Source organism: Acidovorax sp. GW458-11-26-14-TSB4 (assembly GCF_059423865.1).
Genome location: NZ_JBWKYR010000014.1, coordinates 1 through 111,418 on the forward strand (window position 1 = coordinate 1; position 111,418 = coordinate 111,418).

Sequence of the window (111,418 nt, forward strand, 5' to 3'; positions counted from 1 at the left end):
TTTCGTCAAACTTTTTGGAAGTTTTTGAAACCGCTCAGCGCTTTCAACCACCCCAACGCACCCCCAAGATCAACCGCTTTTCGGCAACCCACTCTTGTCAGCGCAGCCTTAGATTGTATACCGAGAAATCGGTGACTTTTCCAAAACTTCGAAGTTTTTGCAAACTTCCTTCTTCATCTGCCCAGACTTCCAAAAGAAGGACCTCCGTGCAGCGAAGCCCTCTACTATAGCACCAGTTCGAGGGCCTCGCAGGGAAACCCCGGGGAATTTGCAGCAAATCCTTCCATGCCCCTGGAGGCATGCGCCCTCCTCTATATAGGGCTATGTCGCCGCCCCAGGGCGCGCCGCAAAGTCCCCCGGCGTGAGCCCGTGGCGTTGCAGCTTGTCGTACACCGTCTTGCGCGGCATCTGCAGCATCTCGGCGGCGCGGGCCACATTGCCCTGGGTCAGGCGCAGCGTGTCGCGCAGCAGCTTGCGTTCGAAGGCATCCACACGCGCCGCCAATGAGGGCGCCGCCGCATCGCCCTGTCCCAGCGGCTCCATGGGCAGCCCCAGGCACAGGCGCTCGGCCGCATTGCGCAGCTCGCGCACATTGCCGGGCCAGTCGTGGGCCAGCCAGGCGGCCAGGTCGCGGTCGGTCCAGGCGGGCGCCGGACGGCCATGGCGCGCCGCGGCCTGGGCGATGAAGTGGGCCATGAGCACGGGGATGTCCTGCGGCCGCTCGCGCAGCGGCGGCAGGGCAATGCTGGCCACATGCAGGCGGTAGTACAGGTCGGCCCGGAACCGGCCCTCTGCGGCCAAGGCCTTGAGGTCCACCTTGCAGGCTGCCACCACGCGGCAGGTGATGGGCAGGCTCTGGTTGCTGCCCAGGCGCTCCAGCTCGCGCTCCTGCAGCACGCGCAGCAGGCGCATCTGCAGGGGCTGCGGCATGGATTCGATCTCGTCGAGCAGCAGTGTGCCCTGGTTGGCATGCTCGATCTTGCCGATGCGCCGGCGCGTGGCACCTGTGAAGGCGCCGGGCTCGTGGCCAAAGAGTTCGCTTTCGATGATGCTCTCGGGCAGCGCACCGCAGTTGATGGCCACGAAGGGGCCGCTGCGCCCGCTGGCCGCATGCAGGGCCCGCGCCACCACCTCCTTGCCGGCGCCGGTCTCGCCATTGAGCAGCACGTCCACGCTCAGCGGTGCCAGCGCAGCCACCAGGCGGCGCACCTCGGCCATGCCGGGCGATGGGCCGATCAACGCGGCCAGGGCGTCCCGCGGGTTGCGCTCGCGCAGCTGGCGCACCTCTTCGGCCAGGGCCCGGCGCTCGAGCGCGCGCCGCACGGTGGCCACCAGGTGCTCGGAGGAGAAAGGCTTTTCGATGAAGTCGTAGGCACCGTCGCGCATGGCGTCCACGGCGAGCGCCACATCGCCATGGCCGGTGACCAGCACCACGGGCAGGTCGGCATCCTGCGCGCGCAGGGTGCGCATCAGCTCCATGCCGCCCATGCCGGGCATCTGGATATCGGTGACGAGCACGGCGGGCCGGTCCTGTCCGAAGGCATCGAGCGCCGCCTGTGCACTGGCGAAGGCGCGCACCTCGATGTCGGCCAGCGACAGGGCCTGCGCATAGGCACGCCGCACCATGGCGTCGTCCTCGACGAGGTAGACGACGGTCGGGTTGCCGCCTGGAGAAGGGGTCATGGAATGTCCTGTATCGCTGGGGTGGCGGCCGGGCCCGGCACCCCGGGTATGCCCGGCAGGCCGACGGTGAACTCGGCCCCGCCTTGCGGCAGGTTGGCCGCCTCCAGGCTGCCCCCCATGCCTTCGACGATGATGCGCGAAACGGCCAGCCCCAGGCCCAGCCCTTCGCCGGCCTTGGTGGTGTAGAAGGGCTCGAACAGGTGGGTCTGCACCTCCGGGTCCATGCCGCGGCCGGTATCGGCCACGCGCAGCAGCACGCGCCCGTCGGGCTGCACTTCGGCGGCAAAGCGCACCTCGCGCACGGCCTGGTGCTGCACGGCATCGAGCCCATTGCGCAGCAGGTTCACCAGCACCTGCTCGAGCCGCGTGGCATCGGCCAGCACGCACAGCGCTTCGTCGAAGGCATCCACCACGATCTGCGCATCCACCGCCTGGCAGCGTGGGGCCAGCAGCAGCAGCGCGTGGTCCAGGGCCTCGCGCACGCTGCAGGGGTGCAGGGCCGGCGGCTCCTTGCGTGCAAAGCTCTTGAGCTGGCGCACGATGCGGCCCATGCGCTCGGCCAGCTGGCCGATGAGGCGCAGGTTCTCGGCCACCTCCTGTCCACGCTGGCGCTGGTGCAGGGCGATGGCGTTGTCCGACAGGGTCTGCAGGGCAGCCAGGGGCTGGTTGAGCTCATGGCTCATGCCGGCCGCCATCTGGCCCAGCACAGCCAGCTTGCCGGCCTGCACCGCCGTGTCGCGCGTGCCGCGCACGATCTGCTCGGCCTGCTGCAGCGCGTGCACGCGCTCTTCGAGGGCGGTGTTGGCGGCGGTGATCTCGCGCGTGCGCTGGGCGATCTGTGCCTCCAGCATGCCATGCGCCTCGCGCAGCCGCTGGTCGCTGGCGGCGCGCTCGGCGCGGCCCTGGCGGTCGAGCCGGCGCAGCAGGGCCAGCCCCAGCACCAGCGCGGCACACAGGCCGCCGGCCAAGCCGGCGACCAGCGCCTCCTGCCGGGCCGGACGCTGGTCGGCCAGCAGCAGCATCTGCCAGCCCAGCGGGCCCACCGTGCGCGCCGCCACGCTGAAGTCGCGCTGCTGGCCCGCCTGCTGCAGGCGCAGGGTGTCGCCATCGACCGGCCGCGGGCCCTGGCCCTGCAAGGGGGCCAGCGGGTAGTTGCCATATTGCTGCACGCCCTGCAGGCGGCTGCGCACCTGTGCTGGGATCGGGGCCAGCGTGCGGTAGCGCCAGGCGGGATCGGTGCTCACGAAGACCACGCCTTCGGTGTCCGCCAGCAGCACGGTGTCGCCGCCCCCGGCCAGCGCGGCCTCGAAGGCATCGAGCGAGATCTTGACCGCCACCACACCGGGCGCGGGGGCTTCGGGTGGCAGCGCCGAGGCCATGAAGTAGCCCGCCCGGCCGGTCGTCACCCCCACGCCGAAGAAGCGGCCGACCTGCCCCTGCATGGCCGCCTCGAAGTACGGGCGAAAACGGTAGTTCTGGCCCACGAAGCTGCTCGGCAGATTCCAGTTGCTGGCCGCCAGCGTGAGGCCCTCGGTGTTCATGACGTAGGCCGTGTCCACGCCCGCCAGCGCCACGGCCGAGGCCAGGTAGGCGTTGGCAGCCTGCAGGTTCTGCGCCGTGGGCTGCTGCAGGGCCAGGTTGGTGCGGCTGTTGAGCGCCAGCAGCGCGGGCAGCGCCTCGTTGCGCTGCAGGAGCGACTCCAGGCTCTGGGCGGCAAAGGCCAGGCGCTGGCTGGCGGCGCGCTGCTGCGCCGCCAGCTGGGCATCGAGCGACCAGCGGTAGGCCAGCGCGCCCGCGAACACGCAGGCCAGCAGCGCGATGCCGGAGCCGAGAAGGGAACGGGTGGGTTTCAAGCGGCGAGGGGAAAAGGGTTCAGGAGCACGGCCGCCACACCGTGCGGACAGGCCGCATTGTGCGCGGCCGCCGGCATGCGGCCAGCGGGGCTATTTCGCTTGACAGGGCCACTTGTCTGGAAATCCGCACAAAACGCCGGTGGGCGTGTGGAAATCCGCCGCTTTTTGCGGCATCGGGGCGACTGCTGCACCAGGCCTCTTGCGTGTGCAAACCCACGGCCGGCGCGGCCTGCCGGACGGCCAGGGGCGCTTGCCGCAGCCCTGGCACGCAAGCTGCAAAACGCCAGGGCGGGCGGCGCAGCCAGCGCAGCCCGGCTCTTCACACACCAGAACCTGTCCGGAGACGACACATGACGAAAACCCCTTCCTTCAAGCTCTGCAACGCCTTGGCCATCGCCACCGGCCTGCTCGCCGGCGCCGCGCCCGCACTGGCCCAGGACTACCCCAACAAGCCCGTGCGCCTGATCGTGCCCTTCGCCCCCGGCGGCACCACCGACATCGTGGCCCGCGTGGTCAGCCAGTCGCTGGGCACGGCCCTGGGCCAGCCCGTGGTGGTGGACAACAAGGCCGGCGCCGGCGGCGTGGTGGGCGCGACCGAGATCGCGCGCGCCCCGGCCGATGGCTACACCCTGGGCGTGGCCACCGTGTCCAGCGTGGCCTCGGCCCCGGCCATCAACCCTGCCGTCAAGTACAACCCGCTCACGGACTTCACCTCCATCGTCAACATGGCGGCCACGCCGAATGTGCTGGCCGTGCACCCGAGCTTCGTGGCCAAGGACTTCAAGGGCTTCATGGCCGCGGTGAAGGCCAGCCCGGGCAAGTACTCCTTTGCCACCTCCGGCACGGGTGGCATCGGCCATCTGCAGATGGAGCTGTTCAAGTCGCTCTCGGGCCTGGGGCTCGAACACATCGGCTACAAGGGTGCCGGCCCGGCCCTGAACGACGCGGTGGCCGGCCAGGTGCCGATGATCTTTGACAACCTGCCCTCGGCCCTGCCCTTCATCAAGGAAAAGCGCCTGGTCGCGATTGCCGTGGCCGCGCCGCAGCGCCTGCCTTCGCTGCCCGATGTGCCGACCTTCAAGGAAGTCGGCTTCGAGCCGGTGAACCGCATGGCCTTCTATGGCATCCACGGCCCCAAGAACCTGCCACCGGCCGTGGTGGAGCGCATCTCGCAAGCCGTGCGCAAGACGCTGGAAGACCCGGCCGTGAAGAAGCGCATCGAAGAGACCGGCTCGCTGGTGGTGGGCAACACCCCCCAGGAGTTCACAGCCCAGACCAAGGCCGAATTCGAGTTGTACAAGGGCGTGGTCGCCAAGCAAAAGCTCAAGCTGGAGTAATTCTGCGGCAGGGCGGCCATCGCCCTGCCCGCCTGCACCAGAAGCCCGCCCGCGCCATCCCGGCGCCGGCGGGTTTGCCATTTCAACGGGGGGCGGACGCTGGCACCCAGGCCACCCAGGGCGCCAGCAGCCGCGGCTTCCAGGCCAGGGTGAAGGCAATGGTCAGCGCCGAGCCGGCCAGCACCATGAACCAGACCAGCGAGGCCATGGAGCCATGGTCCACCGACAGGCACACCGCCAGCGAGGCGGCCACCACGGCGGAGCCCAGCCAGCGCAGCAGCACCACGGTGCCGCGCGCCAGTGGCGCCGGCCCGCGCACCTGCTCCCAGTGCACATCCATCGACAGGGCCAGCCAGGCCAGGCCGGTCAGGTTGGCCAGCAGGGCCACGCCATAGAGCAGGGCATCAGGCATGGGCGGCCTCCGGTGCGGCACCGCCCGCCGTGGCGGCACCCAGGGCGCGGCGCTTGAGGCGGCGCGCCGCCAGCACGGCCAGGGCCGCGGCAGACAGCAGCGCCAGGTCCACCCCGGCCACCGGCCAGTAGCCGTTGACCATGGTGCGCAGCAGGTGGTCACCCGTGGTCACCCAGTTGAGCAGCACGGCCGCCACGGCCAGCACGGCGGCGGCCCAGCACTGCTCGGCCCAGGCGGGCGACATGCGCCCCTCGGCCATGGGCGTGGTGCGCCAGATGGCGTGCGCGCAGGCCAGCACCCAGGCGCCCCAGAAGATGGTCTGCTCCACGCTGCCGCGCGCAGGCAGGTCGGTGGGCAGCAGGCGGTTGCCGATCAGCATGGTGAAGGTGGCGATCAGCATGCCCGTGACGGTGGTGACCGCGAAGGCGTCCACCCAGCGCGCACCGCTCACGCCCTGCTTGGCGTGGTTGCGCTTGCGCTTTTCGACGAAGAAGATGAAGCCCGTGGCGATGCACACGCAACCCGACAGGCCGCCCAGCACATACAGCCAGCGCAGCAGCCAGTGGCGAAAGTGCTGCAGGTGCAACCCAGTGAGGAAGTTGTTGATGCCGGCCACCACGGTGACGGGCGGGTCTTCGCGGATCAGCTCGCCCGTCGATCCCTTGAAATGCATGCCTTCGCCCGTGAGCGTCACGCGGTCGGTGCCGGCGCGGTACACGCTGACGTAGGCATTGGCATCGCCCACGTGCTGCACGGCCAGAAAGCCCACGTCCCCCGCCATGCCCTTGGCGGCCCAGCGGCGCTGGGCCTCGGCCACCATGGCGTCCACCGATGCGAGGGTGGCAGGCACGCCGGCCTTCTCGTGCGGCAGGCCGGTCTCCTTGGCTTCGTGCTTTTCGTGCAGTTCGTGCAGGGGGTCGAGCTGGGTGTGCGTGACCGGGAAGTAGATGCCCCCGAAGATCACCAGGCCCGACAGCGCGAAGATGAAGTGGAACGGCAGCGCCACCACGCCCGTGAGGTTGTGCAGGTCGAGCGCGCTGCGCTGGGTGTGCTTCTTCGGGCGGAAGGTGAACAGCTCGCGGAAGATCTTGCGGTGCATGACCACGCCGCTGACCAGCGCCACCATCATGATGAGCGCGGAAAAGCCCACGATCCAGTAGCCCAGGTTCTTCCACTCCAGGTGCAGGCTGTAGTGCAGCGGGTAGAAGAACTGGCTGCCGATCTTGAGGTGGTCGTCGGGCAGCGACGCGCCGCTGCGCGGGTCGATGGTGCGGATGCCGAAGATCTCGTCATCCTTGTTCTTGGCATTGGGCAGTTCGTGGCCCGAGAAGATGCCCAGCACCGGGTCGCGGTGGGTGGTGTAGGCACCCCAGCGCTTGACCGGAAAGGTCTCCGCCATGGTGCCGTTCACGCGGCTGCGCGCCTGCTCGATGGCCTCAGGCGTGGGTTTCAGGTCCTGGAACACGGGCAAGAGGATCTTGTCGAACGAGGGCATGGGCTGCGGCTCGAAGCGCGTGCCCGGGATGGCCCAGCGGTCGATCTCGCGGTCGAACACCGAGAGCGAGCCGAAGAAGAACACCACCATGAGCACGAAGCCCAGCACCAGGCCGAACCAGGTGTGCAGCCAGGCCATGGTGAGCCGGAAATTTTGGAACATCGACAGGTCTCCTGGTGCGCTGCCCCCTGCCCCGGGACCGCGCAGCGAAAAAAGATCAGAGCAAGGCCTTCTGGACCAGCGACGCCGCCCCGGCCATCAGGGCGCCGCCACCGGCCAGCACCAGCCATGCGCGCACCAGGCTGGCAGCGCAGAACGCCCACAGGAAGGCCACCAGCAGCACGATGAAGCCCAGGATGTAGCTCAGCGCCTCGGCATCATGGAACGGCATGCCCGCCGCGAACATGGTCCCCACGACCAGCGCGATGAATCCCCAGGTGAAGGCGTAGCTGCCCAGCGTGCCGGCGGCGATGCGCGAGACGACGTGCAGGCGGGAAGCGGAACTTGTGGCCATGGATGAAACAACGGAGCGACGATTGAATGCGAGTGATTTGCGATTATGCAACGCCCCTCCGGGTAACCCCTTGCTATGTAGGGACTGCTGCCCAGCACTGTCCGCCGCGCAACACTTCGGCACTGACATTTCGTCACATCTAGGCCAATGCGGAGCACAATGCTTGCAACGCAGCACCCGCAGCCTGACCCTGAAGGATGCCCTCGCTCTCCATGCACAGCATTTCCTCCGAGAAAGTCGTCGACCTGCTGCTCGACGCCGTCTGCATCGTGGACGCCGACAGCCGCGTGCTGTTCGTGAGTCCGGCCTTCGAACGCATCTTCGGCTACCGGCCCGACGAAGCCGTGGGCCTGCGCATGCTGGACCTGGTGCACCCCGAAGACCGTGGAAGCACCGAGCGCCAGGCCAGGTCGATCATGGCGGGGGAGCTGCAACTGCACTTCGAGAACCGCTATGTGCGCAAGGACGGGCGTATCGCGCACATCCGCTGGACGGCGCGCTGGCTCGAAGAGCGGCAGGTGCGGCTGGCCGTGGCCCACGACATCACCGAGCGCAAGAACACCGAGTCGATGCAGGCGGCGATCTATGCGATCTCGGAGGCCGCGCACACCGCCAAGGACCTCCTCGCGCTGTTCGAGCACACCCACCGCATCATCGGACAGCTGCTGGCGGCCATGAACTTCGCGGTGGTGCTGTACGACGCCGACAAGGGCCTGCTGAGCTATCCCTACCATGTGGACGAGCGGCACCCCTGCCCCGGCCCGAGCACCCTGGACGAGGACGCCCTGTGCGCCCAGGTCATCCGCACCGGCCAGGCGCTGCTGCTGACACCGGGCGAGACCACCGTGGCGCGCGGCGCAGGCGCACCTCTGTTCTGGCTGGGCGCCCCCCTGCTCACGCACAACGGAACCATCGGCGCCCTGGTGCTGCAGGGCTACACCGAGCATGCACCCTATACCGACAGGGACAGGGAGCTGCTGCAGTTCGTCTCCACACAGGTCGCGGCGGCCATCGAGCGCAAGCAGATGCACGAGCGCCTGGCCCGCATGGCGCAGTACGACCAGCTCACGCAACTGCCCAACCGCCAGCTGTTCCGCGACCGCCTGAAGACCGCGCTGGCCCGGGCGCGGCGAGAGCAGGGCCTGCTGGCACTGCTGTTCATCGACCTGGACCGCTTCAAGGACGTGAACGACACCCTGGGCCACGCCATGGGCGACCTGCTGCTGCAGGGCGTGGCCCAGCGCCTGCTGCAGTGCGTGCGCGGCTCGGACACGGTGGCCCGCATCGGTGGCGACGAGTTCGTGGTGCTGCTCGAAGGCTGCCAGACCCGCGAACATGCCCATGCCGTGGCCGGCAAGATCCTGGCGGCCTTCGGCCCCGCGTTCGACCTGGCCGGGCTGCCCGTGCCGATGCAGCCCAGCATCGGCATGGCGCTCTACCCCGAGCATGGCGAGGGGGAAGACCTCCTGCTGGGCCATGCGGACGCGGCCATGTACACGGCCAAGAAAGGCGGCGGCAACCAGGTGCACACGGCAGCGCCCCTGCCCGGCCCTGCGGGCTGACCGTCCTCTCCCGAGCAGGCGGGAAATCGCACAGAATGCCGGCCATGCAGCCCCTGCCCAGGCCTTCTCCAGCGCCCGCCCCCGCGCCCGCGCCCGCCCCCGACGCCGTCGTCGAAATCATGGAATACGACCCAGGCTGGCCCGGCATGTTCCACGCCGAGCAGCGATTGCTGGTGGAGGTGCTCGCGCCTTGGCTGGCGGGTCCCGTGGAGCACATCGGCAGCACGGCCGTGCCGGGCCTGGCGGCCAAGCCGGTGATCGACATCATGGCGCCAGTGCACAGCCTCGCCGGATCGATGGCAGCCCTGGATGCAGCCGGTGCGCTGGGCTATCTGTACCACCCCTACAAGCCCGGGCAGATGCACTGGTTCTGCAAGCCCAGCCCGGCCCAGCGCACCCACCACCTGCACCTGGTGCCACTGGGCAGCGCCCTGTGGCACCAGCGGCTGGCGTTCCGCGATGCGCTGCGCGGCAGCGCCGAACTGGCTGCGCGCTACGCTGTGCTGAAGCGGGGGCTGGCGGCACAGTACCGCCATGACAGAGAAGGCTACACCGAGGCCAAGGGCGCTTTCATCGCAGAGGTGCTGGGCGGGGTGTAATCCCCTCCCGGGGGACGGCCTACCAGCGGGCTGGCGTCCGGACCCGCACAATCGGGCCACTACAACCCTTGCCGGGCCCCACGCCCCACACCCTTGCCATGCTGTACGCCGCGCTCAAGTTCGTCCATGTCCTGTCCCTCATCGTCTGGATCGGCGGCATGGTCTTCGCCCATTTCTTCCTGCGCCCGGCCACGCTGTCGCTGGAGCCCCCGCAGCGCCTCAAGCTGATGCACGAGGTGCTGCAGCGCTTCTTCGCGGCCGTGTCGGTCGCGGTGATTCTGGTGCTGGGCTCGGGGCTGTGGATGATCGGCAACGTGGCGCGCGCCGCTGCGCAGTCGGGCGGCAAGTTCTCCATGCCGCTGTCGTGGACCCTCATGGCCACCATCGGCCTGGTGATGGTGGCCATCTTCGGCCACATCCGCTTTGCGCTGTTCAAGCGCCTGCGCGTGGCGGTGGCGGCCAGCGACTGGCCTGCGGGCGGCAAGGCGATGGCCTCCATCCGCACGCTGGTGGGCATCAATCTGGCGCTGGGCGTGCTCACCGTGGCGGTGGTCTTCCTGCTCCCCGCGTGACCACCCGCTGGCTCAGGGCGCCAGCAGGTGCATGGAATGCGCGGCCTGCAGCACCAAGAGGGCCGACAGCAGCGCAGGCGGCATCACCACCAGCCCGAGCTTGAGGAACTGCCAGGCGCCCACGTGCAGGCCCTCGCGCCGCAGGGCGGACAGCCACAGGATGGTGGCCAGGGAGCCCGTGACCGACAGGTTGGGCCCCAGGTCGATGCCGATCAGCGCGGCCGCCCGCACGGTGCCTGATGCGGAAGCGGCGTCGAGCGAGGCGCCCGCCAGCAGGCCCGCGGGCAGATTGTTGACCAGATTGGCCGCCACGCCGAGCAGCGCGCCCAGCACCGTGCCCGCGCCCTGCGGCCAGGCGGCAGCGGCCTGGCGCAGCACGCTGGCCAGCAGCCCCACCACGCCCGTATGCTCCAGCGCCTGGACGAAGACGAACAGGCCCGCCACCAGCGGCATCACATCCCAGGACACGGAGCGCAGCGCCTGCCAGGGCGCGCGCCCGCAGGCAAAGGCCAGCAGTGCCAGCGTGGCCAGGGCCGCACCCAGCGTGGGCCAGCCCAGGGGAATGCGCAGCCAGGCGCAGCCCACCAGCACCAGCACCGACATGGCCAGGCCGCCAGCGGCCACGCGCCCGCCCAGGCCCAGGGGGTGCTCGGGCACGGTGGTGGCAATGGTTTCAGGGATGGTGGATCGCAGAACCCAGCGCAGCGCCACATAGGTCACGGCGATGGAGGCCAGCGAAGGCAGCGCAAACAGCGCCAGCCAGTGCGCCAGCGAGGGCATGCCGCTGCCCCAGACCACCAGGTTGGCCGGGTTGGAGATCGGCAGCACGAAGCTGGCCGCATTGGCGATGAAAGCGCAGATGAACAGATAGGGCAGCGGCGAGGCGCCCACCGCGCGTGCCACGGCGAACACGGCCGGGGTCAGCACCACGGCGGTGGCATCGTTGGACAGGAACACCGTGACCAGGGTGCCCACCGCGTACACCCACACAAACAGGCGCGTGCCCGAGCCCCGGGCCTGCCTGGCCGCCAGGGTGGCAAGCCAGTCGAACACGCCCTCGCGCCGGGCCAGTTCGGACAGCAGCATCATGCCGGCCAGGAACAGGTAGACGTCGTGCCCGCGCATCACGCCCTCCCAGGCCTGCGCGGGGCTGATGAAGCCCAGGGCCAGCAGCGCGAGGGCGCCGGCCACGGCCCAGATTGCCTCGGGCAGGCGGAAAGGCCGCACGATGACGGCTGCGGTGGCCACGCCGATGATGGCCCAGGTCCAGGGGGCGGCGGCCGTCATGCGGCAAAGCCGCCAGCGGGGCGGACCAGGTTACGGAAGATCGCAGCAGTTACAGGGAGGCATTGCATGGGGGCGGATTCTATGCAGTGCCGAGGCAGCGCAGCCTGCCGCAATGCCCCTCTTGGTGCGGCGGATCACATGGGGCGCTTACCATGTGGTCAAAAGGGCGTGCCCGCAAGCGCCCCCTTTTCAAGGAGTCATGACTTTGTTCGGTTTTTTTGAGAAACGCGTAGCCCCCTACCCCGCCGAAGAACCCCATCTCCCGCCCAAAGGCTTCCTGGCCTTCGTGTGGCACTGCGCGCAAGGCATGCAAGGCCATGTGCTGGCGATGGCCGCCCTGTCGGCGGCCATTGCAGTCTACGAGGCGCTGCTGTTTGCCGTGCTGGGCCGGGTGGTGGACTGGCTCGGGAGCGTCGCGCCCGCCGACCTGTGGGCGCAACGCCGTACGGAACTCATCGGCATCATGGTGCTGCTGCTGGCCTCCATCGCACTGGTGGCCCTGCAGACCAGCGTCAAGCACCAGGTGCTGGCCATCAACTTCCCGCTGCGACTGCGCTGGAACTTCCACCGGCTGATGCTGGGCCAGAGCATGGCCTTCTATGCCGACGAGTTCGCGGGCCGCATCACCACCAAGATCATGCAGACCGCGCTGGCGGTGCGCGACATGATCTTCACCACCACCGACGTGGTGGTGGGCATGGGCGTGTACCTGGTGACCATCCTGGCGCTGCTGGCGGGCTTCGATGCGCGCCTGCTGCTGCCCTTTGCGCTGTGGATGGTGGCTTATGGCCTGGCCTGCTGGTACTTCGTGCCGCGCCTGGGCAAGGTGGGCAAGGCGCAGGCGGACGCGCGCTCGGCCATGACCGGGCGCATCACCGACGCCTATACCAACATCGCCACCGTCAAGCTGTTCTCGCACACGCGGCGCGAGTCGGAGTTCGCGCGCGCCGCCATGGACGCCTTCAAGCTCACGGGCTATGCCCAGATGCGCCTGGTCAGCCAGTTCGAGATCGTCAACCACATCCTGGTGGTGGGCATGATCCTCGGGGCCTGCGGCACGGCGCTGTGGCTGTGGTCGCTGGGCGAGGTGGGCGCGGGCGCCGTGGCCGCCGTGACGGCGATGACGCTGCGCGTGTCGGGCCATGCCCACTGGGTGATGTGGGAGATGACCACGCTGTTCGAGAGCGTGGGCACCATCCAGGACGGCATCAATACCCTGACGCGCCCGCGCGCCGTGGTGGACGCGCCCGATGCGAGACCGCTGCAGGTGACGCGGGGCGAGGTGAAGTTCGAGGCCGCGACCTTTGCCTATGGCAATGGCCGGCCGGTGATCGACGGCCTGAACCTGACCATCCGCCCGGGCGAGAAGATCGGGCTGATCGGGCGCTCGGGCGCCGGCAAGTCCACGCTGGTGAACCTGCTGCTGCGCTTTCACGACGTGCGCTCGGGCCGGGTGCTGATCGACGGGCAGGATATTGCCCATGTCACGCAGGACAGCCTGCGCCGCTCCATCGGCATGGTGACGCAGGACACCTCGCTGCTGCACCGCTCCATGCGCGACAACATCCTCTATGGCCGCCCCGATGCGAACGAAGAGGACCTGCAGGCCGCGGCGAAGCGGGCCGAGGCGGCGGACTTCATCGCCAGCCTGACCGACCTGCAGGGCCGCAGCGGCTTCGACGCGCACGTGGGCGAGCGCGGCGTGAAGCTCTCGGGCGGGCAGCGCCAGCGCGTGGCGATCGCGCGCGTGATGCTCAAGGACGCGCCCATCCTGCTGCTGGACGAGGCCACCAGCGCCCTGGACTCCGAAGTGGAAGCCGCCATCCAGCAAAGCCTGGACGGGCTGATGCAGGGCAAGACCGTGATCGCGATTGCCCACCGCCTGTCCACCATCGCCGCCATGGACCGGCTGATCGTGCTGGATGCCGGCCGCATCGTGGAGGAAGGCACGCACGCGCAGCTGCTGGCATTGGGCGGCGTGTATGCCCGGCTGTGGGGGCACCAGAGCGGCGGCTTTCTGGGCGAGACCGAGGACGAGGGAAGCGCGCTGATGCCTGGGTGACAGGCGCGGGCGCGCCTGTCACCCAGGCGGCTGCCCGCAGCCACCGCCCCCCCTAACGTGCAGGCCTGGGCGCGTCATCCAGACGGCCATTGCAAAAGAGAGGACCTGCTGCATGATCAAGATCACCGCCCTGTACCGCTGGCACGAAGGCGCGCGCTTCGACCACGACTACTACCACGGCGAGCACATGCGCATCGCGCGCGAGGCCCTGGGCCCGCTGGGCCTGGTGCGGCTGGAGAGCGACCGCGTGATGTACCCCGGCCCGCCGCGCCCGGGCCAGGTGGTGGCGCTGACCAATGCCTTCTTCGAGACGGCGGAACAGGCCCAGGCCGCAGCGCAGAAGACGGCGCCGGTGCTGACCGCCGATATCCCCAACTACACCGACATCAAGCCCGAGTCGTACATGGCGCAGATGAAGGCGCACCCGTTGGGGGCCTGAGCCTACATGCCGCGCCGCTCCTTGGCGCGGTAGACCCCGATGGCGCCCACGGACCCTGCCTGGTTGCCCCAGCTGTTGCGCACGAAGGTGGCGACGGCGGCCACGTCTTCGTCGCCCAGCACATGGCGGAACGGCGGCATGCCATGCGGGCGCGGGTTGCCGGCCGTGGCCGGCAGGTAGCCGCCCTGCAGCACCACGCGCACCAGGTTGGTGGTGTCGGCCAGCAGCACGGCGCGGTTGCCCGCCAGGGGCGGAAACGCGCCGGGCTGCCCCTGGCCCTGGTCGCCATGGCATTGGGCGCACTGCTGCTCGTACACCTTGGCGCCGCGCGCCATGGCAGATGCGACGGGCGGTGCGGCAGGCGGCGGCACCACGGTGTGCTGCGGCAGGTCCTGCAGGTAGACCGCCATGGCGCGGGCATCGGCGTCGCTGAGGTACTGGGTGCTGCGGAACACCACCTCGGCCATGGGGCCCATGACCGAGCCGTGGGGTGCTGTGCCCGTCTTGAGCAGGGCCACCACGTCTTCCAACGGCCACTCCTTCACACCGGCCTCGGCCGCGGCATTGAGTGCCGGGGCATACCAGTTCTGCACCGGGATCAGGCCGCCGTTGAAGGCCAGGGCTTCCGTGGTGGCGCCCAGGGCATTGCGCGGGGTGTGGCAGGCCGTGCAGTGGCCCAGGCCGTTGACCAGGTAGGCACCGCGGTTGTACTCGGCGGTCTGGGTCGGGGCGACCACGGGCGCGCCCGGTGCGAAGAACAGCGCCCGCCACACGGCCAGCGCGGCCTGCGTGCTGTAGGGAAAGCGCAGCGCATGCGGCCGGTTGGGCTCGGCCACGGCGGGCTGGCTTTGCAGGTAGGCGTAGATGGCGTCCGAATCCTCGCGCGTGACCTGGGTGTAGTTGGGGTAGGGAAACGCCGGGTACAGCAGGCGCCCGTCGCGCGAGCGGCCGTGGTGCATGGCGCGCCAGAACTCGGCCGACGACCACTGGCCGATGCCGCTGGCCTTGTCGGGCGTGAGGTTGGAGCTGTGCACCACGCCGAACGGCGTCTCGATGCCGCGCCCGCCCGCAAACGCCGCCCCGCCCTGCGTGGTGTGGCAGGCCATGCAGTTGCCCACGCGCGCCAGGTATTCGCCGCGGGCCACCAGCTCGGGGCGGGAGGCGAAGGCCTCGGGCGCGGAGGGCAGCGGCTCCTCGCCGCGCAGGTTCAAGGTGATCACGGCCGCGGCGGCAATGCCCAGCGCGGCCAGGGTGGAAGAAATGGACCAGAGGATGGTGCGTGCGTTCATGTTCGCAACCCTCCCTCAGCGCCCGGCCACGGGTACGCCATCGACGCCACCGCAGCGCACCGGCATCGCCCCCGTGAGGCGCGCGGCGGGTTTGCCGCCGCCGGGCACGGGCTGGGCCGCAAGCCATGCGGACACGGCGCTCACGTCCTCGGGCGTGAGCTGGCGCGCGATGTCGGCCATGCAGTCGGGCGCATGGGCGCGGCGCTGGCCGGTCTTCCAGGCGCCGAGCTGGCTGTTGAGGTAGTCGCGCGGCAGGCCCAGCAGGCCGGGGATGAAGGGGTTGACCCCGGTCATGGCCGGGCCATGGCACTGCACGCAGGCGGGGATATTGCGCGCCGCATCGCCCTGCTGCACCAGCAGGCGGCCACGCTCCAGCGCGGCAGGCGGCGCCTGGGGCGCGGGTGGCGGCGGGTAGGGCAACTCCAGCGCGGCGAAGTGCGCGGCCATCTCGCGCAGGTAGTCGTCCGTCAGGTGCTCGATCAGGCTGCCCATCTGCGGGTAGCTGCGCCGGCCCTCGCGGAAGTTGATGAGCTGGTTGGCCAGGTAACCGGCCGGCTTGCCGGCGATGCGCGGGAAGTAGCCCTCCTGGGTGGCCCGGCCTTCCTTGCCGTGGCAGGTGACACAGGCCAGCACGCGCGGCGCCATGCCGCTGGCGATGGAAGTGGCGGCCACAGGGGCCGGTGGGGTCGCCGGTTGCGCAGCCGCACAGCCCAGGCTGGCGGCCATCCAAAGCGGGACTACAACGGGACGCAGCAGGCTGCGCAAACGATCGATCATGGGGGGCGACTTCTTTTGAGGATTGCAACGCACTCTACGCCTGCCCTCAAAAACAGTACAGATTCAGTTTAATGTTAAAAATACGGATCAGTTTGTACTAGATCAAAATCGTCTTTGTATGAAACGTTATGAGCGCCACGCCGATGCCATCGCCCAGCTGATCCACAGCGGTGCGCTGCGCCCCGGCGACCGCGTGCCCTCGGTGCGCGAGTCCAGCCGCACCCGGGGCATCAGCCCGTCCACGGTGTTCGAGGCGTACTACCTGCTGGAGGCCCAAGGCCTGATCCATGCGCGCCCGCGCTCGGGCTACTACGTGAGCGCCCATCTGCCCATGGCAGCCGGGCAGACGCCCCCGGCGGAGCCCCTGCCCTCGCAGCCGGCCAGCGGCTCCACGGGCGTGGCCATCAGCGACCTGGTGTTCGAGGTGCTGGGCTCGGCGCGCGAGCGCGACCTGGTGCCGTTGGGCTCGGCCTTTCCGGGGCTGGAGCTGTTCCCCTTCGAGCGGCTGGGGCGCTGCCTGTCGGGAGGCATGCGCCGGCTCGACCCCTGGAGCATCGTGCAGAGCCTGCCGCCGGGCGACGAGCGGCTGCGCCAGCAGATCGCGCTGCGCTATGGCCTGCACGGCACGGCGGTGGACATGGGCGAGCTGATCGTGACCAACGGCGCCATGGAGGCGCTGAACCTCTGCCTGGAGGCCGTGACGCAGCCGGGCGACATCGTGGTGGTGGAGTCGCCCACCTTCTACGCCGCCCTGCAGGCGCTGGAGCGGCTGAACCTGAAGGCCGTGGAGGTGGCAACCCACCCGCGTGAGGGCATCGATCTGGCCGCACTGGCCGAGGCCCTGGCGCGCCACCCGGTCAAGGCCTGCTGGCTGATGCCGAGCTTTCAGAACCCGCTGGGCAGCCTGATGCCCGAGGGCCGCAAGCGCGAACTGGTGGCCCTGCTCGTGCGCCACCAGGTGCCGCTGGTCGAGGACGACGTGTATGGCGAACTGCACTTTGGCCCCGAGCGCCCGCCCCCGGCCAAGGCCTTCGACACCCAGGGCCTGGTGATGCACTGCAGCTCCTTCAGCAAATGCCTGGCGCCCGGCTACCGCGTGGGCTGGGTGGCGGCAGGCCGCTTTGCCACCGCCGTGCAGCGCCTGAAGCTCATGACCACGCTGGCAGCAGCCGTGCCATCGCAGCAGGCGCTGTCCGAATACCTGGCCCAGGGCGGCTACGACCGGCACCTGCGCCAATTGCGGCGCAGCCTGGCGCGGCAGCAGGAGCGCGCGCTGGCCGCCATTGCACGGCATTTTCCGGCCGGCACCCGGGTGTCACGGCCCGAGGGCGGGTACTTTCTGTGGGTGGAGCTGCCGGCAACGGTCAACGCCCTCACCCTGCACCGCCAGGCCCTGGCCCAAGGCATCAGCCTGGCACCGGGGCAGATCTTCTCGGCCGACCAGCGCTTTGCGCATTGCGTGCGCATCAACTACGGGCACCCGGCGCAGCAGCGTTTCGAGGAGGCGCTGGCCACCGTGGGGCGGCTGGCAGCGCAACTGGCGCAAGGTGGCTGAGGCAGGCAGGCACGCGTCCAGCCCCTCCGGGCGAAACCCAGCACGATGAGTCCTTGCATTTTGCTGACAAACCGCGCGCAGCGTTGGATACGCCCAACTTCGGGTTCGCCCCTCTTCTGGCATGGCTATTGCACGGCATACTGACCGCCGCCCGGCTTGCGGGCCCCGCAACAGGTCCGGCCGTCTGCACCTTCACCACCGCCCACCATGCCACCACCCCAGCGTGTCCCGATCCTGACCGTGGAAGACGAAGACGACTGGATCGTCTCGTTTGCGTTCGGCCCCCAGGGCACCGACCGCCTGACGCTCAAGCGCACCCCCCGCCTGGAGTTCATGCTGCGGCCCGAGCAGCGTGGCGTATTCGTCGGCCTGGGCATGGGCGGGCGCCCGGCCCCGCTGGTGGCCGTGCAATGGGGCACCAGCAGCGTGGACGTGGTCTCCACCGAGCGCCGCTACAGCCTGGACATCAGCAAGGTGGACGGCAACCTGCTCAATGCCGCGTTGCACGTGCTGGGCAAGATGAATTTCGACCAGCGGTTCCAGCTGGCAGGGGTGCGTTGAGGCGGGCAGCGGCGCCATCCTGGGCCATCGACCCCTGCGCCGCTATGCCCCCTTGAGCCGAAAACGCGCCACCACCTCGGTCAGGCGTCCCGCCTGATCGCGCAGCGATTCCGATGCGGCAGCCGACTCCTCCACCAAGGCGGCATTCTGCTGTGTCATGCCGTCGAGCTGTGCAATGGCGGTGTTGACCTCGCCCACGCTCTGGCTTTGCTCCTCGATGGCGCTGGCAATCTCACCGATGAGGTGGCTCACGCGCTGCACCGAGCCCACCACCTTGTCCATGGTATCGCCCGCCTCGCCCACCAGCCGGGCACCGCCCTCGACCTGGTCGACCGAGCTGGATATCAACGCCTTGATCTCGCGCGCCGCCTGGGCGCTGCGCTGCGCCAGCGTGCGCACCTCGGTGGCCACCACGGCGAAGCCGCGGCCCTGCTCGCCCGCGCGCGCCGCCTCCACGGCCGCGTTGAGCGCCAGGATGTTGGTCTGGAAGGCAATGCCGTCGATGACGCCGATGATGTCGCCGATCTTGCGCGACGAGGCCTGGATGCCGTCCATGGTGTTCACCACGCGCGCCACCACCTCACCGCCCGCCACCGCGACTTCGGACGCTGCCGACGCCAGCTGGCGTGCCTGCTGGGCCGAGGCCGAGCTCTGGCGCACGGTATCGGTCACCTGCTGCAGCGCGGCCGAGGTCTGCTCGATGCTGGCTGCCGCCGCCTCGGTGCGCACCGACAGGTCATGCCCGCCGCTGCTCACCTCCTGGCTGGCCACGGAGATGCTGTCGGCACTGCGCCGCACATCGGTGACCGAAGCATTCAGCGCATCCTGCATGCGCGCCAGTGCCCGCAGCAGATCGCCCAGCTCATCCCCGCGCGTGGAGCGCAACTCGCCGGTCAGATCGCCATCGGCAATGCGGTCAGCGGTGCTGGCGGCAAAGCTCAGCGGCACGGTGAGCGAGCGCGTGAGCAGCCAGCCCACGGCCGCGCCCATGGCCAGGGCCGCGCCCATCATCAGCCAGATGCCCCAGAGCACGGTGCGGTAACTCTGAGCGCCGGCCACGCTGGCCTGCTCCACGCCCGCATCGTTCACCGTGCCCAGCTTGCCGATGGCATCGGTGGTGGAGCGAAAGGCCACGCGCGAATCGCCGCGCAGGTAGGCCATGGCGTCTTCGGTCTTGCCCTCGCGCAGCAGGGCCAGCAGCCGGCCCTGGGTGTCCTTGTAGCGGCCCACCGTGGTCTTGAAGGCCTCGAAGAGCTGCTTTTCCTCGCCGTCGGAGAGCGTGCCCGCATAGGCGTCGAGCAGCCTGGGCACCAGGGTCCATTGCTTGTCGATGCGCGCGCTTTCGTCCTGGATGGTCTTGGCGTCGCCGCCCAGCATCATCTGCAGCTCGGCACGGCGCATCTGGTTGAGCGCTTCGTTCAGGCCGGCAAGCTGCTGCGTGCTCGGCAGCCAGTTGGTGGCCAGATCGACCACGCTGCCCTGCACCCGATTGACCCGGTTCACCGCAAACAGGCCCATGGCCAGCACCAGCAGCAACAACAGGCCAAAGCCCAGGCCCAGACGCAAACCGACACGCAGATTCGACAGGGGCATGCTCGTCTCCCGAAAGGTGGACGTGAAAAGCCCGGTGGTCGTTCCGGGCTCAGGGAACCGTGTTCGGGCCAATATAGTTCATCGGCGGCAAATGTGCCAATTTGTAATGAAATGCCATGCGCAGGCTACTGCGGCAACTCCCGGATCACCCGGCAGGGGTTGCCCGCCGCCAGCACGCGGGGCGGCACATCGCGCGTGACCACGCTGCCCGCGCCGATCACGGCACCGTCGCCGATGCTCACACCAGGGCAGATGATGGCGCCGCCGCCGATCCATACGTCCTCGCCAATGGTCACGGGCAGGCATTGCTCGGTGCCCGTGGCGCGCTCGGCGGGCGACAGGGGGTGCGTTGCGGTGTAGATCTGCACCCCGGGCGCGCACAGAGTGCGCGCACCGATGCGCACCGGCGCGCCGTCGAGCACCACGCAGTTGAAGTTGAAGTAGGCGCCCTCGCCCAGCGTGATGTTGTAGCCGTAGTCGCAGTGGAACGGCGGTGTGATCTGCACGCTGGCCGGCTGGCCCGGCAGCAGTTGCGACTGCAGCGCCTGCAGGCCCGCCGCATCGCCGGGCGCGGCGTGGTTGAGGGCATGGCACAGCCCACGGGCGTGCAGGCGGTCGGCCACCAGTTCGGGGTCGGCGGCCTGGTACAGGGTGCCGGCGACCATCTTGTCTTTTTCAGAAGCCATGGGGCATTCTCGCCCCGGCACTCAAGCCCTCTCGCCGGCCAGGGACGTCCACTTGCGCTCGCTGCCTGCGGACTCGATCACCCGCTCGATGAAGCGCACGCCGCGCGCGCCATCTTCCACGCGCGGGTAGTCGGCCGCCAGCGGGTCGGCCGGCTGGCCGGCTGCATGGGCGCGGATATCGGCCGCCACACCCAGATACACGTTGGCAAAGGCCTCGATGAAGGCCTCGGGGTGGCCCGAAGGGATGCGGCCCGCGCGCAGCGCCGACGGGCTGAGCCAGGGCGCGCCGCGCGTGAGGATGCGCCGCGGCCCATCCACCGGCGAGTGCACCAGGTGGTTGGGGTCCTCCTGCCGCCAGGTGATGGTGCCCAGCGTGCCCGAGACCTGCAGGCGCAAATCGTTCTCCAGCCCCGCGGCCACCTGCGATGCCACGATCACACCGCGCGCGCCATTGGCGTAGCGCAGCAGCATCTGTGTGTCGTCGTCGAGCCGGCGGCCCGCACCGAAGGCGGTGAGGTCGGCGCACAGCCATTCGGGCTCCATGCCGGTCACGGTGGCAGCCAGGTTCTCGGCATGCGAGCCAATGTCGCCCATGGTACCCACTGCGCCGCTGCGCGCGGGGTCCAGCCGCCAGTCGGCCTGTTTGTTGCCGCCGCCCTCTTCCACCGCCGTGGCCAGCCAGCCCTGGTTGTATTCGACGGTGACCTTGCGCAGCGTGCCCAAGGCACCGCTGTGCACCAGGTGCCTTGCTTCGCGCACCATGGGGTAGCCGGTGTAGTTGTAGGTCACGCCGAACACGGTACCGGCCTGGCGCACGGCGGCCACCAGTTCGTCGGCCTGGGCGCTGGTGTGCACCAGCGGCTTGTCGCACACCACATGGAAACCCGCCTGCACGAAGGCCAGGGCCACCGGATGGTGCACGTGGTTGGGGGTGACGATGCTCACCAGGTCGATGCGCTCGCCCGGCGGGCGGCGCAATTCGTCGACCAGCAGATCCTGCCAGCTGCCGTGGTTGCGGTCGTCGGCCAGGCCCAGGGCGGCGCCCGAGGCGCGGGCCCGCTCGGGCGAGGACGAGAGCGCGCCGGCCACCAGCTCGAACTGCCCGTCCAGCGCCATGGCCTTGCGGTGCACGGCACCGATGAAGGCGCCGTTGCCGCCGCCCACCATGGCATAGCGCAGCTTGCGTTCAGAGGACATGGAATCCCTTGTTGGTTATTTCGGTTGCTCGTCGCGCGCAAATACGGCGTCGAATGCGCCCGTGGCGGGCTTGAAGTCGAGCCGCTTGCAGAAGGCCGCGCTTTCCGTGGCCCCGTGCACGCGGTCCATGCGGCTGTCCTCCCACTCCACGGAGAGGGGGCCCTGGTAGCCGATGTCGTTGAGGGCGACGATGATGGATTCGAAATCGATCATGCCGCGGCCCACGCTGCGGAAGTCCCAGTTCCGGCGCGCGTCGCCAAAACTGGTGTGCCCGCCGAACACGCCCACCGTGCCGTCGCCCTTGCCCCACCACACGTCCTTCATGTGGGCGTTGTAGATGCGGTCGGCAAACTGGCGGATGAACTTCACGTAGTCCACGCCCTGGTAGGCCAGGTGGCTCGGGTCGTAGTTGAAGCCGAAGCGCCGGTGGCCCTTGACGGCCGCAATGGCGCGCTCGGCCGAGGCGATGTCGAAGGCGATCTCGGTGGGATGCACTTCGAGCGCGAAATTGATGTCGTGTTCCTCGAACACGTCGAGGATGGGGCTGAAGCGCTGGGCGAAGTCGGCAAAGCCCTTGTCCCAATACGCCTGGCTGGTGGGCGGGAAGGCATAGATGGCATGCCATACCGACGAGCCCGTGAAGCCCGTGACCGTCTTTACGCCGAATTTTGCCGCTGCGCGCGCCGTGTCGGCCAGCTCGCGGGCCGCGCGCTGGCGCACGCCTTCGGGCTCGCCATCGCCCCACACATGGGGCGGCAGGATGGACTGGTGGCGCTCGTCGATGCGGTCGCACACGGCCTGGCCCACCAGGTGGTTGCCGATGGCAAAGCACTGCAGGCCGTGCTGGGCCAGCAGCGCATGCTTGTCCTTCACGTACTGCGCGGAAGCCAGCGCCTCCTGCACATTGAAATGGTTGCCCCAGCAGGCCAGCTCCAGGCCGTCATAGCCCATGCTGCGTGCCAGCGGCGCGAGCTCGGCCAGCGGCAGGTCGGCCCACTGGCCGGTAAAAAGGGTGACGGGTCTTGGCATGGTGGGGCTCCAGGAAATGGGGGCAGCGCGTGGTTGATCCGCTGCCCATCGCAACAATCGACCTTGGTGCAGCGGCCGGCCATGGCACGGCCACTGCGATGGGAGTACCAGGCCCCCATCAGGCGTCCTGATCAGAAGGGAGAATCAGGGAAGTAGAAGCTCTTGGCGTTCTCTTTGGTGATCAGCACCGAAGGAATGATGGTCGTGGGCGGCAGCTTGTCGCCCTTGATGCGTGCCTCGGCCGTGAGCTTGATCGAGTCGTAGATGAACTTGGGGCTGTACGACACGTTGGCCTGGATCAGCGGGTTGCTGCCGTCGGCCAGCGTCTTGATCATGCCCTTGGCGCCGGCGCCGCCGAACACCAGCTTGATGTCCTTGCGCTTGGACTGCTCGATGGCCTTGAGCACGCCCACGGCCATGTCGTCGTCGGCCGCCCACACGGCGTCGATCTGCGGGAAGCGGGTCAGGTAGTCCTGCATCACCTTGAAGGCATCGTCGCGGTTCCAGTTGGCGTACTTGGCGTCCAGCAGCTTGATGTCGGGGTGGTTCTTGAGCACGGCGTTGAATGCGTCCATGCGCTCGTTGTCCAGCGTGGTGGCAATGCCGCGCATGGCGACCACGTTGCCCTTGCCGTTCAGCGCCTTGGCGATGTACTCGGCCGGAATCTTGCCGAAGGCGGTGTTGTCACCGGCCACGTACGCGTCCTGCGCGCTGGTGTCGGTCAGGCCGCGGTCCACCACCGTCACGTAGACGCCCTTGGCCTTGACCTGGGCCACTGGCTTGGTCAGCGCGGCCGATTCGAAGGGGAAGATCACCAGGGCGTTGATCTTGTTGACCGTGACCAGGTCCTGCAGCTGGTTGGCCTGCTCGGGCGCGCCGCCGGCCGTCTTGACGATGACCTGCAGGCCGGGGTGGGCCTTCTCCAGGTCCTTCTTGGCCTGGTTGGCCCAGTACACGATGCCGCCCGTGAAGCCGTGCGTGGCCGACGGAATGGCCACGCCCACAACGACCTTGTTGGCCTGCGCCATGGCAGGGCCGGCCAGCGCCAGTGCGGCTGCGGCGCCCACGGCCGAGAGGGCCAGGCGGCGGGTGAAAGAAAGTTGGCTGTTCATGATGCGTTGTCTCCTGTTGCTGTTGCTGTTGCTTGGAAAAAGGCCATGGAAGCTGGCCGGCTGGGGAACACCTTGAAAAACAAATACACGCAAAGAGTGGCTGGAAAGCTCAGCGAAGCGGTCCTGGCTAGGCGCTGCGTCGCAGACAGTGCGACTAGCATGGCAAGACGCAGCAACGACGCCAGGAGAGTTGCTCCGGCCACTCCGTCACCTCTTGCCGCGTTGCATGAACGCTACTGCAATGATCACGAAGCCCTGCACCGCCGCGTTCAGGTACACGCTGATGATGCTGGTGAGGTTGAGGATGTTGCTGATGACCGACAGCAGGATGGCACCCACCACCGTGCCGGTGATGCTGCCAGCCCCGCCCTTGAGGACCGTGCCGCCCACGATCACCGCGGCGATCGCCTCCAGCTCCCACAGCAGGCCCGTGGTGGGCGATGCCGAGCCCAGGCGCGGCACGTAGAGCAGCGTGGCGATGCCCACGCACACGCCGAGCAGCATGTAGGTCAGGATCTTGATCTTGTGCACATCCACCGCGGCGTACTGCGCCACCTGCTCGTTGGAGCCGATGGCCTGCACATAACGGCCATAGGCCGTGCGGTTGAGGATGACGCCACCCACCAATGCCACCAGCAAAAAGATCCACACGGGGATGGGCACGCCCAGCAGGTTGGCGTAGTACACGGGGCTGTAGAGGTCCGACAGATCGTTCTCCAGCGTGATGGCGCCGCCGTTGGAGAAGTACGTGAGGTAGGCGCGGAAGATGCCCAGCGTGCCCAGCGTCACGATGAAGGGCTCGATGCGCCCCTTGGTGATCAAGAGGCCGTGCACCAGCCCGAACACGGCGCCCAGCACCACGGCAAGCGCCATGCCCACCACCACGGCGGCCATGGGCGAGCCCAGCACGGGCGCCATGGCATTCATGAACAGGATGACCGAGCCCGCGATCAGCGCCGCCATGGAGCCCACCGACAGGTCGATGCCGCCCGAGATGATGACGAAGCACATGCCCACCGCGATGATGCCGATGAAGGCCGTGCGCGTGAGCACGTTCATCACGTTGTCGTAGGTGGCGAAGTTGCTGTTGAGCAGCGTGCCGGCAATGCACAGCAGCACCAGGCCGATGACCGGGCCCAGCCCGTGCAGCTTGCCCCACCAGGCGGTTGCGGCACCGTGGCGGCTGCCGGCCACCTGCGGGGTGGGGGCGTTTTCAGCGGGTACCTGTGGCATGGACGATCAACTCCTCTTCGGTCAAATGGGGTTCCTGGAGCGTGGTCTGCAGCCGGCCGGCGCGCATCACCGCCACGCGGTGGCACAGGCCGATCAGCTCCATCAGCTCGGACGAAATCACGATCACCGCCAGGCCCTGTTCCGCCAGGCGCTGCACCAGGTGGTAGATCTCGCGCTTGGCGCCCACGTCCACGCCGCGCGTGGGCTCGTCGAGCACCACCACGCTGGGGCCGGGGTGCAGCACCTTGGCCAGCGCCAGTTTTTGCTGGTTGCCGCCCGACAGCGACGAGGCGCGCACGTCGAGCGAGCCGGTGCGGATGCCGAACTCCTGCACCGCATCGCGCAGCGCGGCCTGCTCGGCCGCGGGGTCGAGCCAGGGCTTGGCGTAGCGCTCCAGCGCCATCAGCGTGAGGTTGGGCCGCAGGCTGAAGTGCACGTGCAGGCCCTTGCCCTTGCGGTCTTCGCTCAGGTAAGTGAGGCCATGGCGGGCCGCGTCGCGCGGGCTTTTCAATTGCACGGGCTTGCCGGCCAGTTCCACCGTGCCGGCCGAGCGCGGGCGCAGGCCCAAGAGGCCCTCGAACAGCTCCGTGCGCCCGGCGCCCACCAGGCCGGCAAAGCCCAGGATCTCGCCGCGCCGCACCTCGAAGTCGATGCCCTCGGCCCAGCCCGGCACCGTGAGGCCGCGCACCTTGATGGCGGGCTCACCCGCCGGTGCGGGCAGCTTGGCGGGGAACAGGTCGGCCAGCTCGCGGCCCACCATCAGGTTGGCCATCTGCCGCCGCGTGACGTTGGCCGTGGGCTCGCGCGCCACCAGCAGGCCGTCGCGCATCACCACCACCTCGTCGGTGGTGCGCTCCACTTCGTCGAGCTTGTGCGAGATGTAGATGATGGTCACGCCCGCGGCCTTGAGCCCGGCCATCAGCGTGAACAGGCGCTCCGTCTCGCCCGGGGTCAGCGTGGCGGTGGGCTCGTCCATGATGAGCAGGCGCGCATTGCGCGCCAGTGCGCGGGCGATTTCCACCAGCTGCTTTTCGGCCACGATGAGCTTCTTCACGCGCGTGTCGGGGTCCAGCGGCAGGCCGACCTGGGCCAGCGCCTGGCGCGTCTTCTCGCGCATGGCCTTGTCGTCCAGGAACAGGCCCTTCTTGATCTCATGCCCCAGGAAGACGTTCTGCGCAATCGTCAGGTCGTCCGCCAGGTTGAACTCCTGGTGGATCAGCACGATGCCCTGGGCCTCGGCCGCGCGCGAACCGCCGCCGGGGGCGCGCACGGCGCCGTCCACCACCACCTCGCCGGTGGTCGGGCTCTCGTACCCGGCCAGTATCTTCATCAGCGTGGACTTGCCCGCGCCGTTCTCGCCCAGCAGGCCATAGACGCGGCCCGGCTGCAGCGCGAAGCCCACGCCGTGCAGCACGCGCACGGGGCCGAACTCCTTGGTGACGTTGCGGAACTCGACGGCGACGCTCATCGTGCACCCCCTCCCGAACGCGATGACTGCGCCATGCTCTCCTGCATGGCCAGCACACCCGCGCCCACCACGCCGGCATCGTCGGCCAGGGGGGCGTACTGGATCTCCAGGTGGCGCGTGGACAGGGCCAGCGAGCGGTGGTAGACGCTTTGACGCACCGAGGCCAGGAACAGCGGCCCCATGTCCGTCACCCGCCCGGCAATGAACACGTGCGAGGGGTTGAAGAAGTTGACGATGGAGGCCAGCATCTGCCCCACCAGGCTGCCCGCGCGCTGGATGATGGCGTTGGCCGCCACATCGCCCGCACGGCTGGCCTGGGCCACGTCTTCGGTGGTCAGGGTGCCGGTGGCCTGCAGGCGCTCGGCCAGCAAGGCGCTTTCACCCGCCTGGGCCGCGGCCAGCGCCATGCGGGCCATGGCGGGCGCGGCGGCCATGGCCTCCACGCAGCCCTGGTTGCCGCAGTGGCAGCGCGGGCCGGCCTGGTCCACGCAGATGTGGCCCACGTCGCCGGCCGAACCATTGGCGCCCCGGTACACCTGGCCGTGGCAGACGATGCCGCAGCCAATGCCCGTGCCGACCTTGATGACCAAAAAGTTGGGCAGGTTGCGCTGCAGCCGCCACAGCTCTCCCAGCGCCATCAGGTTCACGTCGTTGTCGACGAACACCGGCGCCGCAAAGGCCTCGCGCAGGTAGTCGCGGATGGAAAAGCCGTCCCAGTCGGGCATCAGCGGGGGGTTGACCAGTTGGCCGCTTTCAAAGTCCACCGGCCCCGGCACACCCATGCCGATGGCGATGACCTGCGAGGCCGGCAGGCCGCAGCGGGCCATCAGCTCGCGCATCAGGCCGCGCAGCCGCGCCAGAATGACGCCCGGCCCCTGGCGCACGTCGATGGGTTCGCGGTGCCGCGCCAGCACCGCCATGTCGGGCCGCATCACGGCCACCTGCATGCTGGTGGCGCCCAGGTCGGCACCGATCACCACGCCCAAGGTCTCGCTCAGGCGCAGGGTTTCAGCACGGCGGCCGCCCGAAGATTCCTGCAGGCCCACCTCGTCGAGCAGGCCCTCGTCCAGCAGGGCCGCCACCCGGGCGTTGGCCTTGCTCTTGGAGTAGGCCAACCGCTGCGCGAGTGCATGCCGCGACGCGCCTGCCGACCAGAAAATGGTCTGCAGAACGTCCAGGTCTTCGGTGCCGCAGTTGTGCCAGCGTGCCAAGGCTTGTCTCCTGTTCTTGTGGTCTGGCCCGGCTGCCGTTGTCGGCCTTGCCCGGGTCGCCTGCGCCTCAAAAGGACGCGTTGGGCAAATACTATGCGGCCCACTTAGACCACACAAGACTTAACTTAGACCAATTTTGGGTCTAAGCCCTGCGTTCATGGGTTTGTCACAAGGACTGGGTCCACTCGGCAACGGACCGAACACACCACCTACAGAGGGTCTTCCATGAAACTGCGTTTGATTGCCGGGGCCACCGCCGTCCTGGCCGCCACCTTGGTCGCTTGCGGCAGCGATGGCAGCGAGCCGCCGTTCACCGTCAAGCTGATCGGCTTCAACGACTACCACGGCAACCTGGAATCCCCGGGCACTTTCGGCAACAGCGCCGCCGTGCCGGCGGCCGAGCGCCCGCCCGTGGGCGGTGCCGAATTCATGGCGGCCCATGTGGCCAGGCTCAAGGCGCAGAACCCCAACAACGTGGTGGTGGGCGCGGGCGACTCGATCGGTGCTTCGCCGCTGATCTCGGCGCTGTTCCAGGACGAGCCCGCGGTGGAGACGCTCAACCGCATCGGGCTGGAGTTCAACTCGGTGGGCAACCACGAGTTCGACAAGGGCTCGGCCGAGCTGCTGCGCCTGCAGAACGGCGGCTGCAAGGCCGGCGAGCCCAACAGTTGCAAGGGCGCAACCGCCGGCACGCCGGTGCCCTTCGAAGGCGCCAGGTTCAAGTGGCTGTCGGCCAACGTGATCGCCACCGCCACGGGCAAGACGCTGCTGCCTGCCTATGGCATCAAAGAGTTCAAGGGCGTCAAGGTGGCCTTCATCGGCATGACCTTCAAGGCGACCCCCACCGTGGTGACGCCCACCGGCGTGGCCGGCCTGGAGTTCCGCGACGAGATCCAGACGGTGAACAGCCTGATCCCCGAACTCAAGAGCCAGGGCATCGAATCCATCATCGTGCTGGTGCACGAGGGCGGCTTCCAGTCGGGCACGGTGTCGGCCATCAACACCTGCGATGGCGGCCTCGCCGGCTCGGCCATCGCCACCCTGGTCAAGGGCCTGGACAATGCGGTGGATGCCGTGATCAGCGGCCACACCCACGCCGCCTACAACTGCAAGCTGCCCAACGCCGCGGGCCGCGCCATTCCGGTGACCAGCTCCAGCTCGTTCGGCCGCGTGCTGACCGACATGGACCTGACCATCGACCCCTCCACGCGCGACATCACGGCCATCACGGCCACCAACCGCCTGGTGGTGCGCAACGACCCCGCCGTGCCCGCCGACGCCTCCGTTGCCAAGATCATCGCCGGCTACAACAGCCTGGTCTCGCCGATTGCCAACACGGTGATCGGCTCCATCGCCGCCGAGCTGCCCAACTCCCGCAGCGATGCCGCCTGCAACATGCCCGCCGGCGACCTGGTGGCCGACGCCATGCTGGCGGCCACGCAGGGCCCCACCTTCGGCTCGGCCGTCATCGCCCTGATGAACGGCGGCGGCGTGCGCAACCCCGGCTTCACCTTTGCCAGCAGCGCGGTGGGTGAAGGCGCAGGCAACGTGACCTATGGCGAGGCCTTCACCACCCAGCCCTTCGGCAACAGCCTGGTGACCATGTCGCTCACGGCGCAGGACCTCAAGGACGTGCTGGAAGAGCAGTTTGCGGGTTGCAAGGGCCAGTCGGCCACGGCCACGCGCGTGATGCTGCCGTCCAACGGCTTCAAGTACACCTGGGACGGCGCCAAGGCCTGCGGTGCGCGCGTGAGCAATGTCACGCTGCGCAACGGCAGCACCACGGAAACCATCGTCGATGCCTCGGGCACGGTGGCCAACCCGACCAAGACCTACCGCGTCACCATGAACAACTTCATGGCCGACGGCGGCGACGGCTACTCCACCTTCCTCAAGGGCACCAGCCGCCTGGGCGGCGCGCAGGACATCGATGCCCTGGTGGCCTACCTGTCGGGCTTCAAGGCGCCCAAGGCACCGTACACGCTGGGCAGCAACCCCAACGACGCGGGCGGCAAGCGCATCAACCGCAGCGGCACCAGCACCGAATGCCCGACCGGCGCCGTCACGTCCTGATCGGTCTGCTGGGCCTGGCAGCCGGCCCGCTGGCAGCCTCGCCGGCTTCCGAAGAGAAGCTCCGGGCCATCATGCAGGCAGCGGGTGGGCGGCCGCCCGACGCCGAGCGGCTGCGCGAACGCGAAGCCCTGCTGCGGGACGCAGAGGCCGCCCTCGCCGCCGGCGATGCGCACCAGGCCGAGCAAGGCTTTGACCGCGCCGCCTTGATCCTGCACTCGCCCGATACCGAAATGGGCCTGGTGCGCAGCTACATGCAGTCGGGCCAGTACCGGCGCGCGCTGGCCTTTGGCGCGCACACGGCAGGCGCGCACCTGGATGCCGTGGGCGGCGCGGCCCTGTACGCATGGCTGCTGCACGCGGGGGGGCAGGACGTGATCGCCCGCAAGCTGCTGGCCGATGCGCAGGCACGGGCGCCATCGCAGCCGCTGGTGGCGGGTGTGGTTCGTGAGCTGGCGTCGGCAGCACCGCATGCGAGCGGGGACATGCTGCTCCCGCCCGCGCGGCTGGCCCCTTACAGCCACTCCACCCACCTGGCGGCATTGCCGCGCAGCGCGCGCCTCGTCGCGGCCGGAACGCTGCTCGGGGAAGGCCGCATGGCACTCGCACCTGCGCGCGCCATTTCCGGCAGCCAGCGCCTTTGGGTGCGCAACGGCCTGGGGCACATGGCACTGGCCTCTGCCGAGCCAGGGCGCGGCGATATGAGCGGCGTTGCCCTGTTGCGCCTGGACAGCCCGCTGCCTGCGCCATCGTCACTGGGCACCGTGCCCGCCGATGTCTTCCCTGGCTCTGTGGCGTTTGCCGTGGCGTACGCGCAGGCTGGCGACGCGGGGGCTGCATGGCCCCTGCTGCGAACGGGCTTTGTCGGCGCCGCCGTGGGCGCGCACGGAGACCGGGAGCTCGATGCATCCATGCACCGGGGCCTGGCCCCGGGCGGGCCCGTCTTCGACCAGGCGGGCCGGCTCGCGGGCATTGCGTTGCCCGATGGCGCAGGCACCAGGCTGGTGGCCGCGCCCCGCTTGCGCGAGGCCTTGGCGGCGCGGGTGGCGCTGCCCATGTCCCGGGAGGCCGGCCGCCTCGGGCCCGATGCGGTGTACGAGGCGGCGCTGTGCAGCACCTTGCAGGTGATTGCGGCCGGGTGACATAGGGACAGGGGCCAGTACCCCAAGGCCGCTCTTCACAGGCCGCCATGCCAAGGGGGTCGGCGGAATCTTCCCGGCACTGACCCAGGCAACGCCGCCGGACCGATACCATCCAGCGCATGCAGCAACGCCCTCCGAAGACTCTGAATTTCATCACCCTCAGGGCCCGCTGGCTGGCATGGCTGTGCGCCCTGGGTGCCCTGACGGCACCGGTGTCGCGCATCCTGCCGGCAGACCAGGTGCCCACGCTGCAATGGTTGGTGGAACTGGCGGCCCACTGGCAATGGCTGTACCTGGTGGTGGGCGCAACTGCACTGGCGGCGCTGGCGCTCTTACAGCCCCGCGGCCGCACGGGCCATGGCTGGCTCGCCCTGGCGGTGCTGGCACTGGGCGGCAGCTTCCTGTGGCAGCCAGCCAGGCTGCCGCAGGGCGCCGAGCCGGCCGACCCCGGCGCGGTGCTGGCCGTGGGCACCGCCAACCTCAACTCCTCGACCACCGATTTCGGCCCGCTCACGGCCTGGCTGGCTTCGGCCGATGCGCCCGACGTGGTGTTCCTGCAGGAATTCACCCCGTTGGCCCAGCAGGCCCTGGCCGGGCACCCCGGCGTGGCGGCCCGCTACCTGCACCGACTGCAAGCCCCCGACCCCAGCCCCTTCGGCCTGGCCGTGCTGTCGCGCCACCCCTTGTCGGACATGGAGACGCTGCAGCCCAAGGACCTGCGCGACACCCTGCGCTTGCGTGCCACGGTGGCCTGGAACGGCAAGCCCGTGCACCTGAGCGCGCTGCACCCCATGCCGCCGCTGGACGCAGGCTTCGCCCAGGCCCGCGACCGCGCCCTGGCGCAGGAGGCCGAACGCTTTGCGCAGGCCGGGGGGCTGGCCCTGCTGGCCGGCGACCTGAACACCACGCCCTGGGCGCGCAGCCTGTACCTGGTGGAAGAAACCCTGCGCCGCGCCAATGGTGCGGCGCCCAGCTGGCCCAATGCCTTGGGCTGGCTGGCGGTGCTGCCGCTGGACCATGTGCTGGCATCGGGCGGCTGGCAGGTGCTGGACTCGCGTACCGGGCCGGACCTGGGGTCGGACCACCGGCCTGTGGTGGTGCGGCTCATCGCTCCCTGAGCCGTTCTTCTGCAAAGTTCTGCTCAAACAGTGGGAACCGTTCCGCCATCGATCACATGCTCCGAGCCCGATACCGATGCCGCGCGCGGAGACACCAGGAATGTGATCAGGTCTGCGACCTCCTGCGGGCTGGCGGGCCGACCGACCGGAATTCCGCCAAGCCAGTCCATGATCATCTTCTTGCCGCCCTCGTAGTCCGTGCCCGCCTGGACAGCCATTCGCTGTGCGAATGCCACCGAGGCCTCGGTCTCGATCCAGCCCGGTGAGACGCGAAGAACGCGTATGCCCTTGGGCGTGACCTCTTTCGACAAGGATTTGCTGTAGGTCGAGAGCGCACCCTTTGCCGCAGCGTAGGCGGTCGTCGACTCCGGAAGCGGAAGCACACGCTGGATCGAGGTCACGTGCAGGACCACGCCTGCGCCCTTGGCCAGCATGGCGGGCAGCAGCGCGCGGTCCAGCCGGACTGCGGACAGGAGGTTCAGGTTCAGTTCGCTGAACCACACCTCGTCATCCAGGGCCGCGAAGCCGCCCGGCGGCGCGGTCGAGCCCCCGAGGGAATGGACCAGGATGTCGACATTGCCCCAGAGTTCGGTGACCGTGCGTGCGAGCTTGGCCACGCCTTGCGCGGTCGCCAGGTCGGTCTGGACATAGGCCACGCCGTCCAGCGGCTTATCCGGCGCAGAGCGCGCAGTCGCCATCACCTGCACGCCGGCATCCTGAAGGCTCTTGACGAGCGCCGCGCCCAGGCCCTTGGTGCCGCCCGTCACCAGGGCGCGCTTGCCTTTGAGTTGGAGGTCGAAGCTCATGCCTTGATCTCCAGCGATGCGATCAGGCCGCGTTCGAGCCGAAAGCGGTATGACAGGTCGATCGGGCTGCCTGGAAAGTTGCCCGTCACCTTGGCGCGGACGACCTGGAGGCCCTCCTCCCGTTCGAGCGCGAACGGCATGCTGGTTGCGCCGTATTGGGCCGATGCCTTGGCCATGAAGGCCTTGATGGCGTCGATGCCCGTGTAGGTGTGGCCTTCGTCCTTCATGACGGCTTGCGCCGTGAAGCAGCGCGCCAGCGCCTCGGGGTGGTGTTCGGCCGCAAAGTACGCGGCGATGGGTTCGGGAAGGGTCAAGGCGTTCATATCGATGGCTCCAGTGGTTGGTGATGACCCAAGGATGCGCGCCAATGTGAATTTAGTGAATGCTCTAGAATTCGGATGGGCTGTGTAGGAAGGAATACATAATGCGTGGATCCGAGTTCGCAGAGCTGAAAGCCTTCGCTGCGGTGGTCGAGCGCAAGAGCTTTGCGCGGGCGGCAGAGCACCTGGGCCTGTCGCCTTCCGCGCTGAGCCAGACCATCCGGCAGCTCGAAGGCCGTATCGGCACACGCCTTCTGAATCGCACGACACGCAGCGTTGCGCCATCGGCCAGTGGCGAGCAGCTCTACGGGCGCATCGCCCCGCTGTTCCGGGAGATGGCGGTTGCCGTCGCACAGGCCAGTGAAGCCGCAGGACAGACCAAGGGCACGCTGCGCATCAACACGCTGGGGATCGCAGCGAGAACCGTCATTGCGCCCCGGCTTTCACGCTTCCACCAGGCCTACCCGGATGTGGTGCTCGACATCGTGGTCGACGACGCCCTGGCCGATATCGTCGCCGGCCGCTTCGACGCGGGCATCCGCGTGGGTGGGCGGTTGGAGAAGGACATGGTTGCCGTGCGCCTCACGCCCGACCTGAACATGGTTGCCGTGGCGTCCCCAGGCTACCTTGCCGATCGGGGCATTCCGAAGACACCCGCCGACCTGCACGGCCACGCGTGCATCAACTGGCGGCTCCAGATGGACGGCAGGCACTACCGCTGGGAGTTCGAGAAAAGGGGCAAACGGCTGGAAGTGGCGGTGGACGGCCCCGTCGTCACCAACCGCGCCGACATCGGCATCGCTGCCGCGGTGAACGGACTCGGCATTGCCTACCACTTCGAGCGCGACGGCGTGGGCGATCTCCTGGCCCAGGGCCGCTTGGTCCAGGTGCTGGCGGACTGGTCGATCTCGCGCCCGGGGCTGTACCTCTACTACCCCCACCGGCAGCACCGGCCAGCCCTTCTTGGTGCTTTCATCGACTGCCTGCTGGACAAGGACTTGGGAGGAGGCTTTGCTGGTTAGTTTGTCTTTTTCTTCGCAGGTGCCTTGGCCTTCTTCTGCGCGGCCTGCAGGCCATTGAAGTCCGCCGCGGCACGGAACAGCGCCTTCAACGCCGCTTCGTTGATGGCCTCGCCCTCATGCACGTCGATGGCGCGGCGCGTATTGCCCTCCAGGCTGGAATTGAACAGGCCCTTGGGGTCGGGCAGCGAAGCGCCCTTGGCAAAGGTCATCTTCACGGCCTGCTTATAGGTCTCGCCGGTGCACAGGATGCCGGCATGCGACCAGACGGGCACGCCCATCCATTTGACCTCTTCGACCACCTCGGGCACGGCCTCGTGCATGAGCTTGCGGATGCGGGCCAGGGTGGCGCCGCGCCAGTCGGCCAGGTCGCGGATCCTGGCGTCGATGAGGGCCGATGCGGATGTCTCGGCTTCCTGGGGTGCCGGTGCTGCAGCCATGGTGTTGTCTCCTGATGGCAAGCCAAGGCCTGCGAGCCGGCAGTTTATCGGCTTGCAGGCGCCTGCGCCGGCTGCCGCCGTATGGTCCACAGCGCCCCCGCCATCAGCACCACCCCACCCAACTGCACCGGGCTTAGCGTGCGCCCGTACACCGCCCAGTCCACCAGCACGGCGGTGAGCGGGTAGACGAACTGCAGCACCGCCACCTTGCCCAGCGCCAGCCGGGCCATGCCGGCGAACAGGATCACGTAGGCCAGGCCCGTGTGCAGCACGCCCAGGCCGGTGAGCCAGGCCCAGGCAGCAGCGGTGTGCGGCCCACCGAAGGCCAGCGGTGCCCAGGCCAGCAGCACGGCGCCCACCAGGCACTGCCACAGCGACAGGGCGAACGGGCTGATGGGCGCGGGCGCGCGGCTGGCCAGCAAGGTGACGGCGGCATAGCAGAACGAGCCGCCCAGGCACATCAGCACCCCGGCCACATAGGCGCCGCCATCGGCCGTGCCGGCGGGGATGCCGTCGAGCAGCCCGGTGGTGAGCACCAGCCCGGCCAGGGCCGCCAGCGTGGCCGCCCACTGGGTGCCCGAGATCGTCTCACGCAGGAACAGCGCGCCGAAGACGATGACCCAGATCGGCTGTACGTGGAAAATGACTGTGGCCACCGCGATGGAGGTACGCGGGATAGCCGCGAAGAACAGCGCCCAGTTGAGCACCATGAACACGCCCGTGGCACAGGCCACCCAGCGGCTCCTGGCCTGGTGGCGCAGCAGCAGCTCACGGCCCCGGCCCGTGGCCAGGCACCAGGCCACCAGGGCCAGCGCACCGAACACGCAGCGGAACCACACCGTGACCAGCGGGTGCTGGCCGGCCTCTTCGACAAACACGCCGATGGTGCCCAGCAGCACACCGCCGGCGATCATGAGCCACTGGCCTGCGCGCTCGCGGGCCAGAGTGGCCGGGTCGGCAGTGCCAGTGAGGATGGCGGAGGAAGCTGGCAGTGCGGAAACCTTGTTGTTCATGGTGCCGATGGTCCTGCCTTTGTTGCCCCAGGTAAAGCGCATAGTTCGCAGCATAGCCATTCGGTAATCGAATACATTGCACGCATGGTGAACTACCCCGACCTGCAGATCGACTGGCTGCGCGCCTTCGTCGCCGTGGTGGATGCCGGCTCGCTCTCGGGCGCGGCGCCGCTGGTGCACCGCTCGCAATCGGCGGTGAGCATGCAGATCAAGAAGCTCGAATCTGCGCTGGGCCGCCCGGTGCTGCTGCGCGGCCCGCGCCACCTGGAGCTGACCCCCTTGGGACAGGAGTTGCTGGCCTACGCGCGCCGCATGCTGGAGCTGCAGGCCGAGACGCAGGCGGCGCTGTTCGGCCCGCGGCTGGCGGGCCGCGTGCGCCTGGGTGTGCCGGACGACTATGCATCGACCTACCTCACGCCCGTGCTGCGCAGCTTTTCGCACCGCTACCAGGGGGTGGAGATCGAGCTGACCTGCGAGCAGTCGACCTCGCTGATCCCGCGCGTGGGGCGCGGCGAGCTGGACTTGGCCCTGGTCTCGCGCGACAAGCCGCAGCGCGGGCGCTTTCTGTTCCAGGAGCCGCTGGTCTGGGTGGGCGCGGCCCAGTTCGAGGCCTGGCGGCGCGACCCCTTGCCGATTGCGGTGTACGAATCGGCCAGCCTGGCGCGCATCGCCACCATGAAGGCCCTGGCCGCACGGCGCCGCGCCTACCGCATCGTCTACCACAGCTCCAGCCTGGCCGGCCAACTGGCCGCCGTGGAAAGCGGCCTGGCCGTGGCCGTGCTCACGCGCTGCAGCGTGCCGGCCAACCTGCAGATACTGCAGAACCTGCCGGCCGAATTCGACCTGCCCACACTCGACTCGATGGACGTGGCGGTGCTGCGCAGCAGGGAGTCGCAGCGCTCCCCCGCGGTGGATGCGATGTACGAGCAAATGGTGCGGACGTTAGGTGGGTGACAGCGAAAAAATCCCGTAGTGGCGACAATGCACCAGCCATTCCCCAGGAGACACCCATGACCGCGACCATCCCCTCCACCGCCCTGCAACTGCGCTCGCTCGTGCAGCCGGACGGCACCCTGCAGATCAGCCTTGAACCCACGCCCGTGCCCACGCCGGGGCCCGACGAGGTGCTGGTGCAGATCCAGGCCACGCCGATCAACCCCTCGGACATCGGCCTGCTGTTCGGGCCGGCCGATCTGTCCACCGTGCAGGTCGCAGGCAGCGCCGACCGGCCCGTAGTGACCGCGCGCATCCCAGACCGCGCCATGCCCGGCATGGCTGCCCGCATGGGGCAGAGCATGCCCGTGGGCAACGAGGGCGCGGGCCTGGTGGTGGCGGCGGGCTCCTCGCCGGCAGCCCAGGCGCTGCTCGGGCGCACGGTGGCACTGATCGGCGGGGCCATGTACGCGCAGTACCGGGCCATGCCCGCCGCGCAGTGCCTGCCGCTGCCGGCCGGCACCACGGCGGCCGAGGGGGCGTCGTGCTTCGTCAACCCCCTGACCGCGCTGGGCATGGTGGAGACCATGAAGCGCGAGGGCCACACCGCGCTGGTGCACACTGCGGCGGCCAGCAACCTGGGCCAGATGCTCAACAAGGTATGCCAGAAAGACGGGATCGGCCTGGTCAACATCGTGCGCAAGCCCGAGCAGGCGGTGCTGCTGCGCGAGATCGGTGCCCATTACGTCTGCGACAGCAGTTCGCCTGGCTTCATGGTCGAACTGACCGACGCCCTGGCCGCAACGGGCGCGACCATTGCCTTTGACGCCACGGGCGGCGGCACGCTGGCCGGGCAGATTTTGCAGGGCATGGAGGCGGCCATCAACCGCAAGGCGACCGAGTACAGCCGCTATGGATCGGACGTGCACAAGCAGGTCTACCTGTATGGCCACCTGGACACGCGCCCCACCGAGATCCAGCGCACCTTCGGCATGGCCTGGGGCGTGGGCGGCTGGCTGCTGTTCCCGTTTCTGCAGAAGATCGGCAACGAGGCCGCCCAGGCCCTGCGCCAGCGCGTGGCGGCCGAGCTCAAGACCACCTTTGCCAGCCACTATGCGCGCACGGTATCGCTGGCCGGGGCGCTGGGCGCCGACGCCATTGCCTTCTACGGCCCGCGCAACACCGGGGCCAAGGTGCTGATCGATCCGTCGATGGAGTGATCAGGCCGCAGCGGACATCACCAGTTCCACCAGCCGCTCGTGCGGCCCCAGCAGGGCATCGCCGCCGATCAGGCGCAGCGCCCCGCCCTGCCCCGTGGCCACCAGCTGCGGCACGCCGCGCGCACCGACGGCACGCAGCAGGGCCTGGGCGTTGGCTACGCGCTCAGCCATGGCGCGATGCAAAGCCGCATCGGGAGCACGGGCGAGCGCGGCCGCATCGGCCAGACCCAGGGCGGTCAGCACCTCGGCCAGCACCGCCGCATCGGCCGTGTCTTGCCCATCGACATAACGCGCGCGCTGCAGCGCATGCAAGGCTTCGAGTTCGCGGCCCGGTGCGGTCTGGGCCACGGCGGTCAGTGCGAAGGTGGCCGGGCCGGAGTCGAAACGGCCGCCCTCGGCGCCCAGGATGTTGTCGCGATAAGCCTGCGTGAAGGGCTGGCCCGTGAGCTGCTCGATGCGCTGGTCGTTGGACCAGGCATAGGCGGCGAACTGCGCGTCCATGGGCCGGGCGCCCTGCCCGGCGAACAGGCCCGACGGGGCCAGCGTGATGCGCACGCCGTGCGTGCCCTGCAGCCGGCCCAGGGCCGGCGCCGCGGCATAGCACCAGCCGCACAGGGGGTCGAACAGGTAAGTGACGGAGGTGACTTCGGTGGACATGCTGCTTACCACTTCATCTCACCCTTGTTCACCTTGGCGCCGATGTCCAAGGACAAGCCCATGGGCGCTGCGGGATAGGCCGTCTTCATGGCCTCGATCAGCTCCGCGCTGGTCTTGGTGGCGGCGGCGTTCTTCTCGAAGGCCTGCAGGTAGCCCTTGGTGTAGGTGACATTGGCCGCGGTCAGCGCGGTGCCGGCGGCCATGTGGCCGGGCACGACCACGGTGGGTTGCAAGGCGGCCATCTCGTCGAGCTGGGCCACCCAGGCGCTGCGCTCGGCCACGGTCTGGGTGTCGGCGGTCCACACGTGGGTGTTGGTGCCGAACACGCCGATGTTGCCTACCACGGCCTTCACCGAGGGAATCCAGGCGTAGGGGCGGTGTGCCAGCAGGCCGGTGGTGCCGCGGATCTCCACCACCTGGCCGTCCACGGTGAGGGTGTTGCCCGAGATGGCCTTGGGCAGCACGGGCGTGCGCGGTGCGTTGGCGCCCATCTTGGGGCCCCAGAAGGCGAGCTTGCCTTGCAGCTTGGCGTTGATCTTTTCCAGCACCGCGGGGGTGGTCACCACCTCGGCATGGGGAAAGAACTCCTTGAGCGTTTCCACGCCGAAGTAGTAGTCGGGGTCGGCCTGGCTCACATAGATGGTCTTGAGCGCCTTGCCGCTGTCGAGCACGTTGGCAGCGATGCGCAGGGCATCGGCACGGGTGAAGCCGGCGTCAATGACCATGGCCTCCTTTTCGCCGTAGACCAGGGTGGAATTGACGTTGAAGCTGTTGCCATCGGCGTTGTAGACCTTGAGCTGCAGCGGCTCGGCGGCATGGGCACCGGCAAAGGCGATGGACAGGGTGGCGGCAAGGATGGTGGTGTGAAACATGCGGATTCTCCAGAAGGTTTTGATTGCGATGGCTGCAGTTTATTTGCACCAATCGATCCAATAAACCGCATAAAATGCGCATATTTGTTTTATTAATAGAGCAAATATGGACCGCCTGACCGCCATGCGGGTGTTTGTGGAAGTCGCCACCAGCGGCAGCTTCAGCGCCACGGCCGAGCGGATGGAGATGTCGCGCGCCATGGTCACCCGCTATGTGGGCGAGATGGAGCAGTGGTTGCAGGCCCGGCTGCTGCAGCGCACCACCCGCAGCGTGACGCTGACCGATGCGGGCGAGCAGGCCCTGCGCCGCTGCCAGCAGATGCTGGCGCTGGTGGAAGACATCGAGGAAGAGACCACGGCCACGACCGAGGGTGAGTTGCGCGGCCAGTTGCGGCTGACCTGCAGCGTCTCGTTCGCCTATGCGCAGCTGGGCACGGCGATTGCCGACTTCCTGGCGCTGCACCCGCAGCTCAAGATCGACCTGGATGCCAGCGAAGGCTCGCTCAACCTGGTGGAAAAGCGCATCGACCTGGCGATCCGCATCAGCAGCGGGCCCGACCCCATGCTGATCGCCCGGCCGCTGGCGCGCTGCGATTCGGTGCTGGTGGCCTCGCCCGCTTACCTGGCGCGCCATGGCGTACCCGCCCTGCCGGCCGAGCTGGAACGCCACCGCTGCCTGAGCTACGCCAACTTCGGCAAGAGCGTGTGGGAGTTGTCCCAGAACGGCCGCACCGAGCGCGTGGCCGTGTCCGGCCACTTCAGCGCCAACGAGGCCACCACCCTGCTGCGCGCGGCGCTGGCGGGCGGCGGCATTGCGCTGCAGCCTACCTACCTGGCCAATCCGCACATCGCCAGCGGCGAGCTGCGGGCGCTGCTGCCCGGCTGGGAGCTGCCGGTGATGGCGATCAACGCGCTGTACACGTCGCGCCGGCACCAGTCACCGGCGGTGCGGGCGCTGCTGGATTTTCTGGTCGAGCGCTTCAAAGGGGCGCCCTGGTCACTTTGAAATGAAAAAGGCCGGGGCGCGAGCCCCGGCCTTTGCGTCACAGCATCACGCTGCCCTCAGGGAAGGATTACCGTGGCCTTGGCCCGTTCGATCTGCGCCTGCGCATCGCGCGGCAGCAGAAGGCGCTGGGCCACCAGGGCGTTGGCCGCCTCGGTCACCGCGGCCACGTAGCCGGCCTGGTTGCCGTACAGCTCGAGCTTCATGGCCGGGGTCTTGCCGGTCAGGCCGTCGTCGTTGTCGCTGCCGCCGCAGGCCGTGAGGGCTGCTGCGGCTGCGGCCGTGAGGGCTGCTGCGGCTGCGGCCGTGAGGGCTGCTGCGGCTGCGGCCGTGAGGGCAATGGCGCCCAGGGTGGGGAAAAGATGCTTTCTCATGTCGCTTGTCTCCTGTGCGGTGGGTCTTGTGGTCTTGCTTGCGGAAAAAAAACGGGCATGCAGCGGCCCTTCACCTCGCCCGGGTTGGGCAGGCTCTCTGGCATGGCTGCGCCCGCACCGGCTTCGCGCAGGCAGCCGGCGGGCTCAAATCAGGGATGGGCTGTGCGCGCCGTCAACGCGCTGCACAGGGCTGCGCGCGGATGGGCGCGCAGGTAAGCAAGGCCTACTCGGCTTCGATGCCGGCCGCCTTGATGACCTTGCCCCACTTCACCGTCTCGGCGGCCTGGAACTTGGCCAGCTCGTCAGGCGTGGTGGTCCAGGCTTCGGAGCCGGCCACGTCGTAGAAGGACTTGGCGGCGGCGCTCTTGGTGGCGGCGGCCATCAGCTCGTTGAGGCGGGCCACCACGGCAGGCGGCGTGTTGGCCGGGGCGTAGGCGGCGAACCAGTAGCCCATGTCGTAGCCCTTGACGCCGGCCTCGTCGATGGTGGGCACCTCGGGCAGCTGCGAGCTGCGCTTTTGCGTGGAGTAGCCCAGGGCACGCAGCTTGCCGGCCTTGACCTGGGGCACGCCGGTGGAGGTGTCGGTGATCATCATGTCGATCTGGCCGCCCAGCAGGTCGGTGATGGCCAGGGGGTTGCTCTTGTAGGGCACGTGCAGGATGTCCACGCCCGCCAGCTGCTTGAGCATCTCGCCGGCCATGCGGCTCGACGAGCTGCCGCTGCCGAAGCTCAGCTTGCCCGGTGTCTTCTTGGCCGCGGCCAACACGTCGGCCACACTCTTGTAGGGCGATGCGGCGTTCACCACCATCACCTGCCCGCCCTTGCCCAGGCCGCTGATGGGCGCGAAGTCCTTCACCGGATCGTACGAGAGCTTCTTGTACAGGTGCTCGTTGGCCGCGTGCGTGGTGTTGGTGGTGACGAGGATGGTGTAGCCGTCGGCAGGCGCCTTGGCCACGGCCTGCGCGGCGATCATGCCGCTGGCGCCGGCCTTGTTGTCGATGACCACGGGCTGTTTGGTGTCTGTGGTGATGGACTGGCCGATGGCGCGCGCCAGCTGGTCGGTGGCGCTGCCGGCGGCAAACGGCACGACGAAGGTGATGGCCTTGGCCGGGTAGGCCTGCGCCAGCGCGCTGCCGGCCAAGCCCAGCGATGCGGCCAGCGCCACGGTGGCGGACAAGGCCTGTCGGCGGGAAGGAAGGTGGAATGCGGTCATGGTGCGTGTCTCCTGGTGTTGTTGATGGTGAAAGAAATCGAAAAAGTCTCAGCCGTGTCCGGCCAGGTGCTGCTGCAGCGCCGTGGGCACCTGCACCGGCAGGTCCAGCAGCCAATAGCTCAGCGCCTTGCCATGGCTGTCGAGGTTGAGGGCGTCGTTCACGCCGCCGTCCAGCACGTCGTCGAGCACGAAGTTCATGGCCTGCAGCTGCGGCAGCACGTAGCGCACCACCCGCCCCGGCTGGCGGTGCGCGAAATGACGCGCCACGGCGGCCTCGGTCACCTCGGCCAGCAGCACATCCCACAGCGCGGGGTGCCAGGCAATGACGCTGATGTTGGAGCGGTTGCCCTTGTCGCCGGTGCGGCTGTGTGCCAGGCGGTACAGGGGCACGGTGATGGTGGTGTTGCCTGTCATGCTGCGGCCCTTTCTTGCCCCATGGCTTCATCGAACATGCGGTAGCCCGTGGGCACGGCCTCGCGCGGCACCAGGCACGACACGGTGCCCAGGCGCGGCCGCATGGCCGTGCGCACACCCCCGCCTCCTGCGGGGCCGCAGGTGTAGAGGGCGGTCACCTCGCGCAGCAGGCGCTGGGCGCTGGCATGGTCGCGGTGCTGCAGGGCCACGCGCAGGCGCACGTCGCGCGCATCCCCGCCGGCGCCATCCAGCCAGCGGCCGGCATCGTCGCCCAGCACGCTGGTCACGCCGATCAGGTCGATGCGCAGCGGGCCCAGGCCGGCCAGGCGCTCGCGCAGCACCTCGCCCGCCAGGCGGGCGCGGGCCTCGGCCCGGGCTCCGGCGTACGAAATCTCGCCCTCGGCAAACCAGCCCGACTCGAAGCACACGTTGACCTTGAGCGTGGGCGGACGCGCATGGCCGCGCACGCCTTCCAGGCGCACGGCGTCGGGGCCCACGGCAGTCACGCGGGCCTCGGTGATGTCGGCCACCACGTCGGGGGTCAGGTAGGCGGCGGGGTCGTGCAGCTCGTACAACAGCTGCTCCTTGACGGTGCGCTCGTCGATGCGCCCGCCCGTGCCCGGGGGCTTGGTGATGGTGCAGTGGCCGTCGGCGTCGATCTCGGCGATGGGGTAGCCCAGGCGGGCCATGCCGGGCACGTCCTTGTAGCCGGGGTCGGCAAAGTAGCCGCCCGTGACCTGGGCGCCGCATTCGAGCAGGTGGCCGGCCATGGTGGCGCGGGCCAGGCGGTCCCAGTCGTCGTGCGCCCAGCCGTAGTGGGCCAGGGCCGGGCCCAGCACCAGGGAGGGGTCGGCCACGCGACCGCAGACCACCACGTCGGCGCCCTCGCGCAGCGCACCCGCAATGGCCTGGGCGCCGATGTAGGCGTTGGCGCTGGCGATGGGTTCGGTGGGCATGGCATCGCCCAGGGCGCCTTGCAGCAGCGCGCTGTGGGCGGGGCCGCTCAGGTCGTCGCCCTGCACCACGGCCACGCGCGGGCGGCGCAGGCCCAGCTCGGCTGCCAGGCGCACGATGCGCCGGGCCGCGCCCTCGGGGTTGGCGGCGCCGAAGTTGCTCACGATGCGCACGCCATGCGCCAGGCAGTCGCCCAGCACGGGGCGCAGCATGTCCATCAGCAGGGGCTCGTAGCCCGCATCGGGGTCGGTGCGGCGGGCCAGCTGGGCCAGGGCCAGGGTGCGTTCGGCCAGGGTCTCGAAGATCAGCACGGCCGGCTTGCCGCTGGCGACCAGGGCCTGCACCACGGGTGCAGCGGCGTCCGTGCGGTCGCCCGAGAAACCGGCGGCGCAGCCGACCAGCAATGTTGCGTTGTTCGCCATAAAGGGTGTCTTTGTCTCCTGGGCCGAATGTAGGCACCCGGTGTTATTCTGTGAAATAGATTGTTGGTATCAATCCATCCGTTTCGCAGATTAATCATCCATGGGCGCGCAGCACCACCTTTCCACCCGCCAGCTCGACGCCTTTCTGGCCCTGGCCGAGCAGCGCAACTTCACGCGCGCCGCCGCTCAGTGCCACCTTTCGCAGCCGGCGTTCAGCGCCCTCATCCGCGCGCTGGAGGACGACCTGGGCCTGCGCCTGTTCGACCGCAGCACGCGGCATGTGGACCTGACGGGCGAGGGACAGAACTTTCTGGAGTCGGCCCGGCGCATCCGCGGCGAGATCACGGCCGCGCTGGCCGCCGTGCGCGATGCGGCCACCCTGCAGCGCGGGCGCGTGGCCGTGGCGCTGCTGCCATCCCTGGCTGCCGGCTGGCTGCCCCGGGTGCTGGCCGCCTACCGCAGCGCCTACCCAGGCATCGAGATCGACATTGCCGACGTGCTGTCGGAGCCCTGCATCGAGCGCGTGGCCAGCGGCAAGGCCGACTTTGCGCTGGCCGCCATCCGCGCCGACACGCCCGAGCTGCAGGCCGAGCCCTTTTGCAGCGACGACTTCCACCTGGTGTGCCCGGCCGACCACGCCCTGGCCCGGCGCAAAAAGGCCATCACCCCGGCCGATCTGGCGGCGTACCCCTTCATTCACCTGGCGCGCACCAGCAGCGTGCGCCAGTACCTGGAGGCGGCCTTCCACCCCCAGGGCATGCACACCCTGATGGAGCTGGAGCAACTGGCCAGCGTGATGGGCATGGTGCGCGCTGGCCTGGGCATCAGCGTGGTACCGGCGCTCACGCTGTTCCACTTCAACCAGCCCGGCCTGGTAACCCGGCCTCTGGCACTGCCCGGACTGCTGCGCCAGATCTACCTGGTGCGCCGGCGCGACCGAAGCCTGTCGGTGGCGGCGCAGGCGCTGTACACCCTGGTCATGGCGCAGCGGCCGGGCACGGGGTGACCAGCACCGGCCCGCCCAGCCAACCCGTGTATGTTTCAGGAAGGGCATAGGCGAACGCCTACAAGAACTTTGGACAGGCGTCTTTATCATCGTGCGAAAAATGCGGTGCCGCAACGCCGTTTCCGGGCACAGCCCGCTCACACCACCAGGCACCAATGTCCTCCGGTATACCGACTACCCAAGCTTCCATCCTGTCCGCTGGCGGCGAAATGGCCGGATTGATCGCGCGCTTCGACTGGGCCTCCACCGAACTGGGCCCGATGGAGCACTGGCCCGCACACCTTACGCTGGCGCTGGCCAACATGCTGCGCTGCCCCATGCCGATTGCCACGCTGTGGGGTGAATCGGGCGTGCTGATCTACAACGACCCCTACTCCAGGTTCTCGGGCGCGCGCCACCCGGGCCTTCTGGGCATGAAGATCCGCGAGGCCTGGCCCGAGGCGGCCGACCTCAACGACCGGGTGCTCAAGGTCTGCCTGGCCGGCGGAACGCTGACCTACGAAGACCAGGAGCTGAGCCTGAACCGTGACGGCGTGTACAAGCCGCTGTGGGTGGACCTGAACTACTCGCCTCTGGTGGACGACGCGGGCACCCCCGTGGGCGCCATGGCCCTGGTGGTGGAGACCACCGACAAGGTGCTGGCCGACCGGCGCCTGCTGATGGAGCGCGAGCGCTTTGCCCAGCTGTTCGAGCAGTCGCCCAGCTTCATGGTGCTGCTGCAGGGTTCCAGCCATCGCATCGAGCTGGCCAACCCCAAGTACCTGGAGCTGGTGGGTGACCGCACCCTGGTGGGCCGCACCGTGGCCGAGGCGCTGCCCGAAGCCGCCGAGCAGGGCTACCTGGCGATGCTCGATGGCGTGTACACCAGCGGCAGGGCTGCAACTGCCTTCGGTGCGCGTTTCGACATCCAGCAGCACGCGGGCGAGCCGGTGAGCGAGCGCTACCTGGACTTCGTGTACCAGCCGATCCGCGACACCTCCGGCGCGGTGACGGGCATCTTCGTGGAAGGCCTGGACGTGACCGAGCGGGTGGCCGCAGAGGCCAAGCGAGACGCCCTGATCGAGTTCACCAGCCAGTTGCGCGGCCTTGCCGACGTGGACGACATCAGCCTGGCCGCGGCCCGCATCCTGGGCCAGACCCTCAAGGTGAGCCGTGCAGGCTATGGCCGCGTGGACCACGATACCGACATGCTGCGGGTGCAGTGCGACTGGACGGCCCCAGGGGTGCCGACACTGCAGGGAGAGCTCTGCCTGCGGGACTTTGGCACCTTCGTCGACTCCCTCAAGAAGGATGAACTCGTCAGGGTAACCGATGTGCGCACGGACCCCCGTACTGCGGTGGCAGCGCAAGCGCTGGAGTCGCGCAGTGCGCGTGCTTTCATGAACATCCCCGTGGTGGAGCACGAACGCCTGGTGGCCGTGCTCTTCGTGAACCAGAGCGACGTGCGCCAGTGGACTCAGGAAGAATGCGAGTTCATGCGCGAGATTGCAGGCCGCACCCGCACTGCCACCGAACGCGCGCGCTCCGAAAGCGAGCTGCGCGGCAACGAAGCCCAACTGCGCGAGATGAACGAGTCGCTGGAGCGCAAGGTCACCGAGCGCACGAACGAGCTGATGGAGGTGGAGGCGAAATTCCGCCAGTCGCAGAAGATGGAGGCCATTGGCCAGCTCACGGGCGGCATTGCGCACGACTTCAACAACCTGCTGGCGGGCATGAGCGCCAGCCTGCAGGTGCTGGAAAAACGCCTGAACGCGCGCAACTTCGACAACACCGAACGCTACATCGGCATGGCGCAAAGCTCGGTGCGGCGCGCGGCCTCGCTCACCCAGCGCCTCTTGGCGTTTTCACGCCGCCAGACGCTGGACCCGCGCCCCACCGATGTGAACCGCCTGGTGGGCGGCATCGAGGAGATGGTGCGCCGCACCGTGGGCCCGTCGGTCGAGGTGGAGGTGGTGGGCGCGGGCGGCCTGTGGCTCACGCAGGTGGACCCCTCGCAGCTGGAAAACGCCGTGCTCAACCTGTGCATCAACGCGCGCGACGCCATGGCCCCCAACGGCGGGCGCCTGACCATCGAAACCGCCAACAAATGGCTGGACGACCGCGCCGCCGCCGAGCGCGAGCTGCCCCCGGGCCAGTACATCTCGCTTTGCGTGACCGACACCGGCGTGGGCATGGCGCCCGAGGTGATCGCGCGCGCCTTCGACCCCTTCTTCACCACCAAGCCCATGGGCCAGGGCACGGGGCTGGGTCTGTCGATGGTGTACGGCTTCGTGCGCCAGTCGGGCGGGCAGGTGCGCATCTATTCCGAGCCCGGCCAGGGCACCACCATGTGCCTGTACCTGCCGCGCTACGTGGGCGACGCCGAACAGGCCGGCCAGGAGGCCCTGCCCAGTTTCGACCACAGGGGCGATGGCGAGGTGGTGCTGCTCATCGAGGACGAAGCCACCATCCGCGGCCTGATCGCCGAGGAACTCGAAGACCTGGGCTACAACGTGATCTCGGTGGGCGACGGCCCCGCGGGCCTGCACGTGCTGCAGTCCGACCGCCGCATCGACCTGCTGCTGACAGATGTGGGCCTGCCCGGCGGCCTGAACGGCCGCCAGGTGGCCGACGCGGGGCGCGTGACGCGACCGGACCTGAAGGTGCTGTTCATCACCGGGTATGCCGAAAACGCCGCCGTGGGCAATGGGTTATTGGCGTTTGGGATGGAGGTGATTACCAAGCCGTTTGATGTGGCGGCGTTGGCGGCCAAGGTGCAGGAGATGATTGAAAGGTGACGGAATAGCTTCGCCAACGATTTTTCTGGCGGCGGGTAAAGAAATCACCCCGTGTTCGCATCTTGAAATGAACGTATTCTACGATCACAGGTTGCTCTTGCGCCTGCAGCAAGCGCTCCCCCTGCGCTTAAGGTCCGGCACAGCATACCCTCGGCAATCTCAAAATAGTTTTCAATTTATTCTTTATCTGCAGCAAGATCACGATAAAGAGGCTCCGCAGCCTTCACAATCGACGCCCAAGCAGGATGCGTTGAGACTATTTCATGCGCCTCACTCAAGGAAATTTTATACTCCCTCATGCATGCTTTTATCGTTTGCACTATGGTTGCACCATCTGCATGCTGCTTTGCAATAAATTCAAATTTTTCCATATTCCTACTTTTTCAAATCCCAGGACCTAGACCAAGTTGAACCCGGATTCGCAGAAGAACTGTTCAGGGCACGGATACCATTAATTTCAAGAGCATCAAAACCGTGATGTGCTGCCCAACCTCTCAAGTCACCAAACCCGCGATATAACTCGCGAGACATCCCGCTAAGCGGCGAGTTTGAGCGGGCATACAGGATGGAATTATCTAGAATCAGCCGCCCATCTTGCACTACCACGTCAGCGATAAAGTCAACAGGTCCTTTCGATGTCATAAAAGTCCGTTCAACGATATCACCAGTTGCTGGGCAAAAACCACCAGACTCAGCTGCCTCAACAATCCCGCGCGCCACCGGTGTCATGCGAGAAACACTCGTCGGAATCTGCGCCACCATCGGACTCATGGGCGATACCACAGCCCCATTGACGCCAGATGCACTTGCAATAAATTCCGTGAGTGCAGGAGCGTAACGGTACAACGCGCTTTGCGCCATCGTATAGAGACGCATGACTGGGTGGAGCCCGTAGGGATCTACCTCATTTAGCGAACTGCCGTTTACATACCCAAACCGATTGAATCCCCCCTCCAGCCCAATCGGATCAGCCTGCGTATACCGCCCCCGCTCCGCACTGTAGCTGCGGAAGTAGTTGTAGTGCAGGTTGCTTTCTTTGTCGTAGTACTGTCCCGGGTAGCGCAGGTTGAAGGTCACTTCGGGGATGGTGGTGGTGCCCGTGGTGGGGGTCGTCGTTTCGTTGGTGAAGCGCTTCGATCCCAGGGTGGGCTGTTCGTCCCCAAACGCGCTGTACGCCCATTGCCAGGCCACCTGACCATCGGCCTGGGTGAGCTTGCGCGGCGTGTTCACGTGGTCGCTGTGCACGGCATACGCCACGCCATTGACGATGGCGGCAATGGGCATGGGGCCGTTGGCCGTGGGCAGGTAGATGTACTGGGTGGTGCCGCTGCTGTGGCTGCCGCCCATGCCGTATTCACCCAGCAGGGTGCCGTCCTGGCCGTAGACGTACGCGAAGCCGAGCTTTTGCGCGTCGCTGGTACCGGGGCTCCACAGGCGGGTGAAGAATTCGAAGGCGGTCTGGATGAGGCCCTTGTCCTGTTCCTTTTCTTTCTCCGCCGCTTCCTGGTCTTCCGGGTCGGCCAGGAGGTTGTTGAGGTTCTTGCCGCTGGTGGTTCCACCTGATCCGCTACCGCTGGCGAACAGCGGTTCGGTCTTGAACACGCGCTGGCCCAGGGCGTTGTGGGCGTACTGGGTGCTGGGGGCGTCTGCTCCCGTGCCGGTGGTGACTTTTTCCAGGCGTTCCTGGCTGTCGTACTGGAACGTGCGCAGGCCGTCGCTCAGCAGGTCGCCGGCGGCGTTGTACTCGTAGGTGACGCTGGTGCTGGCGGTGCTGGCGCCCGTTTGCGTCTGGCTGAAGCCGGTCTGGCGGTTGGCGGTGAGGGTGTAGGTGCGGTTGGTGGTGGTGCCTGCGCGTTGCTGGCTGCTGCTGGTGCGGTTGCCGTTGGGGTCGTAGGTGTAGGTGACGGTGTCGGCTGGGGTACCGCTGGCGGCGGACTTGGTGAAGCTGGTGATGCGGCCTGTGGGGATGTAGGTGACGGTCCAGGTGGCCGGGGCCTGGGTGACGGTGCTGGCCTGGGCGTCGGTGCTGGCGGGCTGCATCAGGTTCTGGGTGAGGCTGGTGATGCGGCCTGCTCCGTCATACACATAGCTGCTGAACTCGGTGTTGGTCAGCTGACCTGCGGTGTTGTAGCTGCGGGTGGCGGGGATGGCCGCCGCGCCGCCGGGCAGGTTCCAGCTCCAGCCGGTGGGCTGGCCCAGGGGGCTCCATGCGATGCCGCTGACCAAGGGTTGGCCGGCCCAGGTGAGGCCGGTGAGCTGGCCGGTGGCGTCATACACGTGTTGCAGGACCTGGCCGCCGGGGTAAGTGGTGCTGGTGAGCAAACCCGTGGTGGCGTTGTAGCTGTAGGCCAGGGTGCGGGTGTCGTTGTTGATGAGCTTCTGGGTCTGGCTTGTCACCCGGCCGTGCAGGTCGCGCTGGTAGGTGGTCAGGCCGCTGGAATCTTCGATTTCGGTGAGGTAGCCCTTGGCTGCGGTGCTCTGGTCGTAGCGCAGGGTAGTGGTGCCGCCGGTGTGCACGATGGACGTGGGGCGGCCCAGCAGGTCACGCGTGATGGTCGTTGCCTGGCCCAGGGCGTTGGTGATGCTGACGGGCAGGCCCAGAGCGTCGTATTGGGTGGTTTCGCTGCCGCTGTCGGGGCTGGCTTCGCTGGTGGCGTTGCCCAGGGCGTCGCGGGTGTAGGCCGTGGTGACGCTCTTGGGGTCCGTAACGGACGTAACCCCATCCAGGGCGTTGTATGTCAGCGAAGTCGCAGCGTTGGACGCGTCGTAAGCGGTCTTGACGCGGCGCAGGCCGTCCAGCGTAACCTGGTTGTGCTCGCTGCTGCCACGGCTGGTCTGGACCAACTGACCGTTGTTGTCGTAGGTGTTGACCCTAGATGAATGCGGGCCCAAGGTGGTGCTGGCAACCAAATTCATTATGTTGATGGTACGTGCCAGTTTCCAGGCCAGTTGCCCCTGGCTGTCGCGCACTTCCTCGTCGGTCCGGTTGCCCATGGCGTCCAGCACATAGGTGCCGGTATTGCCACGGTTGTCGCTCCAGCCTGTCATGCGCTGAGCTGCGTCATAGGCATACGTGACGCTGTAGCCATGCGCAAACGTGGCCGTTGCAATGTGTCCACTAAGGCGATAGGTCAAGGTGGTGACTTGCCCGCCGCGGTTGATGGTGAGCACGCGACCACGCGCATCGTAGGTATAGCTGCTCACCAAGCCGTTGGGTGCGGTGTGGCTAAGCACGCGGCCTGTGCTGTCATGGGTGTAGGTGTCCACATGGCCCAGGGCATTGGTGCTCTGGGTGAGGTTGCCCAGGCTGTCGTAGGTATAGCTGGTGGCGGCCCCGTTTGGGGCGGTCTCAGTGGCAACCAAGCCGGCCGAGTTGTAGGTCCACGTGGTGGTGCGCGCCACGCCCCCCGGCCCCGTGCCCGTGAGGGTGCTTGTCAGCACGTTGCCTTGGCTGTCGTAGGTGTAGCCAGTCGTGCGGCCAGGCTCTGTGACCTCCACAGGCAAGCTCCAAAGGCTGTGCCAGGCTGTTGAGGTCGTGCGGCTTTCCGGCTGGTTGACGGCCTCGATCTTTGTCAGGGGAAGGCGGCGAGCGTTATCCCAGGTAAAGGAAGTGGAGAAGCCAAGGAAATCTTTTTCGGAATCAATGAGGCCCAAAGAGTTTTGCACGCGGCTCGCGGCATTATTGGAGTATCCGCCCGAGGCGTAATCGCTCGATACGATAGCCAGGCTGCCGCCATTTCTCCTGTAGGAGTAATTGCGAGTAACCCCCAGCGGATCTTTGACGGTTGTTGAACCATTGTGAGCTCCTGGATAACCCACTTCATAAACAGACACATTTCCGGCGCGCTCTGTTTTGACTGCAGCGCCACCGTTGTAGGTGAAGGTTGCCAAGCGTGTCCCATTTTCATCCACAATGCCGGTGATTGCTTGGGGGAGTGCCGAATTTTCGTAAAGATAGGACTTGGATGCGCCGTCTGCAAACGTTGCTGTTTGCAGCCGCCCAGAACTGTCGTAGCTATACGTAGCCTTCACCGCCGTATCCAAGCTGACACTGGACAGTTGCGAGCCGTAGTAGGCGAAATGCAGCGTGCGACCGAACTGGTTGGTGACAGTCTGCAGTTTGTCGCCTGGGCCGTAGCCGTATTGGTAGGTCCAGCCATTTCGTTGCTGGTGGCTGAGCAGTTTTCCAGAAGCATCGAACTTGCGAACGACATCGTCAGACGCAGACTTGTGGATCCAACCCGGAGGGGAGGCTTCCAAAGTGTCGGCGCTGTCCAGCGCAATCCAGCCATCGCCGGAAGGCAAGAACCACCTCTCCGATCCGTCACTCAGAAAAATAGTGAGCTTTGCAGGAGATGGCTTTACTCGTGCTGCGGCTCCCACCGCAGGCTCATGCTGAAGACGCTCTGCGTAGCTGTGAGACCAGCCTGCACCTACAGCGCTTTGACTCAAGCTTCTCCGATGGAGATAGTTGCGGGAGAACCCCAGTGGATGGGCAGACAGGTCGGAGAAGTCATCCTCGTTGAGATACTTTTCTCCGGTGCTCAAGAGAATGGGGTTCCTGGTACTACCACCTGGTCCACTGTAGGCTGAGGCCGGGCAGGAAGCTCCACTCAAGCCGCCAGGAATACTATTTTTCAGCTCGCACTTACCACCTCTTTCGGTATATCCAAAATTGCAGTCGCAGTCATTGGCTACATAATTTCCTGAATTGGCTGGGCACGGGTAGTAGGCAGTAACTCCAATGTACGTATACATATCATAGGATGTTCCTTTTTGCCGCAACCACCCTCCGCATGCAAGATTTGTCCCATCTTGATCGATGACCTCAACGACTGTGAATGTGAATTGATCATTCGGACTGCTCCCACGCCAAGCAGAATAGGCGTCACAATAGCCACGCTTGGTATAGTACGGTTGTCCCAGCTCTTCAGTGTATCCATACCCAAGGTAATACACCTCGCGCGGAACAGCCGCATTGATGCATTGCGACGAGACAAGCAATAATCCAAAAATCGAGGCAATTCCTGCATGCCTTGGCGTTAGAAACTGCAGTCTGGTGATTTTCAAAAACCCGACGATGAGTTTTTCCAGAAGATTTACCGAAGCGCGAGCAAACAACACACCAGCCCGCTTTGCAGCAGAGAACATAAACTCCCTCCCAATATTTTCTTGACTTTTTATGGCATCTTGTTAGAGCAGATCTCAACAAGAACGCAACATAGGCATTGCCTTTATTACCGCATACTGTACATGCGCTCAATGCGAAGGCCTGTGCTTTTGACGAGCGCGTTGTAAGCATATGTTGCAGGGCCCGATGAACGTTTTGTCGGCGTGTTCACGCACCCGCAGGGTGCAGAGTGCACGGCACCTTCAGACGAAGGGTAGGCAGAACCAAACAGCTGTGCGAGGCACGGGGCGGTCGCCATCTTGGCGGCCCTGCACATCCCGCGCCAACCGCCCCCCCGCAAACTGCCACCGCACAGTCGCCGGGACAAAATTGCGGCAGGTCGCCCGCACATGCCCTGCGAGCGCAGCGCCCATTTACTCCGGCAACACCTCGAACACCACAAACTGATTCGCCTGCGTATCCGCCGTGAAGTTGTTGTCCGCCGCCAGCACGATGGTGCGATGGCCGTTGGGCAATGTCTTGCCCCAGGTGATGGCTTCGATGTTGTCGAGCTTGACGCCCTGGTAGGTGATGGGCATATCGAGCAGCAGCTTGCGGGTCATGGGGGTGTAGGCAGCATTGCCTGCCAGGCTGGCCATGCTGGTGACGTTGGTGGTGGCGTCGGTGATCTCGGTCAGCACCAGGCGGATGGTGTTGCCGATGCCGGAGGCAAAGGCGCGTTCGATGGCGATGAATTTCTTGTTGCCGATGGCCAGCATGTCCGACAGGCCGTTGTCGGGGCCGAACGGGGCGCCGGCGGGTGCATCCACCGGGATCTTGGGCAACTGGTAGGCGTACTGGGCCTTGGCGTTTCCGGTAGCGGGGTCCATGGCGGTCACGCGCACCACGCTGCCGGCCTGGATGGTGGTGATGGGGCCGTCCTGCACCAGGGCGTCTTCGTTGGCCACGAACACGGTGCCATCGGGCGCCACGGTCAGGGCCTCGAAGAGCTTGTTGCTGCGCCCGCCCGTGGTGCTGTTGTCCACGTAGTTGTAGGCCGCGGGCGTCTTGAACTCGCGCACGAACTTGCCGGCGGTCGTCATCTCGCGCAGGAAGGGCTGGAACAGCGTGGCTGGCGTGGTGCCCCAGTTGCCTTCGGACGACCAGTACAGGTTGCCGTTGGGCGCCAGGCGGATGGCTTCAGGGTCCACGGTGCGGGCGTTGGCGGGGAAGGTGGTGCCGTCTTCGCGCTGCATATACGTCTGGCGGTTGACCTTGACCGTCACCGGGCCGGTGGCGCCGTAATCGATGCTCAGGTTGTAGAAGCGCGGCGTGCCGCGCTCGCCGCCCCGGTCGTCGGAGATGGCCCAGTAGCTACCGTCGGTGGCCTGGTCCAGGCCCGAGATGCCGCCGAATTCCACGCCCTCGAACAGGGTGCCGGTGGGCAGGGACGCGGTGCCGATCAGCTTGAGAGATGCCACCCGGGATTCGCCGTTGTCGTCGTCACTGCCGCCGCAGGCGGCCAGAGTGGCAGCGGTCAGTGCGGCCAGGGCGAAAGCGGCGGCCGTGCGGCGCCAGGCGGAGGTGTTGAGTGCGAAGCCCATGCTGTGTGTCTTTCTTTCTGCGGGAGGTTGGGAAAGCACGGGAGCTTGGGGGGCGAGTGCGTCACGTGCGTGACACAGTCGGGCCCTGTTGCGTCGAGGAAACAAGCGGGCCCGGCGGGCCGACGGGCGCTCAGGAGGCAGAGCGCGCAAACAATTCCGGGTAGTGCACCACGGCGCCGTGCTCGCACACTTCGAGCACCCCGCTGTACCCCACGGTAGGCGCGTCGTACTGGTAGCGCACGGCATCCAGCCGCCGATAGACCTGCGGCAGCTCCTGCAGCCGCAAGTCCGGGAAGGACAGCCAGGCAGCAGGGGCCTGCGCCTGCTGCCCCACCTGCAGCGCCATGCGGCGGATGGCGATCATGTTGGTGGCGGGGCTGAAGTTCAGGTCGAAGTCCGGGCAGCTTGTGGCCAGGACACCGGCATCGGCCCCAGCTTCACCGCCCTGCCCCACCCGCCAGCGCCCATCGGTCCCGGCGCGAAAATGCAGGTCCACAACGCGTTCGCCGCAATGGCCGCTCAGATGGGCGGCCTGGGTCACCCAGCGCGCATCGACGCTGACCTCATAGCCCATGTCGCAGGCCCGCCCTTCGTCATGGAACACGGCCGTGCCGCGCAGGTCCCAGCCGCCATCGGCGCGCCGGTAGACGCGGCAGACATCGCTGCCGGGGCTATAGAGGCGGCGCCAGAAGAAGGTGTGGTGCAGTGCGGTGGTGGCCGTCTGGGCGATTGGCAGCATGCGGACTCCTTCGATTCGGGTGCCGGGTGCCGCCAACTCGGTCAGGCAGTTGCCACGGCCAGCTTGCGCATGAACACGCTGTGCACATCCGGCGCATAGTCGCCGAACGGCCCGCACTCCACATAGCCCATGCGCGCATACAAGCCCAGCGCCTCGGGCTGCAAGGGACCGGTCTCCAGCGCAAAGCGGGTGCAGCCGCGCGCGATGGCCTCGGCTTCGACAAAGGCCAGCAGCGCACGCGCCAGGCCCTGGCCGCGGGCCTCGGGGCGCACGTACATGCGCTTGACCTCGCCGAAGTCGGCGCCCAGCACCATGGCGCCGCAGCCCAGGGCCACGCCCTGCTCCGAGCGGGCCACGGCGAACAGCACGTTGGGTTGCGAGAGCGCGTTCAGGTCGATGCCATGGTGGCTTTCGGGCGGGTACAGGGGCTTTTGAAAAGCGTCGAGGTCGTCGATGAGTTGCACCACGTCGGCTTGGCGGGGGGATTCCAGTTGGATCGGCATGCGGGCGATGGTACGGGATTGCCAGCCCCGGCGGCCACTGCCCTCACACGGGCCTGTGCACCCACCAGTAGACAGCCGCCCCCGCGCAGGCGAGCCATACCAGAACGAAGACCAGTGCCGCGATGCGGCTGCGGGGGCGCTCCAGCACGCCAGCGGCCTTGTCGCGCGCATCCTGCAGCACCGGGCCGGGCAGCAGGCGCACCACCAGCAGCAGGCCCAGCGGCACGATGAGCAGGTCATCGAGGTAGCCGAGCACGGGGATGAAGTCGGGGATCAGGTCGATGGGGCTGAGCGCATAGGCCGCGACGGCAACGGCCAGGCAGCGCACCGGCCAGGGGGTGCGCGCATCGCGCGCGGCGAAGTAGACGGCAACGACGTCGCGCTTGGTGCGGCGCGCCCAGTCTTTGGCGGTGGTCAGGAAGGACATGGCAGGCGAAGTATGCCCGCATGCACAGCGGCCTTGCCAGGCCCGTCACCGGGCGGCTGGCATCACCCCACGGTCTTGAGGTACCTGGCGCACAGCTGCCCGACGGCGTCGCACAGCGCTTCGGTGCTGGGCGGTGTGCCCGGGGGCTCCATGGGCAGCTCGATGGCTTCGCGCAGCACCCAGTTGTCGTTGTCCACCTGCGAGAAGCTGACGGACATCTTTGCCCAATCGAACACCTGGGCCTCCAGTTCCACTGCGCCGCTGCGGCTGACATAGGACTTGGTGCGGGACCAGCGCAGGCTGCGAAAGTGGCCATGGTATTCAAGGTACAGCACATCGGGCGGGACCCGGGGGTCCGCACCCGATGCCAGGCGCGCGATCACCTCTTTCAGGCAGGTGCGCAGCCATTCGGGGTATTGGCTGGGCTGCCAGTCGGTGGGGCCATCGATCAGTGCAAGGGCGCGATCCCAGGTGGCGCGCTGGACTACATCCTCGGACGCCTTGGGCTTGATTGGCTTCTTGGGCTTGGCCGGCTTCTTGGGCTGCACGCTGGTGGTGAGCGCAGCCACGCGGGCTTGGTACTCGGTGCCCTTGAACAGGCGCGCCTCGGCCGCCCCCAGCTTGCCCTGGGAGGCCAGCGCCTCGGCCAGGACGGCTGCCACGTCGAGGTTGCCAGCGTTCACGGCCAGGCGCAGGGGGGTGCGTCCGCGGGCGTTGGCGGCGGCGGGGTCCAGGCCCCAGTCGATCAACTGGCGCGTGGTGGCCACGGGGTCGCCCCTGCGGTGCCAGGTGGTGGAGAAGCCGGCGCGGCTATTGGCAAGGCCATCCACGTCGCCTGCGGTGTACATCAAGGCATTGGAGCCATCGGGGTTGGTGGCGTGCACGTTGGCTCCACGCTCTTTCAGGAACTGCAGCAGCGGCAGGCTGCCCATGAAGGCGGCCATGAGCAGCGGGGTGTACATCTGGCGGTGGTCCATGGCCTCGATGTCGGCACCCGCCTTGAGCAGCAGGTCTATGGCCTGGAAAACGGCGTCGGCGTGCCCTGCTGGCGCATCGGCACGGAACGCCATGTCGAAAATCTCCCCCCGCATCTCGCCCAGGCCCAGGGCCATGCAAATGGCGGGGTCCTTGGTCTGGCGCGGGTCGCCGCCCGCCGCCAGTACCAGGGCCAGCCGCTCCACCGCACGCTCCTGGAAGTACGAGATGAACTGCCGGCAACACACGGCCAAAGGGGTGGAGTTGCGGTTCTTGCGCTTGTTGGGGTTTGCGCCGTGCTCCAGCATCAGTCGCAGCAACGCGAACTGCGCGTCGACGCGCCGGGCGGCGGATGCCGCGTCGGGGCCGTCGTAGTAGACCCATTGGGCCTGGCATGCCCATTGCACTGCAGACGCATCGTGGTACAGGCTGATGCGGTCCGGGTGCACGCCAGAGCGGACCAGGCGTTCCATTTCCTCAATGCAGGCATCGATACCGAGATCGTCGTCCAGAGCGGCAGAAGGAGAAGTGGCCATGGAAAAGAAAGGTCAGAAAAAAAGAGAAGGCCTGGTCAGGATCTGGCCATCACCGCCAGCTCCTGGTGCAGCAGCAGCTCGACCTCGCTGGGCTCGAACTGCGCCGTCATGAGCGGGATGGCAAAGCTGTAGGTGCCCCCGTCGCGGCGCAGCACCCAGGCCAGTTGCAGGCGCGCCAGCGACTGGCGCAGGGCCTGGGCGTCGGCCTGCACGCCATGGCCCTGCAGCAGGCCGGCCAGCGCGACCAGGCTGGTCTCGCCCTGCTGGGCGACGTGGTAGACCACCACGCGGTCGAGGCGGCAGGCGGCATCGTCGGGCGAGAGGCGGCCCCAGCCGGCCAGGGCGTCCTGCACGGGCTGGGAGGCCAGGGCCTGGTCGAGGTGGCGCTTTTCGATCACGCGCTCCCCGGGCTGCAGCGCTTCCAGGCATTCCTGGCAGAGGATGGCGACCAGGTTGGCGCGCAGGCCGCTGGCGTCCACCAAGCGCTCGACCAGCGCATCGCCGCCAAAGCCCAGGCGCAGGCGGCGCAGCGGCTCGGTGGCCAGGGCCTTGCAGGCCGGGCGTTCCAGCCCGCCAATGGCCAGCACCTCGCCGAAGTTGCGCAGCGGGCTCTGGTAGTCGAGCACGGCCGTGGCATACAGGTCCCAGAAGCCGGCCAGCATGAACCAGCAGCGCCCCTCTTCGCTGAGCGAGCGCAGGGTGGACAGCTGGTGGTAGCCGTTGTTGGACTCGTCGCGGAAGAACAGGTCGGCCTCGTCGATCAGCAGGTACAGGCGCTTGCCGGTGTACTGGGCCTGCAGGTGGTCCACGATGGCTTCGAGCGAAGTGTCGGCCGGCAGGCCGAACTGCAGCGCCATGCGCGGCGACAGCCGGTGGTCGCGCAGCGAGACGTAGTGGCAGACGATCTGCGGGTGGCCCTGCAGGCGGCGCTGCACGGCCTTGAGCAGGCTGCTCTTGCCCAGCTGGCGCCCGCCCACCACCAGGTAGTTGGCGGGCTCGCGGTTGACCACGCGGGCCAGCAATTGCTCACGCCCGAAGAAGGCGCCTTCGCGCGTCACCCCGCCCCGGGTCTGGTAGGGCGAGATGCGCGTCACGCGCAACTGGGCCGCCAGCAGGCGCAGCAGCACCTGCAGCGGTTCGCGCGCCAGCAGCCACTCGGTCTGGCTGGCGCTGTCCACCATCACGTGCAGGTTGGCGCCGTCGTCGGTGTGGGCGCGCAGCAGGGGCCAGGGGTTTTCGGCATCGTGGTCGCACAGGATGAGCAGCACGTCGGTGCCGGTCTGCGCGGCGCGCAACTGGCGCAGCACGGTGGCTTCGTCGAGCCCCGGCGTGGGCACGTAGAGCAGGCAGCGGTCGAGCGAGACCGGCAGGTCGGGCGGGAACTGCCATTCGAACACCGCGCCGGGCAGCGCCCAGTCGCGCGCGGGCTGGCTGCGGGCGGACACGCGCTCGGCCAGCACCATGGACTGGTCGGCCGCATCGTCGTGCGCGAACTGCACGGCGCTTTGCCAGTCGCGCGTGCGGATCTCGGCGGCTTCCAGCGTGGCGCGCAGCCGGCCCACGGTGCGCAGCAGCTGGTCGATGCGCGGCAGGCGCGAGACGGGGGTGCGCAGCAGCTTCTCGGGGCGCAGTTGGGCGGGGCCGATCAGCGGGTGGCGCAGCACCCAGACCACGGCACCGCCAACGAAGATCAGCGCGCACCACTTGATGAGGCTGCGCAGCCCGGAGAATGGGTCGGCCGCTTCCACGGCGGCGATGCGGCTTTGGCGCACGGCCTCGGGGTCCATGTCGTCGCCCTTGCCGTCCTGGCTGTCCTGGCTCTCGGGGCCGGCGGCGCAGCTGATGGGCAGTGCGCCCGCAGGCATGGGCGGCTTGCCGGGACGGCAGGTCCAGTGGTACATGTCGGGCGTCATGTGCAGCAGCACCTGGGTGCCGGCCAGGTGGCCGAGCGCCGGGTCGTTGATGACATCGGCCTGCAGGCGCAGCGGCCCCGGCGAGGTGACGCGCAGCTTGGGAAAGGGTATCTGAGGCGCGTACTTCTGGATGTCCGGCGGCCAGTGGCCCAGCTCCTGGCTGGCCTGCACCATGGCCACGCGCCACTGCACCAGCTCGCCCCACACCGGGCCGATGGCCTCGTAGGTACGCACCGACCCGCGGGTGGCCGGGTTCAGATGCGGCGTGAGCAGCGCGCTGCCGATGAACAGCGTGGCCGTGGCGATGAGCAGCGCCCGCGCCACCGGCCAGGTGATCCAGGACCTCAGTTGCTCGATCATGAAGATGCCGCCTCCAGCACCATGCGGCCCGCATGGCGCACGGTGTCGCAGCGCCAGTGCAGGCGGGCCGCATCGCCGCTGCCGCGCACGTGCACCAGGTTGCCCCAGAACAGGCGGCGCAGGTCGTCGTCCTGCAGGTAGGGGCGCGCGCGGCCCAGGTCATCGGCCTGCAGCAGGCTGCGCAGGCGGTCGCTGGCCGCACCCGGGTGCGCCAGCGGCAAAAAGGTCTGCCACAGGCGCGGGCTGCCGGCCAGGTGCGTGCGCAGCGCGGCCGATGCGGCCTGGGTGGTGTTGATGCCCTGCTCCACCAGCCACTGCAGTCCTTCCTCGAACAGCGCGGGGTGGCCGCCGCTGGCGTCCAGCAGGTGCGAGAGCACGGCCGTCGGCCAGTCGTGGCCGGGCCAGCGCTGGCGCGCGAGGATGGCGAAATCCTCCAGCGTGGGCTCGGGCCAGTGGTTGACCTGGGCGATGTTGAGCAGCGACATGTCGCCGCTGCGGTACTTGAGGTCGGCCAGCGCTTCGCCGCCGCACAGCAGCAGGTGCAGGCGGCCGCTGTGCATCTCGCTCAGGCTGCGCAAAATGCCGGCCAGGGTTTCGCGCAGCGCCGGCGTGCCCTGCTCGAAGCGGCTGACCAGGCAGAACAGGCGCTCGCCGGCCAGCAGCCGCCGCTCCAGCGCGGATTCGAATTCGTAGTCCGACTGCACCTCGCCCAGCCCGCACTGGCGGCCGATGGCGGCAAAGTACTCGGTGGGCGCCGTGCTCACGCTGTAAGGCGGCTGGATGTGCAGCACCGAGGCGGCGCCGTAGTGCTGGCGCGCGCGCTGCAGCAGCTCGGGCCGGAACGGCGGCTGCCCCCAGTGCGCGGGCGACAGCAGCATGGAAATGGGGTACGGCATGGCTTGGGCGAGCTGGGCGAACAACCGCGCCTGGAAGGCGGCAAAGGGCTGGTCGCCATGCGCCGGGGCGGCAACGCCGGGCGCAGCCGCAGGCAGCAGCTCCACCTCGGCCTGCAGCGGAAACTCGGGCGCAAAGCCGGCGGCGCTGAGCAGGCGGTTGGCCTCGGCCTCGGTCAGGCGCAGGTAGCGCGTGCAGGCCACCAGTTTCTCGCGTGAGCGGGCATTGGGCGCCGACATGCCGTTGCGCCAGTTGTTCACGGCTTCGCGGCTCAGGCCGATCTCGGTGGCCACCCCCGAGGCGCTGGCGCGGATGCGGCGCATGTAGAGGGACAGAAGCTCCGGGAACGAATCGTGGGCCATGGATGGAAGGCGGCAAGCCGGTTGGAAGGTGGACGCAGGACAGCAAAAAGAGGCCGAGGCCTCCAGGAGGCATTGTCTCCTGCGCCGGCCCCCTCGGCGGCCAAAAAGCGGGGGCATCGAGCGGCCGCCGCACCCCGCAATGGTCAGCGGGACAGCGGCGGCCGTCACACCAGCCTTTGCAGCATGGGCCATGCCTTGTGGCAGGCCAGGCCGCATGCGGCCAGCACCGGGCTGTACAGCAGGGCCACGCCCACGATGCTCATCAGCCAGCCAGGCTCGCCGTCCTCATCGCCCTCCCCCTGCTTTTTCTGCTTTTCCTCTTCCCCTTCTTCTCCCTCCCTCCCGGCCTTGGCGGCCTTGTTCTCGTCCTCGTCCGGTTCTGCGTCGCCCGTGACTTCCTGCACCAGTACCCAGGCCACGGCAAGCAGCGCCAGTGCCAGCCCGGCCAGGTAGGCGTACTGCAGCCCGGTGCGTTCCAGTGGATAGAAATACCCGGCCAGCAAGGCGCCCGGCAGCACGAAGAACAGGCGCATCAGCCAGCGGTACCAGCCGGAGGCCTCGCCCGGTTCGAGCGCGCCCAGCACCAGCCGGTAGGCCAGCGCGCCCAGCACGAAGATCACCCCGCCCCACCATTCGATCTGTGTCAGCATGTCGTCGTTTCCTGTCGTCTGCTATCAGCGGGTTGCATGGGCCGGCTCGCCAACCGCGGGGCCGTTGTCATCGCCTTCGTCTTCATCGTCGCCATCGCCCTTGATTTCGCGGTGCGTGCGCGCCGCGTAGTACAGCGGCAGCGCCACGGCCAGCACCAGGCCCAGACCCAGCCACAGCCACAGGCCCTTGAACAGCAGCACGGTGACCACGGCGAAGACCGCCGCGTGCAGCAGGCCCTTGAGCGCCGAGCCCAGCAGCACCACGCCGATGACGCCGTCCATGGTGTTCTTGACGCCGTTCTTGCCCATGGCCTTGGCGATCTCCACGAAGGCCTCGGCGGCCTCCTGGGCTTCCTTGCGCTTTTTGGCCTCGTCCTTGATCAGGCGGCCCACGGACTGGGGCTTGGGCGGGTCGTGGGCATCGGCCGCGGCGCGTTCGCCGGGCTCGTCGCCGTCGTCCGGGTCGTGCGCAGGCTCGACAATGGACTGCAGGTGTGGGTACAGCGCCAGGAAGTACTGGCGCGGCACCCACTGTCCCTTGTCGAAGTACATGCGCTGGGTTTCACCGACCTGGTCGTAGAACACGTCGAGCACCGCGGCCTGCAGGCCGTGGCCGAACAGCGCGCCCAGGGGCGACAGCGGCAGCGGGTCGCTGGTGCCGGTATCGAAGTTGAGCTGCAGGTAGCCGGGCGCGGCCGTGACCTGCTGGTTGAACCACTCGGCATTCCACAGGTCCGCCAGAGCGGCGCCCAGCTTGCCGGCCCAGCGCTCGGCCTCGGCGGTGTTGCCTTCGGCGATGTACTGGTACACCAACTGGGCGTATTTGAGCCGGATCGGGTCTTCGAAGAACAGGTGCAGGGTGTGGGCGTTCTGGGACATGGGGGGTGGGCCGGTGCGGGTTGCAATGGCCTTGATTCTTGCCCCGCCCCGCACCGTGCGGCCCCGCAGCCTTGTCCATCGGGACGCGGGGGCTGCTTGACGCCGCGTCAACCGCAGCCTGGGCTACCCTGCCGCGCCACCCGCGCCACCCGCGCCGGCCTGCTGGCTGCGCAGGGACTGCGCCAGTTGCTGCATGTCCATGGGCCGGGCGAACAGCCAGCCCTGGGCGGACTCCACCCCGTGCGCGCGCAGGTAGTCGGCCTGCTCCTGGGTTTCCACGCCCTCGGCGATCATGCGCAGCTGCAGCGACTTGGCCATCTCGATGATGTGCCCGATGACGTTGCGCGTCACGGCCTGCGTGCCGATGGTGCTGACAAAGCACTTGTCTATCTTCAGGCAGTCGAGCTCGAACTCGGTCAGGTAGGACAGGCTGGAGTAGCCCGTGCCGAAGTCGTCGATGGACACCACATGTCCCTGCGCGCGCAGGGCGGCCACCGTTTTGCGGGCCTGGCCCAGGTCGAGGAACACGCGCTCCGTGGCCTCGATGTGCAGGCTGGCCGGGGGCACCCGCATCTGCGCGCAGGCGCTGCGCAGATGGTCGGGCAGCGCCGGGTTGCCGAAGTCCTGGGCCGAGAGGTTGATGGCGATGTGGAAGTTCGGCCGCTCGCGCAGCAGCTCGCCCGCGTCCTGCACCAGCAACTGCACCACGCGCGCCGTCACGCGCTCTATCAGTTGGCTGCGCTCGGCCTCGGGGATGAAGACGTCGGGGCTGACCAGGGTACCGCTGGCGCTGCGCCAGCGCAGCAATGCCTCGGCGCCCACCCAGCGGCCGCTGGCCAGGTCCACGATGGGCTGGTAGACCAGGAACAGCTCGTCGTTCTTGAGCGCGTCGCGCAACGCCGTGGACAGCGTGCGCTGCAACCGCACCAACTGCGCCACCACCAGCGCCAGCAACAGCCCGGCGCCAATGCCCACGGGCAGCAGCACCAGCAGGGCCCGGCTGGAGTCGTGTTCGATCTCGGTGCGCGGAATGGCCACGTAGGCGGCCAGGTCGTAGCGGTCGGAGCGCTTCCAGCCGATGATGCGCTCCCCGTCGAAGATGCTGGTGTCGGGGGCATCGCCCAGCCTGTCCAGCCAGACGGGATCAAAGACCCCGTGGTGGGCCACGGCAGTGCGGCTTTTCACGCCGATGACACCGTAGGACAGCCGGTCCTCGGCGGGTGCCACGTCGAGCGCGGAATCCTTGTGCACCAGGACGGAATAGCCCGTCGTGGGATTGGTGGTCATCACCAGCTGGGAGCCGGTGAGCAACGGGTGCTCGAAGCGTGTGCGCACGTCATAGCCCAGGGCGCTGCGGTAGCTCGGCGCCCCCACGGGGTAGCCGCTGTGCCCGAAGGAGGAGCAGCGCAACTGCCCTCCCGCGACGTAACCGATGTCGATCAGCAGGTTGTACTGCACCACCAGCTTGCGCATGCGGTCGAGGTTGGCGTCGTCGCAGGGGTCGATACCCTGGACCGCGTTCAGCTCCCGGAACACCGCCGCCATCTGGTCGGTGACCTTGTGCGAGCGGTACAGGATTTCGCTGGCCAGGCGGCTCGCGCGGTCGCGCTGCTGCTCGAAGCTGCGGCGCTCGGCCAGCAGCACGGCGGCAATGATGGGCAGGAGCACCGCCAGCAGGCCGACGCCGTACAGCACTGCCAGCCGTGTCTGGATACGCCGCAATGCAACTCCCTTGTGTTCTTGTGATCGGGCCCGCCGCCGCGGCCCCACCCGCACGGCCCTGCGGATACTACTATGGCATGCCAGGATGGCACGGGCAATGCAGTGCAGCGCAACCCGGCGCGGTCCCACAGTGTGGGGCAGGCGCAGATGCTATTGTGGCGGCTTCGGCCCCTGCGCTCTGAAAGGCCCCGCTTCTTGACCTCCCTTGCCGCGGCAATCGCCCGCTTTGTGCTGCGCCACCTGCTGTCCTTCGCGCTGATCTGCGCGGTGCTGCTGCTGGGCCGCTGGGGCTGGGCCGAGTGGCAGGCGCACCAGGCGTCCCGGGCCGAGCTGGCGCAGCTGGCCGCGGCCGACCAGCGCATCGCGCACGAGGTGGATGCACTGGCCGCCGCCAGCCGCGGCCGCGTGGCCGGCCTTGCGGCTGCGTCGCTCGATGCCCTGGACGCGCGCATCGAGGCGCTGGACCAGGAGACGCGGCGACTGCAGATCGAGCGCCAGCGGGCCAGCGCCCTCGGCCCGGTGCTGCGCGGCCAGCCCATCCTGGACCACCAGCTGGCAGGCATGCGGCTGGACGCCCAGATCCATCTGCTGCAGGCCGAGCGCAAGCACCTGCAGGAGCTGCGGCTGCGCCTGCTGGCCACCCAGTCAGGCCAGGCACGCCGGGCCGAGCTGGAGCGCCTGCGCCTGGTTCACGAGGGCCTGTACACCCAGTGGCAGGCGGCCCGGCGCGAGCGCGAGGCGCTGGAGCAAGGCCACCCCCTGGCCTGCCGGCTGGGCCTGGGCACGGCCGAGTACCGGCAGTGCGCCGAACTGCGCACGCTGCAGGCCCGGCTGCTGGAGGACAACCGGCGCGCCCAGGCAGACTACCAGCGCCAGCTGGCGCTGGTGCAGCAGCAGCAAGCAGTGCCGCTGCCGCCATTGGCGGCGTTTTCACCGGATCTGGCGGAGGTGCAGGCCTTGCTGGCACCGCTGCGCGCGCGGCAGGCCGAGCTGCAGGCGCTGCGCGAGGGCAACTGGTTCGCCCAGCTGTCGGGGCCGGTGCTGGAGGTCATGCCCACGGCCCTGCTGATCCTGCTGGGCGCCATGCTCACGCCGCTTGCCATCAAGCTGCTGTTCTACTTCGTGCTGGCGCCGCTGGCCGCGCGGCGCCCGCCGGTGCAACTGCTGCCGGGCACCCTGGGCGAAGTGGCGCTGGAGTCGGGCCATGCCGCGGTCTCGCGCGAGGTGGTGGTGGATGCCGGGCACGAGCTGCTGGTGCAGCCGGACTTTCTGCAGAGCGCCGCCACCGCGGGGCGCACCGACACCTGCTGGCTGCTGAACCCGCGCTACCCGCTGACCAGCCTGGCATCGGGCATGGTGGCGCTCACCCGCATCCGCAGCGATGGTGCGCCCGCGACCTACGTGATATCGGCCACGCAGGACGCGCACAGCGAAGTCGGCGTGCTGGTGCTGCCGGCCGGCGCGGCCCTGGTGATGCAGCCGCACAACCTGGTGGGCGTGCTGCAGCCGCGCGGCGTGCCGGTGCGCATCAGCTCGCACTGGCGCCTGGGCAGCCTGCATGCCTGGCTCACGCTGCAGCTGCGCTACCTGGCCTTCCACGGGCCGGCGCGGCTCGTCGTGCAGGGCTGCCGGGGCGTGCGCGTGGAGCCGGCCGATGCCGGCCGCGCCATCAGCCAGGCGGCCACCATTGGCTTCAATGCCAACCTGGGCTATTCCACACGCCGGTGCGAGACCTTCATCGCCTACCTGCGCGGCAAGCAGGCCTTGCTCAACGACTCCTTCAGCGGCGAACGGGGCTTCTGCGTGTACGAGGAGCTGCCCCACCCGCGCAAGCACCAGGGCGGCCCGGGGCGGTGGCTGGAAGGGTTGGCGGACTCGGTGCTCAAGGTGTTCGGAGTCTAGCCCCGTTGAACCCAGCCCTGGTCAACCCAGCGGCACGCGCTGTTCGATAAGGGCCTGGGTATCGGTTGTCAGGATGGCCTTGGGAACAACCAGGCACACGGCGTGGTCCAGAAAGAGAAAGACCAGCGTCGCGCTCTCCTCGCGTTTTATGAAGCCGGCCCAATGCCACTGTGTTGTCGCCGCCTTGGAACGTTGCTCGATGCAGTCCTCGCGCACCTCTATGGACTGCGGCGAGAGAAACCAGCCATCATCGGCGATCATGGCCTCGCGCAACCTGCCCGCCCCTGCAATGGCCAATGCCCAGAAAGCTGCAAGGCCCAGCACAGCGCCAGCGCCCGCCACGGCCACGTAAGTGCCTGCGCGGGGCATGGAATCCGCCCAGCGTAGAAGCGTAAAGACCGACAGTGCCAACGCAAACCAGACCACGGCCTTACCGACGATCTGGCTCCAGGTGGCCGAGGATGTGGCTGTCGCTCCGGCCTTGCGGCGCAACTGCGCCTTGGCGTTGGCTGTGATGCGCTTCTGGAGTTCGGCGAAATCGCTGCGGTTCAGGGTGAATGGTTGCATGGGAGAGAGTAGTGTGGGCACATCCCGACTATAGGGGCCCCAGCACGTGTGATCCCACGGCAGGCCAGCGGCACTATGTTCCGAGCCGCTCCCGCGTGCGCCGCGCCACGTCCCTCACCCAGGGCTGCGCCGCCCAGTGCCGCTCTGCAAAGGCGTCGATCTGCTCGCGGTAGGTCAGCGAGGCGCCGATCACGTCCAGCCCGTCGAGGAACATGCGCCGGTGCCGCTCGGAGATGGTGAACGGTGCGCTGTGCCCCGCCGTGCGCACCTGGCGCTGCTCCACGTCGATCTCGATGGCCAGCGGGCCACTGGTGGAACGAGCTTCCTGCATGAAGGCCTGGGCGTCGGCCTCGCTGACCATGGCCAGCAGCAGGCGGTTGTTCATGGCATTGGAGTAGAAGATCTCGCCAAAGCTCGATGCCACCACAGCCCTGAAGCCGTACTGCTGCATGCCCCACACGGCATGCTCGCGGCTGGAGCCGCAGCCGTAGTTGCTGCCGGCCAGCAGCACGTTGGTGCCGGCAAAGGCCGGCTGGTTGAGCATGAAATCCGGCCGCGGCTGGCCCGAACCGTCAAAACGCAGGTCGTACAGCAGGCCGGGTGCCAGGCCCGATTTGTCGATGCCGCGCAGGAACTGCTTGGGCATGATCTGGTCGGTGTCGAGGTTGGCGATATCGAGCAGGGCCGCCTGGCCGCGCACGATGGCATGGGTTGTGGTGGTCATGCGGGCTCCAGCGTCCTGACATCGGTGATGCGGCCGGTGACGGCGGCGGCAGCAGCCATGGCCGGGCTCATCAGGTGGGTGATGGCCCCCCTGCCCTGGCGGCCCTCGAAATTGCGGTTGGTGGTGGAGGCGCAGCGCTGGCCGGGGGCCAGCACGTCGTCGTTCATGGCCAGGCACATAGAGCAGCCGGGCTGGCGCCATTCGAAGCCCGCGGCCACCAGGCGCGCGGCGATGCCCTCGGCCTCGGCCTGGGTCTTCACGGCGCCCGAGCCGGGCACCACCATGGCGCGCACGCCGCTGGCCACGTGGCGGCTGCCGACAATGCGATCCACCTCGCGCAGGTCTTCGATGCGGGCGTTGGTGCATGAGCCGATGAACACATGCTGCACCGGCACACCCGCCAGCGGCTGGCCCGCCGCCAGCGCGGTGTAGCGCAGGGCCTGCTCGGCGCTGCTGCGCTGCACGGCGTCGGCGATGTCCTCGGGCCGGGGCACGGTGGCGTCGATGGCCATGGCCTGGTCAGGGCTGGTGCCCCAGGTGACGAAGGGGGCCACCTCGCTGGCGTCGAACCCATGCTCCACATCGAACACGGCGCCCGCGTCGCTGTGCAGCGTGGCCCAGTGGGCCAGGGCCTGCGTACGGACCTCGCCGGTGATGTCGGGCGCCTTGGCCAGCACATAGTCGATGGCCGTGGCATCGGGCGCGATCAGCGCGCCGCGCGCGCCCGCTTCCACGGCCATGTTGCACAGGGTGAAGCGCGCCTCCACCGACAGGGCTTCAATGGCGCTGCCGCAGAACTCCACCACAAAGCCGCGCGCGCCTTGGGCGCCGATGCGGCTGATGACCAGGAGGATCAGGTCCTTGGCCGTGGTGCCCGTGGGCAGCGTGCCGTCCACGCGGATGCGCATGTCCTTGGCCAGGCGGTAGACCAGGGTCTGGGTGGCCAGCACATGCTCCACCTCGGACGTGCCGATGCCGAAGCCCAGGGCACCCAGCGCCCCGTAGGTGGTGGTGTGGCTGTCGCCGCAGATGATGACCATGCCCGGGCGCACCATGCCGTGCTCGGGCGCGATCACGTGCTCGATGCCCTGCAGCGGGTCGTTGGTGTCGAACAGCGGGATCTGGTGGCGGTCGCAGTTGGCCTTGAGGTTGCTGGCCTGCAGGGCCGAAGGCGGGTCCTGGATGGTGCGCCAGCGCACCGGGTGCGTGGGGATGATGTGGCTCACCACCGCCACGTTCTGCCCCGGCACGGGCACGCCGCGCCCGGCCTCGTGCAGGCCGGCAAAGGCCTGGGGGCTGGTGTATTCGTTCATCAGGTGCAGGTCGCAGAACAGCAGCACGTTCTGTTCGTCCAGAACGGCCACGGTGTGCGAAGCCACCAGCTTCTGGTAGAGCGTCGTGGGGGTGGTCATGGTGATCGTGGGGTTGTATCCGTTGTTCTGTTCATCGGCCGGCCAGCAGGAAGGGCAGCGCCGCGTCGAGCAGCGCCTCGGGCGCCTCCTCGGCGATGTAGTGGCCGCAGGGCAGCGCATGGCCGCGCACGTCGGTGGCCACGCGCTGCCACTCGGCGAGCGGCTGGAAGCACTGGTGCACCACGCCCTGCGCGCCCCACAGGGCCAGGAGCGGCATGGGCAATTGGCGGCCCGCGTCGCGGTCGGCGCGGTCGTGCACCAGGTCGATGCCGGCGGCGGCGCGGTAGTCCTCGCAGATGCCGTGGGCCGTGCCGGGCAAGGCCAGGCAGCGCTCGTACTCGGCCAGGGCGCGCGGGTCGAACGGGGCCAGGCCCGCGCTGCGCCGGCCCATCACGTCGCGCACGTAGGCGGCGGGGTCGGCTTCGATCAGGCGCTCGGGCAGCGGCGCAGGCTGGATCAAAAAGAACCAGTGCCAGTAGGCACGCGCAAAGGCGTTGCTGGTCTGCTCGTACATGGCCAGGGTGGGCGCGATGTCCAGCAGCACCATGCGCTGCACGGCCGCCGGGTGGTCGGCCGCCAGGCGGTGCGCCACGCGCGCGCCGCGGTCGTGGGCCAGCACGGTGAAGCGTGGGTGGCCCAGGTGCTGCATCACGGCCAGCATGTCGGCGGCCATGGTGCGCTTGCTGTAGAGCGCATGCTCGGCATCGCCGGCAGGTTTCGCGGAATCGCCATAGCCCCGCAGGTCCGCCAGCACCAGCGTGAAATGCCGGGCCAGCACGGGCGCCACCTTGTGCCAGATGGCCGAGGTCTGCGGGTGGCCGTGCAGCAGCAGCAAAGGCGGGCCTTCGCCGCCCACCAGCGCATGGATGTGCTGGCCGTCGGGCGTGGGCACGCGGTAGGGAGTGAAGCCGGGGAAAAGCGGGGTCGTCGTGGTCATGGTGTCGTTGGCGTGTTCTATTCGGCCGTGATGCCGCGCTCCTTGATGAGCCTGGCCCACTGCGGCATCTCCTTCTCAAGCCGTGCACGGGCCTGCTCGGGGGTCGATGGGAGGGGATCGAAGCCGTCCTTGGCCATGCGCTCCTTGAGCGCGGGGGTGTTGAGTGCCTGGTTCAGCGCGGTGTTGAGCTTGTCGATGACCGGCTTGGGCGTGCCAGCCGGCGCGAACACGATGAACCAGGTTTCGAACGCGTAGCCGGGCAGGCCCGCCTCGGCAATGGTGGGCACATCGGGCATCAGGGGCGAGCGCCTGGTGCCCGTGACGCCCAGCGCACGCAGCTTGCCGGCCTGCACATGCGGCTGCGCTGCCGACAGCACCGGAAAGCTCAGTGCCACCTGGCCCGACATGGTGTCGATCATGGCCGGGCCGCCGCCGCGGTAGGGGATATGCACGATGGGCGTGCCGGCCACGGCCTTGAACAGCTCGGCCGACATGTGGAAGGTGCTGCCAGCACCGGCCGAGCCGTAGGAGTACTGGCCCGGCTTGGCCTTGAGCAGCGCGATGAGTTCCTTGAGGTTCTTGGCCGGCAGCGCGTTGTTGACCACCAGTACGTGCTGGGAGCTGGCCACCATGCCGATGGGTGCCAGGTCCTTCAGGGTGTCGTAGGGCATCCGGGCCGTGAGGCCGGGGTTGATGGCCAGCGACACGGTCTGCAGGCCGATGGTGTAGCCGTCGGGCTGCGCCTTGGCGACCATGTCCACGCCGATGTTGCCCCCTGCCCCACCCTTGTTCTCGATGAACAGCGAGCCGCCCAGAGCCTTGCCCCATTCATCGGTGATGAGGCGCGCCGCGATGTCGGCGCTGCCGCCCGGCGCATAGGGCACGACGAGCTTGATGGCCTTATTGGGGTAGGCGGCCTGGGCCGTGGCGAGGGATGGCGCCAGCAAGGCCAGTGTGGCGGCTGCCACGGCGGCGGTGGCCAGGCGGCGGCGGGGAAGGGAACGCGTCGTCATGGATATGTCTCCTGCGGTATTTGTTGTGGATGGAATCTTATGGGTGATGTTCAAAGCCATAAATAGCGTTGAAATTACTTCATTCATAATTTCAACGCATGAATAACTCTTCCATGGACGGCTTCTCCGATCTGCGCTTTTTTGCCCTGCTCATGAAGGAAGGCAGCCTGGCCGCGGCCGCGCAGCAGATGGGCATCACCCCGCCTGCGGTCAGCCGGCGCCTGGCCCAGCTGGAGCACCGGCTGGGCGTGCGCCTGCTGCACCGCACCACGCGGCGCATCCACCTCACGCCCGAGGGCGAGACCTACCTGCTGGACGGCGCGCGCATCCTCGGCGACCTGGAAGCGCTGGAGCGCACCGTGGCCGGCGCGCGCAGCTCGCCGCGCGGCCTGATCAAGCTGGCGGCCACGCTGGGCTTCGGCCGGGTGCACATCGCCCCCGCCCTCTCGGCCTTTGCGCGCGCCTACCCCGAGGTGGAGGTACAGCTGCACCTGACCGACCGCCCCGTGAACCTGGTGGAGCAGGGCTTCGACGCCGCCGTGCGCTTTGGCGACCTGCCCGACTCGCGCCTCACCGCCCGGCGGCTGATGGCCAACCGGCGCGTGCTGTGCGCATCGCCCGCCTACCTGGCCGAAGCGGGCGAGCCTGCACAGCCCGCCGACCTGCTGGCGCACCGCTGCATCGTGATCCGCGAGAGCGACGAGACCTATGGCACCTGGCACCTGCACCAGGGCGGCCGGCAGGAGACCGTGAAGGTGCGCGGCATGCTCAGCACCAACGACGGTGCCGCCGCCACCACCTGGGCGCTGGACGGGCATGGGGTGTTGATGCGCTCGCACTGGGATGTGGCGGCGTACCTGGAGTCAGGCCGCCTTCGCCCCGTGCTGCCGGCCTGGGCCCTGCCCGCCGCCGATGTGACGCTGGTCTACCCGACCAAGAGCGATCTGTCGGCCAAGACGCGGGCGTTGGCGGATTTTCTGGGGGAGTGGTTTGGCGGGCGGCGGGTGGCTTGAGCCGTGGATGCAAGAATGCGGGCATGGAGATCCGCCCCATCGCACGATCCGAGCTCCCGCAGCTGCTGTCACTCTATGCCCACCTGCATGCCGATGATGAGCCGCCGCCCGATGGCGAAGCCCTGGCAAACATATGGATCGAACTGCAGGGCAGCAAGCGCTACCGCTACCTGGGCGTCTATGTGGGCGACCAATTGGTCTCCAGCTGCACCATCACCGTGATCCCCAACCTCACGCGCGGTGGCCGCCCTTACGGGTTGATCGAGAACGTGGTGACCCATGCCGACCACCGCGGGCGCGGCCATGCGCGGGCCGTGCTGCAGGATGCACTGGCATTCGCCTGGGCCCAGGGCTGCTACAAGGTGATGCTGATGACCGGGCGCAAGGACGAAGCGACTCTGCGGTTCTATGAATCTGCCGGGTTCGACCGGCAGGGCAAGCAGGCATTCATTGCCCGGCCCTGAGTGCCGCAGGGAGAGGCGCTATGGGGTGCTGCCCGCAAACAATTCCTTGATGAAGCGCTCAAGCTCCTGCGCCTCCAACAGCTCGATCGAAAAGTTGCCGAAGCGTTTGGGCAGCCACAGGATGCGGGTACCACTGGGCGAGCGCAGCCCATCGCGGTCCAGGCGATTGCCGTTCTCGTCCTCGGGCTGCACACCGGCCGCCACCAGTTCGTCATAGGCGGCCTCGATGTCAGGGGTGGAGTAGCAGTGGCGGTAGATCGTGCCCTCGCCCTGGGTGTCCATCAGCTCCTTGAGATTGCCGGCGACGGGCTGCACGAGCATGAAGCGCTCCGACCCAAACATCACCACGGCATAGCGCACATGCAGGCCGCCGCGCTCCCATACCAGGGTCCTGGAGACTCGCGCGCTGAAGACCCGCGCGTAGTAGGAACAGGCCTCTTCCAGGTTGCCCACCAGAACATCGACGTGGCTGAATTTCAGGTCCATGGCTTGCCATCACTCCCCATTGTTTGTCGAGGATGCAGAGCTTCGCACAGGTCGGGTCCTTCAGTTTTCTCAAGCCCTGCCGATAACCACCGGAACCGCATCAACAGACCAAGAACCAGAAATGAGCGCAGTCACCAGCCTCTCTTCGCCCCCGGCCGCCGCCCTCGGTACCCTGAACGCGACGATCAAGGCCTCCACGGCGCCGACCACCTCGCCCGCCCCGGCCGCCAGCGCAGCGACCATCACGGCGACGACAACGTTCACCGCCTCGGCGCCCGTGGCCATTCCCCCTGCGGCATCGGGCGACAGCCGCTTCCTGTACGTCACCCAGGCGCCCTCGGGCCTGGGTTCGGTCGACCTCACCTACGAGGCGCTGGCCCAGGTTCAGTCCGTGTCCGGTCGCATGCAGGTGTGGGAGCAGCCGCCCGGCGCCAAGACCGCCGTGGACCAGGTGCTGGGCCGCAACGCAGGTGCCACCAGCGAGCAGGCCCGCCTTGCCGGGCTGGGCTCGGCCCTGCTGGAGCAGGTGGCCAGCACCGGCACCGGCTACAAGCAGACGGTGGTGAACATCGGCGCGGCCTACTCGCCCGACCGCATCCAGGGCAAGGCGACCGAAGCGCTCTGGGCCATCAAATTCCAGCCCAGCGCGCGCACGGAGCTGAGCATCAAGACCCAGTCGGGCGCCACGGTGCGCCTGTCCATCGAGGACCAGAGGCTGCCCAGCGCCACGGGCTCGGGCATCGCCGTGCAAATCGAGGTCGAGGGTGACCTGACGCCCCAGGAGAAGGAAGCCCTGCAGTCTCTGGCAAAAGGCTTCGACGAGGCCCTGGAGGGGCTGACGCGCGATCCACCGCTGCTCAACCTCGAAGGCCTGATGAAGGCCGACAGCAAGCTGCTGACCAAGGTGGAGCTCAAGGCCGAAGTCTATGGACTGAACGACAAGGGCGAGCGCGCCATGGTGCTGGGCACGCGCTTCACGGTCAATGCCGACAGTCGCGAGATCGAGCTCAAGACCCTGAAGGGCACGGCGACCGTGAAGACCGACCTGCGCCAGAGCGCCATCTGGGGCAGCGCCGAGCAGAAGGCCCGGGCCGTGCAGCAGTACCTCAGCCGCGTGGACAAGGCGGCCGAGCGCGGCAACGGCAACCAGGAGCTGGTGGATTTGTTCAAGTCGTCCTTTGCGGCCCTGCATGGCGGCTATGGCGCCACCGACAAGGCCGCCAGCGGCCTGGACCGGGTGCGGCCCGCCGACATCACCAGCGATGCCGACGCCTTCAGCGAAGAGGACCACAGCCTGCTCACGGGCCTGGCGGACTTCAACGCGTCCATCGTGACCAACCGCCGCGCCGTCAACCCACGCCGTACCAATGAGATCGACATCTTCGACTACCGTGTCGGCCAGTCGACCCAGATCTCGGGCGGCTCGGCCGCCAGCCGCGCCATCACGCAGACGCAGACCTCCGACCTGATCGCCGGCTACCACCGTTCGCTGCGCACCAAGCGCGAGCCCGACCTCAGCTCCGATTCGTCCACCCAGAACTACTACTACACCCAGGTCGAGGACCACAGCAGCACCCGCATGGAACTGGCCTACGACAAGGACAAGCCCGTGCGCGCCCTGATCAGCCAGACCGCTTCGCAGTCGCTGCGCACCATCATGGTGGAGTTCAACAAGGTGGTGGACACGGTGGAGGAGCCCCTGCAGCAGCAGTCCAGGCAGACCGACCTCCTGCCGCTGCTCCAGCAGATGCTGCGGCGCGAGGAGGCCAAGGAGCTGTCGTCCGAGGAGAAGCAGCGGACGCTGCGGGAGTGGAATGGGATGGTGCTTGGGGAGTTGGGATCCGTGTAGCGACTGGCTGCGGAAACTCACGCATCGCGTACGGTGGTGTACGCTGCGGATGTTTGCCACAGGATTGCACGCCATGAACTCTGAAAAAGCGCGCGAGCTTCAATGGGAGTGGTATCGCCAATTGGCCTCGCTGGATCGCAAAGTGCTTGCGGCGCAGGCCACCGAAACCAACCTTGCAGCCATACAGGCGTTTGTGGCAGCCCAGTTGCCCGACTACCCTCTGCCCCCTGGGCTCGCTGGCATGGAGTTCGCAGATGCGGTTCTGCGCTTGCGGCAAAACGATCGCGCATGGAACCGCTCGCTCATGGAGGCCTTGATACGCGCAGATGATCTGGTTAAAGAACAGAATCTGCCCCAGGCCGTTGCCACTCTACGGTCCTTTTCATCCATCTGCCCCTGGCGGCTGTATGCGGAAGTGGCACTGAACCAAGTGGACAGCTATGCCAACGGTGAGCCAGCACAGTGACTACTGCGACGTATACCTGGCTCGACAGACCTGAGCACATTCACCCTACCGCCAGCTCGTACCGCGCCAGCGACCAGTTCCCTTTGGAGACCTCGCTGTGCAGCGCGAACCCGAAGCCTTCGTACAGCGATCGCAGCCCCTGGCGGTCCGCAACGCAATCCAGGCGCAGCCAGGACCGCTGCAGGGCCTGTGTGCGCTCGCGCGCAAAGCGCAGCAAGGCGGTTGACACGCCCTGCCCCGCCCAGGCACGGCGCACTGCCAGCTTGTGCAGGTAGACGGAACTGCCCAGGGCGATCTCGGGCCAGTAGTGCGGGTCTTCCAGGTCCAGGCGCATGACACCGGCGACCGCACCAGTCCCAGGCAGGGCCACCCAGTAGGCACCGGCCCGGACCTCGCGCCCTATGCGTTCGGGGTCCAGGTCTGCGGCGGACCACAGGGGCCGGCCATCGGCCTGCAGTCACTGTGCGGCTTAGGGCCTGTCAACACTGTTTTCGGGGATCGCGTTGCCTGGCCTGGGGGCTGGATGCAAGGCGCCCGTGCGCAGCAAGGTGTGCACCTTGCAAGCGCGGGCAACGCCGCAGACGGCCCCCAGGCCGGGCAACCCGAAGGGAAGGCCCTTGCCGGCGCGCCACTCGTCGTTGCGTTCCTTGCGTGTGCAAGGGCACACGCGGCGTCGCGCGCCTAGATCGGCACACCGGCAAGGGCCTTCGCGACCCCGAAAACAGTGTTGACAGGCCCTAGTACAGAATGGAGACGACTGCGTCCAGATCTGGCGGGGTGGCTTGGGCGATGTTCATGGGGCACAGGCAAGGACGGAAAGGGGCGCATCTTAGCCAGACGCTGCGCCCTGCCCTCCAGGTTCTTGCGTTGCCACGCTATGTGCCCGGGGCCTGCTGCTGTTGCTCGAGCAATTTCGCCACGACGCGCCGCGCCCGGTTGCCACCCACGTCCACATGGATGTCGGTCCAGGTGGCGCGCTCGCCGAACTGCTGCATGTTGCGGTATTGCGCTTCGATCACCACGCGGTCTTCGTCGAAGGTGAAGGCGGTCTGCTGGATCACGGCCTCGATGTTGTCGGGCATGTCGGGGTGCCTGGTGCTCGACATGCTCCAGAAGTAGTGGCAGGTGTCATCGGTCTCGGGGGTGATGCCATGGAAGCCGCGCATGTGGAAGCCCCCCCGCTCCGGGTCGTCGATGGCATCGGTGCCGGGCTCCACCGCGCCGGTCCAGATGCGCAGGTGGCTCACGTCGAACTCGATCTCCTGCCAGCGGTCGCAGGTATCGCCGAAAGGCCAGGCGGCCTTGTAGGTGGGGGGCGGCGTGGATCCGGGCATGAGGCGCACGACCTTGACCCGTTCGCCCTCGGAGGTGACCTTCATCTCGGCATTCATGTGCAGGCGCGCATTGCCGCCGATGGTCTGCAGGTGCACATAGCCCAGGTGGCTCAGGTCCAGCAGGTTGTCGTGGATGAGCTGCCAGGGGGCGTTGTAGTGGTAGTTGCCGCTGCCGAACTTGTAGCGCGGGTCGTCGTGGTAGGGGTAGTCCGGCGGGGCCTTGGTGGGCACGGTGCCTTCGGCCACGGGCATCCAGATCCAGACGATCTGGTGCTTCTCGAGCACGTGGTAGGCCCGGACCCTGGCCTTGGACGGGATGCGCTCCTGGCCCGGTATCTCGATGCACTGGCCGCTGGGCGCATACAGCATGCCGTGGTAGCCGCAGCGCACGCCGCCCCCCTCCACCGTGCCGCAGGACAGCGGCAGCGAACGGTGGCAGCAGCGGTCTTCCAGCGCGGCCACCTGCCCGGCCCCGGTGCGGAACAGCACCACCTTCTGGCCCAGGAAGGTGCGCGCAATGGGCTTGTCCACCAGCTCGGAGGAGAAGCCGGCCACGTACCACTGGTCCAGCGGAAAACGCGCGGGATCGGGCGCCGCGGTGCCCGCCGATGGCTTGGACTTGATCTTGCTCAAGGGAATGCAGGTGGCAGTGGTCATGGGGTGTCTCCTCTTGTCTTCGGGGATGGTGGTCAGGCGCTGCTCAGAGATCCAGCACCAGCAGCGGTGAGAGCGCTCGGGAGCAGCAGGGGGTGAACTGGTCGTTGGCGGCCCTTTCCGCTTCTGTCAGGAAGGTGTCGCGGTGGTCCACCACACCTTCGAGCACCCGGGTCAGGCAGGTGCCGCAGACGCCGGACTCGCAGGAGTACGGCACATCGATGCCGCCGGCCACGAGCACTTCGAGCACGCTCTTGTCCGCAGGCACCTGAAGCGTCTGCCCGGAGCGGGCCAGGCGCACGCCGAAGCCGCCATCACAGGCCTGCGCCGTAGTGGTGCCGGCAAAGAATTCGCGATGCAACTGCACCTCGGGCCAGCCGTGGCGGCGCGCGGTGTCGAGCACATGGTTCATGAAGCCGGCCGGGCCGCACACATACAGGTGCGTGCCGGCCTCGGGGTGGGCGAGCAGCCGGTCCGCATCGAAGCGCCGGGCCTCGGGCCCGTCGTCGGCATGCACCTGTATCTGGGGGCCGAACGGGGCCCGGGCCATTTCATCCACAAAGGCCATGCGTGCCGCCGCCCGGCCACAGTAGTGCAAGGCAAAGTCCGCGCCCGTTGCATGGAGCGCCTGCGCCATGGCCCAGATGGGGGTGATGCCGATGCCGCCGGCCAGCAGCAGGCTGCGGCGCGCACCGGGCGCCAGCCCGAAGTGGTTGCGCGGCGCGCTGATGGTGAGCGCCTGGCCCGCCTGCACCTGCTCGTGCATGCCCAGGGAACCACCGCGCGAGGCCGGCTCGCGCAGCACGGCAATGCGGTAGTGGTCACCCTCCCCCGGGTGGTTGCACAGGGAGTACTGGCGCACCAGGCCCGGGGCGACATGCACGTCGATGTGGGCACCGGCCGTGAAGGCCGGCAGGGCCAGCCCCTCGGGGTGTACCAGCTCGAAGCTGCAGATGCCCTCGGCTTCGGTGCGCCGGCTGCGCACGGTGACTTGCATGGCTTTCATGGCGGGAATGGGTCTCAGGGTGGTGTCAGTCGCTGGCCTTGCGCTTGCCAGCAGCCTGGGGGAAATGCTTTTCCGCGTAATCCTGCGTGGCGGCATCCACCGCGGGCAGGTTCTCGTGCAGGCGGCGCAGCATGCTCAGCAGCAGGTCCACTTCACCCTGGTCCAGCACGGACAGGAAGGCGCGCTCGCGCTCCAGCGCCATGCCCATGATCTGGCCGTGCAGCGCGCGGCCTTCGGGTGTGAGCACGGCGATGCGCAGACGGCCATCGGTCTTGTCCAGCTCGGTGGTGATCAGCCCGCGCTCCTGCATGCCCTTGAAACAGCGGCTCACCGAGCCCTTGTCCATGCCGATCACCTTGGACACCTGCTGGGCCGAGATGGAACCCTCGATGGCCAGCAGCACCAGGCAGCGCCAGGTCTCGATGCCCACGTCGAAAATTTCCAGGTAGTGCTGCGAGGCCCCGCGCGAGAGCTTGTTGGCGATCCAGGTCAGGTAGGCCGGTACGTAGCGCTCCAGGTCCACCACGCTCTGCGCGTCGGGGAGCTGCACGTCGGAAGGCTTGCTGGCTTTCTTTTTGGTCATAGTCGATTCAATACGGAGTAAGAGGGTTGTCAGTGGACGGCCATGCCCACCCAACGCTCTAGCGTAGCTTCGTCTTGCAGCAGTTCGGCGGCGCCGGCTTCATGCACCACCGTGCCATGGTCCAGCACCACGGCGCGCTGGGCGTAGCGCAGGGCTTCGTCCACCTGCTGCTCCACGATGATGGTGGCGATGCCCGTCTGCTGCGCCATGTGGGCGAACGCGCGCAGCAGTTCCTGGCGGATCAGCGGGGCCAGGCCCTCCAGCGGTTCGTCGAGCAGCAGCAGCGTGGGCCGGCCCAGCAGCGCGCGCGCCACCGACAGCATCTGCTGCTCGCCGCCCGATAACTGGGTACCGCCATTGCGCCGGCGCTCGGCCAGGCGGGGGAACAGGGCGTAGGCCTCGTCGAGCGCGCTGCGGGGGCGGCGCTTGAGGCCGGCCAGCAGGTTCTCCTCCACCGTCAGCGAGGGGAAGATGTCGCGCGTCTGCGGAACATAGCCCAGGCCCAGTTCGGCGCGCTGGTGCGGCTGCAGGGCGGCGATGTCCTGCCCCCCGAAATGCAGGCCGCCGCTGCGCAAGGGCACCAGGCCCATCACGGCGCGCAGTGCTGTGGTCTTGCCCACGCCGTTGCGGCCGAGCATGGCCAGGCGCTCGCCAGCATGGACATCGAAGGACAGGCCATCCAGCACGGTGGTGGGGCCATAGCCGGCCACCACGTTCTGCAGGCGAAGTACAGGGGATGCGTTCATGGTGCTCAATTTCCCAGGTAGGCGGCGCGCACGCGCGGGTCGCGGCGGATCTCGTCAGGTGTGCCGTCGGCCAGCACGGCGCCTTCGGCCAGCACCAGGATGCGCGTGGCGAAGCGGAACACCAGGTCCATGTCGTGCTCGATGATGAGCACGGCCAGGTCGGCGGGCAGCGCATCCAGCGCGGCCAGCAGGCGGGCGCCATCGCCCTTGGGCACACCGGCCATGGGCTCATCGAGCAGCAACACCCGGGGCCGCAGGGCCAGGGCCAGCGCCATCTCGACCAGGCGCTGTTCGCCATAGGCCAGGTCTTGCGTGGCTGTGGCGGCATGGGCGCGCAGGCCGAAGCGGGCCAGGATGTCCTGGGCCTCGGCCTGCAGCGCGGGGTAGGCATCCATGCTGCGCCACAGGCGCCCGGTGAGGCCCTCGCGCTCGAACAGCGCCAGTTCCACCTGGCGCTGCACCGGAAAGTGCGGCGCCAGCGTGGTGATCTGGAAGGTGCGGGCCAGCCCGGCGCGCACGCGCTGGGCCTGGCTGGTGCGGGTGACGTCGGCACCGCGCAGCCAGATCTGGCCAGCACTGGGTTCCAGCACGCCGCTGACCTGGTTGACCAGCGTGGTCTTGCCCGCACCGTTGGGGCCTATCAGCGCCAGCCGGTCGCCCGCCCGCAGGTGGAAGGACACATTGCGCGTGACATGCAGCCCGCCAAAGCGCTTGTCCAGCGCTTTCACGTCGAGCAGGGTATCGGGGGTAGTCGTGCTGCTCATCGCGAACCTCCAGCACGCCGGCGCAGCCAGGCCCAGGCCTTCGCGGGCGGCACCAGCACCACCAGCATCAGCAGGCCGCCGACCACGAAGAGCCAGTGGTAGGGGTTGATGGACGCCGCCGTGTGGTGCAGCAGCGTGAACACGGTGGCCCCCACCAGCGCACCGGTGAGCTGCCCTGCCCCGCCCAGGATGAGCATGACCAGCGCCTCGGCCGAGAGCGCGAACGACAGGCTGTCGGTGCCGACGACGGCATTGACCTGCGCCGACAGGGCCCCCGCCGCACCGGCCAGCGCACCGGCCACCGTGTACAGCAGCCACAGGCGGCGGAACACGGGCGTGCCCAGGGCGGCCATGCGGGCCCGGTTCTCGTGGATGCCGCGCACGGCCAGGCCGAAGGGGGACTGCACCAGGCGCTGCGCACCATAGAGCAGGAGCACCAGCACCACCAGCGCGTACACGGCGGCCACCTTGCCCTCCAGGTCGAAGGCGAAGCGGCCCAGGAGCGGCGCCATGGCGTAGCCCGACAGGCCATCGTCCCCGCCCGTCCAGTCGCGCGCCTTCTGCACCAGGTTGAGCACGATCTGCGAGACCGCCACCGTCAGCATGAGGAAGGTGAAGCCCTCGTAGCGCAGCAGGAAGGCACCGGACAGCAGCGCCAGCAGCCCCCCCGCCGCCATGCCCACGGCCAGGCCCAGGAGCGGGTCGGCATGCACATGCAGCGCGAAGATGCCGGCCGCATAGGCCCCCAGGCCGAACAGCGCCGCATGGCCCAGTGTGGCCAGCCCCGCCACGCCGACCACCAGGCCGAGCGAGAGCACGAACAGGCCGGTGATGAAGATGCGCGTGATGAGCCCCAGTTGGTCGGGCAACACGGCGCAGGCCGCCAGGCCCGCAACCAGCAGCAGCAAAGGAGCGCGCCAGGGCGGCGCACAGCGCGGTGCCGCCTGGGCAGGCTGCGCGGGCGCAGCCACGGCAGCGGCGACTTGCACAGGAGTCATGGTGGTGTTCATCGCTTCAGGAGACCATTGGGGCGCCAGGCCAGCAGCACGGCCATGGCGACAAAGAAGAACAGGCTGCCCCACTCGGACGCCAGGTAGCGGCTGGCCGTCTCGATGGTGCCCAGCAGCACGGCGGCGGCGAGCGAGCCCGCGATGCTGCCCATGCCGCCCACGGCCACCACCACGAGCACGAGCACCAGGTACTTGAGGGCGTAGTACGGCTCCAGCGGCATGAGTTCGGCCCCCAGGATGCCGCCGAAGCCGGCCAGCGCGGCCCCCGCGGCAAAACTGGCGCACTGCACGGTGCGGATCGGGATGCCCAGGGTGGATGCGGTGCCGCTGTGGTCCACCGCCGCGCGCAGCCACACGCCGAAGCGGGTGCGCGTCACCGTCCACGCGGCAGCGGCCGCCACGGCCAGCCCGGCGCCGATGACCAGCAGGCGCTGCGCCGGCAGCGTGCGAAAGCCCAGGTCCACCGAGCCGGCCAGCACCGGGGGCAGCACGATCAGTTGCACCTGGGGGCCGGCGATGGCGTTGGTGGCGGCAATCAGCACGAAGCTCAGGCCGATGGTGAAGAGCACCTGGTCCAGCTCCTTGCGGCGGTACAGATGGCGCAGCACCAGCGATTCGAGCACGGCACCCAGCAGCGCGGTGGCGCCGATCGCCAGGGGCACGGCCAGCCAGAAGCTCCACTGCGCCTCGCGGGTGAGCCAGGCCGCGCAATACCCACCCACCATGGCAAAGGCGCCATGGCTGAGGTTGACGAAGCGCATCAGCCCGAGCGTGACCGACAGGCCCACGGCAATGACGAACAGCACCATGCCGTAGGCCAGCCCGTCGATGAGGATGTTGAAAAAGGTGTTCACGATGGCAGCGACTTCAGTGCAGACCTGGGGGTGCGTGGCTTACTTGTCGAGCCCGTAGTCGCCGTGCGGGCCGAAGTTCTGCACCTCTTTGTTGACCAATTGACCACCCACGCGCTCCACCTTGCGCAGGTAGACGTTCTGTGTGATGTGCCGGGTCTTGGCATCGATTCGAACCGGGCCGCGCGGGCTCTCCCACTGCAGGCTGCGGGCGGTGGCCAGGGCCTTGGCGCCGTCCTTCTTGCCGCCGGTGGCCTCGATCATCTTGTGGATCACGTACATGCCGTCCCACGCGCCCACCGAGGCGTAGTTGGCGACCGCAGCGGGGTCGCGCTTCTTGAGGGCGTCGACGAACCTCTTGTTTTCGGGCGACTCATGCGCGCCCGAGTAGTGGAAGGCCGTGGTCAGGCCCAGGGCCGAGTCGCCGAACTTCTGCAGGTCGAATTCGTCGGTTTCTGCCGTGCCCAGGAACTGTACGCCGGCCTTGGCCAGGCCGTTCTCGTTGTACGCCTTGACGAAGCCCAGGTTGGGTGGGCCGCCGGGCAGGAAGGTGTACACCGCCTGCGCGCCGCTGGCCTTGATGCGCTGCACGAAGGGGCCGAAGTCGGTGGTGGCGATGGGCATGCGGATGCTCTCCACCACCGTGCCGCCCTGCCTGGCGAACTCGGCCTTGAAGGCCGTCTCGGCGTCGATGCCGGGGCCGTAGTCGGTCACGGCAGTCACCACCTTCTTCATGTCCTGTTTGGCGGCCCACTGGGCGATGGGCACCGTGACCTGCCACAGCGTGTAGCTGGTGCGGATGAAGTACTCGGACTTCTCGGTGATGGCCGAGGTGGCGGCGTTGAATATGACCGTGGGCGTCTGGGACTGCTGGATCAGCGGCGCCACGGCCAGTGCATTGGGCGTGAAGACGAAGCCGCCCAGGTAGTCCACCTTGTCCTTGACGATGAGCTCCTGCACCAGGGTCTTGGTCTGGCCCGGGTTGGGGCCGCCCGTATCGCGGTAGATGAACTCGATGTCCTTGCCCGCCAGCTTGCCACCCTGGGTGGCCACATAGGCCTCGGCCGCCGCCTTGAACAGCGCGCCGTAGTGCGCGAACGGCCCCGAGAACGGCCCCACCACCCCCACCTTGACGGCAGTGCTTTGCGCCTGGGCCTGCACGGGGGCAAGGGCCAGACCGGGTGCGGCAAGAAGCGCGCAGGCAAGGGTGCGACGGGTCGGGTTCATGGGGAGTCTCCTGGGTTGACGCTTGCGTGAAGAAGCTTTCGCAAGTCGCGTTGATATGTGTCAAATTATGGTTGGCTTACCAACCAGTTGCAATACCAACTTGTTAAGGGTTTACCCCCGATGGCCCGCCCGGGACAACCTTGGCCTGCGCAGATCGCGCCCGCGGGTCGGGAGCGCCCTCGGCGCGCCGCGCTGTCAAAGTCCCCTGCTACGATGCGCGCGCAAGCGGAAAAGCCGACCCCAAGTTGCCCCGCGCCCACTCCAGACCGTTCCGTGAAACCTTCAGCCTGCAGCCCCACCACCACTGCCGAACGTCCCGCCGAGGTTCCTTTCATCCAGGCCTTCTGGTTCTGGCTCAAGCTCGGCTGCATCAGCTTTGGCGGGCCGGCCGGGCAGATTGCGATCATGCACACCGAGCTGGTGGAGCGGCGCCGCTGGATCAGCGAGAAGCGCTTTCTGCACGCGCTCAACTTCTGCATGGTGCTGCCCGGCCCCGAGGCGCAGCAGCTGGCCACCTACATCGGCTGGCTGATGCACCGCACGCGCGGCGCAGTTGTGGCGGGCGCGCTGTTCGTGATGCCTTCCCTGCTGCTGCTGGTGCTGCTGTCGTGGGTGTACATCGCCTGGGGGCACCTGCCGGTGGTGGAGGGCGTCTTCTACGGCATCAAGCCGGCGGTGACGGCGCTGGTGCTGCATGCGGCGCACCGCATTGGCACGCGCGCGCTCAAGAACCGCTGGCTGTGGGGCATTGCAGCGGCGGCCTTCGTGGCGATCATGGCGTTCAGCGTGCCCTTTCCGGCCATCGTGCTCGCGGCCGCGCTGGCCGGGCATGTGGCCGGGCAGCGCTGGCCGCAGCTGTTCGCGGCCGGTGGGCATGGCAGTGCCCAGCGCAGCTATGGCCCGGCGCTGATCGACGATGACACGCCCACGCCGGCCCATGCGGTGTTCAGCCGTGCGCGGCTAGCGCAGGTGCTGGCCGTGGGCGGCGGCCTGTGGCTGGCGGCCATGGGGGTGCTGGTGGCGCTGCACGGCTGGCAGGGCACGCTGGCGCAGATGGGCTGGTTCTTCACCAAGGCGGCGCTGCTGACCTTTGGCGGGGCCTATGCGGTGCTGCCCTATGTGTTCCAGGGTGCGGTGGAGCACTACCAATGGCTCAGCGCGCAGCAGATGATCGACGGCCTGGCGCTGGGCGAAACCACACCGGGCCCGCTGATCATGGTGGTGGCTTTCGTGGGTTTTCTCGGCGGCTGGCTGCACGAGGTGCTGGGGCCGGGCACAGCGTTCTGGTCGGGGGCGCTGGCGGCGTCGGTGGTGACCTTCTTCACCTTCTTGCCCTCGTTCGTGTTCATCCTGGCCGGCGGGCCGCTGATCGAGACCACGCACAACCAGCTGCGCTTCACCGCGCCGCTCACGGCCATCACCGCGGCCGTGGTGGGGGTGATCCTGAACCTTGCGCTGTTCTTTGCCTGGCATGTGTGGTGGCCCAAGGGCTTTGCGGGCGGGGTGGACCTGGCGTCCGTCGCCATCACGCTGCTGGCGGCCGTGGCGCTGTTCCGCTTCAAGCTCGGGGTGCTGCCGCTGCTGGGCGGCTGCGCATTGGCAGGCCTTGCGCTTCGGCTAGTCTTTCAATAGCTCCTGCACCAGCGTGCGCACGATGGGCATGGCCGGCGCCTCGCTGCGGCCGGCCAGGGTGACCAGGCCGAACAGCGCGGTGGTGATCTCGCCGGGCACCATGGGCAGCTCCACCAGGTCGGGCGCGGCGGCGCGCACGGCCAGCAAGATGGCGTCGCTCTTGCGCACCACCTCGACCAGGCTCGGGATCTCCTCGCAGCGCAGGGTCACGCAGGCGGCGGGGTGCGCCTCAGGCCCATAGGTCTCCATGAGCCGGCGCGCCACCTCGTCGCTGAGCGGGGTGGAGGCAATCGGGTAGTCCTTGAGCATCTCGAAGCGCACACCGCCGCGCTTGCGCAGCAGCGGGTGGCCGCGCCGCACCATGAAGGAGCCACGGATCTCGCAGACCAGCTCGGTGCGCAGGTCGGTGGCAGGCTGCAGCGAGCGCGCGTCGATGACCAGCGCATCGAGCTGGCGGTCGCGCAGCGCCTGCACCAGCCGGTCGGTGCTGCCGCGCGAGATCTCCAGCGTGAGCTGCGGGTGGCGCGTGGCCACCTGCATGAGCAGCGGCGTCATCAGCAGGGCCCCAGGCCCCGAGCCCAGGCCGATGCGGATGGCGCCGCCCTCGCCCTCGCGCATGCGCTGGCCCAGGGCATGCAGCTCGGCGGCGTCGTCCACCAGGCGCTGGGCGCGCTGCAGCACCTGGCGGCCAAAGGGCGTGAGCTCGCTGCGCCGGCCGATGCGGTCGAACAGGGGCAGGCCCAGCTCGTCCTCGATGGAACGGATGCTGCGGCTGAGCGCCGGCTGGGTGAGGTGCATGGCCTCGGCCGACTTGCTGAACGAGCCGGTCTGCGCCAGCGAAATGAAGTGCCGAAGCTGCACCAAAGTCATGCCGATTGCCCCCTTCTGGTGCAAGAAAATTGAATAACTTCAACTCATGCTAACCCACTTTGCAATGCATTGGACGCGCAGAAACGCCGATCCTAAGATGGCCCGGCTGACCTGCAAAACGTGCCCCGAAAGAGCTGCGTGGCAGGCCAGAGGGTGTCGAAAAAACGCATGCCATGGCTGCCATGGCCGCCTACCAATTTGTCCGCAAGGGATCGAAATGAAGCACACAACGATTGCGATGAAACGCCTGCTCGCCACACTGGCTGGGCTCACGGGCCTGGTACTGGGCGCGGGCCCCCTGGCCGCGTGGGCCCAGGCCCCCAACGCCTACCCCGCCAAGCCGGTGAGCCTGATGGTGCCCTACCCGGCCGGCGGCCCGTCGGATGCGATGGCGCGCATCCTCAACACGCCCATGGCCCGCGAGCTGGGCCAGCAGGTGATCGTGGAGAACCTGGGCGGTGCGGCCGGTGCCATGGCCGCGCAGAAGGTGCTGGCCGCGCCGGCCGACGGGTACTACATCTTCCAGGGCTCTCCCAACGAGGCCATCCTGGCGCCGCTGGCCAATGCCGCGGTGAAGCTGCGCACGGAGGACTTCCGCCTGGTGCACCCGGTGTCCGACGCGGCCATGGTCTTCGTGACGCGCAAGGACCTGGGCGTGAACAGCGTGGACGAACTCATCGCGCTGGCACGCACGCCGGGCAAGGACCCGCTGTCCTATGGCAGCGTGGGCATCGGCTCGCTGTACCACCTGATCCTGGAGAAGGTGCAGCAGACCACGCACACCACCATGCAGCACATCCCCTACAAGGGCAATGCACCGCTGCTGCAGGACCTGGGCGGCGGGCAGCTCGATTTCGCGGTGCTGGTCTACAGCTCTGCCATGGGCGCCATGGCCGACCAGGGGCGGCTGAAGATCATCGGCCAGCTGGGCGCGCAGCGTTCGGAGATGCTCAAGAACATTCCCACGGTGAGCGAAGGCAAGACCCTGCCCAACTTCTCGTACAAGATCTGGACTGGCTTCATGGTGCCCAAAAAGACGCCCGAGCCCGTGGTGCAGCGGCTGCACCAGGCGATTGGCCGCGCACTCAAGGACCCGACGGTGCACACCCAGCTCGCAGCGCAGTCCATGGTGGCATCGCCGGCGATGACGCTGGCCGAGTCCACCGCCTTCTTCGAGAGCGAGACCGCGCGCTACCGCGAGATCGCGCGTTCCATCAACCTGCAGCCGCAATGATGACGACGATGGTCCACAGCACCCTGTTCGACACACTGGAAGAGCGCGCCAGCGAGTTCATCGCCCTGCGCCGCGACATCCACCGCCATCCCGAACTGGCCTTTGAGGAGCAGCGCACGGCCGAACTGGTGGCCGAGCGGCTGGAGCGCTGGGGCTACCAGGTGGAGCGCGGCATCGGCGGCACGGGCGTGGTGGGCCGCATGGTGCGCGGCCACGGCCCGCGCCTGGGCCTGCGCGCCGACATGGACGCCCTGCCCATCACCGAGGCCACGGGCGTGGACTGGAGCAGCGCCCACCCGGGCGTGATGCATGCCTGCGGGCACGATGGCCACACCGCCATGCTGATGGCGGCGGCCTGGTACCTGGCCGAGCATGGCCGGTTCAGCGGCACGCTGAACCTGATCTTCCAGCCCGCCGAGGAAGGCGGCGGCGGCGCGCTGCGCATGATGGCCGACGGCCTGTTCACGCGCTACCCCTGCGATGCCGTGTTCGCCATGCACAACATGCCCGGCGTGGAACAGGGCCACCTGCTGCTGCGCGAGGGGCCGGCCATGGCCTCGAGCGACTATGCCACCATCACGCTCGAGGGCGTGGGTGGCCACGGGGCCATGCCGCACGTGGCCATCGACCCCGTGGTGGCCGCGGCCAGCCTGGTGATGGCGCTGCAGACCATCGTCTCGCGCAACGTGGACCCACAGCAGATGGCCGTGGTCACCGTGGGCGCACTGCACGCCGGCCAGGCCAACAACGTGATCCCCGCCTGCGCGGTACTGGAAATCAGTGTGCGCGCCATGGACAGCGGCGTGCGCCGGTTGCTGGAGCAGCGCATCCGCGCACTGGTGGAGGCCACCGCCACGGGCCATGGCGTGCGCGCCCAGCTCGACTGGCGGCCCGGCTATGCCGTGCTCGTCAACACCCCGGCCGAGACCGCACTGGCGCGCCGGGTGGCGCTGGACCTGGTGGGACCCGAGCGCGTAACCCTGCAGGCCGCGGCCCTGCCCGCCAGCGAGGACTTCGCCTTCATGCTGGAGCAGGTGCCGGGCTCCTACCTGCAGATCGGCAACGGCAATGCACCGGGCGGTTGCATGGTGCACCACCCGGGCTACGATTTCCACGATGGCAACATCGTGGTGGGCGGCGCCTACTGGGTGCGGCTGGCCGAGACCTTTCTCAAGCCCCAGTGACGGCCCCGAGCATGCCCGTGCGCGGGTGGCAGTTGAAGTACTCGAAATACTGCTCCTCAGCCCGGGCCACCGTGACCTCGTGGTAGAGCTTGAGTTGTGCCGCCGGGCCCATGGCGCCCAGGTACTTCATGGCCGCGCCGAAGATGGCCACATGCGTGGGGTGCGACTCGGCCCAGCGCTCCAGTGCGGCCAGGCTGCGCCACCAGCCCATGCCGAAGCTCTTGTCCAGCGCCTGGCCTGCCGGATCGACCACGGTCATGTAGCGGTTGGCATAGCAGTCCACCGAGCGGCCCTGGTCCTGCAGGAAGTCCATGCCGGTGCGCAGCACGGGCTCGACCTCCTCGGTGTACATGCGGCGCTCATCTCCTTCTGTACCGGTCCAGTCCTGGCCGGAGCGGATGAGGCACAGGTTCTCGTGCGGCAGCACGCGCTGGTGCAGGCCTTCGGTGACGACCTGCGGCGCGCCCTCGGGCGCCATGCCGTCGGTCTGCGACAGGGCCAGCCGGTCGCGCATGCCGCCCCAGTAGGCATGCTCCTGAATGGGTTCGCCCAGGCCGCTGGACACGCCGGCCACGCCCTCTATCCCATCGCTGGAAAACAGCGTCTCAAAGCGGTCGGCCGCAGGCTGCAGCACCTCGGTGAACAGGCCCAACCCGGGGTCGTTGAACGCGCCGGATGCCCAGCGCGCGCCATGCTCGGCAAACCAGGCGGCGTAGGCGGCCGGGTCGTCCCAATAGCCGATGGTGATCGTATTGAGGTAGCCCGCCTGGTCCACGCATTGCGCGCGGTCCCAGTGGCCCGGGCCGTTGGTGCCGGCAAAGGCTTCTGCGATGCAATGCAGCGCCCGCGCGGCCAGGGCGGGAGTGGGCGCATCCGCCCGGTGCTGGAGGCCGAAGTAGGCCATAACCACGCGCGTGACTTCGGGGCGGTAGCGTGCCACCGTCGCCGGGTACGGTGGCACATAGTCGTCGGGCACCCGGCGGTGGCGAAGGCGCGGGCACTGCAGGTGCGGGGGGATGGCGGATTCCATGGCGCGCTCACTCGGCCATGGCAAGGGCGGGCTCAGCCGCGGCGGCTTCGTTGGCCGCCACGGGTGCGGCCATGCCGGCGGGCACCTGTGACACCACGCGGTCGCCGGGCGTCTGGTTGAGCAAGAGGCGCGTGACGTCGGGGCGCGCGTAGTGGCCGGCGGGGTCGGCCGCCGTCTTGGCCAGCGAGATGGTGCCCAGGTCGATGTCGGCCAGGACCAGGCCCTCTTCCTTCTCGCCCAGCGGGGTGCCGAGCGAGGCGCCGTCGGGCCCATAGATGCGCGCAAAGCCCCCGCCTTCGAGCAACAGCTGGCGCTGCAGGTCGTCGGTGCACAGCATGGCCACCATCTCCTTGGACACCGTGGCGCAGGGCGCGACCACGAAGCAGCCGCCCTCCACCGCATAGACCTGGCTGGCGGCGTTGTTGACTTCGGCCCCGAGCGCATGGGCCGCGCCGCGGTACAGCGAGAAGCTGGGCCAGGCACCCACGTGGATCTGCTCGTTCTGCGCGTACATGGCGTACTTGCTCAAGGGTTGCAGGTGCTCCCAGCAGGCCAGCATGCCGATCCGGCCGATGGCGGTGTCCATGACGGCAAGGTCGCTGCCGTCGCCCTCGCCGAACACGGTGCGCTCCACGTGCGTGGGCTTGAGCTTGCGCCGTGTCTTGACCACGCGGCCCTGGTCGTCGAACAGGGCCTGGGCGATGTAGAGGCTGCCGCCGGCGCGCTCGCTGTAGCCGGTGGACATCCAGATGCCGATGTCGCGCGCGGCCTGCGCCAGGCGCTGGAACTCGGCCGAGCCCACCACCAGCGAATTGTCGTTGTAGCGCTGCACGTATTGCATGCCCAGGGCAGGCGCGCTGAGCCAGATCCACCAGGGGTAGCCGGGAATCCAGGTCTCGGGGAAGGTGACGAGCTGGGCGCCCTGCTTCGCGGCCTCCTTCATCAACGCGATGGTCTTGTCGATGGTGGCATCGAGGTCGAGGAACACGGGTGCGGCCTGGACGGCGGCGACGCGCAGTTGGGGGTGGTGGGTAGCGGGCATGGGAGGGTCTCTTTCAGGGTTGGCGATGCGAGGATTTCACTGCGCACAGGGCCCCGCCGTCTTGCCCCAGACTCTCCTGCCACTTGATTGCAGTCCACTTGACTGGAACCCTCCTGTCTTTTGCTTCAGGCTCGCCACCCCGGGTTTACCGGCATGGGGCTTGCTTGAAGAACCTGCCCGGTCGGAGGATGATGGGCTTGTCGCCCTTCTCCCCCGCCCCCCCGCTTGAGACCCGCCCATGAGCCAACTCTTGAGTACCGATGCCATCGCCCCGCGCGAGCGGCTGGCCTACTGGACCGACATGATCTGCAGCACCTATGTGCAGCTCGAATGCGATGCACCGGATGCGCGCGATTTCGGCGGCTCCATCCAGAGCCACCACCTGCCGGGGCTGGACCTGTCGGTGGTGCGCTCGCGGGCGCAGCGCGTGGTGCGCACGCCGCGCTCCATCTCGCGCGCCGCGGACGACTGCTTTATCGTGAGCCTGCAGACCCGGGGCCATGGCGTCATATCGCAGGATGGACGCCAGGCCACCGTGGCCCCCGGCGACTTTGCGCTGTACGACAGCACCCGGCCCTACACGCTGCAGTTCAGCGAGGATTTCGAGGAAATCGTGCTCAAGCTGCGCGGCGAACAGCTGCGTGCGCTGGTGGCCGGTACCGAGCAGTTGACCGCCACCACCGTCTCGGGCCAGAGCGGCGCCGGGCACCTGATGGCCCACATGGTCACCGCGCTGCGCGACGAGGCGCAGCGCCTGCCTGCGGCCTCCGCTGCCGCCGTGGCCAGCGGTGTCATCAACGTGCTGGCCGCCGGCCTGCAGTCGCTGCCCGCCTGCGGCCGCGCCGAGCCCTCGGCCATGGGGGCCTACCATGTGGCGCGCATCAAGCGCCACATCGACACGCGGCTGCGCGATCCGGGGCTGAGCATCGAATCCGTGGCCGCCGACCTGGGCATGTCCGTCGGCCACCTGCACCGGCTGTTCAAGACCGAGCCGCAGTCGCCCTCGCACTACCTCTGGGCGCAGCGGCTCGATGGGGCCAGCCGCGAACTGCTGGATGCGCGCCGCGCCAGGGCCGCGGTGTCGGAGATCGCCTTCGGCTGGGGTTTCAACGATGCGGCGCATTTCAGCCGCGCGTTCAGGGAGCGGTTCCAGCAGTCGCCCCGGGAGTGGCGGGCACAAAAGCCCGACTGAAACACCGTCGTCGCTACCCCGCCAGCAAATGCAACTGGCCGAACGGCATGTGGTGCATCAACTCCCTGAGCAGCAGCAAGGTGGTGGCGAATTCCACACTCTCGGGCAGGCCCTCGCTCGCGGCGGGCCGGCCTTCGGACACGGCCGCCAGGCGCTGGAACAGGCGCTCCATGGCCTCCAGCGTGAGCAGCATGGCGGCGGGACCGCGCGGCACGCCGGCCAGTTCGGCCAGGGCCACCAGGTGGGCATCGGTGGACCACCAGGCAGCTCGGGTCGCCCCGGGCTGCTGTGCGTACTGCCGGTGGGCCAGGTAGACCTCGTCCTCCACGCTGGCGATGGCGTTCTCCAGCTCCAGCGGGGTCGGCACGTCGCGCCGGAAGAACGTGTGTGCGGTCTTGTGCCTGCCCACGGTCAGGCTCACCAGGGGGCCGGGCGCGCCGGACTCGCCCAGCAGGGCCACCAGCGTGTGCGCGGTGCCGATGTGCAGTAGCGCGATGGGCTGCCCAGGCGCGGCGTGGCCGTACAGGGCCTGCCGGGCGGCAGCAATGTCGAAGGGATTCGCATGGCCCGCCGCGGCGGCCGGTGGCAGGGGGTGGGTGGCAAACACGGCTCAGCCCTGCCGTGCACCGGCGTCCGAGCCCGCGTCGCCCGGCTGCAGCGCCCCCGGCTGGCCGGCCTGCTGCTGGCTGCGGGCGACCGCCGGGATGTAGTGCATGCGGTGGTGCATCTCCACCGTCAGCGCCTCGATGCGCTCGCCGAGCTTGCGGGTCATCTCGGTCAGTCGGGTGTTCTGCTCCAGCAGGTCGAGCAGTTGGGCGCTGTGCTGCGCAGCCACGGCCTGGCGCTCGGCGGTGGCCTGGGCCAGGGCTTCGCGGTGCCGGGCGTCGGCGTCGGCATGCAGGCGGTCGCGCTCGGCCTGGCGGGTCTGGGCCAGCAGGATCAGCGGCGCCGCATAGGCCGCCTGCAGGCTGAACACCAGGTTCAGCAGGATGAAGGGGTAGGCGTCGAACGTCACCACGCCCGACAGGTTGAGGGCGATCCACACCGCCACGAAGCCGGTCTGTGCGAGCAGAAAGCGGGGCGAGCCGAACATGCGGGCAAAGGCCTCGGCCTTGCGGGCAAAACCATCGTTGCCGAAGGGCGGCGACAGGTGCTCGTGCGCGCGGTGAAAGCGCAGGTGGTCGACCGCGGCGGGGGCCGGGTTGCTGGCGGATGGCGTAGTGGTCGTCATGCAAAGGACCTCAGGCAAGCGATGGCAGGCGATGGCAAACAGTGGCAGGCGTACCTGCCACTCTACCCGCTGGGCGCGTTCAAGTTCCGTGCCAGCGCTGCGGGACCGTGCGGAGCCCACTCTCCCCGCCGATCCGTGACTTTTGTGGCAACAAGGCGGGCGAAGTGGGAACCCGGCCGCCCCCGGCGGCACCGGCACATGGTCTGATGCGCGGCATGTCGGCCCCCACCCCGCCGACAAGCGATGCCAGCACGCGCCTACACGCGGCCGCCAGCGCCCTCCTTACATTGACTCCATCGCCGCAGAACAGGCAGCGCCCGCCCCGGTGGCCGGCCCATGCCAGGACTGCGACGAACCCTTCAGCCAGGGAAACCACCATGCCTGACACCATTGTTGAACTGCTCCAGTTGCAAGATCTGCGAGACACGCCCGCACCCGCCCCAGCGCGCACCGCCACCGGCGCCGCGCGCTCGGTGGGTCGCCGCTTCCTGCCCAACACCATTGGCGTGTTGGCGCTCGGTGCGGTGCTGTTCTTCACGGCGTGCTCCACGCACCCGCCTGCCGGCATTGAGCCGGTGGCGGGCTTCGACGCGCAGCGCTATGCGGGCCAGTGGTACGAGGTGGCCCGGCTGGACCATTCGTTCGAGCGCGGCCTGCAGCAGACCACGGCGAACTACATCCCCAACCCGGACGGCACCATCAAGGTGGTCAACCGCGGCTTCGACCCCGGCCGCGAGCGCTGGAAAGAAGCCGAGGGCAAGGCCCGCTTCACTGGCGCGCCCGACCAGGGGGCCCTCAAGGTCTCGTTCTTCGGACCCTTCTACGGCGGCTACAACGTGGTGGCGCTGGACCCCGACTACCAATGGTCCATGGTGGTCGGCTCCAACCGCGGCTACTTCTGGATCCTGTCGCGCACCAAGACCCTGCCGCCTGGCGTGCGCGAGCAGTTGCTGGCCAAGGCCCGGGCGCTCGGGGTGGAGGTGGACAAGGTGCTGTGGGTTGCGCAGGACGGCCCTGCCCTTGCAGCCGCCACCAAGGGTTGAGCCCCCCCAATAGCTCCTTCGCCTTACAGTTACAGTTTTTCCGTGCGGGGCCGATATCAGGGCCATGCAAGTCTCCGCTTCTTCATCGGCCGGCCAGGTGTCTTCGTCCAGCGGGGGCGGCGGCAGTGAGATCGCCAAGCTGCAAAAGCAGCTGCAGACGCTGACCGAGGAACTCAAGGGCCTTGCCACTTCCGACATGGAACCCAAGGCCAAGCAGCAAAAGGCCAAGCTGCTGCAGGCCCAGATCCAGATGGTGCAGGCGCAGATCACCGCCATCCAGCGCGCACGCCAGCAGGAGCAGCAGGATGCCCAGGCGCGCAAGATGGAAGCCGCCGCCCAGGCGGCGCGCGAGCAACGCCCCCCTTCGGCGGACGGCCTGGGGTCACAGGTAGATACCTACGCCTGATGGCATCTGCCGCCGGGCAGCCCCTCTCCTCACCCCAGTGCCACTGGCAAAAGCATACCAGGGTACGCTGGGGCGCCCGACATGGTCTATTCGTCAGTCCAGCCCGGCCGATGCCACCAGGCGCTGCGTGTAGGGGTGCTGCGGTGCGTCGAGCACCTGGCCCACGGCGCCGCTTTCCAGCACCTGGCCGTCCTTCATCACCAGCACCTCGTGCGCCATGGCGCGGATCACCTGCACATCATGCGTGATGAGCAGGTAGGAAAGGCCTTTTTCCTTCTGCAAGCGCTGCAGCAGCTTGAGCACCTGCTGTTGGATGGTGACGTCGAGCGCGCTGGTCGGCTCGTCGAGCACCAGCAGCTCGGGCTGCACGATGAGGGCGCGCGCAATGGCCAGGCGCTGGCGCTGGCCGCCCGAGAACTCGTGCGGGTAGCGCGCCAGCAGGCCGGGGAACTGGGCCTCGGTCAGCCCCACCTCGGCCAGGGCTGCTTCCACGCGCGTGCGGCGTTCGGCCACGCTGAGCTTGGGCTCGTGCACGCGCATGCCTTCGCCCACGATCTCCTCCACCGTGAGCCGTGGCGACAGGGACGAGAACGGGTCCTGGAACACCACCTGCACCTTGCGGCGCAGCTGCTGGTTGGCGGGCGAATTGCGCATGGCCGGCGCCTGCCAGCCCTGCCCCGCCACCTGCAGCGATCCGCCAAATGGCAGCAGCCCGAGAATGGCCTGGGCCAGGGTGGACTTGCCCGAACCCGACTCGCCCACCACGCCCAGGGTGCGGCCTGCCGGCAAGGCCAGGCTGGCGCCCTGCACGGCCACGAACTCGCCTTTCTTGAACCAGCCGCGAAAGCCCGGCAGCGGCGTGGCATAGACCACGCGCAGGTCGCTGGCCTGCAGCACGGGCGGCGCGCCAGGGGGCGGTGCCTCTTCGGTCACGTCGCGCTGGGGCTGGCTCTGCATGAGCTTGCGGGTGTAGGCATGCTGCGGCGCACCGAACACCTCGGCCACGGCGCCCTGCTCCACCAGCACGCCGCGCTCCATCACGGCCACACGGTCGGCAAAGCGGCGCACCAGGTTCAGGTCGTGGGTGATGAGCAGCACGGCCATGCCGGTCTGGCGCTGCAGGTCGGACAGCAGGTCCAGGATCTGGCCGCGCAGGGTCACGTCGAGCGCGGTGGTGGGCTCGTCGGCCAGCAGCAGCTGCGGCTCGCTGGCCAGGGCCATGGCGATCATGGCGCGCTGGCGCTGCCCGCCCGAGAGCTGGTGCGGAAAGGCATTGGCCCGGCGCGCGGGCTCGGGGATCCCAGTCTTGGCCAGCAGCTCGATGGCTGCCTGGGCGCACTGCGCGCCGGTCAGGCCCTTCTTGAGCTGCAGGATCTCTGCGATCTGCTGGCCCACGGTCATCAGCGGGTTCAGCGCCGTCATGGGCTCCTGGAAGACCATGGCGATGTCGCCGCCGCGCACGCCGCGCATCTCGCGCTCGCTCAGGGCCAGCAGGTCGCGCCCACGCAGCAGGGCCTGGCCGCTGACCTGGGCATCGCCCGCCAGGCGCAGCAGGCTGAGCGCGGTGATGGTCTTGCCCGAGCCGGATTCGCCGACCAGGGCGAGCTTCTCGCCGGGGGCGATGGTGAAGCTGGCGCCGCGCACGACTTCCTTGGTGCCGAAGTGCACGTGCAGGTCACGTACGTCGAGCAATGGGCCGGTATGGGCTGCGCCCGTCACAGAAGCTGCGTTCATTTGTCGGCCTTGCGGGGATCGAGGGCGTCGCGCAGCGCATCGCCCATGAAGGTCAGCAGCAGCAGGGTGATCACCAACACGGCGAAGGTGCTCAGCGAGATCCACCATGCGTCGATGTTGTTCTTGCCTTGGCTCAGCAGCTCACCCAGGCTGGGCGTGCCCGGCGGCACGCCCAGGCCCAGGAAGTCGAGGGCCGTGAGCGACAGAATGGCGGCGCTCATGCGGAACGGCAGGAAGGTGACCACCGGGGTCAGACTGTTGGGCAGGATGTGGCGCCACATGATCTGCGCATTGCTGACCCCGAGCGCGCGCGCGGCCTTCACGTAGTCGAGCTGGCGGTTGCGCAGGAACTCGGCCCGCACGTAGTCCGACAGGCCCATCCAGCCGAACAGGGAGAGCAGGATGAGCAGCAGCGAGATGCTGGGCGCGAACAGCGCACTGAAGATGATGAGCAGATACAGCTCGGGCATGGAGCCCCAGATCTCGATGAAGCGCTGGAAGGCCAGGTCCGTCTTGCCGCCGAAGAAGCCCTGGATCGCCCCGGTGATGATGCCCAGCACCGTGCCGATAAAGGTCAACGCCAGGCCGAAGAGCACACTCACCCGAAACCCGTAGAGCAGCTGGGCCAGCATGTCGCGGCCACGGTCATCGGTACCCAGCCAGTTGTCGCGCGTGGGCGCCGAAGGATTGGGCTCCTTGGCGAAATAGTTGAGGGTGGTAGGCCCGTAGGTGTTGAGGGTGTAGAGGGCCCAGTTGCTGCCGGCGCTCAGGCGCTGCTGGATGAAGGGGTCCAAGTAGTCCGTGGGGGTCTCGAAATCACCGCCGAAGGTCTTTTCGGGGTAGGTCTGGAGCATCGGGTAGTACGTCTGGCCTTCATAGCGCACGATCAGGGGCCGGTCGTTGCTGACCAGCTCGGCGGCCAGGCTGACGACCACCAGCACGCAGAAGATCACGAGGCTCCAGAAGCCCAGGCGGTTGCGCTTGAAGCGCAGCCAGGCCCGGCGCGAGGGAGAAAGGGACACGGGAGGGGCCAGGGAGGCTGCAGGCACCGCAACCGCACTGGCGGCTGCAGCGCTGCTGGAGGGACTTGCAGAGGGTGTGTTCATGCGGTCAGTCGAACTTCACGCGGGGATCAACCCACACATAGCACAGGTCGCTGATGAGCTTGGTGACCAGGCCGATCAGGGTGAAGAGGTAGAGCGTGCCCAGCACCACGGGGTAGTCGCGGCGAATCACGCTCTCGTAGCCAAGCAGGCCCAGGCCATCGAGCGAGAACAGCGTCTCGATGAGCAGCGAGCCGGCGAAGAAGGCACCGATGAAGGCGGCAGGGAAGCCCGTGATGATGGGGATCAGCGCATTGCGGAACACATGCTTCCACAGCACCTGCCGCTCCGACAGGCCCTTGGCACGTGCCGTCAGCACATACTGTTTGCGGATCTCTTCGAGGAAGGCATTCTTGGTGAGCATGGCCGTCACCGCAAAGCTGCCAGCCACCATGGCCGTTACCGGCAGCGTGATGTGCCACAGGTAGTCCACGATGCGCGCCCCCCAGCTGAGTTGCTCCCAATTGGAGGACACCAGCCCGCGCAGCGGGAACCACTGCAATTGGCCGCCAAAGATCACCAGCAAGGCCACGCCAAGCACGAAGCCTGGAATCGCATAGCCCACCAGGATGAGCAGCGTGGTCACCAGGTCGAAGCGCGAGCCCGCGCGCACGGCCTTGGCCACGCCCAGCGGCACGGCCACCAGGTAGCTGATGAAGAAGGTCCACAGGCCGAGGCTGATGGAGACGGGAAGCTTCTCCTTGACCAGGTCCCACACGCTCTTGTTCTGGAAGAAACTCTTGCCCAGGTCGAAGCGCGCGAACTGGCCCAACATGATGAAGAAGCGTTCGTGCGCGGGCTTGTCGAAACCGTAGAGCGCCTTGATCTGCTCCACGCGCTTGGGGTCCACGCCCTGGTCACCGCGGTAGGCCATGGCGCCGCCCTCGGCTCCACGCCCCTTGCCAGCGGCGGCACGCGCCTCGGCCATGTACTGTTCGACCGGGCCGCCGGGTACGAACTGGATCACCGCAAAGGTCAAAAGCAATACCCCCAGAAGGGTAGGCAGCATCAGCAGCAGGCGTTTGGCGATGTAGGCAAGCATGGCGTGTGGCTGGGCTCCGGCGGTTCAGGGTAGGGCCATCATCATCATCATGGCTTCTTGATGCTCCACCAGGAGAACATCAGCCACTCCTCGGCCTTGGCATAGGGGGGCATGGGTTCCTTGTAGGCCAGGCGCTGCTGGTTGTAGACCACGCGATGGGACGACAGGGTCCACTGTGGAATCAAATAGTGGCTGTGCATGATCACCCGGTCCAGCGCGCGGCAGGCGGGCAGCAGCTCGGCCTTGGTGTCGGCGCGGGTCAGTTGGGTGACGATAGCATCCACGGCCGGGCTCTTCACGCCCGAATGGTTGCTGGCACCTTCCACGTCGGCGCGCTTGCTGCCGAAGTACTCCTGCATCTCCTGGCCCGGGTTGTAGGTGCCTTGGTAGTTCAGGGTGATCATGTCGAAGTCGAACTTGTCCATGCGCTGCTGGTACAGCGCGAAGTCCGCCGCCGTGAAGCGCAGGGTGATGCCCAGCTTTTCGAGGTTGCGAATCCACGGCGCCAGGCCGCGGGCGCCACCCTCGCGGCTGTCCAGGTACTCGATCACCATGGGGTCGCCCTTGCCATTGCGCAGGGCGCCGTCGCGGTAGGTCCAGCCCGCATCGGCCAGCAGCTGGCGTGCGCGGCGCAGGTTTTCGCGCAGCGAGTGGCCTTCGCCCTCGGTCACCGGCGGCTGGTACATGGGGCCGAAAACGGCGTCGGGCACCTTGCCGCGCCAGGGTTCCAGCAGCTTGAGTTCCTCGGGGCCGGGCGTGCCGGTGGCCTGGCAGTCGGTGTTGCCGAACAGGTCGGTCACGCGCGGGTAGCCGCCATAGAACATCTGCCGGTTCATCCACTCGTAGTCGATGGCCAGGCCCAGCGCCTCGCGCACGCGCGGGTCGCTCAACATGGGCCGGCGGGTGTTGAGCACATAGCTCTGGAAACCCGCAGGCAGGCGGTGTTTCATGTCCTTCTTGACCAGCACGCCCTGCTTGAACAGCTTGCCGTTGATGCGGCGCGCCCAGTCGCCCGCCGAGTAAACGGTCATGAAGTCGAACTCTCCCGCCTTCACGGCCTCCAGCCGGGCCGTGTTGTCCTTGTAGATCTTGACGGTGATGGCATCGAAGTTGAACGCGCCCTTGTTCACATTCAGGTCGCGGCCCCAGTAGTTCGGGTCTCGGGCGTAGGTGATGTCACGGCCAAAAGCCACCGGCCCGATGCGGTACGGGCCGCTGCCGATGGGCGTGTCGGTCACGATCTGGTCGAAGGGCTTGGCCTTGCCGTCCGGCTGGCGGCCCCATGCGCGGCTGAAGATGGGCAAGCTGCCCACGGTGAGCGGCAGCTCCCGGTTGGGCAGCTTGAAGCGAAAGCGCACGGTGCGCTTGTCGACCACGTCCACGCCGGCCACCTCCTGCAGCAAGGTGGCGTAACCCGGCGAGGCCTGCGGGCTGATCAGCATCTCGTAGGTGTGCTTGACATCGGCGGCCTCCACCGGGCTGCCATCGTGGAAACGCGCCTGTGCGCGCAGGCGGAAGGTGGCGCTGAGCCGGTCGGGCGGCACATCGACGTCCTCGGCCAGCAGGCCGTAGCCCGAGGCGGTTTCGTCCATGGAGCCGGTGAGCAGGCTCTCGAACAGCAGGTCCGACAGGTAGGCCGGCGGCGAGCCCTTCATGGTGAAGGGGTTGTACTTGTCGAATGTGGAGTAACGCAGATTGCTCACCATGCGCAACTCGCCCCCCTTTGGTGCATCGGGGTTCACATAGTCGAAATGGGCAAACCCGGCGGGGTACTTGAGGTCGCCCCAGAGCGCATACCCATGCGCGGCCCAGGCAGGTGCCGCGCAACAACCCATCAGCAAAAAAGTGAGCCAAGACCGCATGCGACAATTCTGCACTACGTTCGGCCGGGTCTGCAGTGGATGGCGCATATCCATACGCGGTGGTTACCCCGGCCCCACATCGCCATTTATTCCCCCAAAATTCCACAGGAGAACGAACCATGGGTTTTCTGACCGGCAAGAAACTGCTCATCACCGGCGTGCTGTCCAACCGCTCCATCGCCTACGGCATCGCCAAGGCCTGCCGCGCCCAGGGTGCAGAACTTGCCTTCAGCTATGTGGGCGAGCGCTTCAAGGACCGCATCACCGACTTCGCGGCCGAGTTCGACTCCAAGCTGGTGTTTGACTGCGACGTGGGCAGCGATGAGCAGATCGACCGCATGTTCGCAGACCTGGCGCAGGTGTGGCCCAAGTTCGACGGTTTCGTGCACAGCATCGGCTTTGCGCCGCGCGAAGCCATCGCCGGCGACTTCCTGGAAGGCCTGTCGCGCGAGTCGTTCCGCATCGCGCACGACATCAGCGCCTACAGCTTCCCGGCCATGGCCAAGTCGGCCCTGCCCTACCTCAACGAGAAGTCCTCGCTGATCACGCTGAGCTACCTGGGCGCGCTGCGCACCATCCCCAACTACAACACCATGGGCCTGGCCAAGGCCAGCCTGGAAGCCAGCGTGCGCTACCTGGCCGAGGCCCTGGGACCCAAGGGCATGCGCGTGAACGGCATCAGTGCCGGGCCGATCAAGACGCTGGCGGCGAGCGGTATCAAGGACTTTGGCAAGCTGCTGTCGATGGTGGCGGACTCTTCGCCCCTGCGCCGCAACGTGACCATCGAAGACGTGGGCAATGTGGCGGCGTTCCTGCTGTCGGACCTGGCCAGCGGGATGACGGCTGAGATCACGTATGTGGATGGGGGTTTCAGCCAGACGGCTGGGGTTAGCCGGGATACGGTGGGCTGATTCTTTTTTTGAAGCTTCACAGCGTTGCGGCTGCGGTTGCTTCTGTTGTTTTTTTAGGGCGGAGGCCGGGATGTGCGCCCGGCGGCAGCCCAATTTTGACGGCATGCTTTGATTGAAGGCGGAGGCCGGGTCTCGGCCCGGCGGCCGAGGTACCTTTCTTTGCGTCGCCAAAGAAACGTACCCCAAAGAAAGGCGACCCCGCTGCCCGTGTCCCCCTCGCCAGGTGGGCGAGGGGGCAGCCTGCGATGCTCGAAGCTGGGGTGCGCCTCGCAACTCACTGCGTTCCCCCTACGGGCGAACTCCGTTCAGACATCTGCGGCGAGTCAGATGGACGAAGCGTGTGTGTCCTTCGGCACACACGCCACCCCAGCTTCTGCGCTTCTCGGCACGGTCAGAAGGGGGTGGGTGCGGGCCCCACACGGGCCATTGCTTTGCTCGGCCCCAACTGCCTCGCTGCGCTTGGCCTGGGCAGGGCGATCACGCCCAATCGTCGGCAGCGCGCAGCGCGTAACCGACACCCGGCGCGGCTGCGCAGCAGCAGCCGGGTGGTACCCGCTCCCCACCCCTGCTGGCTGCGCCGAGAAGCGCAGGGCCTGGGGTGGGTGCGTGTGCCGAAGGACACACGCACTTCGTGATCTGGCTCGTCGCGGATGTTTGAGCGAAGTTCGAAGAACGCAGCGAGTTCCGCGACGCCACCCCAGGACCGAGGCATCGCAGGTTGCCCGCAGCGAAGCGGAGGGTCGCAGACTGGGGGCCGCCTTCTCTTTGGTGACTTTCTCTTGGCGGCCCAAGAGAAAGTTACTGCGCCGCCGGGCGCACATCCCGGCTCCCGCCATCAACACAGGCAAAAAGCAGCCACCGCCAGCGATCAACGATGGCTCAGCCTGCGCACTGCCTCGCCTGAGCTCTCAGGCAGGCACCAACGTCACCCAGTACCTGGTCCGCGTCACCACATGCACCGGCAAGGTCTCCCGCAACATCGCCAGGATGTACTCCGTATCCTGCAACTGGAAGGCCCCCGAGATCCGCAGCCCGGCCACGGCCGGATCGCACCGCACCACCCCCGGCCGGTACCGTGCCAGCTCGGCAGCGAAGTCGTCGAGCCGCATGCCATCGGCATACAGCACCCCCTGCACCCAGGCCAGCGCCTGCTCGCCCAGTGCAACGGGCGCCTGTATGCCTGCAGCGGTGAAGCGGCACTGCTCACCCGCCTGCACAACACGTTGTGCGCCGTGGCGCGGCGTGATCTCCACCGCGCCCTCGGTCACGGCCAGGTACACCGTGCCTTCGTTGACCAGACGCACGGCGAAGCGGGTGCCCAGGGCGCGCAGCCAGCCGCCGGGCGTTTCCACGCGGAAGGCCCGAGCGGCAGAATCCTTGGCGGTGGTGACCAGCACCTCGCCCGCGCGCAGGCGCAGCAGGCGTTCGTTGGCGTCAAAGACCACGTCAAGCGCACTGGCGGTGTTCAGCAGCACCTCGGAGCCATCGGCCAGGGTCACGCTGCGCTGCTCGCCTGTGGCGGTGCGGTGCTCGGCCGTCCACTGCTGCCAGGGCGTGTGGCGCCAGCCCAGGTAGGCCGCGGGCGCCACCGTGCCCACCAAGGCCAGCACGCGCAGTGCGGCGCGGCGATTGACTGCGGTGCGTTCAGCCTGCGCCAGTACCGGCATCCCCAGGCCCGCGGGCACGGCGCCGAAGGTGCGCGACAGGCGCTCGGCGCGCTGCCAGGCGGCCTCATGGGCGGCATCCTGCGCGCGCCAGGCGGCCAGGGCCTGCCAGTCGGCGGGCCGGGCCTGGCCGGAGTTCAGGCGCACCAGCCATTGCGCGGCCTCGCGCAGGGCGGCGCGGCTGGGGGCGCTGTCAGGATTGGCGGAGGAAGTAGCGTTGCCCATGGCCCACTACGCCATCGCCAGCAGGCAGCATTCGAAGCCTTGGGCCATGTAGCGCTTGACGGTGCGCTCGCTCACCTGCAGCTGCAGCGCGATCTCGGCATAGCCCAGGCCTTCGAGCTGCGACAGCAGAAACGCCTGCCGCGCCTTGGGCGCCAGTCCGTCGAGCATGGCGTCGATCTCGTGCAGAGCTTCGAGCACCAGCGCGCGCTCTTGGGGCGACGGGGCCATCGGTTCGGGCATCAGGGCCAGGGCATCCATATACGCCTGCTCCAGCGCGCGGCGGCGCCACAGGTCGGAGACCAGGCCCTTGGCGATGGTGGTCAGGTAGGCACGCGGTTCGCGCACGCCCTGCAGCGCCTGCGGGCGCAGCAGCACGCGCACAAAGGTGTCCTGCGCCAGGTCGGCAGCCTCGTCTCTGCACCCCAGGCGCCGCTGCAGCCAGGCGCGCAGCCAGCCATGGTGGTGGCTGTACAGCGTGTGCGGGTCATGGTCAGGGTGGACCAGGCCGGGGTCGGCGGTGCTCATGCGGCAGGGTGGGCGAAAAAATCAGGGTAAGTCGGCAAATTATAATTGAGAACAATTCTCAATCAATCCATGGCCTCGATACCCTTCATCTCCAAGGGATGCGCCCTGCCCCGGCCTCGCCGCGCCTACTCTGCTCCGTCCAGCTGAAACAGGCTGGTAGCGACCAAGTCCAGCACCGCCGCCCCATCCTGGTTCGCCAGCTCCCAGCGCCAGCGCAGGATGCCCAGGCCTGGCTTGCTGGATGAGCGGCGCACCTCCTGCACCGTGGCCGTGAGCACCAGTTGGTCGCCCGGGCGCACCGGGTGCGGCCAGCGGATGTACTCGATGCCCGGGGACGCGAACGACTCCGAGCCATGCAGTGCCTTGTCGGCAACGAGCCGCATGGCGATGGCGCAGGTGTGCCAGCCGCTGGCGATAAGGCCGCCGAAGCGCCCCTCCTGGGCGGCGGCGGGGTCGGTGTGGAACCACTGCGGGTCGTAGGACTTTGCGAAGCCGAGTACCTCGTCCTCGGTCACGGTGTAGGGCCCTGCCGTGAGAACCTGGCCGGCATGGAATTCGGCGAACTTCACTACTGCGCCCCTCCGAAACTGGCGGGCCGCTTCTCTTTCAGCGCGGCAAAGCCCTCACGCGCATCGCGCCCGGCAAAGCCCAGCATCTCCAGCGCGAGGGAATGCTCGAACGCCGGCCAGGCCGCGCGCAGCCAGTGGTTCAGGCTGCGCTTGGTGAAGGCCAGCGCCGTGGGGCTGCCGCGCGCCAGCTCCTGCGCGATCTGCAGGGCCCGGGCGTCCAGTTCCTCGTCGGCCACGGCCAGGCTGACCAGGCCGATGCGCTCGGCCTCCTGGCCCGAGATGGTGTTGCACAACAGCAGGTGGTACTTGGCCCGGGCCATGCCGCACAGCAGCGGCCAGAGCACGGCGGCATGGTCGCCGGCGGCCACGCCCAGGCGGGTGTGCCCGTCGATGATCTTGGCGCGCTGGCCGGCCACCGTGATGTCGGCCATCAGCGCCACAGCCGCCCCCGCCCCCACGGCCGCGCCGTTGATGGCCGAGACGATGGGCAGGTCGCAGTCCATCATGCCCTGCACGATGGCGCGGGCCTCCTGCATGGTGCGCAGGCGGGCCTCCTGGCTGTCGAGCATGGCCGTCACCAGCTCGGGCGAGCCGCCCGCGCAAAAGCCCTTGCCCTCGCTGCGCACCAGAATGCTGCGCACGCCCGGCGTGGCCTGCAGCCGGCCCCAGACGGTGCCCAGGTGCGCATGCGCCTGCACGTCGGTGAAGGGCATGCCGCCTGCGGGGCCGAAGATGACGTGCGCCACGCCGTCGTCGGCGATGTGCACCTGCAGGTGGGGGCCGAGATCCCAGGCTTGTTGTTGCGGGCCATGCATGTGTGGTGTCTCCTGTGTGGTTTTGGTCTGGTGGCAGCTTACACGCAGCACCCAGCCGGCAAAGACAGGGTCAGCCCCGGCGCGCGGTGGCTGTGGCCTGGAACGAAGACCGCATGCACGCAGCGAAATGGCTGGCATGCGTATCGCGCGCAGCCAGTTGGGCGCGCAGCATGTAGCTGCGAAACGGGATGTCCGGCTTGAAAGCGACGGCCACCACGCCGGGCAGGCGCATGGTGCGCACGACGATGGGGTTGACCAGGCCCACGCCCAGGCCCTCACTGGCCATGCGGCAGATGGTGGCGGCGTGCGAGGTCTCCAGCACCATGGTGCGGCCATCGCCCACGAAGACCGCGTCCACGGCGCGGCGCGATACGCTGCCGCTGGGCAGCGAGATGAAGCGCTCGCCATCCAGGTCCTGCGGCTGTACGACGCGCTTGCGTGCCAGCCGGTGGCCTGAAGGCATGACGCAGACGGCGCTCTCGGTATGGATGACCGAGGCCTTCACGCCCGGCTTGTCGGGAACGTAGCTCACAAAGCCCACGTCGCAGTTCTGCGTGGCGATCCAGTTGGCGATGATGGCCGATTCGCTGGTGGCCACGACGATGCGCACGCGCGGGTAGCGCTCGCTGAACAGGCGGATGGCCAGGGGCAGCACGCTCATGGAGATGGAGGCCGCCGCCGCCACGCGCAGGGTGCCCGCGCCCAGGTCGCGGATGGCACGGGCGGATTCGGACACGCTGTCCAGCCCGATGAAGGCGCGGTCCACGTCCTTGAACAGCGCCTCGGCCGCGCGGGTGGGCAGCACGCGGCCGGGCTGGCGGTCGAACAGCTCGAAACCCACCTCGGCTTCGAGCTTGCCGATGATGCGGCTCACATTGGGCTGCGAGGTGTGCAGCTGCTGCGCGGCCACGGTCATGGAGCCGGTGAGCATGACGGCACGGAAGGTCTCTAGCTGCTTGAAGTTCATGGCGCTGGTGGGGAGAGATGCCCTGCGCAGCATACGCCGCGCACGGCAGCAGCGCGTTGCAGGGGGCATATCAATTCGGTATGCGCAGGGGAAAAACTGTCATTTGCCAGCATTGGCGCGGGTTTTGATACTTCGTCCATCCCAACCAGGACGCATGTATGGAAACCACCATGGAATCAAAAGTCAGCCGCCGGCTCAAGGAGCCGCTGGCCCCCGAAATCTGCGAACACATCTATGGCCCGCGCCTTGCCCGCGACTTCGAGCGCGTGTTCTCCAGCCTCCATGAGGCGAACCAGGCCCACCTGCTGATGCTGCACCACACCGGCATCGTCACGCCCGAGGTGGCCAGTGCGCTGGCCCGGGGCCTCAGGCAGATGGAGGCAGAGGGCCCCTCGGCCGTGGTGCTGGACCCTGCCAAGGAGGACCCCTACTTCAACTACGAGGCCCGGCTCATGGAGATCGCCGGCCGCGACGCGGGTGGGCGGCTGCACACCGCGCGCAGCCGCAATGACCTGGCGGTGACCATGGACCGCATGCGCGCCCGCACCGTGGTGCTGGACGTGATCGAGGCGCTGGGCCGCGTGCGCCGCAGTGCGCTGCGCCGCGCCGCCGAGTGCGCGGACGTGGTGATGCCCGGCTACACCCACCTGCAGCCCGCGCAGCCCATCACCTTCGGCTTTTACCTGTGCGGCGTGGCGCAGGCGCTGGGGCGCGACATGGAGCGCCTGCAGGGCGCTCTCGAACGCATCGATGCCTCGCCCCTGGGGGCCGGTGCGCTGGCGGGCACGCGTTTCCCCATCGACCGGGGCATGACGGCGGCGGCGCTGGGCTTCAGTGCGGTGCTGCCCAACACGCTGGATGCGGTGGCCTCGCGCGACTTTGCCTGGGAGGCCCTGTCGGCCATGGCCCTGATCGCACTGACCTGGGGCCGCGTGGCGCAGGACCTGCACATCTGGTCCACGCCGGAGTTCGGGCTGGTGGCCTTCCCGGACCGGGTGGCCAGCACCTCCAGCATCATGCCGCAGAAGAAGAACCCGGTGGTGCTGGAGTACCTGCGCGGCAAGAGCAGCCACCTCATCGGCCTGCTCACGGCCGCGCTGACGGCGGTGAAGGGCACCCACTTCACCCATGCCGGCGACAGCAGCCGCGAGAGCATGCGCAGCTTCTGGGAGGGGGCGGAGGAGACACTGCGCTCGCTGGCCCTGTTCGCTCTGGTCATCGACAGCGTGGAGCCGCGCCGGGAGACCATGCTGGCGCGCGTGCGCTCGGACTTTTCGGTGGCGACCGACCTGGCCGACGGGCTGGTGGCCGAGGGCGGGCTGTCGTTCCGCGACGCGCACCATGTGGTGGGCGGCCTGGTGCGCCTGGCCCTGGACGCGGGCCAGCAGGCCGACGAGATCACCCCTGCCATGCTCGACCGTGCCGCCGTCGATGTGATCGGCGTGGCGCTGGGCTGGAGTGAGGAGCAGTTGCGCAAGTACCTGGACCCGGTACAGAGCGTGCAGGCACGGCGCAACGGCGGGCCGGCAGCGGCCGAGGTGGTCCAGGCCGTTGCGGTGCAGTCGCGCCACCTGGATGCCATCGTGGCCGAGGCCGGCGCGGTGCGCGAGCGGCTGACCGCCGTGCGCGGCCGGCTGGCGAACGACGTCGCGGTGCTCGCAGGCGTTTCGGCGCACACTGTGGCCAACGCCCAGGGGGTCGCACCATGACGATGATGAAGAAGCACCTTGCCAAGGCATTGATCGCCTGCGCCACCCTGGCCTGCGCCTGCTGGGCCAGCGGCGCCGCAGCCTCCACCTACCCGGAGCGCCCGGTGCGCCTGGTCGTGCCCTTCGCCTCAGGCGGCACGGTGGACATCGTGGCCCGCATCCTGGCCGAGCGGCTGTCGCGCACGCTGGGCCAGCAGGTCATCGTGGAGAACAAGCCGGGCGCGGGCGGCACGCTGGGCGCGGATTTCGTGGCCAAGGCACCGCCGGACGGCCACACCCTGCTGCTGGCGGCATCGTCGCACCAGTCGTTCCACCCTCTGCTCTACAAGCGCCTGCCGTACGATGCCAACAAGGCCTTCGCGCAGGTGGCGCTGTTCGCCACGGTGCCCAATGTGCTGGTGGTATCCAACAAGATGCCGGCGCGCAGCGTGAAGGAGCTGATCACCCAGGCCCAGGCGGGCAAGCGCTTCTTCATGGGCTCGTCGGGCACGGGCGGCGTGAACCACCTGATCGGCGAGATGTTCGAACTGCGCAACCAGGTGGAGTTCGAGCATGTGCCCTACAAGGGCGCCGGCCCCGCCAACAACGACCTGCTGGGCGGGCAGATCGACCTGATGTTCGTGAACCTGCCCACCGTGCTGCCGCACATCCAGGGCGGCAAGCTCAGGGCCCTGGCCATTGCCGGGGCGGAGCGTTCGCCGTCGCTGCCGAACGTGCCCACCATGGCCGAGGCGGGCGTGCCCGACTTCGTGGTGGATTCCTGGTCGGGGGTGCTCGCGCCGGCCGGAACCCCCAAGGCCATCGTGGACAAGCTGTCGGCCGAGATCACACGCATTGCCCGCGACAAGGCCACGGCCGACCTGCTGGCCGTGCAGGGCGCCGTGCCCCGGCCGGGCACCAGCGAGGAGTACGCCGCCCTGGTGCGGCTGGAGACCCAGCGCTGGACCGAGGTGATCCGCAAGGCCAACGTCAGCATGGACTGAGCAAAGTCCTCGTCCCTTCCCCCAAACAAGCTTTCCGCTCGGCGCGCTGCGCCGCCCTCGCCGGCCTTCCGCAAGCAGGTCCGGCAGGCGCAGCCCTGCCCCCTTCCCCATTCACCCAGACACCACCATGAAGATGAAACACGCACTGACCCCGCTGGCACTGCTGGCCACCTGCGGCCTGGCGGCCGCCCAGTCCTCCGTCACCCTGTTCGGCATTGCCGACGCCACCGTGCAGGTCGGCTCGGGCAGCACCGCCAACCGCACGCAGCTGGGCTCGGGCGGCAACTCCTCGTCGCGCATCGGGGTGCGCGGCACGGAGGACCTGGGCGGCGGGCTGTCGGCCGGCTTCTGGCTGGAGGCCGGGCTGACGCTGGACAGCGGCACTTTCGGCACCACCAATACCAGCAACCAGACCGCGGGGACCAGTGGCGGTGGTGGCCTGGTGTTCGGGCGCCGCTCCACCGTGAGCCTGACGGGCACCTGGGGCGAGCTGCGCCTGGGGCGCGATTACTCCGTGCAGTACTACAACCGTTTCGAGTTCGACCCGTTCGGCAACAACGGCGTGGGTTCGTCGCAGACCAATGTGGGATCGCTGGGCGGGCCGGTGTCCTCGCGCGCTTCCAATGCCCTCATGTACTTTCTGCCGCCCGGGCTGGGCGGCTGGTATGGCGAGCTGCAGCACTACCGCGGCGAAAACCCGGGCAACGCGGGCGCCATAGCAGACGATGGAACCGGCAGCGGCGCGCGCCTGGGTTACCGGGCCGGGGCGCTGAACCTGTCGGCCGCCCATGCGCGCACCCGCTATGCACGCACCGCGAACACGGGGGACATCACCTCCAGCAACCTGGGCGCACGCTACGACGCCGGCCTCTTCACCGCCATGGGGGGCATCTACCGCGACCGGGTGGAGACGCTCACGGGCACGGTGGGCCGCGGCGTGCAACTGGGCGGCATCTACCGCGTGGGCACGGGGGAGGTGAAGGTGCAATGGTCCCAGTACCAAGCCACCCAGGCCGCAGGCGGCGGCAGCGAACCCGAGACGAAGAAGCTCTCGCTAGGCTACGTGCACCACCTCTCCAAAAGGACCGCGCTGTACGCCACCTATGCACGCGTGCGCAACAGCGGCGGCGCCACCACGGCGCTCAACGGGGCGGTCACTGCTGCCAACCAGGCTTCATCGGGCCTGGACCTGGGGGTGCGGCACAGTTTCTGAGCAGGGTGCGCAGCCGGGCCAGCCTGGCCGCAGGGAGTGGAAGGCGGCACAATGCGGCAGCACCGACCGCATTGCGCCCCCTCCAACCCATGGCCCGTACCCCTACCCTATCCCTGGCAAGGCAGCTGCTGCCTGCAGCCGCCGCCACGCTGGCCCTGTCCGCCGGCACCGCCTTTGCCACCAACGTGCCCCCGGACATCCTGGAGCTGCGCACCCGCTGCGTCACCGGCACGGCCGGCATCGACCTGGTGTTCGAGCTGCGCAACCGAAGCGAGCGCACGGTCTGGGTGTCGGCCGACACGGCACCGTGGACGCCCGCTTCGCGCAGCCTGCGCATCACGGCAGAACGCCAGGGCACGAATGCGCAGCGGCTCCAGGGGCCTGCCGCAGCGACGGCCCCAAGCCCATCGGGTTCGGTCAGGGTGCCGCCCTCGGGCAGCGCCGATGGCGTGGTCCCGCTGTCGCGCGCCTTTGCTGAACTGTCACAGGCAGCGCAGCAGGCGCCCGTGCGCATCCACTGGAGCTGGCAGGGCCTGGTTAGCGATTCGGGCCTGGCCGGGGCCTGGGGGCCTACCGCGCGGTTCGAGGGAGAGGCGACGGTGCAGGGTGGCGGGTGCTCGCAGGTGAGCGCCCGGCGCCTGTAGGCCGCCAGGGGCCTGCGCGCCGAAGTGCGGCAAGGTACTTGAGCGGCCCCGAAAAGATCGCAAACACGTTCTCAGCGCAACAGCGCCTCGTACAGCGCCAGGTCTGCCGCAGAGAAGCAGCAGAAGGTGATGTCCAACGGCATATCGCCCGCGGCATCGCGGCAGGCCTGCACCGCGATCTGCGCGGCCGCCTGCGCGGGGTAGCCATAGGCGCCCGTGCTGATGCAGGGGAAGGCGATGGACTGCACGCCGTGCTGCAGCGCCAGGGCGATGGATTCGCGGTAGCACGCTGCCAGCAGATCGGCCTCGTTGCGGTTGCCGCCGTACCAGACCGGGCCCACGGTATGGACCACGTACCGGGCTGGCAGGCGAAAGCCCGGCGTGGCCTTGGCCTGGCCCACCTTGCAGCCATTGAGCGAACGGCAGGCTTGCAGCAGCTCGGGCCCCGCCGCACGGTGGATGGCGCCGTCCACCCCGCCACCGCCCAGCAAAGAGGTGTTGGCGGCATTGACGATGGCGTCCACCTGCAGCCGGGTGATGTCGCCCTGGATGGCCTTGAACCTTGCCATGGTGATGCCCTTCGAAAAATCCGTTGACTTAGTTTATCTGTTGAACTTATGATAGTTTCACAACAGCACTAAGTAAAGCGGCATGCTGTTGCAAACGGTGAATGGCGCCATGCCGGGCACCGTACATGACAACAACAAGAAGAAAGGAAACCGTCCATGAACAACAACAACAACGATCAGAGCAAACGCATCGTGTCCACCAGCAAGTTCCTGAGCCTGGTGCTGCGCCACGAGCCCGGCCGCATCGGCATCAGCCTGGGCGAAGGCGGCTGGGTGCCGGTGGCCGAGCTGCTGGCCGCCTGCGAGCGTGCAGGCAAACGCATCAGCCCTGCCCTGCTCGGCGAGGTGGTGGCCAGCAACGACAAGCAGCGCTTTGCCTTCAGCGACGACGGGCTGCGCATCCGCGCCAACCAAGGGCACTCGGTGCAGGTGGACCTGGGCCTGGTGCCGCAGGTGCCACCGGATCGCCTGTACCACGGCACGGCCTCGCGCTTTCTCGCATCCATACTGAAGCAAGGCCTGCTGCGCGGCAGTCGCCACCATGTGCACCTGACCGAGAGGCAGGATGTCGCGGTGTCCGTGGGTACAAGGCATGGGCTGCCCGTGGTGCTGGTGGTGGACGCCCTGCGCATGCAGCAGGAAGGTCATGTGTTCTATCGCTCGGAGAATGGCGTGTGGCTGACCGATCAGGTGGGTGTGCAGTACCTTGCGTGCATGGAGCAGCAACCCCGGCAGGAGGGCACGACATGAGACTGGCCAGCTCTGGCAGGCCCTGCCAAGCGAATCATCTCAGCGTCCGGGAGTCCGTTACCTCCAGGACAGCCTATCCTTGTAAATGATCTGAAAGAACCGCAACTCCGTCGCGAAGTATGAGGATTGTGATCACGTATTGATGGCGCCAAATATTCGTTGACACGGCACGTCCGTGAACGATGATCCCCCCGCACATTAAAAATACTGAGGGCCATGAGCAAAAAGCGGGGGAGGCTGCGGAGCCAGCCTCCAGCGTGTCTGCCGATGCGGCATTGGCAATAAAAC

Annotated in this window: 102 protein-coding genes; 34 read left to right on the top strand and 68 right to left on the bottom strand. The window is 68.1% G+C overall.

Annotated elements, in window-relative coordinates:
- Positions 1-321 precede the first annotated feature (321 nt).
- Positions 322-1,683: a sigma-54-dependent transcriptional regulator gene (locus AC07X5_RS23320; protein ID WP_494772037.1), complete on the bottom strand. Its 1,362-nt coding sequence runs from the start codon at positions 1,681-1,683 to the stop codon at positions 322-324.
- A complete protein-coding gene (locus AC07X5_RS23325; protein ID WP_494772038.1) occupies positions 1,680-3,536 on the bottom strand; it encodes a sensor histidine kinase in 1,857 nt (618 codons plus the stop codon). The genes AC07X5_RS23320 and AC07X5_RS23325 overlap by 4 nt, the downstream gene beginning before the upstream one ends.
- A gap of 350 nt (positions 3,537-3,886) precedes the next feature.
- Between AC07X5_RS23325 and AC07X5_RS23330 the strand changes: the two genes are divergently transcribed.
- The gene (locus AC07X5_RS23330; protein ID WP_494772039.1) at positions 3,887-4,873 is read left to right on the top strand and encodes a tripartite tricarboxylate transporter substrate binding protein BugE; all 987 of its coding nucleotides are present in this window, start codon (positions 3,887-3,889) and stop codon (positions 4,871-4,873) included.
- Between the two features lie 82 nt (positions 4,874-4,955).
- On the opposite strand, the gene AC07X5_RS23335 is transcribed toward AC07X5_RS23330, so the two are convergent.
- From AC07X5_RS23335 to AC07X5_RS23345, 3 genes are read right to left on the bottom strand one after another with little or no spacing between them, the layout of a single operon-like run.
- Complete coding sequence (locus AC07X5_RS23335) at positions 4,956-5,285, bottom strand: DUF3325 domain-containing protein (RefSeq protein ID WP_409956607.1); 330 nt, start codon at positions 5,283-5,285, stop codon at positions 4,956-4,958.
- Entirely contained in the window at positions 5,278-6,942 is a 1,665-nt protein-coding gene (locus tag AC07X5_RS23340) for a PepSY-associated TM helix domain-containing protein (RefSeq protein WP_494772040.1), read from the bottom strand. The genes AC07X5_RS23335 and AC07X5_RS23340 overlap by 8 nt, the downstream gene beginning before the upstream one ends.
- A 55-nt stretch (positions 6,943-6,997) precedes the next feature.
- A complete protein-coding gene (locus AC07X5_RS23345) occupies positions 6,998-7,294 on the bottom strand; it encodes an iron uptake protein (RefSeq protein WP_409956611.1) in 297 nt (98 codons plus the stop codon).
- A gap of 212 nt (positions 7,295-7,506) precedes the next feature.
- On the opposite strand from AC07X5_RS23345, the gene AC07X5_RS23350 reads away from it, so the two are divergent.
- From AC07X5_RS23350 to AC07X5_RS23360, 3 genes are all read left to right on the top strand, one after another.
- On the top strand, positions 7,507-8,856 hold the full coding sequence (locus AC07X5_RS23350; protein WP_494772041.1) for a diguanylate cyclase domain-containing protein: 1,350 nt from the start codon (positions 7,507-7,509) through the stop codon (positions 8,854-8,856).
- A gap of 44 nt (positions 8,857-8,900) precedes the next feature.
- Positions 8,901-9,455, top strand: coding sequence for a GrpB family protein (locus AC07X5_RS23355; RefSeq protein ID WP_494772042.1), 555 nt, complete (start codon positions 8,901-8,903; stop codon positions 9,453-9,455).
- A gap of 98 nt (positions 9,456-9,553) precedes the next feature.
- A complete protein-coding gene (locus AC07X5_RS23360; RefSeq protein WP_494772043.1) occupies positions 9,554-10,027 on the top strand; it encodes a CopD family protein in 474 nt (157 codons plus the stop codon).
- 12 nt (positions 10,028-10,039) lie between these two features.
- Here the strand turns inward: AC07X5_RS23360 and AC07X5_RS23365 are convergent, their stop codons facing one another.
- Positions 10,040-11,314: an arsenic transporter gene (locus AC07X5_RS23365; protein ID WP_494772044.1), complete on the bottom strand. Its 1,275-nt coding sequence runs from the start codon at positions 11,312-11,314 to the stop codon at positions 10,040-10,042.
- Positions 11,315-11,519: 205 nt separating this feature from the next.
- On the opposite strand from AC07X5_RS23365, the gene AC07X5_RS23370 reads away from it, so the two are divergent.
- Together AC07X5_RS23370 and AC07X5_RS23375 are read left to right on the top strand one after the other, a co-directional pair.
- Positions 11,520-13,376: an ABC transporter ATP-binding protein gene (locus AC07X5_RS23370; RefSeq protein ID WP_494772045.1), complete on the top strand. Its 1,857-nt coding sequence runs from the start codon at positions 11,520-11,522 to the stop codon at positions 13,374-13,376.
- A gap of 112 nt (positions 13,377-13,488) precedes the next feature.
- Positions 13,489-13,815, top strand: coding sequence for an EthD family reductase (locus AC07X5_RS23375; protein WP_494772046.1), 327 nt, complete (start codon positions 13,489-13,491; stop codon positions 13,813-13,815).
- A 2-nt stretch (positions 13,816-13,817) separates the two neighbouring features.
- On the opposite strand, the gene AC07X5_RS23380 is transcribed toward AC07X5_RS23375, so the two are convergent.
- Both AC07X5_RS23380 and AC07X5_RS23385 read right to left on the bottom strand, forming a co-directional pair.
- Positions 13,818-15,104, bottom strand: coding sequence for a c-type cytochrome (locus tag AC07X5_RS23380; RefSeq protein WP_494772047.1), 1,287 nt, complete (start codon positions 15,102-15,104; stop codon positions 13,818-13,820).
- Positions 15,105-15,119: 15 nt separating this feature from the next.
- Positions 15,120-15,881 (bottom strand): c-type cytochrome, encoded by a 762-nt coding sequence (locus AC07X5_RS23385; RefSeq protein WP_494772048.1) that lies wholly within the window; start codon positions 15,879-15,881, stop codon positions 15,120-15,122.
- 118 nt (positions 15,882-15,999) lie between these two features.
- Between AC07X5_RS23385 and AC07X5_RS23390 the strand changes: the two genes are divergently transcribed.
- Positions 16,000-17,436 carry an aminotransferase-like domain-containing protein gene (locus AC07X5_RS23390; RefSeq protein WP_494772049.1) on the top strand — a complete coding sequence of 479 codons (1,437 nt, stop codon included), beginning with the start codon at positions 16,000-16,002 and terminating at the stop codon, positions 17,434-17,436.
- A 207-nt stretch (positions 17,437-17,643) separates the two neighbouring features.
- Entirely contained in the window at positions 17,644-17,997 is a 354-nt protein-coding gene (locus tag AC07X5_RS23395; RefSeq protein ID WP_409956631.1) for a hypothetical protein, read from the top strand.
- 42 nt (positions 17,998-18,039) lie between these two features.
- Here AC07X5_RS23395 and AC07X5_RS23400 read toward each other — a convergent pair whose 3' ends face one another.
- The 8 genes from AC07X5_RS23400 to AC07X5_RS23435 all read right to left on the bottom strand — a co-directional run bounded on the left by AC07X5_RS23400 (position 18,040) and on the right by AC07X5_RS23435 (position 27,526).
- Positions 18,040-19,590 (bottom strand): methyl-accepting chemotaxis protein, encoded by a 1,551-nt coding sequence (locus AC07X5_RS23400; protein WP_494772050.1) that lies wholly within the window; start codon positions 19,588-19,590, stop codon positions 18,040-18,042.
- Positions 19,591-19,715: 125 nt separating this feature from the next.
- Complete coding sequence (locus AC07X5_RS23405; RefSeq protein ID WP_494772051.1) at positions 19,716-20,276, bottom strand: sugar O-acetyltransferase; 561 nt, start codon at positions 20,274-20,276, stop codon at positions 19,716-19,718.
- Between the two features lie 21 nt (positions 20,277-20,297).
- Complete coding sequence (locus AC07X5_RS23410; protein ID WP_494772052.1) at positions 20,298-21,473, bottom strand: Gfo/Idh/MocA family protein; 1,176 nt, start codon at positions 21,471-21,473, stop codon at positions 20,298-20,300.
- A 15-nt stretch (positions 21,474-21,488) separates the two neighbouring features.
- The gene (locus AC07X5_RS23415) at positions 21,489-22,502 is read right to left on the bottom strand and encodes a sugar phosphate isomerase/epimerase family protein (RefSeq protein ID WP_494772053.1); all 1,014 of its coding nucleotides are present in this window, start codon (positions 22,500-22,502) and stop codon (positions 21,489-21,491) included.
- Between the two features lie 131 nt (positions 22,503-22,633).
- Entirely contained in the window at positions 22,634-23,614 is a 981-nt protein-coding gene (locus AC07X5_RS23420; RefSeq protein WP_409963240.1) for a substrate-binding domain-containing protein, read from the bottom strand.
- A gap of 207 nt (positions 23,615-23,821) precedes the next feature.
- Positions 23,822-24,847: an ABC transporter permease gene (locus AC07X5_RS23425; protein ID WP_186458039.1), complete on the bottom strand. Its 1,026-nt coding sequence runs from the start codon at positions 24,845-24,847 to the stop codon at positions 23,822-23,824.
- Positions 24,828-26,315: a sugar ABC transporter ATP-binding protein gene (locus AC07X5_RS23430; protein WP_494772054.1), complete on the bottom strand. Its 1,488-nt coding sequence runs from the start codon at positions 26,313-26,315 to the stop codon at positions 24,828-24,830. Before AC07X5_RS23430 ends, AC07X5_RS23425 begins: the two co-directional genes overlap by 20 nt.
- Positions 26,312-27,526: an ROK family transcriptional regulator gene (locus tag AC07X5_RS23435; protein WP_494772055.1), complete on the bottom strand. Its 1,215-nt coding sequence runs from the start codon at positions 27,524-27,526 to the stop codon at positions 26,312-26,314. Before AC07X5_RS23435 ends, AC07X5_RS23430 begins: the two co-directional genes overlap by 4 nt.
- Positions 27,527-27,751: 225 nt before the next feature.
- Between AC07X5_RS23435 and AC07X5_RS23440 the strand changes: the two genes are divergently transcribed.
- From AC07X5_RS23440 to AC07X5_RS23450, 3 genes are all read left to right on the top strand, one after another.
- On the top strand, positions 27,752-29,599 hold the full coding sequence (locus tag AC07X5_RS23440) for a bifunctional metallophosphatase/5'-nucleotidase (RefSeq protein WP_494772056.1): 1,848 nt from the start codon (positions 27,752-27,754) through the stop codon (positions 29,597-29,599).
- A complete protein-coding gene (locus AC07X5_RS23445; RefSeq protein ID WP_494772057.1) occupies positions 29,572-30,738 on the top strand; it encodes a S1 family serine peptidase in 1,167 nt (388 codons plus the stop codon). Before AC07X5_RS23440 ends, AC07X5_RS23445 begins: the two co-directional genes overlap by 28 nt.
- A 119-nt stretch (positions 30,739-30,857) precedes the next feature.
- A complete protein-coding gene (locus AC07X5_RS23450) occupies positions 30,858-31,856 on the top strand; it encodes an endonuclease/exonuclease/phosphatase family protein (RefSeq protein WP_494772058.1) in 999 nt (332 codons plus the stop codon).
- A 23-nt stretch (positions 31,857-31,879) separates the two neighbouring features.
- Here the strand turns inward: AC07X5_RS23450 and AC07X5_RS23455 are convergent, their stop codons facing one another.
- Positions 31,880-32,662 carry an SDR family oxidoreductase gene (locus tag AC07X5_RS23455; RefSeq protein WP_494772059.1) on the bottom strand — a complete coding sequence of 261 codons (783 nt, stop codon included), beginning with the start codon at positions 32,660-32,662 and terminating at the stop codon, positions 31,880-31,882.
- Positions 32,659-32,985, bottom strand: coding sequence for a nuclear transport factor 2 family protein (locus AC07X5_RS23460; protein WP_494772060.1), 327 nt, complete (start codon positions 32,983-32,985; stop codon positions 32,659-32,661). Before AC07X5_RS23460 ends, AC07X5_RS23455 begins: the two co-directional genes overlap by 4 nt.
- A 101-nt stretch (positions 32,986-33,086) precedes the next feature.
- On the opposite strand from AC07X5_RS23460, the gene AC07X5_RS23465 reads away from it, so the two are divergent.
- A complete protein-coding gene (locus AC07X5_RS23465) occupies positions 33,087-34,004 on the top strand; it encodes a LysR family transcriptional regulator (protein ID WP_494772061.1) in 918 nt (305 codons plus the stop codon).
- On the opposite strand, the gene AC07X5_RS23470 is transcribed toward AC07X5_RS23465, so the two are convergent.
- Together AC07X5_RS23470 and AC07X5_RS23475 are read right to left on the bottom strand one after the other, a co-directional pair.
- On the bottom strand, positions 34,001-34,441 hold the full coding sequence (locus tag AC07X5_RS23470) for a DUF1801 domain-containing protein (RefSeq protein ID WP_494772062.1): 441 nt from the start codon (positions 34,439-34,441) through the stop codon (positions 34,001-34,003). The genes AC07X5_RS23465 and AC07X5_RS23470 overlap by 4 nt on opposite strands.
- Before the next feature lie 44 nt (positions 34,442-34,485).
- The gene (locus AC07X5_RS23475; RefSeq protein WP_494772063.1) at positions 34,486-35,454 is read right to left on the bottom strand and encodes a DMT family transporter; all 969 of its coding nucleotides are present in this window, start codon (positions 35,452-35,454) and stop codon (positions 34,486-34,488) included.
- 87 nt (positions 35,455-35,541) lie between these two features.
- Here AC07X5_RS23475 and AC07X5_RS23480 point away from each other — a divergent pair, with 87 nt between their 5' ends.
- The gene (locus AC07X5_RS23480) at positions 35,542-36,408 is read left to right on the top strand and encodes a LysR family transcriptional regulator (protein WP_494772152.1); all 867 of its coding nucleotides are present in this window, start codon (positions 35,542-35,544) and stop codon (positions 36,406-36,408) included.
- A gap of 56 nt (positions 36,409-36,464) precedes the next feature.
- Entirely contained in the window at positions 36,465-37,607 is a 1,143-nt protein-coding gene (locus tag AC07X5_RS23485; RefSeq protein ID WP_494772064.1) for a zinc-binding dehydrogenase, read from the top strand.
- On the opposite strand, the gene AC07X5_RS23490 is transcribed toward AC07X5_RS23485, so the two are convergent.
- Positions 37,608-38,264: a DsbA family protein gene (locus tag AC07X5_RS23490; RefSeq protein WP_494772065.1), complete on the bottom strand. Its 657-nt coding sequence runs from the start codon at positions 38,262-38,264 to the stop codon at positions 37,608-37,610.
- A 5-nt stretch (positions 38,265-38,269) separates the two neighbouring features.
- On the bottom strand, positions 38,270-39,136 hold the full coding sequence (locus AC07X5_RS23495; RefSeq protein WP_494772066.1) for an MBL fold metallo-hydrolase: 867 nt from the start codon (positions 39,134-39,136) through the stop codon (positions 38,270-38,272).
- A gap of 106 nt (positions 39,137-39,242) precedes the next feature.
- Here AC07X5_RS23495 and AC07X5_RS23500 point away from each other — a divergent pair, with 106 nt between their 5' ends.
- Positions 39,243-40,142: a LysR family transcriptional regulator gene (locus tag AC07X5_RS23500; protein WP_494772067.1), complete on the top strand. Its 900-nt coding sequence runs from the start codon at positions 39,243-39,245 to the stop codon at positions 40,140-40,142.
- A gap of 56 nt (positions 40,143-40,198) precedes the next feature.
- Here AC07X5_RS23500 and AC07X5_RS23505 read toward each other — a convergent pair whose 3' ends face one another.
- From AC07X5_RS23505 to AC07X5_RS23520, 4 genes are all read right to left on the bottom strand, one after another.
- On the bottom strand, positions 40,199-40,513 hold the full coding sequence (locus AC07X5_RS23505; RefSeq protein ID WP_494772068.1) for an alpha/beta hydrolase domain-containing protein: 315 nt from the start codon (positions 40,511-40,513) through the stop codon (positions 40,199-40,201).
- A gap of 223 nt (positions 40,514-40,736) precedes the next feature.
- A complete protein-coding gene (locus tag AC07X5_RS23510) occupies positions 40,737-41,726 on the bottom strand; it encodes a Bug family tripartite tricarboxylate transporter substrate binding protein (protein WP_494772069.1) in 990 nt (329 codons plus the stop codon).
- 48 nt (positions 41,727-41,774) lie between these two features.
- Positions 41,775-42,140, bottom strand: coding sequence for an AtuA-related protein (locus AC07X5_RS23515; protein WP_494772070.1), 366 nt, complete (start codon positions 42,138-42,140; stop codon positions 41,775-41,777).
- Entirely contained in the window at positions 42,137-43,516 is a 1,380-nt protein-coding gene (locus AC07X5_RS23520) for an acyclic terpene utilization AtuA family protein (protein WP_494772071.1), read from the bottom strand. Before AC07X5_RS23520 ends, AC07X5_RS23515 begins: the two co-directional genes overlap by 4 nt.
- Before the next feature lie 100 nt (positions 43,517-43,616).
- Between AC07X5_RS23520 and AC07X5_RS23525 the strand changes: the two genes are divergently transcribed.
- Together AC07X5_RS23525 and AC07X5_RS23530 are read left to right on the top strand one after the other, a co-directional pair.
- Complete coding sequence (locus AC07X5_RS23525; RefSeq protein WP_494772072.1) at positions 43,617-44,522, top strand: LysR family transcriptional regulator; 906 nt, start codon at positions 43,617-43,619, stop codon at positions 44,520-44,522.
- Positions 44,523-44,731: 209 nt separating this feature from the next.
- Positions 44,732-47,299, top strand: coding sequence for an ATP-binding protein (locus tag AC07X5_RS23530; protein ID WP_494772073.1), 2,568 nt, complete (start codon positions 44,732-44,734; stop codon positions 47,297-47,299).
- Between the two features lie 176 nt (positions 47,300-47,475).
- On the opposite strand, the gene AC07X5_RS23535 is transcribed toward AC07X5_RS23530, so the two are convergent.
- The 12 genes from AC07X5_RS23535 to AC07X5_RS23590 form a co-directional block, all read right to left on the bottom strand.
- Complete coding sequence (locus AC07X5_RS23535) at positions 47,476-47,670, bottom strand: hypothetical protein (RefSeq protein WP_494772074.1); 195 nt, start codon at positions 47,668-47,670, stop codon at positions 47,476-47,478.
- Positions 47,671-47,674: 4 nt separating this feature from the next.
- Entirely contained in the window at positions 47,675-51,847 is a 4,173-nt protein-coding gene (locus AC07X5_RS23540; protein ID WP_494772075.1) for an RHS repeat-associated core domain-containing protein, read from the bottom strand.
- Positions 51,848-52,843: 996 nt separating this feature from the next.
- Positions 52,844-54,013, bottom strand: coding sequence for an esterase-like activity of phytase family protein (locus AC07X5_RS23545; RefSeq protein ID WP_494772076.1), 1,170 nt, complete (start codon positions 54,011-54,013; stop codon positions 52,844-52,846).
- 130 nt (positions 54,014-54,143) lie between these two features.
- The gene (locus AC07X5_RS23550) at positions 54,144-54,752 is read right to left on the bottom strand and encodes a putative glycolipid-binding domain-containing protein (RefSeq protein ID WP_494772077.1); all 609 of its coding nucleotides are present in this window, start codon (positions 54,750-54,752) and stop codon (positions 54,144-54,146) included.
- Between the two features lie 41 nt (positions 54,753-54,793).
- Positions 54,794-55,255, bottom strand: a complete 462-nt coding sequence (locus AC07X5_RS23555) for a GNAT family N-acetyltransferase (protein ID WP_494772078.1) — start codon at positions 55,253-55,255, stop codon at positions 54,794-54,796.
- A gap of 43 nt (positions 55,256-55,298) precedes the next feature.
- Positions 55,299-55,682, bottom strand: a complete 384-nt coding sequence (locus AC07X5_RS23560; RefSeq protein ID WP_494772079.1) for a YkvA family protein — start codon at positions 55,680-55,682, stop codon at positions 55,299-55,301.
- 62 nt (positions 55,683-55,744) lie between these two features.
- Positions 55,745-57,193 carry an ankyrin repeat domain-containing protein gene (locus tag AC07X5_RS23565; RefSeq protein WP_494772080.1) on the bottom strand — a complete coding sequence of 483 codons (1,449 nt, stop codon included), beginning with the start codon at positions 57,191-57,193 and terminating at the stop codon, positions 55,745-55,747.
- Between the two features lie 35 nt (positions 57,194-57,228).
- Positions 57,229-59,466 (bottom strand): ATP-binding protein, encoded by a 2,238-nt coding sequence (locus AC07X5_RS23570; RefSeq protein ID WP_494772081.1) that lies wholly within the window; start codon positions 59,464-59,466, stop codon positions 57,229-57,231.
- Positions 59,463-60,722 (bottom strand): hypothetical protein, encoded by a 1,260-nt coding sequence (locus AC07X5_RS23575; protein ID WP_494772082.1) that lies wholly within the window; start codon positions 60,720-60,722, stop codon positions 59,463-59,465. Before AC07X5_RS23575 ends, AC07X5_RS23570 begins: the two co-directional genes overlap by 4 nt.
- 164 nt (positions 60,723-60,886) lie before the next feature.
- On the bottom strand, positions 60,887-61,372 hold the full coding sequence (locus AC07X5_RS23580) for a hypothetical protein (protein WP_494772083.1): 486 nt from the start codon (positions 61,370-61,372) through the stop codon (positions 60,887-60,889).
- A 24-nt stretch (positions 61,373-61,396) separates the two neighbouring features.
- Entirely contained in the window at positions 61,397-62,251 is an 855-nt protein-coding gene (locus AC07X5_RS23585; RefSeq protein WP_494772084.1) for a hypothetical protein, read from the bottom strand.
- Between the two features lie 123 nt (positions 62,252-62,374).
- A complete protein-coding gene (locus AC07X5_RS23590; protein WP_494772085.1) occupies positions 62,375-63,973 on the bottom strand; it encodes an EAL domain-containing protein in 1,599 nt (532 codons plus the stop codon).
- Between the two features lie 195 nt (positions 63,974-64,168).
- Here AC07X5_RS23590 and AC07X5_RS23595 point away from each other — a divergent pair, with 195 nt between their 5' ends.
- Complete coding sequence (locus AC07X5_RS23595) at positions 64,169-65,875, top strand: hypothetical protein (RefSeq protein ID WP_494772086.1); 1,707 nt, start codon at positions 64,169-64,171, stop codon at positions 65,873-65,875.
- A gap of 21 nt (positions 65,876-65,896) precedes the next feature.
- On the opposite strand, the gene AC07X5_RS23600 is transcribed toward AC07X5_RS23595, so the two are convergent.
- The 5 genes from AC07X5_RS23600 to AC07X5_RS23620 form a co-directional block, all read right to left on the bottom strand.
- Entirely contained in the window at positions 65,897-66,442 is a 546-nt protein-coding gene (locus tag AC07X5_RS23600; RefSeq protein ID WP_494772087.1) for a YcxB family protein, read from the bottom strand.
- A 73-nt stretch (positions 66,443-66,515) separates the two neighbouring features.
- Positions 66,516-67,166: a 3-isopropylmalate dehydratase small subunit gene (gene leuD, locus AC07X5_RS23605; protein ID WP_494772088.1), complete on the bottom strand. Its 651-nt coding sequence runs from the start codon at positions 67,164-67,166 to the stop codon at positions 66,516-66,518.
- A complete protein-coding gene (leuC, locus tag AC07X5_RS23610) occupies positions 67,163-68,578 on the bottom strand; it encodes a 3-isopropylmalate dehydratase large subunit (protein ID WP_494772089.1) in 1,416 nt (471 codons plus the stop codon). The genes leuD and leuC overlap by 4 nt, the downstream gene beginning before the upstream one ends.
- Positions 68,579-68,609: 31 nt before the next feature.
- Positions 68,610-69,515, bottom strand: coding sequence for an alpha/beta fold hydrolase (locus AC07X5_RS23615; RefSeq protein WP_494772090.1), 906 nt, complete (start codon positions 69,513-69,515; stop codon positions 68,610-68,612).
- Between the two features lie 17 nt (positions 69,516-69,532).
- Complete coding sequence (locus AC07X5_RS23620; RefSeq protein ID WP_494772091.1) at positions 69,533-70,528, bottom strand: tripartite tricarboxylate transporter substrate binding protein; 996 nt, start codon at positions 70,526-70,528, stop codon at positions 69,533-69,535.
- 113 nt (positions 70,529-70,641) lie between these two features.
- On the opposite strand from AC07X5_RS23620, the gene AC07X5_RS23625 reads away from it, so the two are divergent.
- Both AC07X5_RS23625 and AC07X5_RS23630 read left to right on the top strand, forming a co-directional pair.
- Positions 70,642-71,541, top strand: coding sequence for a LysR family transcriptional regulator (locus AC07X5_RS23625; protein WP_494772153.1), 900 nt, complete (start codon positions 70,642-70,644; stop codon positions 71,539-71,541).
- A gap of 23 nt (positions 71,542-71,564) precedes the next feature.
- Positions 71,565-72,005 carry a GNAT family N-acetyltransferase gene (locus AC07X5_RS23630; protein WP_494772092.1) on the top strand — a complete coding sequence of 147 codons (441 nt, stop codon included), beginning with the start codon at positions 71,565-71,567 and terminating at the stop codon, positions 72,003-72,005.
- Between the two features lie 18 nt (positions 72,006-72,023).
- On the opposite strand, the gene AC07X5_RS23635 is transcribed toward AC07X5_RS23630, so the two are convergent.
- Positions 72,024-72,491, bottom strand: a complete 468-nt coding sequence (locus AC07X5_RS23635; RefSeq protein WP_494772093.1) for a VOC family protein — start codon at positions 72,489-72,491, stop codon at positions 72,024-72,026.
- A gap of 121 nt (positions 72,492-72,612) precedes the next feature.
- Between AC07X5_RS23635 and AC07X5_RS23640 the strand changes: the two genes are divergently transcribed.
- Positions 72,613-74,340 (top strand): hypothetical protein, encoded by a 1,728-nt coding sequence (locus tag AC07X5_RS23640; RefSeq protein WP_494772094.1) that lies wholly within the window; start codon positions 72,613-72,615, stop codon positions 74,338-74,340.
- Between the two features lie 73 nt (positions 74,341-74,413).
- Positions 74,414-74,806 (top strand): hypothetical protein, encoded by a 393-nt coding sequence (locus AC07X5_RS23645; protein ID WP_494772095.1) that lies wholly within the window; start codon positions 74,414-74,416, stop codon positions 74,804-74,806.
- A gap of 40 nt (positions 74,807-74,846) precedes the next feature.
- Here the strand turns inward: AC07X5_RS23645 and AC07X5_RS23650 are convergent, their stop codons facing one another.
- From AC07X5_RS23650 to AC07X5_RS23690, 9 genes are all read right to left on the bottom strand, one after another.
- Positions 74,847-75,263 (bottom strand): GNAT family N-acetyltransferase, encoded by a 417-nt coding sequence (locus AC07X5_RS23650; protein ID WP_494772154.1) that lies wholly within the window; start codon positions 75,261-75,263, stop codon positions 74,847-74,849.
- A 418-nt stretch (positions 75,264-75,681) separates the two neighbouring features.
- Positions 75,682-76,797, bottom strand: coding sequence for a Rieske 2Fe-2S domain-containing protein (locus AC07X5_RS23655; RefSeq protein WP_494772096.1), 1,116 nt, complete (start codon positions 76,795-76,797; stop codon positions 75,682-75,684).
- Between the two features lie 43 nt (positions 76,798-76,840).
- A complete protein-coding gene (locus tag AC07X5_RS23660) occupies positions 76,841-77,800 on the bottom strand; it encodes a PDR/VanB family oxidoreductase (protein WP_494772097.1) in 960 nt (319 codons plus the stop codon).
- A 25-nt stretch (positions 77,801-77,825) separates the two neighbouring features.
- A complete protein-coding gene (locus AC07X5_RS23665; RefSeq protein WP_494772098.1) occupies positions 77,826-78,383 on the bottom strand; it encodes a MarR family winged helix-turn-helix transcriptional regulator in 558 nt (185 codons plus the stop codon).
- A 29-nt stretch (positions 78,384-78,412) separates the two neighbouring features.
- Positions 78,413-79,129 carry an ABC transporter ATP-binding protein gene (locus tag AC07X5_RS23670; protein WP_494772099.1) on the bottom strand — a complete coding sequence of 239 codons (717 nt, stop codon included), beginning with the start codon at positions 79,127-79,129 and terminating at the stop codon, positions 78,413-78,415.
- Between the two features lie 5 nt (positions 79,130-79,134).
- On the bottom strand, positions 79,135-79,893 hold the full coding sequence (locus AC07X5_RS23675; protein ID WP_494772100.1) for an ABC transporter ATP-binding protein: 759 nt from the start codon (positions 79,891-79,893) through the stop codon (positions 79,135-79,137).
- A complete protein-coding gene (locus tag AC07X5_RS23680; protein WP_494772101.1) occupies positions 79,890-80,891 on the bottom strand; it encodes a branched-chain amino acid ABC transporter permease in 1,002 nt (333 codons plus the stop codon). The genes AC07X5_RS23675 and AC07X5_RS23680 overlap by 4 nt, the downstream gene beginning before the upstream one ends.
- An 8-nt stretch (positions 80,892-80,899) precedes the next feature.
- The gene (locus tag AC07X5_RS23685; protein ID WP_494772102.1) at positions 80,900-81,757 is read right to left on the bottom strand and encodes a branched-chain amino acid ABC transporter permease; all 858 of its coding nucleotides are present in this window, start codon (positions 81,755-81,757) and stop codon (positions 80,900-80,902) included.
- A 39-nt stretch (positions 81,758-81,796) separates the two neighbouring features.
- A complete protein-coding gene (locus tag AC07X5_RS23690; RefSeq protein ID WP_494772103.1) occupies positions 81,797-82,981 on the bottom strand; it encodes an ABC transporter substrate-binding protein in 1,185 nt (394 codons plus the stop codon).
- Positions 82,982-83,194: 213 nt separating this feature from the next.
- Between AC07X5_RS23690 and chrA the strand changes: the two genes are divergently transcribed.
- Positions 83,195-84,613 (top strand): chromate efflux transporter, encoded by a 1,419-nt coding sequence (gene chrA, locus AC07X5_RS23695; RefSeq protein WP_494772104.1) that lies wholly within the window; start codon positions 83,195-83,197, stop codon positions 84,611-84,613.
- Here the strand turns inward: chrA and AC07X5_RS23700 are convergent.
- The gene (locus AC07X5_RS23700) at positions 84,599-85,483 is read right to left on the bottom strand and encodes a LysR family transcriptional regulator (protein ID WP_007851339.1); all 885 of its coding nucleotides are present in this window, start codon (positions 85,481-85,483) and stop codon (positions 84,599-84,601) included. The genes chrA and AC07X5_RS23700 overlap by 15 nt on opposite strands.
- 238 nt (positions 85,484-85,721) lie before the next feature.
- Here AC07X5_RS23700 and AC07X5_RS23705 point away from each other — a divergent pair, with 238 nt between their 5' ends.
- Both AC07X5_RS23705 and AC07X5_RS23710 read left to right on the top strand, forming a co-directional pair.
- Positions 85,722-86,717 carry a tripartite tricarboxylate transporter substrate binding protein gene (locus AC07X5_RS23705; protein ID WP_494772105.1) on the top strand — a complete coding sequence of 332 codons (996 nt, stop codon included), beginning with the start codon at positions 85,722-85,724 and terminating at the stop codon, positions 86,715-86,717.
- Entirely contained in the window at positions 86,714-87,901 is a 1,188-nt protein-coding gene (locus AC07X5_RS23710; RefSeq protein ID WP_494772106.1) for a M20 aminoacylase family protein, read from the top strand. Before AC07X5_RS23705 ends, AC07X5_RS23710 begins: the two co-directional genes overlap by 4 nt.
- Here AC07X5_RS23710 and AC07X5_RS23715 read toward each other — a convergent pair.
- Positions 87,888-88,931, bottom strand: coding sequence for a phenylacetaldoxime dehydratase family protein (locus AC07X5_RS23715; RefSeq protein WP_494772107.1), 1,044 nt, complete (start codon positions 88,929-88,931; stop codon positions 87,888-87,890). The two genes, AC07X5_RS23710 and AC07X5_RS23715, sit on opposite strands and share 14 nt — an antisense overlap.
- Positions 88,932-88,938: 7 nt before the next feature.
- On the bottom strand, positions 88,939-89,973 hold the full coding sequence (locus AC07X5_RS23720) for a carbon-nitrogen hydrolase family protein (RefSeq protein ID WP_409957394.1): 1,035 nt from the start codon (positions 89,971-89,973) through the stop codon (positions 88,939-88,941).
- A 238-nt stretch (positions 89,974-90,211) separates the two neighbouring features.
- On the opposite strand from AC07X5_RS23720, the gene AC07X5_RS23725 reads away from it, so the two are divergent.
- The gene (locus AC07X5_RS23725; protein ID WP_494772108.1) at positions 90,212-91,165 is read left to right on the top strand and encodes an AraC-like ligand-binding domain-containing protein; all 954 of its coding nucleotides are present in this window, start codon (positions 90,212-90,214) and stop codon (positions 91,163-91,165) included.
- Between the two features lie 13 nt (positions 91,166-91,178).
- On the opposite strand, the gene AC07X5_RS23730 is transcribed toward AC07X5_RS23725, so the two are convergent.
- Together AC07X5_RS23730 and AC07X5_RS23735 are read right to left on the bottom strand one after the other, a co-directional pair.
- Positions 91,179-91,772, bottom strand: coding sequence for a hypothetical protein (locus AC07X5_RS23730; protein ID WP_494772109.1), 594 nt, complete (start codon positions 91,770-91,772; stop codon positions 91,179-91,181).
- Between the two features lie 3 nt (positions 91,773-91,775).
- Positions 91,776-92,396, bottom strand: a complete 621-nt coding sequence (locus AC07X5_RS23735) for a DUF1003 domain-containing protein (RefSeq protein WP_494772110.1) — start codon at positions 92,394-92,396, stop codon at positions 91,776-91,778.
- Between the two features lie 377 nt (positions 92,397-92,773).
- Between AC07X5_RS23735 and AC07X5_RS23740 the strand changes: the two genes are divergently transcribed.
- Positions 92,774-93,439: a lipocalin family protein gene (locus AC07X5_RS23740; RefSeq protein ID WP_494772111.1), complete on the top strand. Its 666-nt coding sequence runs from the start codon at positions 92,774-92,776 to the stop codon at positions 93,437-93,439.
- A 64-nt stretch (positions 93,440-93,503) separates the two neighbouring features.
- Positions 93,504-93,845 carry a FlxA-like family protein gene (locus AC07X5_RS23745; protein ID WP_494772112.1) on the top strand — a complete coding sequence of 114 codons (342 nt, stop codon included), beginning with the start codon at positions 93,504-93,506 and terminating at the stop codon, positions 93,843-93,845.
- A gap of 93 nt (positions 93,846-93,938) precedes the next feature.
- On the opposite strand, the gene AC07X5_RS23750 is transcribed toward AC07X5_RS23745, so the two are convergent.
- Genes AC07X5_RS23750 through AC07X5_RS23765 form a run of 4 tightly spaced genes read right to left on the bottom strand, consistent with a single transcriptional unit; the run spans position 93,939 to position 99,586 of the window.
- Entirely contained in the window at positions 93,939-95,579 is a 1,641-nt protein-coding gene (locus AC07X5_RS23750; RefSeq protein WP_494772113.1) for an ABC transporter ATP-binding protein, read from the bottom strand.
- Positions 95,576-96,685 (bottom strand): ABC transporter permease, encoded by a 1,110-nt coding sequence (locus tag AC07X5_RS23755; protein WP_494772114.1) that lies wholly within the window; start codon positions 96,683-96,685, stop codon positions 95,576-95,578. The genes AC07X5_RS23750 and AC07X5_RS23755 overlap by 4 nt, the downstream gene beginning before the upstream one ends.
- Positions 96,686-96,689: 4 nt before the next feature.
- On the bottom strand, positions 96,690-97,724 hold the full coding sequence (locus AC07X5_RS23760) for a microcin C ABC transporter permease YejB (RefSeq protein WP_409957844.1): 1,035 nt from the start codon (positions 97,722-97,724) through the stop codon (positions 96,690-96,692).
- A gap of 47 nt (positions 97,725-97,771) precedes the next feature.
- Positions 97,772-99,586, bottom strand: a complete 1,815-nt coding sequence (locus tag AC07X5_RS23765) for an extracellular solute-binding protein (protein ID WP_409957845.1) — start codon at positions 99,584-99,586, stop codon at positions 97,772-97,774.
- Between the two features lie 119 nt (positions 99,587-99,705).
- Here AC07X5_RS23765 and fabI point away from each other — a divergent pair, with 119 nt between their 5' ends.
- A complete protein-coding gene (fabI, locus tag AC07X5_RS23770) occupies positions 99,706-100,497 on the top strand; it encodes an enoyl-ACP reductase FabI (protein ID WP_494772115.1) in 792 nt (263 codons plus the stop codon).
- Between the two features lie 908 nt (positions 100,498-101,405).
- Here fabI and AC07X5_RS23775 read toward each other — a convergent pair.
- The 5 genes from AC07X5_RS23775 to AC07X5_RS23795 all read right to left on the bottom strand — a co-directional run bounded on the left by AC07X5_RS23775 (position 101,406) and on the right by AC07X5_RS23795 (position 105,262).
- A complete protein-coding gene (locus AC07X5_RS23775) occupies positions 101,406-102,386 on the bottom strand; it encodes a FecR domain-containing protein (protein ID WP_494772116.1) in 981 nt (326 codons plus the stop codon).
- A gap of 6 nt (positions 102,387-102,392) precedes the next feature.
- Positions 102,393-102,911 (bottom strand): sigma-70 family RNA polymerase sigma factor, encoded by a 519-nt coding sequence (locus tag AC07X5_RS23780; protein ID WP_494772117.1) that lies wholly within the window; start codon positions 102,909-102,911, stop codon positions 102,393-102,395.
- 125 nt (positions 102,912-103,036) lie between these two features.
- Positions 103,037-103,480: a MaoC family dehydratase gene (locus tag AC07X5_RS23785; RefSeq protein ID WP_494772118.1), complete on the bottom strand. Its 444-nt coding sequence runs from the start codon at positions 103,478-103,480 to the stop codon at positions 103,037-103,039.
- Positions 103,480-104,295, bottom strand: a complete 816-nt coding sequence (locus AC07X5_RS23790) for an enoyl-CoA hydratase/isomerase family protein (RefSeq protein WP_494772119.1) — start codon at positions 104,293-104,295, stop codon at positions 103,480-103,482. The genes AC07X5_RS23785 and AC07X5_RS23790 overlap by 1 nt, the downstream gene beginning before the upstream one ends.
- Before the next feature lie 70 nt (positions 104,296-104,365).
- Positions 104,366-105,262: a LysR substrate-binding domain-containing protein gene (locus AC07X5_RS23795; RefSeq protein ID WP_494772120.1), complete on the bottom strand. Its 897-nt coding sequence runs from the start codon at positions 105,260-105,262 to the stop codon at positions 104,366-104,368.
- Between the two features lie 170 nt (positions 105,263-105,432).
- On the opposite strand from AC07X5_RS23795, the gene argH reads away from it, so the two are divergent.
- The 4 genes from argH (at position 105,433) to AC07X5_RS23815 (ending at position 109,811) form a co-directional block, all read left to right on the top strand.
- Positions 105,433-106,971: an argininosuccinate lyase gene (gene argH / locus AC07X5_RS23800; RefSeq protein WP_494772121.1), complete on the top strand. Its 1,539-nt coding sequence runs from the start codon at positions 105,433-105,435 to the stop codon at positions 106,969-106,971.
- 5 nt (positions 106,972-106,976) lie between these two features.
- Positions 106,977-107,954 carry a Bug family tripartite tricarboxylate transporter substrate binding protein gene (locus tag AC07X5_RS23805; RefSeq protein ID WP_494772155.1) on the top strand — a complete coding sequence of 326 codons (978 nt, stop codon included), beginning with the start codon at positions 106,977-106,979 and terminating at the stop codon, positions 107,952-107,954.
- Positions 107,955-108,081: 127 nt separating this feature from the next.
- Positions 108,082-109,167 (top strand): porin, encoded by a 1,086-nt coding sequence (locus tag AC07X5_RS23810; protein WP_494772122.1) that lies wholly within the window; start codon positions 108,082-108,084, stop codon positions 109,165-109,167.
- 89 nt (positions 109,168-109,256) lie between these two features.
- Positions 109,257-109,811, top strand: coding sequence for a hypothetical protein (locus tag AC07X5_RS23815; RefSeq protein ID WP_494772123.1), 555 nt, complete (start codon positions 109,257-109,259; stop codon positions 109,809-109,811).
- A gap of 71 nt (positions 109,812-109,882) precedes the next feature.
- Here the strand turns inward: AC07X5_RS23815 and AC07X5_RS23820 are convergent, their stop codons facing one another.
- On the bottom strand, positions 109,883-110,380 hold the full coding sequence (locus AC07X5_RS23820) for an O-acetyl-ADP-ribose deacetylase (protein WP_409957512.1): 498 nt from the start codon (positions 110,378-110,380) through the stop codon (positions 109,883-109,885).
- Positions 110,381-110,536: 156 nt separating this feature from the next.
- On the opposite strand from AC07X5_RS23820, the gene AC07X5_RS23825 reads away from it, so the two are divergent.
- Positions 110,537-111,130 carry an RNA 2'-phosphotransferase gene (locus AC07X5_RS23825; protein ID WP_494772124.1) on the top strand — a complete coding sequence of 198 codons (594 nt, stop codon included), beginning with the start codon at positions 110,537-110,539 and terminating at the stop codon, positions 111,128-111,130.
- Positions 111,131-111,418: the final 288 nt, after the last annotated feature.

Excerpts from the sequence above, each read along its gene's own strand:
- AC07X5_RS23320 (WP_494772037.1), bottom strand. The coding sequence starts at position 1,683 with ATGACCCCTTCTCCAGGCGGCAACCCGACCGTCGTCTACCTCGTCGAG.
- AC07X5_RS23330 (WP_494772039.1), top strand. The coding sequence starts at position 3,887 with ATGACGAAAACCCCTTCCTTCAAGCTCTGCAACGCCTTGGCCATCGCC.
- AC07X5_RS23335 (WP_409956607.1), bottom strand. The coding sequence starts at position 5,285 with ATGCCTGATGCCCTGCTCTATGGCGTGGCCCTGCTGGCCAACCTGACC.
- AC07X5_RS23340 (WP_494772040.1), bottom strand. The coding sequence starts at position 6,942 with ATGTTCCAAAATTTCCGGCTCACCATGGCCTGGCTGCACACCTGGTTC.
- AC07X5_RS23345 (WP_409956611.1), bottom strand. The coding sequence starts at position 7,294 with ATGGCCACAAGTTCCGCTTCCCGCCTGCACGTCGTCTCGCGCATCGCC.
- AC07X5_RS23350 (WP_494772041.1), top strand. The coding sequence starts at position 7,507 with ATGCACAGCATTTCCTCCGAGAAAGTCGTCGACCTGCTGCTCGACGCC.
- AC07X5_RS23355 (WP_494772042.1), top strand. The coding sequence starts at position 8,901 with ATGCAGCCCCTGCCCAGGCCTTCTCCAGCGCCCGCCCCCGCGCCCGCG.
- AC07X5_RS23360 (WP_494772043.1), top strand. The coding sequence starts at position 9,554 with ATGCTGTACGCCGCGCTCAAGTTCGTCCATGTCCTGTCCCTCATCGTC.
- AC07X5_RS23365 (WP_494772044.1), bottom strand. The coding sequence starts at position 11,314 with ATGACGGCCGCCGCCCCCTGGACCTGGGCCATCATCGGCGTGGCCACC.
- AC07X5_RS23375 (WP_494772046.1), top strand. The coding sequence starts at position 13,489 with ATGATCAAGATCACCGCCCTGTACCGCTGGCACGAAGGCGCGCGCTTC.
- AC07X5_RS23380 (WP_494772047.1), bottom strand. The coding sequence starts at position 15,104 with ATGAACGCACGCACCATCCTCTGGTCCATTTCTTCCACCCTGGCCGCG.
- AC07X5_RS23385 (WP_494772048.1), bottom strand. The coding sequence starts at position 15,881 with ATGATCGATCGTTTGCGCAGCCTGCTGCGTCCCGTTGTAGTCCCGCTT.
- AC07X5_RS23390 (WP_494772049.1), top strand. The coding sequence starts at position 16,000 with ATGAAACGTTATGAGCGCCACGCCGATGCCATCGCCCAGCTGATCCAC.
- AC07X5_RS23395 (WP_409956631.1), top strand. The coding sequence starts at position 17,644 with ATGCCACCACCCCAGCGTGTCCCGATCCTGACCGTGGAAGACGAAGAC.
- AC07X5_RS23400 (WP_494772050.1), bottom strand. The coding sequence starts at position 19,590 with ATGCCCCTGTCGAATCTGCGTGTCGGTTTGCGTCTGGGCCTGGGCTTT.
- AC07X5_RS23405 (WP_494772051.1), bottom strand. The coding sequence starts at position 20,276 with ATGGCTTCTGAAAAAGACAAGATGGTCGCCGGCACCCTGTACCAGGCC.
- AC07X5_RS23410 (WP_494772052.1), bottom strand. The coding sequence starts at position 21,473 with ATGTCCTCTGAACGCAAGCTGCGCTATGCCATGGTGGGCGGCGGCAAC.
- AC07X5_RS23415 (WP_494772053.1), bottom strand. The coding sequence starts at position 22,502 with ATGCCAAGACCCGTCACCCTTTTTACCGGCCAGTGGGCCGACCTGCCG.
- AC07X5_RS23420 (WP_409963240.1), bottom strand. The coding sequence starts at position 23,614 with ATGAACAGCCAACTTTCTTTCACCCGCCGCCTGGCCCTCTCGGCCGTG.
- AC07X5_RS23425 (WP_186458039.1), bottom strand. The coding sequence starts at position 24,847 with ATGCCACAGGTACCCGCTGAAAACGCCCCCACCCCGCAGGTGGCCGGC.
- AC07X5_RS23430 (WP_494772054.1), bottom strand. The coding sequence starts at position 26,315 with ATGAGCGTCGCCGTCGAGTTCCGCAACGTCACCAAGGAGTTCGGCCCC.
- AC07X5_RS23440 (WP_494772056.1), top strand. The coding sequence starts at position 27,752 with ATGAAACTGCGTTTGATTGCCGGGGCCACCGCCGTCCTGGCCGCCACC.
- AC07X5_RS23445 (WP_494772057.1), top strand. The coding sequence starts at position 29,572 with ATGCCCGACCGGCGCCGTCACGTCCTGATCGGTCTGCTGGGCCTGGCA.
- AC07X5_RS23450 (WP_494772058.1), top strand. The coding sequence starts at position 30,858 with ATGCAGCAACGCCCTCCGAAGACTCTGAATTTCATCACCCTCAGGGCC.
- AC07X5_RS23455 (WP_494772059.1), bottom strand. The coding sequence starts at position 32,662 with ATGAGCTTCGACCTCCAACTCAAAGGCAAGCGCGCCCTGGTGACGGGC.
- AC07X5_RS23460 (WP_494772060.1), bottom strand. The coding sequence starts at position 32,985 with ATGAACGCCTTGACCCTTCCCGAACCCATCGCCGCGTACTTTGCGGCC.
- AC07X5_RS23465 (WP_494772061.1), top strand. The coding sequence starts at position 33,087 with ATGCGTGGATCCGAGTTCGCAGAGCTGAAAGCCTTCGCTGCGGTGGTC.
- AC07X5_RS23470 (WP_494772062.1), bottom strand. The coding sequence starts at position 34,441 with ATGGCTGCAGCACCGGCACCCCAGGAAGCCGAGACATCCGCATCGGCC.
- AC07X5_RS23475 (WP_494772063.1), bottom strand. The coding sequence starts at position 35,454 with ATGAACAACAAGGTTTCCGCACTGCCAGCTTCCTCCGCCATCCTCACT.
- AC07X5_RS23485 (WP_494772064.1), top strand. The coding sequence starts at position 36,465 with ATGACCGCGACCATCCCCTCCACCGCCCTGCAACTGCGCTCGCTCGTG.
- AC07X5_RS23490 (WP_494772065.1), bottom strand. The coding sequence starts at position 38,264 with ATGTCCACCGAAGTCACCTCCGTCACTTACCTGTTCGACCCCCTGTGC.
- AC07X5_RS23495 (WP_494772066.1), bottom strand. The coding sequence starts at position 39,136 with ATGTTTCACACCACCATCCTTGCCGCCACCCTGTCCATCGCCTTTGCC.
- AC07X5_RS23500 (WP_494772067.1), top strand. The coding sequence starts at position 39,243 with ATGGACCGCCTGACCGCCATGCGGGTGTTTGTGGAAGTCGCCACCAGC.
- AC07X5_RS23505 (WP_494772068.1), bottom strand. The coding sequence starts at position 40,513 with ATGAGAAAGCATCTTTTCCCCACCCTGGGCGCCATTGCCCTCACGGCC.
- AC07X5_RS23510 (WP_494772069.1), bottom strand. The coding sequence starts at position 41,726 with ATGACCGCATTCCACCTTCCTTCCCGCCGACAGGCCTTGTCCGCCACC.
- AC07X5_RS23515 (WP_494772070.1), bottom strand. The coding sequence starts at position 42,140 with ATGACAGGCAACACCACCATCACCGTGCCCCTGTACCGCCTGGCACAC.
- AC07X5_RS23520 (WP_494772071.1), bottom strand. The coding sequence starts at position 43,516 with ATGGCGAACAACGCAACATTGCTGGTCGGCTGCGCCGCCGGTTTCTCG.
- AC07X5_RS23525 (WP_494772072.1), top strand. The coding sequence starts at position 43,617 with ATGGGCGCGCAGCACCACCTTTCCACCCGCCAGCTCGACGCCTTTCTG.
- AC07X5_RS23530 (WP_494772073.1), top strand. The coding sequence starts at position 44,732 with ATGGCCGGATTGATCGCGCGCTTCGACTGGGCCTCCACCGAACTGGGC.
- AC07X5_RS23535 (WP_494772074.1), bottom strand. The coding sequence starts at position 47,670 with ATGGAAAAATTTGAATTTATTGCAAAGCAGCATGCAGATGGTGCAACC.
- AC07X5_RS23545 (WP_494772076.1), bottom strand. The coding sequence starts at position 54,013 with ATGGGCTTCGCACTCAACACCTCCGCCTGGCGCCGCACGGCCGCCGCT.
- AC07X5_RS23550 (WP_494772077.1), bottom strand. The coding sequence starts at position 54,752 with ATGCTGCCAATCGCCCAGACGGCCACCACCGCACTGCACCACACCTTC.
- AC07X5_RS23555 (WP_494772078.1), bottom strand. The coding sequence starts at position 55,255 with ATGCCGATCCAACTGGAATCCCCCCGCCAAGCCGACGTGGTGCAACTC.
- AC07X5_RS23560 (WP_494772079.1), bottom strand. The coding sequence starts at position 55,682 with ATGTCCTTCCTGACCACCGCCAAAGACTGGGCGCGCCGCACCAAGCGC.
- AC07X5_RS23565 (WP_494772080.1), bottom strand. The coding sequence starts at position 57,193 with ATGGCCACTTCTCCTTCTGCCGCTCTGGACGACGATCTCGGTATCGAT.
- AC07X5_RS23570 (WP_494772081.1), bottom strand. The coding sequence starts at position 59,466 with ATGATCGAGCAACTGAGGTCCTGGATCACCTGGCCGGTGGCGCGGGCG.
- AC07X5_RS23575 (WP_494772082.1), bottom strand. The coding sequence starts at position 60,722 with ATGGCCCACGATTCGTTCCCGGAGCTTCTGTCCCTCTACATGCGCCGC.
- AC07X5_RS23580 (WP_494772083.1), bottom strand. The coding sequence starts at position 61,372 with ATGCTGACACAGATCGAATGGTGGGGCGGGGTGATCTTCGTGCTGGGC.
- AC07X5_RS23585 (WP_494772084.1), bottom strand. The coding sequence starts at position 62,251 with ATGTCCCAGAACGCCCACACCCTGCACCTGTTCTTCGAAGACCCGATC.
- AC07X5_RS23600 (WP_494772087.1), bottom strand. The coding sequence starts at position 66,442 with ATGCAACCATTCACCCTGAACCGCAGCGATTTCGCCGAACTCCAGAAG.
- leuD (WP_494772088.1), bottom strand. The coding sequence starts at position 67,166 with ATGACCACCACAACCCATGCCATCGTGCGCGGCCAGGCGGCCCTGCTC.
- leuC (WP_494772089.1), bottom strand. The coding sequence starts at position 68,578 with ATGACCACCCCCACGACGCTCTACCAGAAGCTGGTGGCTTCGCACACC.
- AC07X5_RS23615 (WP_494772090.1), bottom strand. The coding sequence starts at position 69,515 with ATGACCACGACGACCCCGCTTTTCCCCGGCTTCACTCCCTACCGCGTG.
- AC07X5_RS23620 (WP_494772091.1), bottom strand. The coding sequence starts at position 70,528 with ATGACGACGCGTTCCCTTCCCCGCCGCCGCCTGGCCACCGCCGCCGTG.
- AC07X5_RS23625 (WP_494772153.1), top strand. The coding sequence starts at position 70,642 with ATGGACGGCTTCTCCGATCTGCGCTTTTTTGCCCTGCTCATGAAGGAA.
- AC07X5_RS23630 (WP_494772092.1), top strand. The coding sequence starts at position 71,565 with ATGGAGATCCGCCCCATCGCACGATCCGAGCTCCCGCAGCTGCTGTCA.
- AC07X5_RS23635 (WP_494772093.1), bottom strand. The coding sequence starts at position 72,491 with ATGGACCTGAAATTCAGCCACGTCGATGTTCTGGTGGGCAACCTGGAA.
- AC07X5_RS23640 (WP_494772094.1), top strand. The coding sequence starts at position 72,613 with ATGAGCGCAGTCACCAGCCTCTCTTCGCCCCCGGCCGCCGCCCTCGGT.
- AC07X5_RS23645 (WP_494772095.1), top strand. The coding sequence starts at position 74,414 with ATGAACTCTGAAAAAGCGCGCGAGCTTCAATGGGAGTGGTATCGCCAA.
- AC07X5_RS23655 (WP_494772096.1), bottom strand. The coding sequence starts at position 76,797 with ATGACCACTGCCACCTGCATTCCCTTGAGCAAGATCAAGTCCAAGCCA.
- AC07X5_RS23660 (WP_494772097.1), bottom strand. The coding sequence starts at position 77,800 with ATGAAAGCCATGCAAGTCACCGTGCGCAGCCGGCGCACCGAAGCCGAG.
- AC07X5_RS23665 (WP_494772098.1), bottom strand. The coding sequence starts at position 78,383 with ATGACCAAAAAGAAAGCCAGCAAGCCTTCCGACGTGCAGCTCCCCGAC.
- AC07X5_RS23670 (WP_494772099.1), bottom strand. The coding sequence starts at position 79,129 with ATGAACGCATCCCCTGTACTTCGCCTGCAGAACGTGGTGGCCGGCTAT.
- AC07X5_RS23675 (WP_494772100.1), bottom strand. The coding sequence starts at position 79,893 with ATGAGCAGCACGACTACCCCCGATACCCTGCTCGACGTGAAAGCGCTG.
- AC07X5_RS23680 (WP_494772101.1), bottom strand. The coding sequence starts at position 80,891 with ATGACTCCTGTGCAAGTCGCCGCTGCCGTGGCTGCGCCCGCGCAGCCT.
- AC07X5_RS23690 (WP_494772103.1), bottom strand. The coding sequence starts at position 82,981 with ATGAACCCGACCCGTCGCACCCTTGCCTGCGCGCTTCTTGCCGCACCC.
- chrA (WP_494772104.1), top strand. The coding sequence starts at position 83,195 with ATGCGCGCGCAAGCGGAAAAGCCGACCCCAAGTTGCCCCGCGCCCACT.
- AC07X5_RS23700 (WP_007851339.1), bottom strand. The coding sequence starts at position 85,483 with ATGACTTTGGTGCAGCTTCGGCACTTCATTTCGCTGGCGCAGACCGGC.
- AC07X5_RS23705 (WP_494772105.1), top strand. The coding sequence starts at position 85,722 with ATGAAACGCCTGCTCGCCACACTGGCTGGGCTCACGGGCCTGGTACTG.
- AC07X5_RS23710 (WP_494772106.1), top strand. The coding sequence starts at position 86,714 with ATGATGACGACGATGGTCCACAGCACCCTGTTCGACACACTGGAAGAG.
- AC07X5_RS23715 (WP_494772107.1), bottom strand. The coding sequence starts at position 88,931 with ATGGAATCCGCCATCCCCCCGCACCTGCAGTGCCCGCGCCTTCGCCAC.
- AC07X5_RS23720 (WP_409957394.1), bottom strand. The coding sequence starts at position 89,973 with ATGCCCGCTACCCACCACCCCCAACTGCGCGTCGCCGCCGTCCAGGCC.
- AC07X5_RS23725 (WP_494772108.1), top strand. The coding sequence starts at position 90,212 with ATGAGCCAACTCTTGAGTACCGATGCCATCGCCCCGCGCGAGCGGCTG.
- AC07X5_RS23735 (WP_494772110.1), bottom strand. The coding sequence starts at position 92,396 with ATGACGACCACTACGCCATCCGCCAGCAACCCGGCCCCCGCCGCGGTC.
- AC07X5_RS23740 (WP_494772111.1), top strand. The coding sequence starts at position 92,774 with ATGCCTGACACCATTGTTGAACTGCTCCAGTTGCAAGATCTGCGAGAC.
- AC07X5_RS23745 (WP_494772112.1), top strand. The coding sequence starts at position 93,504 with ATGCAAGTCTCCGCTTCTTCATCGGCCGGCCAGGTGTCTTCGTCCAGC.
- AC07X5_RS23750 (WP_494772113.1), bottom strand. The coding sequence starts at position 95,579 with ATGAACGCAGCTTCTGTGACGGGCGCAGCCCATACCGGCCCATTGCTC.
- AC07X5_RS23755 (WP_494772114.1), bottom strand. The coding sequence starts at position 96,685 with ATGAACACACCCTCTGCAAGTCCCTCCAGCAGCGCTGCAGCCGCCAGT.
- AC07X5_RS23760 (WP_409957844.1), bottom strand. The coding sequence starts at position 97,724 with ATGCTTGCCTACATCGCCAAACGCCTGCTGCTGATGCTGCCTACCCTT.
- AC07X5_RS23765 (WP_409957845.1), bottom strand. The coding sequence starts at position 99,586 with ATGCGGTCTTGGCTCACTTTTTTGCTGATGGGTTGTTGCGCGGCACCT.
- fabI (WP_494772115.1), top strand. The coding sequence starts at position 99,706 with ATGGGTTTTCTGACCGGCAAGAAACTGCTCATCACCGGCGTGCTGTCC.
- AC07X5_RS23775 (WP_494772116.1), bottom strand. The coding sequence starts at position 102,386 with ATGGGCAACGCTACTTCCTCCGCCAATCCTGACAGCGCCCCCAGCCGC.
- AC07X5_RS23780 (WP_494772117.1), bottom strand. The coding sequence starts at position 102,911 with ATGAGCACCGCCGACCCCGGCCTGGTCCACCCTGACCATGACCCGCAC.
- AC07X5_RS23790 (WP_494772119.1), bottom strand. The coding sequence starts at position 104,295 with ATGCATGGCCCGCAACAACAAGCCTGGGATCTCGGCCCCCACCTGCAG.
- AC07X5_RS23795 (WP_494772120.1), bottom strand. The coding sequence starts at position 105,262 with ATGAACTTCAAGCAGCTAGAGACCTTCCGTGCCGTCATGCTCACCGGC.
- argH (WP_494772121.1), top strand. The coding sequence starts at position 105,433 with ATGGAATCAAAAGTCAGCCGCCGGCTCAAGGAGCCGCTGGCCCCCGAA.
- AC07X5_RS23805 (WP_494772155.1), top strand. The coding sequence starts at position 106,977 with ATGAAGAAGCACCTTGCCAAGGCATTGATCGCCTGCGCCACCCTGGCC.
- AC07X5_RS23810 (WP_494772122.1), top strand. The coding sequence starts at position 108,082 with ATGAAGATGAAACACGCACTGACCCCGCTGGCACTGCTGGCCACCTGC.
- AC07X5_RS23815 (WP_494772123.1), top strand. The coding sequence starts at position 109,257 with ATGGCCCGTACCCCTACCCTATCCCTGGCAAGGCAGCTGCTGCCTGCA.
- AC07X5_RS23820 (WP_409957512.1), bottom strand. The coding sequence starts at position 110,380 with ATGGCAAGGTTCAAGGCCATCCAGGGCGACATCACCCGGCTGCAGGTG.
- AC07X5_RS23825 (WP_494772124.1), top strand. The coding sequence starts at position 110,537 with ATGAACAACAACAACAACGATCAGAGCAAACGCATCGTGTCCACCAGC.